General features: G+C 70.6%; 97 protein-coding genes and 2 pseudogenes (2 of these 99 running past the window's edge). 54 read left to right on the forward strand and 45 right to left on the reverse strand.

Annotation, left to right across the window (positions count from 1 at the left end):
• On the reverse strand, positions 1-2369 hold the 5' portion of the coding sequence (locus AMK16_RS00545) for a BTAD domain-containing putative transcriptional regulator (protein WP_073907085.1). The gene continues 931 nt to the left of window position 1, outside the view; the window shows 2369 of its 3300 coding nt (coding positions 1-2369); it begins with the start codon at positions 2367-2369; its stop codon lies beyond the left edge, outside the window.
• A 135-nt stretch (positions 2370-2504) separates the two neighbouring features.
• On the opposite strand from AMK16_RS00545, the gene AMK16_RS00550 reads away from it, so the two are divergent.
• From AMK16_RS00550 to AMK16_RS00560, 3 genes are all read left to right on the forward strand, one after another.
• A complete protein-coding gene (locus tag AMK16_RS00550) occupies positions 2505-3593 on the forward strand; it encodes an NADP-dependent oxidoreductase (protein WP_079191231.1) in 1089 nt (362 codons plus the stop codon).
• A gap of 5 nt (positions 3594-3598) precedes the next feature.
• Complete coding sequence (locus tag AMK16_RS00555) at positions 3599-4240, forward strand: NAD(P)H oxidoreductase (RefSeq protein WP_242438493.1); 642 nt, start codon at positions 3599-3601, stop codon at positions 4238-4240.
• Between the two features lie 70 nt (positions 4241-4310).
• A complete protein-coding gene (locus AMK16_RS00560; protein WP_073907088.1) occupies positions 4311-4730 on the forward strand; it encodes a RidA family protein in 420 nt (139 codons plus the stop codon).
• Between the two features lie 828 nt (positions 4731-5558).
• Here AMK16_RS00560 and AMK16_RS00565 read toward each other — a convergent pair.
• Complete coding sequence (locus tag AMK16_RS00565) at positions 5559-6020, reverse strand: MarR family winged helix-turn-helix transcriptional regulator (protein WP_073907091.1); 462 nt, start codon at positions 6018-6020, stop codon at positions 5559-5561.
• 96 nt (positions 6021-6116) lie between these two features.
• On the opposite strand from AMK16_RS00565, the gene AMK16_RS00570 reads away from it, so the two are divergent.
• The 3 genes from AMK16_RS00570 to AMK16_RS00580 all read left to right on the forward strand — a co-directional run bounded on the left by AMK16_RS00570 (position 6117) and on the right by AMK16_RS00580 (position 8862).
• Positions 6117-6488: a VOC family protein gene (locus AMK16_RS00570; RefSeq protein ID WP_073907095.1), complete on the forward strand. Its 372-nt coding sequence runs from the start codon at positions 6117-6119 to the stop codon at positions 6486-6488.
• A 2-nt stretch (positions 6489-6490) separates the two neighbouring features.
• Positions 6491-6775, forward strand: coding sequence for a hypothetical protein (locus AMK16_RS00575; protein WP_073907098.1), 285 nt, complete (start codon positions 6491-6493; stop codon positions 6773-6775).
• Between the two features lie 443 nt (positions 6776-7218).
• Complete coding sequence (locus AMK16_RS00580; RefSeq protein ID WP_073910056.1) at positions 7219-8862, forward strand: RICIN domain-containing protein; 1644 nt, start codon at positions 7219-7221, stop codon at positions 8860-8862.
• Positions 8863-8990: 128 nt separating this feature from the next.
• Here the strand turns inward: AMK16_RS00580 and AMK16_RS00585 are convergent, their stop codons facing one another.
• Together AMK16_RS00585 and AMK16_RS00590 are read right to left on the reverse strand one after the other, a co-directional pair.
• Positions 8991-9383, reverse strand: a complete 393-nt coding sequence (locus AMK16_RS00585; protein ID WP_443333521.1) for a DUF6328 family protein — start codon at positions 9381-9383, stop codon at positions 8991-8993.
• A 304-nt stretch (positions 9384-9687) separates the two neighbouring features.
• On the reverse strand, positions 9688-10062 hold the full coding sequence (locus tag AMK16_RS00590; RefSeq protein WP_073907103.1) for a VOC family protein: 375 nt from the start codon (positions 10060-10062) through the stop codon (positions 9688-9690).
• A 454-nt stretch (positions 10063-10516) separates the two neighbouring features.
• Between AMK16_RS00590 and AMK16_RS00595 the strand changes: the two genes are divergently transcribed.
• Positions 10517-11302 (forward strand): alpha/beta hydrolase family protein, encoded by a 786-nt coding sequence (locus AMK16_RS00595; RefSeq protein WP_242438494.1) that lies wholly within the window; start codon positions 10517-10519, stop codon positions 11300-11302.
• 124 nt (positions 11303-11426) lie between these two features.
• On the opposite strand, the gene AMK16_RS00600 is transcribed toward AMK16_RS00595, so the two are convergent.
• Positions 11427-12053, reverse strand: a complete 627-nt coding sequence (locus AMK16_RS00600) for an SgcJ/EcaC family oxidoreductase (RefSeq protein ID WP_107417023.1) — start codon at positions 12051-12053, stop codon at positions 11427-11429.
• A gap of 120 nt (positions 12054-12173) precedes the next feature.
• Here AMK16_RS00600 and AMK16_RS00605 point away from each other — a divergent pair, with 120 nt between their 5' ends.
• The gene (locus AMK16_RS00605; RefSeq protein WP_073907107.1) at positions 12174-12692 is read left to right on the forward strand and encodes a MarR family winged helix-turn-helix transcriptional regulator; all 519 of its coding nucleotides are present in this window, start codon (positions 12174-12176) and stop codon (positions 12690-12692) included.
• Positions 12693-13054: 362 nt separating this feature from the next.
• Here AMK16_RS00605 and yjfF read toward each other — a convergent pair whose 3' ends face one another.
• The 4 genes from yjfF to AMK16_RS00625 form a co-directional block, all read right to left on the reverse strand.
• Complete coding sequence (yjfF, locus tag AMK16_RS00610; protein WP_073907110.1) at positions 13055-14077, reverse strand: galactofuranose ABC transporter, permease protein YjfF; 1023 nt, start codon at positions 14075-14077, stop codon at positions 13055-13057.
• The gene (locus AMK16_RS00615) at positions 14074-15177 is read right to left on the reverse strand and encodes an ABC transporter permease (RefSeq protein ID WP_073907112.1); all 1104 of its coding nucleotides are present in this window, start codon (positions 15175-15177) and stop codon (positions 14074-14076) included. Before AMK16_RS00615 ends, yjfF begins: the two co-directional genes overlap by 4 nt.
• On the reverse strand, positions 15174-16733 hold the full coding sequence (locus AMK16_RS00620) for a sugar ABC transporter ATP-binding protein (RefSeq protein WP_073907116.1): 1560 nt from the start codon (positions 16731-16733) through the stop codon (positions 15174-15176). The genes AMK16_RS00615 and AMK16_RS00620 overlap by 4 nt, the downstream gene beginning before the upstream one ends.
• A 95-nt stretch (positions 16734-16828) precedes the next feature.
• Positions 16829-17830 (reverse strand): ABC transporter substrate-binding protein, encoded by a 1002-nt coding sequence (locus AMK16_RS00625; protein WP_073907119.1) that lies wholly within the window; start codon positions 17828-17830, stop codon positions 16829-16831.
• 609 nt (positions 17831-18439) lie between these two features.
• Here AMK16_RS00625 and AMK16_RS38000 point away from each other — a divergent pair.
• The 3 genes from AMK16_RS38000 to AMK16_RS00640 all read left to right on the forward strand — a co-directional run bounded on the left by AMK16_RS38000 (position 18440) and on the right by AMK16_RS00640 (position 20432).
• Positions 18440-18574 carry a hypothetical protein gene (locus AMK16_RS38000; RefSeq protein ID WP_274535326.1) on the forward strand — a complete coding sequence of 45 codons (135 nt, stop codon included), beginning with the start codon at positions 18440-18442 and terminating at the stop codon, positions 18572-18574.
• Positions 18575-19163: 589 nt separating this feature from the next.
• On the forward strand, positions 19164-19508 hold the full coding sequence (locus AMK16_RS00635; protein ID WP_073907124.1) for a hypothetical protein: 345 nt from the start codon (positions 19164-19166) through the stop codon (positions 19506-19508).
• 345 nt (positions 19509-19853) lie between these two features.
• Positions 19854-20432 carry a maleylpyruvate isomerase N-terminal domain-containing protein gene (locus AMK16_RS00640; RefSeq protein WP_242438495.1) on the forward strand — a complete coding sequence of 193 codons (579 nt, stop codon included), beginning with the start codon at positions 19854-19856 and terminating at the stop codon, positions 20430-20432.
• Positions 20433-20675: 243 nt separating this feature from the next.
• Here the strand turns inward: AMK16_RS00640 and AMK16_RS00645 are convergent, their stop codons facing one another.
• Together AMK16_RS00645 and AMK16_RS00650 are read right to left on the reverse strand one after the other, a co-directional pair.
• Positions 20676-22808: an HAD-IIB family hydrolase gene (locus tag AMK16_RS00645; protein WP_242438496.1), complete on the reverse strand. Its 2133-nt coding sequence runs from the start codon at positions 22806-22808 to the stop codon at positions 20676-20678.
• Positions 22805-22984: a hypothetical protein gene (locus AMK16_RS00650; protein ID WP_073907129.1), complete on the reverse strand. Its 180-nt coding sequence runs from the start codon at positions 22982-22984 to the stop codon at positions 22805-22807. The genes AMK16_RS00645 and AMK16_RS00650 overlap by 4 nt, the downstream gene beginning before the upstream one ends.
• A gap of 958 nt (positions 22985-23942) precedes the next feature.
• Here AMK16_RS00650 and AMK16_RS00655 point away from each other — a divergent pair.
• Positions 23943-24581 carry a hypothetical protein gene (locus AMK16_RS00655; protein ID WP_143196769.1) on the forward strand — a complete coding sequence of 213 codons (639 nt, stop codon included), beginning with the start codon at positions 23943-23945 and terminating at the stop codon, positions 24579-24581.
• 151 nt (positions 24582-24732) lie between these two features.
• Entirely contained in the window at positions 24733-25065 is a 333-nt protein-coding gene (locus tag AMK16_RS00660) for a hypothetical protein (RefSeq protein WP_073907132.1), read from the forward strand.
• 61 nt (positions 25066-25126) lie between these two features.
• Here AMK16_RS00660 and AMK16_RS00665 read toward each other — a convergent pair whose 3' ends face one another.
• Together AMK16_RS00665 and AMK16_RS00670 are read right to left on the reverse strand one after the other, a co-directional pair.
• Positions 25127-26182, reverse strand: a complete 1056-nt coding sequence (locus tag AMK16_RS00665; protein WP_242438497.1) for a PP2C family protein-serine/threonine phosphatase — start codon at positions 26180-26182, stop codon at positions 25127-25129.
• A 514-nt stretch (positions 26183-26696) separates the two neighbouring features.
• Entirely contained in the window at positions 26697-27353 is a 657-nt protein-coding gene (locus AMK16_RS00670; protein WP_073907137.1) for a MerR family transcriptional regulator, read from the reverse strand.
• Positions 27354-27491: 138 nt separating this feature from the next.
• On the opposite strand from AMK16_RS00670, the gene AMK16_RS00675 reads away from it, so the two are divergent.
• The 7 genes from AMK16_RS00675 (at position 27492) to rbsD (ending at position 38472) form a co-directional block, all read left to right on the forward strand.
• Positions 27492-28853 carry a YhgE/Pip domain-containing protein gene (locus tag AMK16_RS00675; RefSeq protein WP_073907139.1) on the forward strand — a complete coding sequence of 454 codons (1362 nt, stop codon included), beginning with the start codon at positions 27492-27494 and terminating at the stop codon, positions 28851-28853.
• Between the two features lie 805 nt (positions 28854-29658).
• A complete protein-coding gene (locus AMK16_RS00680; RefSeq protein WP_073907142.1) occupies positions 29659-32283 on the forward strand; it encodes an RICIN domain-containing protein in 2625 nt (874 codons plus the stop codon).
• 340 nt (positions 32284-32623) lie between these two features.
• On the forward strand, positions 32624-33652 hold the full coding sequence (locus AMK16_RS00685) for a LacI family DNA-binding transcriptional regulator (protein WP_073907144.1): 1029 nt from the start codon (positions 32624-32626) through the stop codon (positions 33650-33652).
• Positions 33649-35169, forward strand: coding sequence for a sugar ABC transporter ATP-binding protein (locus AMK16_RS00690; protein ID WP_073907147.1), 1521 nt, complete (start codon positions 33649-33651; stop codon positions 35167-35169). Before AMK16_RS00685 ends, AMK16_RS00690 begins: the two co-directional genes overlap by 4 nt.
• On the forward strand, positions 35159-37108 hold the full coding sequence (locus tag AMK16_RS00695) for an ABC transporter permease/substrate-binding protein (RefSeq protein WP_073907150.1): 1950 nt from the start codon (positions 35159-35161) through the stop codon (positions 37106-37108). Before AMK16_RS00690 ends, AMK16_RS00695 begins: the two co-directional genes overlap by 11 nt.
• A 75-nt stretch (positions 37109-37183) precedes the next feature.
• Positions 37184-38086, forward strand: a complete 903-nt coding sequence (locus AMK16_RS00700) for a ribokinase (protein WP_073907153.1) — start codon at positions 37184-37186, stop codon at positions 38084-38086.
• Positions 38083-38472, forward strand: a complete 390-nt coding sequence (rbsD, locus tag AMK16_RS00705; protein ID WP_073907155.1) for a D-ribose pyranase — start codon at positions 38083-38085, stop codon at positions 38470-38472. Before AMK16_RS00700 ends, rbsD begins: the two co-directional genes overlap by 4 nt.
• Positions 38473-38712: 240 nt before the next feature.
• Here rbsD and AMK16_RS00710 read toward each other — a convergent pair whose 3' ends face one another.
• Positions 38713-39144 carry a nuclear transport factor 2 family protein gene (locus tag AMK16_RS00710; protein WP_143196770.1) on the reverse strand — a complete coding sequence of 144 codons (432 nt, stop codon included), beginning with the start codon at positions 39142-39144 and terminating at the stop codon, positions 38713-38715.
• A gap of 529 nt (positions 39145-39673) precedes the next feature.
• Here AMK16_RS00710 and AMK16_RS00715 point away from each other — a divergent pair.
• From AMK16_RS00715 to AMK16_RS38275, 4 genes are all read left to right on the forward strand, one after another.
• Positions 39674-41140 (forward strand): ATP-grasp domain-containing protein, encoded by a 1467-nt coding sequence (locus tag AMK16_RS00715; RefSeq protein ID WP_242438498.1) that lies wholly within the window; start codon positions 39674-39676, stop codon positions 41138-41140.
• Entirely contained in the window at positions 41137-43137 is a 2001-nt protein-coding gene (locus tag AMK16_RS00720) for a PEP/pyruvate-binding domain-containing protein (protein WP_073907161.1), read from the forward strand. The genes AMK16_RS00715 and AMK16_RS00720 overlap by 4 nt, the downstream gene beginning before the upstream one ends.
• Positions 43138-43244: 107 nt before the next feature.
• Complete coding sequence (locus AMK16_RS38270) at positions 43245-43961, forward strand: MFS transporter (protein ID WP_199885320.1); 717 nt, start codon at positions 43245-43247, stop codon at positions 43959-43961.
• 42 nt (positions 43962-44003) lie between these two features.
• Positions 44004-44447, forward strand: a complete 444-nt coding sequence (locus tag AMK16_RS38275) for a hypothetical protein (RefSeq protein WP_199885321.1) — start codon at positions 44004-44006, stop codon at positions 44445-44447.
• Here the strand turns inward: AMK16_RS38275 and AMK16_RS00730 are convergent.
• Positions 44438-45505: a helix-turn-helix transcriptional regulator gene (locus AMK16_RS00730; RefSeq protein WP_073907163.1), complete on the reverse strand. Its 1068-nt coding sequence runs from the start codon at positions 45503-45505 to the stop codon at positions 44438-44440. The two genes, AMK16_RS38275 and AMK16_RS00730, sit on opposite strands and share 10 nt — an antisense overlap.
• 515 nt (positions 45506-46020) lie before the next feature.
• Between AMK16_RS00730 and AMK16_RS00735 the strand changes: the two genes are divergently transcribed.
• Positions 46021-47391, forward strand: a complete 1371-nt coding sequence (locus tag AMK16_RS00735) for a helix-turn-helix domain-containing protein (RefSeq protein WP_073910071.1) — start codon at positions 46021-46023, stop codon at positions 47389-47391.
• Positions 47392-48085: 694 nt separating this feature from the next.
• Positions 48086-48613, forward strand: a complete 528-nt coding sequence (locus tag AMK16_RS00740; RefSeq protein WP_073907166.1) for a hypothetical protein — start codon at positions 48086-48088, stop codon at positions 48611-48613.
• A 45-nt stretch (positions 48614-48658) separates the two neighbouring features.
• Here AMK16_RS00740 and AMK16_RS00745 read toward each other — a convergent pair whose 3' ends face one another.
• Positions 48659-49336, reverse strand: a complete 678-nt coding sequence (locus tag AMK16_RS00745; protein ID WP_079191233.1) for a TetR/AcrR family transcriptional regulator — start codon at positions 49334-49336, stop codon at positions 48659-48661.
• A gap of 107 nt (positions 49337-49443) precedes the next feature.
• Between AMK16_RS00745 and AMK16_RS00750 the strand changes: the two genes are divergently transcribed.
• Positions 49444-50478: an aldo/keto reductase gene (locus tag AMK16_RS00750; protein ID WP_073907168.1), complete on the forward strand. Its 1035-nt coding sequence runs from the start codon at positions 49444-49446 to the stop codon at positions 50476-50478.
• Between the two features lie 57 nt (positions 50479-50535).
• Here AMK16_RS00750 and AMK16_RS00755 read toward each other — a convergent pair whose 3' ends face one another.
• Positions 50536-51513 (reverse strand): MerR family transcriptional regulator, encoded by a 978-nt coding sequence (locus AMK16_RS00755; protein ID WP_073910078.1) that lies wholly within the window; start codon positions 51511-51513, stop codon positions 50536-50538.
• A gap of 345 nt (positions 51514-51858) precedes the next feature.
• Between AMK16_RS00755 and AMK16_RS00760 the strand changes: the two genes are divergently transcribed.
• The 3 genes from AMK16_RS00760 (at position 51859) to AMK16_RS00770 (ending at position 53915) form a co-directional block, all read left to right on the forward strand.
• Entirely contained in the window at positions 51859-52836 is a 978-nt protein-coding gene (locus tag AMK16_RS00760; protein ID WP_073907171.1) for a hypothetical protein, read from the forward strand.
• Between the two features lie 234 nt (positions 52837-53070).
• Positions 53071-53487 (forward strand): polyketide cyclase, encoded by a 417-nt coding sequence (locus AMK16_RS00765; protein WP_073907173.1) that lies wholly within the window; start codon positions 53071-53073, stop codon positions 53485-53487.
• Positions 53487-53915, forward strand: coding sequence for a MarR family winged helix-turn-helix transcriptional regulator (locus tag AMK16_RS00770; RefSeq protein WP_073907176.1), 429 nt, complete (start codon positions 53487-53489; stop codon positions 53913-53915). The genes AMK16_RS00765 and AMK16_RS00770 overlap by 1 nt, the downstream gene beginning before the upstream one ends.
• Before the next feature lie 504 nt (positions 53916-54419).
• Here the strand turns inward: AMK16_RS00770 and AMK16_RS00775 are convergent.
• Complete coding sequence (locus AMK16_RS00775; protein ID WP_073907178.1) at positions 54420-55064, reverse strand: dihydrofolate reductase family protein; 645 nt, start codon at positions 55062-55064, stop codon at positions 54420-54422.
• A gap of 356 nt (positions 55065-55420) precedes the next feature.
• Entirely contained in the window at positions 55421-56503 is a 1083-nt protein-coding gene (locus AMK16_RS00780) for a lytic polysaccharide monooxygenase auxiliary activity family 9 protein (RefSeq protein WP_143196771.1), read from the reverse strand.
• Between the two features lie 392 nt (positions 56504-56895).
• On the opposite strand from AMK16_RS00780, the gene AMK16_RS00785 reads away from it, so the two are divergent.
• Positions 56896-58779, forward strand: a complete 1884-nt coding sequence (locus AMK16_RS00785) for a flavin monoamine oxidase family protein (protein WP_073910081.1) — start codon at positions 56896-56898, stop codon at positions 58777-58779.
• A 288-nt stretch (positions 58780-59067) separates the two neighbouring features.
• Here AMK16_RS00785 and AMK16_RS00790 read toward each other — a convergent pair whose 3' ends face one another.
• Together AMK16_RS00790 and AMK16_RS00795 are read right to left on the reverse strand one after the other, a co-directional pair.
• Positions 59068-59436, reverse strand: a complete 369-nt coding sequence (locus AMK16_RS00790; RefSeq protein ID WP_073907182.1) for a hypothetical protein — start codon at positions 59434-59436, stop codon at positions 59068-59070.
• A 278-nt stretch (positions 59437-59714) separates the two neighbouring features.
• Positions 59715-59990: pseudogene (locus AMK16_RS00795) on the reverse strand (alpha/beta fold hydrolase); the annotation flags it as partial.
• A gap of 2 nt (positions 59991-59992) precedes the next feature.
• Between AMK16_RS00795 and AMK16_RS36910 the strand changes: the two are divergent.
• Positions 59993-60190: pseudogene (locus tag AMK16_RS36910) on the forward strand (alpha/beta fold hydrolase); the annotation flags it as partial.
• Between the two features lie 268 nt (positions 60191-60458).
• Here the strand turns inward: AMK16_RS36910 and AMK16_RS00805 are convergent.
• From AMK16_RS00805 to AMK16_RS00820, 4 genes are read right to left on the reverse strand one after another with little or no spacing between them, the layout of a single operon-like run.
• Positions 60459-60794: a hypothetical protein gene (locus AMK16_RS00805; RefSeq protein ID WP_242438500.1), complete on the reverse strand. Its 336-nt coding sequence runs from the start codon at positions 60792-60794 to the stop codon at positions 60459-60461.
• Between the two features lie 50 nt (positions 60795-60844).
• A complete protein-coding gene (locus AMK16_RS00810) occupies positions 60845-61111 on the reverse strand; it encodes a hypothetical protein (protein WP_079191234.1) in 267 nt (88 codons plus the stop codon).
• Positions 61108-61329 (reverse strand): hypothetical protein, encoded by a 222-nt coding sequence (locus tag AMK16_RS00815; RefSeq protein WP_073907185.1) that lies wholly within the window; start codon positions 61327-61329, stop codon positions 61108-61110. The genes AMK16_RS00810 and AMK16_RS00815 overlap by 4 nt, the downstream gene beginning before the upstream one ends.
• A gap of 5 nt (positions 61330-61334) precedes the next feature.
• The gene (locus tag AMK16_RS00820; protein ID WP_073907186.1) at positions 61335-61910 is read right to left on the reverse strand and encodes a DUF5994 family protein; all 576 of its coding nucleotides are present in this window, start codon (positions 61908-61910) and stop codon (positions 61335-61337) included.
• A gap of 293 nt (positions 61911-62203) precedes the next feature.
• Here AMK16_RS00820 and AMK16_RS00825 point away from each other — a divergent pair, with 293 nt between their 5' ends.
• Entirely contained in the window at positions 62204-62680 is a 477-nt protein-coding gene (locus AMK16_RS00825) for a DUF5994 family protein (RefSeq protein ID WP_073907189.1), read from the forward strand.
• Between the two features lie 252 nt (positions 62681-62932).
• Here the strand turns inward: AMK16_RS00825 and AMK16_RS00830 are convergent, their stop codons facing one another.
• Positions 62933-63094 (reverse strand): hydrophobic protein, encoded by a 162-nt coding sequence (locus AMK16_RS00830; protein WP_073907192.1) that lies wholly within the window; start codon positions 63092-63094, stop codon positions 62933-62935.
• Between the two features lie 377 nt (positions 63095-63471).
• Between AMK16_RS00830 and AMK16_RS00835 the strand changes: the two genes are divergently transcribed.
• Positions 63472-64662 carry an ALF repeat-containing protein gene (locus tag AMK16_RS00835; protein WP_073907193.1) on the forward strand — a complete coding sequence of 397 codons (1191 nt, stop codon included), beginning with the start codon at positions 63472-63474 and terminating at the stop codon, positions 64660-64662.
• Positions 64663-64893: 231 nt separating this feature from the next.
• Here AMK16_RS00835 and AMK16_RS00840 read toward each other — a convergent pair whose 3' ends face one another.
• Positions 64894-65085 carry a DUF4236 domain-containing protein gene (locus AMK16_RS00840; protein ID WP_073907196.1) on the reverse strand — a complete coding sequence of 64 codons (192 nt, stop codon included), beginning with the start codon at positions 65083-65085 and terminating at the stop codon, positions 64894-64896.
• Positions 65086-65477: 392 nt separating this feature from the next.
• Here AMK16_RS00840 and AMK16_RS00845 point away from each other — a divergent pair, with 392 nt between their 5' ends.
• The gene (locus tag AMK16_RS00845; protein ID WP_073907197.1) at positions 65478-66083 is read left to right on the forward strand and encodes a hypothetical protein; all 606 of its coding nucleotides are present in this window, start codon (positions 65478-65480) and stop codon (positions 66081-66083) included.
• Positions 66084-66132: 49 nt separating this feature from the next.
• On the opposite strand, the gene AMK16_RS00850 is transcribed toward AMK16_RS00845, so the two are convergent.
• A complete protein-coding gene (locus AMK16_RS00850) occupies positions 66133-68094 on the reverse strand; it encodes an acyl-CoA dehydrogenase family protein (protein WP_073907200.1) in 1962 nt (653 codons plus the stop codon).
• Positions 68095-68439: 345 nt separating this feature from the next.
• Between AMK16_RS00850 and AMK16_RS00855 the strand changes: the two genes are divergently transcribed.
• Positions 68440-68676 (forward strand): hypothetical protein, encoded by a 237-nt coding sequence (locus tag AMK16_RS00855; RefSeq protein ID WP_073907201.1) that lies wholly within the window; start codon positions 68440-68442, stop codon positions 68674-68676.
• A 221-nt stretch (positions 68677-68897) separates the two neighbouring features.
• Positions 68898-69260 (forward strand): hypothetical protein, encoded by a 363-nt coding sequence (locus AMK16_RS00860; protein ID WP_242438501.1) that lies wholly within the window; start codon positions 68898-68900, stop codon positions 69258-69260.
• 231 nt (positions 69261-69491) lie between these two features.
• Here the strand turns inward: AMK16_RS00860 and AMK16_RS00865 are convergent, their stop codons facing one another.
• Positions 69492-70826 (reverse strand): alpha/beta fold hydrolase, encoded by a 1335-nt coding sequence (locus tag AMK16_RS00865; protein ID WP_073907204.1) that lies wholly within the window; start codon positions 70824-70826, stop codon positions 69492-69494.
• 81 nt (positions 70827-70907) lie between these two features.
• Here AMK16_RS00865 and AMK16_RS00870 point away from each other — a divergent pair, with 81 nt between their 5' ends.
• Together AMK16_RS00870 and AMK16_RS00875 are read left to right on the forward strand one after the other, a co-directional pair.
• Positions 70908-71525, forward strand: coding sequence for a TetR/AcrR family transcriptional regulator (locus AMK16_RS00870; RefSeq protein ID WP_073907208.1), 618 nt, complete (start codon positions 70908-70910; stop codon positions 71523-71525).
• A 199-nt stretch (positions 71526-71724) separates the two neighbouring features.
• The gene (locus tag AMK16_RS00875; protein ID WP_073907211.1) at positions 71725-72066 is read left to right on the forward strand and encodes a hypothetical protein; all 342 of its coding nucleotides are present in this window, start codon (positions 71725-71727) and stop codon (positions 72064-72066) included.
• Positions 72067-72165: 99 nt separating this feature from the next.
• On the opposite strand, the gene AMK16_RS00880 is transcribed toward AMK16_RS00875, so the two are convergent.
• Entirely contained in the window at positions 72166-73914 is a 1749-nt protein-coding gene (locus AMK16_RS00880; RefSeq protein WP_073907214.1) for a glycoside hydrolase family 6 protein, read from the reverse strand.
• Between the two features lie 15 nt (positions 73915-73929).
• Positions 73930-75429 carry a cellulase family glycosylhydrolase gene (locus AMK16_RS00885; RefSeq protein WP_079191235.1) on the reverse strand — a complete coding sequence of 500 codons (1500 nt, stop codon included), beginning with the start codon at positions 75427-75429 and terminating at the stop codon, positions 73930-73932.
• Between the two features lie 320 nt (positions 75430-75749).
• On the opposite strand from AMK16_RS00885, the gene AMK16_RS00890 reads away from it, so the two are divergent.
• From AMK16_RS00890 to AMK16_RS00905, 4 genes are all read left to right on the forward strand, one after another.
• Complete coding sequence (locus tag AMK16_RS00890) at positions 75750-78614, forward strand: glycoside hydrolase family 48 protein (RefSeq protein WP_073907218.1); 2865 nt, start codon at positions 75750-75752, stop codon at positions 78612-78614.
• Between the two features lie 250 nt (positions 78615-78864).
• Entirely contained in the window at positions 78865-79578 is a 714-nt protein-coding gene (locus AMK16_RS00895) for an ArsR/SmtB family transcription factor (RefSeq protein ID WP_073910119.1), read from the forward strand.
• Positions 79579-79725: 147 nt separating this feature from the next.
• Positions 79726-80631 carry a DMT family transporter gene (locus AMK16_RS00900; RefSeq protein ID WP_073907221.1) on the forward strand — a complete coding sequence of 302 codons (906 nt, stop codon included), beginning with the start codon at positions 79726-79728 and terminating at the stop codon, positions 80629-80631.
• 90 nt (positions 80632-80721) lie between these two features.
• On the forward strand, positions 80722-81327 hold the full coding sequence (locus AMK16_RS00905; RefSeq protein WP_242438502.1) for an ATP-binding protein: 606 nt from the start codon (positions 80722-80724) through the stop codon (positions 81325-81327).
• Between the two features lie 86 nt (positions 81328-81413).
• On the opposite strand, the gene AMK16_RS00910 is transcribed toward AMK16_RS00905, so the two are convergent.
• The 5 genes from AMK16_RS00910 to AMK16_RS00930 form a co-directional block, all read right to left on the reverse strand.
• The gene (locus AMK16_RS00910) at positions 81414-82016 is read right to left on the reverse strand and encodes a hypothetical protein (RefSeq protein WP_073907225.1); all 603 of its coding nucleotides are present in this window, start codon (positions 82014-82016) and stop codon (positions 81414-81416) included.
• A gap of 49 nt (positions 82017-82065) precedes the next feature.
• Positions 82066-82728: a DUF6286 domain-containing protein gene (locus tag AMK16_RS00915; RefSeq protein WP_242438503.1), complete on the reverse strand. Its 663-nt coding sequence runs from the start codon at positions 82726-82728 to the stop codon at positions 82066-82068.
• A gap of 35 nt (positions 82729-82763) precedes the next feature.
• Entirely contained in the window at positions 82764-83147 is a 384-nt protein-coding gene (locus AMK16_RS00920; protein ID WP_242438504.1) for an Asp23/Gls24 family envelope stress response protein, read from the reverse strand.
• A gap of 20 nt (positions 83148-83167) precedes the next feature.
• Positions 83168-83347, reverse strand: coding sequence for a DUF2273 domain-containing protein (locus AMK16_RS00925; protein ID WP_073907229.1), 180 nt, complete (start codon positions 83345-83347; stop codon positions 83168-83170).
• Positions 83348-83409: 62 nt separating this feature from the next.
• A complete protein-coding gene (locus tag AMK16_RS00930) occupies positions 83410-83889 on the reverse strand; it encodes an Asp23/Gls24 family envelope stress response protein (RefSeq protein ID WP_073907232.1) in 480 nt (159 codons plus the stop codon).
• 185 nt (positions 83890-84074) lie between these two features.
• Between AMK16_RS00930 and AMK16_RS00935 the strand changes: the two genes are divergently transcribed.
• Positions 84075-84713, forward strand: a complete 639-nt coding sequence (locus AMK16_RS00935) for an RNA polymerase sigma factor (protein ID WP_079191236.1) — start codon at positions 84075-84077, stop codon at positions 84711-84713.
• On the forward strand, positions 84704-85384 hold the full coding sequence (locus AMK16_RS00940) for a hypothetical protein (RefSeq protein ID WP_073907235.1): 681 nt from the start codon (positions 84704-84706) through the stop codon (positions 85382-85384). The genes AMK16_RS00935 and AMK16_RS00940 overlap by 10 nt, the downstream gene beginning before the upstream one ends.
• A gap of 186 nt (positions 85385-85570) precedes the next feature.
• Here the strand turns inward: AMK16_RS00940 and AMK16_RS00945 are convergent, their stop codons facing one another.
• Positions 85571-87073, reverse strand: coding sequence for a M4 family metallopeptidase (locus tag AMK16_RS00945; protein WP_079191237.1), 1503 nt, complete (start codon positions 87071-87073; stop codon positions 85571-85573).
• 523 nt (positions 87074-87596) lie between these two features.
• Between AMK16_RS00945 and AMK16_RS00950 the strand changes: the two genes are divergently transcribed.
• Both AMK16_RS00950 and AMK16_RS00955 read left to right on the forward strand, forming a co-directional pair.
• Positions 87597-88277, forward strand: a complete 681-nt coding sequence (locus AMK16_RS00950; RefSeq protein WP_073910128.1) for a HEAT repeat domain-containing protein — start codon at positions 87597-87599, stop codon at positions 88275-88277.
• The gene (locus AMK16_RS00955) at positions 88271-89299 is read left to right on the forward strand and encodes a HEAT repeat domain-containing protein (RefSeq protein WP_073907238.1); all 1029 of its coding nucleotides are present in this window, start codon (positions 88271-88273) and stop codon (positions 89297-89299) included. The genes AMK16_RS00950 and AMK16_RS00955 overlap by 7 nt, the downstream gene beginning before the upstream one ends.
• A gap of 54 nt (positions 89300-89353) precedes the next feature.
• On the opposite strand, the gene AMK16_RS00960 is transcribed toward AMK16_RS00955, so the two are convergent.
• The 3 genes from AMK16_RS00960 to AMK16_RS00970 form a co-directional block, all read right to left on the reverse strand.
• Complete coding sequence (locus tag AMK16_RS00960; protein ID WP_073907241.1) at positions 89354-90220, reverse strand: SDR family oxidoreductase; 867 nt, start codon at positions 90218-90220, stop codon at positions 89354-89356.
• Between the two features lie 99 nt (positions 90221-90319).
• Positions 90320-90793 carry a hypothetical protein gene (locus AMK16_RS00965; RefSeq protein ID WP_073910130.1) on the reverse strand — a complete coding sequence of 158 codons (474 nt, stop codon included), beginning with the start codon at positions 90791-90793 and terminating at the stop codon, positions 90320-90322.
• Positions 90794-90951: 158 nt separating this feature from the next.
• Positions 90952-91470 (reverse strand): MarR family winged helix-turn-helix transcriptional regulator, encoded by a 519-nt coding sequence (locus tag AMK16_RS00970; RefSeq protein ID WP_073910132.1) that lies wholly within the window; start codon positions 91468-91470, stop codon positions 90952-90954.
• A 174-nt stretch (positions 91471-91644) separates the two neighbouring features.
• Here AMK16_RS00970 and AMK16_RS00975 point away from each other — a divergent pair, with 174 nt between their 5' ends.
• Positions 91645-92220: a DinB family protein gene (locus tag AMK16_RS00975; RefSeq protein ID WP_073907243.1), complete on the forward strand. Its 576-nt coding sequence runs from the start codon at positions 91645-91647 to the stop codon at positions 92218-92220.
• Between the two features lie 130 nt (positions 92221-92350).
• Here the strand turns inward: AMK16_RS00975 and AMK16_RS00980 are convergent, their stop codons facing one another.
• Positions 92351-92911 (reverse strand): carboxymuconolactone decarboxylase family protein, encoded by a 561-nt coding sequence (locus AMK16_RS00980; protein WP_242438505.1) that lies wholly within the window; start codon positions 92909-92911, stop codon positions 92351-92353.
• A gap of 151 nt (positions 92912-93062) precedes the next feature.
• On the opposite strand from AMK16_RS00980, the gene sigJ reads away from it, so the two are divergent.
• The gene (gene sigJ / locus AMK16_RS00985; RefSeq protein ID WP_079191238.1) at positions 93063-94076 is read left to right on the forward strand and encodes an RNA polymerase sigma factor SigJ; all 1014 of its coding nucleotides are present in this window, start codon (positions 93063-93065) and stop codon (positions 94074-94076) included.
• Between the two features lie 96 nt (positions 94077-94172).
• Here the strand turns inward: sigJ and AMK16_RS00990 are convergent, their stop codons facing one another.
• On the reverse strand, positions 94173-99131 hold the full coding sequence (locus AMK16_RS00990; RefSeq protein WP_073907245.1) for an FG-GAP-like repeat-containing protein: 4959 nt from the start codon (positions 99129-99131) through the stop codon (positions 94173-94175).
• A 461-nt stretch (positions 99132-99592) separates the two neighbouring features.
• Here AMK16_RS00990 and AMK16_RS00995 point away from each other — a divergent pair, with 461 nt between their 5' ends.
• Both AMK16_RS00995 and AMK16_RS01000 read left to right on the forward strand, forming a co-directional pair.
• Complete coding sequence (locus AMK16_RS00995) at positions 99593-106714, forward strand: RHS repeat-associated core domain-containing protein (RefSeq protein ID WP_073907247.1); 7122 nt, start codon at positions 99593-99595, stop codon at positions 106712-106714.
• Positions 106705-106977: a hypothetical protein gene (locus tag AMK16_RS01000; RefSeq protein WP_143196772.1), complete on the forward strand. Its 273-nt coding sequence runs from the start codon at positions 106705-106707 to the stop codon at positions 106975-106977. Before AMK16_RS00995 ends, AMK16_RS01000 begins: the two co-directional genes overlap by 10 nt.
• A 142-nt stretch (positions 106978-107119) precedes the next feature.
• Here the strand turns inward: AMK16_RS01000 and AMK16_RS01005 are convergent, their stop codons facing one another.
• Complete coding sequence (locus tag AMK16_RS01005; RefSeq protein ID WP_073907251.1) at positions 107120-107485, reverse strand: hypothetical protein; 366 nt, start codon at positions 107483-107485, stop codon at positions 107120-107122.
• A 203-nt stretch (positions 107486-107688) separates the two neighbouring features.
• Here AMK16_RS01005 and AMK16_RS01010 point away from each other — a divergent pair, with 203 nt between their 5' ends.
• A complete protein-coding gene (locus AMK16_RS01010) occupies positions 107689-109746 on the forward strand; it encodes a pectinesterase family protein (protein WP_073907253.1) in 2058 nt (685 codons plus the stop codon).
• Between the two features lie 130 nt (positions 109747-109876).
• Here AMK16_RS01010 and AMK16_RS01015 read toward each other — a convergent pair whose 3' ends face one another.
• Positions 109877-110515: a class I SAM-dependent methyltransferase gene (locus AMK16_RS01015; protein WP_073910136.1), complete on the reverse strand. Its 639-nt coding sequence runs from the start codon at positions 110513-110515 to the stop codon at positions 109877-109879.
• 295 nt (positions 110516-110810) lie between these two features.
• On the opposite strand from AMK16_RS01015, the gene AMK16_RS01020 reads away from it, so the two are divergent.
• Both AMK16_RS01020 and AMK16_RS01025 read left to right on the forward strand, forming a co-directional pair.
• Positions 110811-111245, forward strand: a complete 435-nt coding sequence (locus AMK16_RS01020; RefSeq protein WP_073907255.1) for a VOC family protein — start codon at positions 110811-110813, stop codon at positions 111243-111245.
• A gap of 483 nt (positions 111246-111728) precedes the next feature.
• Positions 111729-113570: an alpha/beta fold hydrolase gene (locus AMK16_RS01025; protein WP_073910138.1), complete on the forward strand. Its 1842-nt coding sequence runs from the start codon at positions 111729-111731 to the stop codon at positions 113568-113570.
• A gap of 190 nt (positions 113571-113760) precedes the next feature.
• Here AMK16_RS01025 and AMK16_RS01030 read toward each other — a convergent pair whose 3' ends face one another.
• On the reverse strand, positions 113761-115101 hold the 3' portion of the coding sequence (locus AMK16_RS01030) for an amino acid transporter (protein ID WP_073910140.1). 642 nt of this gene lie beyond the right edge of the window; 1341 of the gene's 1983 nt are visible here — the last part of the coding sequence; its start codon lies beyond the right edge, outside the window — the gene reads right to left on this strand; its stop codon occupies positions 113761-113763.

The following is a 115101-nucleotide window of genomic DNA, read 5'->3' on the forward strand; positions in this document are numbered from 1 at the left end:
GCCATGCCCCAACGGTCGTCCTGGGCGCGGAACTCGGCCAGCAGGCCGGCAGTCCGGTCCCGCTCGCCGGGTGCGGCGCCGAACCCGCATCGAGCGAAAGCGAGGAACCATCGGGCCCGGGCGTCAGCCTCCCCGTACTTTCCCTCGTCCTCTTCGTTCTCCTTTCTCGCACCCGCCAGCTGCGCGAACGCGGCTTGCCGCGCGAGCGCACTGCTGCGGGCCCCGGAGGTGGCGAGGCCGGGGGAGCTCAGTGCCAGGGCCAACGAGTGCCGGGCCTCGCCGAGCCGGCCGCGCAGGAACCAGTACCAGGAGAGGGAGTTGACCAGACGGACTGCCAGGTCGGCGGTGTCGTCGGCGCCGGTGGCCGCCTGGGTGAGCGCGCAGCGCAGGTTGGCTCTGTCGGTGTCGAGCCGGTGCAGCCAGTGGCGCTGGTCGGGGCCGTACAGCAAGGGCTCGGCGCGCTCGGCCAGCTCCGTGTAGTGGTCCAGGTGCCGTCGGCGGACGAGCCGGGTCTCTCCGGCTTCGTCGAGCCGTTCGAGGCTGTACGCGGCGACCGATTCCAGTGTCCGGTACCTGGGGCCGTCCTGGCCGTGCAGGACGGTGACCAGCGAGCGGTCGACCAGGCGGGTGACCACGTCGAGGACGGTGCCGGCCGGCACGTCCGGCGCCGCGCACACCTCTTCGGCGGCGCTCAGCGTGCATCCTCCGGCGAAGACGGCCAGTCGGCGCAGCACGGCGCGTTCGGGCTCGGTCAGCAGCCCCCAGCTCCAGTCGATCACGGCGCGCAGGGTGCGCTGGCGGGGTGGAGCGCCCCGCAGGCCGGAGTTCAGCAGCCGGAAGCGGTCGTCGAGGCGCTCGGTCATCTCGTGCACGCCCAGGGCCCGGACCCGGGCGGCGGCGAGTTCCAGCGCAAGCGGGATCCCGTCCAGGCGTTCGCACAGGCGTGCCACAGCGTCGGCGTTGGCGGGGCCGAGGGCGAATCCCGGGGAGGCCGCTGCGGCTCGCGCGGCGAAGAGCCGTACGGCGTCGGACTCCGGCAGCGGCTCGACCACGTGCAGCATTTCGCCGGGCAGCGCCAGCGGCTCCTGGCTGGTGGCCAGGATGCGCAGGCCGGGCGCGTGGCGCAGCAGATGCCCGGCCAGTTCCGCGACGGGCTGGACCAGGTGCTCGCAGTTGTCCAGGACGAGCAGCAGGCTCCGGGTGCCAAGGGCCCGGGCGAGGCGCTCCGCCGTACGGCCGGCGTGCGCGTCGCCGGGCCGGTCGCGGATACCCAGGACGTCGGCCACCGTGTCGGCCACGGCGTGGGCTGTTGTGGCCACGCCGTCGGGGTCCGCGGGCTCGGGGTCCAGTTCGACCAGCCAGACCCCGTCGGGGAAGGTATCGGCCGCGAGCGCGGCGGCCTCCAGGGCGAGCCGCGTCTTGCCCACGCCGCCGGGCCCGGTGAGGGTGACCAGGCGGCCCGACGTGAGCAGGGCCCGTACTCGGGTGACGTCCTGGCGCCTGCCGATCAGGTCGGTCAGGCCCGCTGCGGGCAGGTTCGTGCGGGGCGGGATGGTTGTGCTGTCGGCGGAGGAGCAGGTTGCGGGCGCCTGGGCAGGGGTGGCCGGGGGTCCGGTGGACGCCAGGGACGGGTCTTGGCGCAGGATTGCCTGGTGGAGGGTCGCCAGCTCGCGGCTGGGATCGAGTCCCAGTTCCTCGGACAGCCTCTCCGCGAGTCGGTGGTAGCTCTCCAGTGCCTCGGTTTGGCGGCCCGAGCGGTAGAGCGCACGCATGTGCAGGGACCGCAGCCCGTCCCGGAGCGGATGCAGGCGGACGAGTTCGGCCAGCTCATCCGCCAGTTGCCGGTGTTCGCCGAGCTCCAGTCGGACGCCGGCCAGTTCCTCCACTGTCGTCAGTCGTTGTTCGTCCAACTTCGTGGCGCTCGCGCGCGCGAAGGGCTCGTCGCGGAATTCGGCGAAGGCCGGCCCGCGCCATAACGCGAGCGCGTCCGACAGCAGCGACACCTGCTCGCGCGGGTTTCCGGTCCGGCGGGCCCGCGCCGTCAGGTCGGCGAAGCGGCCGGCGTCCAGGGCTTCGTCCGCGACCTGGAGCAGGTAGCCGGCCGGCCGGTGGACGACCAGGTCCCGGCCGCCGGGTTCGGCCTGCTCCAGCATCCGGCGCAACTGCGAGACCTTGGTCTGGAGGGAATTGGCCGGATTACGGGGCAACTGCTCGCCCCACAGGTCGTGGAGGAGGCGGTCCGTCGGGACGGGCCGGCCGTGGTGTGTCAGCAGGTCGGCCAGCAGGGCGCGGACCTTGGGCTCGCGGATGGTGACCGGGGCCTCCTCGTCGGTACGGACCTGAAGCGGGCCCAACACTTCGAAGCGCATGGCACCCACGCTAACTCCCCTGGCGACAGTGGCCGTGCGGGCCCCGTGCGCAGATCGTCAGCGGACCGTCAGAGGGCCCCGGCAGGGTGATCCCCGTCAGCAGGAAACGCACCGCCCGAAGGAAAGAAGCCGACCATGCCGAACCCGACGAACCCGCTGCACCCCACGAACCCGCTGCACCCGCCGCACGCCACGAGCCGGACGCACTCCGGCAACGGGAGGACCCTCTCCCGTGAGGTTCTGCTCGCCTCACGTCCTGTGGGCGAGCCCGCGGCGGAGGTCTTCCGGCTGGCCCGCACGGAGGTGCCGGAGCCGGCCGCGGGGCAGATCGTCGTACGCAACACCTGGATGTCGGTGGACCCGTACATGCGGGGCCGGATGGACGACGCGCCGTCCTACATCCCGCCCTTCCCGCTCGGCGCGCCGCTGGAAGGAAGCGCCGTCGGCGAGGTGGTCGTCTCGCGGTCCGAAACGGTGCCGGTCGGAGCGACCGTCTCGCACTTCCTGGGCTGGCGCGAGTACGCCGTACTGGACGCCGCGGCCGCCACCGTCATCGACACGGACATCGCCCCGCCGCAGGCCTACCTGGGCGCCCTGGGCACGACCGGCCTGACCGCCTTCGCCGCCCTGACGGAGGTCGCCCCGGTGCGGCGCGGCGACGTGGTGTTCGTCTCCGCCGCGGCCGGGGCGGTCGGCAGTGTCGCCGGACAGCTGGCCCGCAAGCTCGGGGCGTCGAGGGTGATCGGCTCGGCGGGCGGCCCGGAGAAGGCGAAGAAGCTGGTGGGCGACTTCGGATACGACGCGGCGATCGACTACCGGGCGGGCTCGCTCGGTGAACAACTGGACCGGGCCGCCCCGGAGGGCATCGACGTCTATCTCGACAGCGTGGGCGGCGACCACCTGCGGGCGGCCATCGGCGCGATGAAGCCCGGCGGCCACATCGCCCTGGTCGGCGCGATCAGCGGCTACAACTCCACGGGGCCGGCGGCGGGCCACGACCTGTTCCAGGCGGCCGCCAAGGAGCTCACCCTGCGCGGCATGCTCGTCAGCAGCTATTTCCACCTCTTCCCCGAATGGATCGGACGGGCGGCCGGATGGCTCGCCGACGGCACGCTGCACACCGAACAGACCGTGTTCGAGGGCATCGAGGCCGCTCCGGCCGCTTTCCTCGGCATGATGCGCGGCGCCAACACCGGCAAGATGCTCGTCCGGCTCGACGGGTGACCGCCATGACCGCCATGACCGCCATGACCGCAGAGGAGACGACGGGCATGACACGGCAGGCCCTCCTGGTCTTCGCCCACCCGCGCCGCGACTCCCTCACCGCGCAGATCGCACAGCGCAGCCGCGAACGTCTCATGGCCGACGGATACACGGTCGACCTGCTCGACCTGTACGCCGAGGGATTCGACCCCCGCACCGGCACCGAGGACGAGCCGGACTGGGCGGACCGGGACAAGGAGTACTCCGTCGAGGTCCAGTCCCACATGGACCGCATCGAGAGCGCCGACCTCGTCGTCGTGGTCTTCCCGGTCTGGTGGTTCGCCCTGCCCGCCATCCTCAAGGGCTGGATCGACCGGGTGTGGAACTACGGCTTCGCGTACGGCCGCAGCCGGCCCCGCCTCGCGGCCAAGCGGATGCTCTGGATCGGGCTGTCCAGCTACTCGCGCGAGCAGTTCACCGAAGCCGGCTGGGACGTCCTGATCCGGCGCCAGCTTCAGGTCGGCATCGCCGAGTTCTGCGGGATCAAGGACGCCAGGGTGGATTTCCTCCACAACTCCTTGAGCGCGGGCCCCCTGGGCATCGATGCGGCGGACACCGCGCTCGCCTCGTTCCTCGCGGCGCCTCTCGCGGGCCGGGTCACGCGATGACGCCATGTCCGCCGTACCTCCACCGAACGTCCGTGTGCTGCCAACCCGCCCTCTGAAAGGACCACCTCGCATGAACGCCCATCGCGCCCGCGCCCTCACCAACCCCGCCGGACTGCACGACCCCACCCCGTTCGGATACAGCCATACGGCCTCGGCACCCGGAGAGCTCGTCTTCGTCGCCGGGCAGTATGCCTCCGACGAGACCGGGCACGTCGTGCCCGGAGACTTCGCCGCACAGGTCGCACGATCCTTCGACAACCTCCGTATCGCGCTCGCCGGTGTCGGCCTCGGCTTCGAGCACGTCGTGCGGCTCGGCACCTACGTGGTCGACCACGACCCGACCAAGTTGGAGATCCTCGCCGCGGCCCTGCACGCCCGCTGGAGTGATTGCCCGCCGGCCCAGACCCTGGCCGGGGTCGCCTCCCTGGCGCTGCCCGGGATGCTCTTCGAGATCGACGCGGTAGCGGTCCGCCCGTCCCCGGCCCCCTGAGAATCCTGATGTGCGTGGACACGGCAGATGAGCACCTCACCGTCAGTGCGCCACACCCGACGCCTGCGAGGCCGGCCTCTCCTGTTCGGCCCCGGCATCATCGTCAGCTGTCGTCACACTTTCCCGTGGAACACGTGGAGGGGCCCTGGTGCCTATGGCACCAGGGCCCCGAAGGAACTGCTACACCATCTGCCGACCCTGATACTGCGCCGGCCTCATGTTTCCGCCGGCCCGACCTGGATGCTGTCGGGCGTGCGGGGATCGCTGATGCGTGACCGGAGACCACCTCACTATCGATGTCCTGCGGCACCCAGGCTCGTACGTGCTCGCCCGGGCGATCCTGATGGCGCTCGGCCCCTCCGTTCTTCCCTCTGAATTACTCACTTACCAAACGGGTACTGCGAACTGCACTCACTACGGGTACTGCCAATGCGTCAACTCGGTACTGCTCTCGGCAGCCCCTCATCACCGCGGGCCACCCGGTCCGGCAGTCAGTCCCGTCGCCGTCCTGCAACAACCCTGGCTCCGACACTCCACCACCGCACCGCACTGCACACTGCAACAACCTGTACTGCGGGTACTACTGCCCGGCAGTTCATCTCTGCCGAGCCCTGCTGTCTCTCTGGGCTACGAGAGAAACCATAACCAGAGAAGCAGGCAATGTCTACTCCAGCCGCTATAGATTTTCCTGTCTACCCCCGGGAGGTAATCCGGTCCCGTCGGATTGACCGGCTGGAGCCGGGGACACACCGGCCACCTACGACCACCACCGCGGGCACACCGCACCCGCAGGCGAACCATCCGCCGGCCGCGTCCCCGTCGCGGCGGTCATGAGCCGAGGGCTTCGGTCATCGTGTCGAGGTCGGCCAGGAGCGCCGCCAGCCGGCGCGCGGGGATGCTTTTGATCATGCGTTCTTCGATGGCGTAGACGGCGCTGCGGGCGGCGTGCAGACGCCGCTGACCGGCCTCGGTGGGGTGGATGGGCAGGGCGCGGCCGTGGTCGGTGCTGGTGGCCTGGGTGATCAGGCCTGCGTCCTTGAGGCCGCGCAGGACGACGTTGGCGGACTGGCGGGTGACGAAGGTGCCGCGCGCGAGGTCGGCGTTGGACAGGCCGGGCTGTTCGTCGAGAAGTTCCAGGCAGGAGTACTGCGAGACGGTCAGATCGTGCTCGCGCAGAGCCTTGTCCATGGCTCCGCGCAAGGCGGCAGAAGCCTTCTTGAGGCGATATCCCACATGCTCGGTGACGTCCTCGGCGGGATGGGGTGGGGGGACGGGCGCACGGTCTTCCATGTCAGCATTTTGACATATCGCAAACGCGGTGCCTACAGTCGCCTATGTCAATGTCCTGACATCAAAGCCCTCGCCGACCACCCTTTTGGAGACACCATGACCGCCACCGTCGAAGGCCCCGATTTCGTCGCCCTGCAGGTGCGGGACGTACCGGCCGCGGCAGCCTTCTTCGAGGAGAAGCTCGGACTGCGACGGGCCCCCGGCGGCCCGCGCCACGCGGTCGTCTTCGCCACCACCCCGATCCCGTTCGCCGTCCGCGAGCTGCTGCCGGACGTCGACCTGGACGACGTCGCACGTCCTGGCCTGGGCGTGGCACTGTGGCTGCGCACTACCGATGCTCCAGGGCTGCGCGAGCAGCTCGTCGCGGCCGGCACGCAAGACGTCACCCCGCTCCAGGACAGCCCCTTCGGGCCGACGTTCTCCTTCACCGGCCCCGAGGGCTACCGGCTCACCGTGCACGGAGGCTGACCGTGAGGGCCGCCGTCCTGACCCCCCGGGGCCCGTTCTCGCTCGCGGCGAGTCTGCGCTTCCTGGAAGGCTTCACCCCTGCCCCCTACGGGCAGGGACACGAACCCGTCCTGCACGCCGCTGTGACCGCCGCATACGGCCTCGAAGGCGAGGCGGCCTGTACGCCGGGACCGGTGCGCATCGCCGAGCGGTGGAAGCCGTACCGGAGCTGGGTCGCCTTCCTGCTGCGCGCTCACACCGACCCGCGCGTCTCCGGGCACGGCCACGGCTTCCACGCATCCGGGTAGGAGCCGCTGTGCGGCCGCCCGACCCTGTGCGTCAGGTGGCCGACATGACTGATCGAGACCTCTCTCGCCCAGACGACCGGACCGGGGGAACCGCCCGCGCCGGGACGGGAGCAGCTGTCAGGCGTTCGCCACCGTCGGCGTTCGCGCTGCCGCGCTCCGTGGCGAAGGGAAGCGAGCAGGGCGGAAAAATCTGTGAATCTTCGGGTGCCGAGGCAACCTTTCGGCCTTCGGCGACCACTCAGTGTGGTCCGGCCGGGTGGTCCGGTCAGATGCAACGGCTGAAGGAGAGCACAGAGATGTCCCCTCGCCCACCCACGTCATCGGCAGCGCCCCCCGCCGGCGGTAGTCGCCGGTCGTCCCGCTCAGCTGTCAGGGGGAGACGAAAGGCGGTGCATCGTAGCCGCCGGTTGTTCGCGCGTCGGGGTTTCTGGGCGGCCGTCGTCATGGCGGTCGTGGCCGGCTTCGTTGTCGTGATCAACACGGCCTCGGCGGGAACCGTGGATTCAAAGGCTTGGTACGTGCTGGTCAACCGCAACAGCGGCAAGGTGCTGGATGACCGCGCCTTCGCCAAGAACGACGGCGCGGCGGTGGTGCAATGGGGCCGTCACGGCGGGGCCAACCAGCAGTGGCGGTTCATCGACGCGGGTGATGGGTACTACCGGCTGCAGAACCGGAACTCCGGCAAGGTGCTGGACATCCACAACTGGTCGAAGACCGCCGGCTCCGACATCGTGCAGTGGAGCGACCGGAACACCACCAACCAGCAGTTCAAGGTGGCGGACTCGTCGGACGGCTACGTGCGGTTGATCAGTCGCTTCAGTGGCATGGCCGTCGAGGTCGACAAGGCCTCCAAGGCTGACGGGGGCGACGTCGTCCAGTACCGCGACTGGGGCGGCGCCAACCAGCAGTGGCAACTCGTCCCGGCCGGGAGCACCGGCAGCGCCGCCACACCCACCGCGACGGGCGGCAGTGCTTCGTCGTCGCCTTCCGCGGCTGGTGGCGGCAGCTCGACGCCACATTTCATGGGCGGCAACAAGGTGCTCGTCGGCGGCTCGATGTCCGACGAGTCGGCGAACGCCGCGCCCTTCGACGTGCGATACGCCTATGTGCACAGCCAGCCCGCGCCCTCGTCGGACTACTATGCGGCGGCGAAATGCAAGGATGAGTGGAAGAGCTGGTGGGGCTGCTGGCAAGGCAGCACCACGCCCCCCGGCAACTACGTGACCTGGTGGAACGGCCAAGTGGCCAAGACGACCTACAAGGGCAGCCCGCGCCCGCAGAAGTTCTTCTGGACCTGGTACTCACTGCGTGACCTCGGGGATCTGGCAGGGCATGGCGACGGGCCGGGCGAGGTCGAGGCCATCAACAGGGCCGACCTGCTCACCCGGTACATGAACGACTACCGTTTCTTCCTCCAGAAGATCGGCAACTCGGACAACATGATCGACCTTGAGCCTGATTTCTGGGGCTACGTCCGGTCGCTCGGCGATCCGCACAAGGTTGCCGCGAAGGTCTCGGCCGCCAATCCGACGGACTGCGGATCGCAGGAGAACAGCGCCGCCGGGCTTTCCCGCTGCCTGATCTCGATGGCGCACAAGTATGCGCCGCACACCACCGTGGGGTTCCACCTTTCCTGCTGGGACTGGCAGAGCAACATGCAGGGATGCGTCAAGGACTACGCGAACCTGGGCGCGAAGGACGCCGACTTCCTGGTCGCCGATGTGTCGGACCGTGATGCGGGCTGGTACGCGAAGCCGGAGCACGGCGGCTACGACAACTTCTGGACCGACCAGAAGGCCACTGCCCAGCTGGGGTTCTACAAGACGATGGCCGAGTCGGTGGGCAAGCCGGTGGTCCTGTGGCAGATCCCTGTCGGCAACATGGCGCAGAACAACACCCTCAATCATTACAAGGACGACAAAGTGGACTGGTTCTTCGCGCATATGGACCAGGTGGCGAACGCGCACATCGCCGGCCTGCTGTTCGGTGCGGGGCACGGGGAACAGACATCGGTCGAGACCGACGGCGGAAACCTGATCAACAAAACGATCGCCTACCGCAACTCGGGGGGTGCAGCGCTCAAGTAGGCGCAGGTGCGCAGCCGGTCGGCCCTCTCCCTGACGGGGCCGGGTTCGTCCTCTTCGTCGGGCCGAGGACTTCCCGGCTGGTGCCGGCCGGCTGCCGTCGCGGGCACCAGCCGAGGATGCCTTGGAGGTCAACGGGTGTAGTGACGTCCGGCCCATACCGGCAGGACCAACCACAGGGCGGCCAGCCACAAGGCGATCACTGCGGTGAGTACGAGTGCGAGGGTGTCGTCGACGGCCATGCGCAGCAGGAGCAGCAAGGTCAGGATCATGGTGGCGGCGAGCATGGCGAGTCCGGTCCGGGTCATGCGGGAGGCCAACGTGACGGTCTGGGGTTTGATACGCCGCCCGGCGACAGTGCGGTGGAGGGCGACCGGGCCGATCAGCGTTCCGGCCGTGGCGGCGCCCAAAGTGACGGCAGCGATGTAGAGGGCGCGGTCAGTGTCGCTGAGAGAAGCGAAGACGGGCTGGAAAACGGCGATGAGCAGCACGCCGAAGAGGATCTGGATGCCGGTCTGGGCCACTCGTAGCTCTTGGAGAAGGTCCAACCACATTCTGTCCGCGCGTTCCTCCGGGCTCTCCTCGCGGCCGCGGCGCTGGAGCGGAAGCCTGTCCGAGGGGTGCGGACTGCCGGACTGCTGTGGCGCCATGGCCTCACTCTCCGGTTTGCACGATCCCCCGTACCCATTTTGCCCATTTTCGGCATACTGGACACGCCAGCCGGCCCGCCGACTGCCTTCCGAAGGAAACCGCAGGTGGGGAACACCGCGCGCCACCACACCGCGCCGCGCCGTCACTCCGTGTTTGTATGTGTCTGAGACGGTGGGCTCAGTGGAGGCAGAAGCAGAACGGATGACCTGCCGGGTCCGCGTAGATTCGCCAGTTGGCCTCGGGACGCAGCTGGTCCGTACGCTCCAGCACCGTTGCCCCCAGAGCAACCGCCCGTTTCTCTTCCGCGTCGAGGTCATCCACGTCGAAGTCCAGGTGGAGCTGCTGCGGCCGCGTCTGACCGGGCCACTCGGGCGGCCGGTAGCCGTCCACCCGCTGGCAGGCCAGGGGCGTTCCTTCGAACCCGTGCACCTCGACCCAGTCGGCATCCTCCGGGTCCGCCACCACGTGCCCGCCCAGCAGTTCCGCGTAGAACTGCGCGAGCCGTACCGCATCGGCGCAGTCCAACGCGACCGCCTGGAGCTTTCGAATCACTTGCGACACTCCTTGTCCCTCGGGAACGTCTGCCCCTCCCCTACGGCAGGGCACTACCCGGGCGCCGCAGCGGGCATGCGTGGCGGTCCACAGCTGAGTTTTCGCGCTCCGGCCGGCTGACTGACCCACCTCCCGCGGGGGCAGCCGCAGCCGCGGCATGGCATCTCGGGCGGCGAACATGGCCACCATCGACCGCTGACCGCTGACCGCTGACCGCCGGCACTACTGGCTGGCGACCGTCACGCGGGTGCACTGCCGGACGTGAGGCAACCCTCCGCAAAAACCCGTTGGGCGCCGCACGGCGACCACTGCTAACCTGCCCGAGGCCGTGCGAGAGAACAAGGAGGTGGTACCCGTGAACGCAGTATCGACATGGGTGCTCCCCTCCGGGGTCACGGTCGGGCGATAGGTCGTCCGGGAGCGCCGTTGCAGAGCACTCCCGAAAGGCACGACCATGCAATTCACTTCTGAACAGCGTCTCGACGACGGCGTCCTCGAACGCGAATTCACCCTCGGTGAGATCCCCGGGGTCCTGTGGACGCCCGGATCCGCACAGGCTCCGCTGATCCTGATCGGCCATCCCGGCGGCTTGCACAAGCGACTCCCCCGGCTGGTGGCCCGGGCCCGGCACTACGCGGCGCAGTACGGCTTCGCGGTGGCCGCCATAGACGCCCCCGGGTGCGGGGAGCGGCCCCGTTCCGCCGCCGACGAACAGTTTCGCGCCGACCTCCGCCGGGCGGTACAGTCCGGCGAGCCGGTCGACGAGATCGTCGATGCCTTCATCGTCCCGCTGGTCGAAAAGGCGGTCCCGGAATGGCGGGCCACCCTGGACGCCCTCCTTTCGCTGCCCGAGATCGCCGGCCAGGTCGGATACGACGGGATGATCGCCATCGGCATTCGGCTGGCGGTGGTCGAGCCGCGCATTTCGGCCGCCGCCTACTTCGGCCAGACTTTCGTGCCCGACACCCTGCGCGAGGAGGCCCGGCAGGTCACCATTCCCCTGCAGTTCCTCATGCAGTGGGACGACGAAGGGATGGAACGGCAGCCGGTCCTGCACCTGTTCGACGCCTTCGGCAGCAAGGAGAAGACGCTGCACGCCAATCTGGGCGGGCACGCGGGTACCCCGTGGTTCGAAGTGGACGACGCGGCCCGGTTCTTCACCCGACACCTGAATGAGGCCGGGCCGTCAGGTCGGCCTGAGGCTCTACCGCCTCTTCCGGGAACGGCCGCGATGATGTGATACCCCTCTGAGGCGAGGCGGAGGGTGAGCGCCCGGCCGATTCCATCGGTGGCGCCGGTCACCAGGGCTGCGCGGGGCCGTCGGGTGGCGGTGTGCAGCATCTTTCCTGGATGTTCCGGCCCGCTCACCTCTCCGCCTTGGGGGCCGTGGCCGGCGAGTAGAGGAACGAGATGCGTTCCATGACGTTCTGGCGCCGGGTGTTGTGGAAAGCGGCGATGCGCCACGCGCCGTCGGTATCGCGGACCAGCGTGTACGTCTGGACTTTGGAGAGGTCCTTCTTCGCGGGCCTGCTGCCCGAGTAGTTATCGCCGCGGCCGGTCAGGATCGCCACGTCCTTGCCGAGGAAGCGCAGGTCGAGGTAGCTCGCCGCCAGCTTGGTGCCCTTGACGAAGTCCTTGAAGAGCGCGCGGTGCCCTTCGGTGATGTCCTCGCGGCCCTGGTAGTGGCTGCCGACGTAGGTGGTGTACGTGGCGTTCTCGGTGAACTGGCGCCCGTAGGCGTCGGCGTCGCCGTTGCCCCATGCCTCGGTGAGGGCGTCGAGGGTCGCGCAGATCGCCTCGCCGTCGGCGCGGTCGGCGCCGGCGGGGATGACCTCGGTGCAGGAATCGGCGCCGGCGTTGCGGATGCCGGAGGTGGATTCGAGGTAGAGGTAGGCGCCGCCGGCCGCGAGCACCAGCGCAGCGCCGGCGGCGAGGCCGATGCGTTGGACGGTGCGGCGGCGGGGGGTCTTGCTCCGGGCGGGGGTGCTCATGGCTGCCTCTTGCCTTTCAGGTGGGTTGACTACACTCGTGCAGCAACTGCGTCGACACACTATCTGCACATGTGCATTATCTGCATGCATGCAGATACTTGGCAAGCGAAGGAGACGGTCATGGCTGATGCCAGGCAGGACGGCCACAGGGCCGGGCAGGGATCCGGCGGGGAACAGGACGCGCGGCGGGCGGTGTTCCGCGAGTACATCGACGCCGTGGGACTTCACGGCACGGCGGGTGCCGAGGCGGCCGGACTGCAGGCTTCCGAGTGGTACGCGCTGAGCCGGATCACCCTTGCGGGCGGCCTGACCCCGGGTGAGCTGGCCACCGCCACCGGCCTGACCTCGGGCGCCACCACCCGACTCATCGACCGGCTGGAGCGCGCAGGGTACGTACGCCGGACGGCCGATCCGACCGATCGGCGCAAGGTGATCGTGGACGCCGTTCCCGGCGCTTTGAGCGCGGTCGAGGGCCTCGTGGGCCCGGCACGACGCCGTATCGCCGACGTACTCACCCAGTACACGCCCGAGCAGCGCGACCTGCTCTTCGACTACTTCGCGCGTGCGGCACCGGCGTTCCGTGAGGCTACGGAAGAGATCCGGGCGGCGTCCCGGGCCCGGAGCGAGGCCCCCCGGTAATCACCGGGGACTCGCTGCACCAGCGTGCGGATCGCCGACCAGAACAGGCCGCGGCGAGCGGCTCGCCCAGGGACCGCGCGGGGCCGCCCGGGGAAGCCGGACCGCCACCGCTCCCCCGTTCCCTCACCGGCCGGGGGAAGGGGACGGCCCGTCCGGCGACAGCGGGCGCTGGGCCTGGGCTCAGCGGCCGGGGCCTGGGCCGGGTCCGGGGCCGGGGCCGGGGCCGACAGATTGACATAAGTGTGGCAGGCCGGGTTCCCGGCGTTCCCGGTAGGGCGGTTCTCCGGATGGCGACCCCGAAGCGGAATGTGATCGCGGCGCTCGTACCCGGTAGCACGGCTGAGGGGCGCAGGAGCCGGGAGTCAGTCGGCGGCAGGGCGGCGTCCGCTCATGAGACGTTGCAGCACGATGAACACGAGCAGCAGGGCGCCGATGACGATCCTGGTCCACCAGGAGCTCAGCGTGCCCTGGAAGTTGACGACCGTCTGGATCATGCCGAGGACGAAAACGCCGAGGGCGGTGCCCAGGACGAAGCCGGAGCCTCCGGTCAGCAGCGTGCCGCCGATCACGGTGGCGGCGATCGCATCGAGTTCCATGCCCATGGCGTGGAGGGCGTAGCCGGAGAGCATGTAGAAGGTCAGGAGCAGGCCGCCGACTGCGGAGCACAGGCCGCTGACGGCGTACACGACGATCTTCGTGGCGCCCACCGGAAGACCCATCAGGCGTGCGGAGGTTTCGTTGCCTCCCAGCGCGTATACGGTGCGGCCGAAGCGCGTGTGGTGCAGTACGACGAAAGCGATCACGACCACGGCCAGGGCGATGACCACAGGGATCGAGACGAACAGTCCCCCCGGTCCGTACAAGCGGGTCTGCGCGATACCTGCCGTGGTCGGGTCGCTGATCGTGATGGATTCGGTGCTGATCGTGTAGCAGAGCCCGCGGGCGAGGAACATGCCGGCCAGGGTGACGATGAACGGCTGGATCTCGAACGTGTGGATGATCCAGCCCATGAGTGCCCCGCTCGCGGCGCCGACCAGCACGACCAGCGGGACCACGGCGGCCAGGGGCCAGTGGTGCGACTCGACCAGCGAGGCGGTGAGCATGGTCGACAGGGCCACCATGGAGCCGACGGAAAGGTCGATGCCGCCGGTGAGGATGACGAACGTGGCTCCGACGGCGACGACGAGGAGGAATGCGTTGTCGATCAGCAGGTTCAGTACGACTTGCGCGGAGAGGAAGCCCTCGTAGCGCACCGATCCGACGCCGAACATCACGACGAGCAGGACGGCCGTGACGATCAGGGGGATGCGGGTGCGGGTGCGCGGGGACACGTTCGCGAAGGGGCGGGTGAGGTGCGCGGCGGCGCTCGCGATACCGGTACTCATGCGCCTGCCTCCTGCTGCTGCGGGACTGCGCCCGCCGTCGTGTGGGATCGGGGAGGGGTTGTCCGGCGGCGGCGCAGGACCTTGGCCCGGAAGACCGGGGACTGCACGAGGCAGACGACGATGACGACGACGGCCTTGAAGACGAGGGTGGTTTCGGGTGGGACCCCCAGGGTGTAGACGGTGGTGGACAGGGTCTGGATGATCAGGGCGCCCAGGACGGTGCCGCCGAGCGAGAAGCGCCCGCCGGTCAGCGCGGTGCCGCCGACGACGACGGCGAGGATCGCGTCGAGTTCGATCCACAGGCCGGCGTTGTTGCCGTCGGCGCTGGAGACGTTGGAGCTGATCATCAGTCCGGCGAGGGCGGCGCACAGGGCGCTGAACACGTAGACCAGGGCGAGCAGGCCGCCGGCCCGGATGCCCACCAGCCGGCTGGCGGCGGGGTTGCCGCCGACGGACTCGATCAGCATGCCGAGCGCGCTGCGCCGGGTGATGAAGGCGGTGAGTGCGACGACCACGGCCGCCAGCAGGACGGCGAACGGGAAGGTCAGCCAGTAGCCTCCGCCGATCATCTTGTACGGTGCGCTGGTCACCGTGATGATCTGGCCTCCGGTGATCAGCTGGGCGACGCCGCGGCCCGCGACCATGAGGATCAACGTGGCCACGATGGGCTGTACCCCCAGGCCGGACACCAGGAAGCCGTTGGCGAGGCCCAGCACGAGGGCGACGCCGAGCGCGAGGGCGGCGGCCGTCAGCATGGTGGCGACGCTGCCGGGGTGTGCGGCGCCGGAGATGTGCCCGCAGGCGAGGGCGCCGGCGATGGCGACGGTGGAGCCCACCGAGAGGTCGATGCCACGGGTGGCGATGACCAGCGTCATGCCGAGCGCCACCAGGATGAGGGGCGCGCCGAACTGGAGGATGTCGATGGGGCTGCCGTACAGGTGGCCGTCGCGTACGCGGATGGAGAAGAAGTCGTGGTGGAACGCGAGGTTGCCGAGGAGCAGGGCGAACAGGATGAGCGTGGGCCAGAGCAGGCGGTGGCCGGCCAGCCGTTGACCGATTCCTCCGACCGCCTTCCTGGGCCTGGCAGGCTGGGGAGTCATGAGTCCGCTCCGGTGGCGATGGTGGTGAGTATGCGTTCGGGCGTGACGGTGTCGTCGTTCGTGAGGGTGGCCACCATGCGGTGATCGCGGAGCACGGCGATGTGGTGGCTCAGGCGCAGGACCTCTTCGAGTTCTGCCGAGATGAACAGCACGGCGGTGCCTTCGCCCGCGAGGCGGGCCACGAGTTTCTGGATCTCCGCCTTGGCCCCGATGTCGATGCCCCGGGTGGGCTCGTCGAGGATCAGCAGCCGGGGCTCGGTCAGCAGCCAGCGCGCGAGGAGGACCTTTTGCTGGTTGCCTCCGCTGAGGTGGCGTACCTGCGCTTCGGGGTCGGCGGGGCGGATGTCCAGGGCTTCGATCCAGTGACGGGCCAGTTCGTCCTGCCTGGCGCGGGCGAGCGGCCTGGTCCAGCCGCGGGCGGCCTGCAGAGCGAGGATGATGTTCTCACGGACCGTGAGCTCGCCCACCAGTCCTTCGGACTTGCGGTTCTCGGAGCAGAACGCGATGCGCCGTGCGATGGCGTGGCGGGGGGTGCGCAGGAGTACCTTTTTGCCCTCGATGCTCACTTCTCCGGCGTCGGCGCTGTCCGCGCCGAACAGGAGGCGCGCCACCTCGGTGCGGCCGGAACCCAGGAGGCCGGCCAGTCCGATGACCTCGCCGGGATGGATGTCGAGGTCGTACGGTTCGATCGAGCCCGCGCGGGTCAGTTGTCGTGCCCGGAGGAACGGCTCGCCGGTCGCCCGTTCGGCCGCCGCCTGGTGGGCGCGGTCGGACAGCTGGTCGAGGGTGGCCAGTTCTCCGCCGATCATGCGCTGTACCAGCGTCACCGCAGTGAGCTCGCCGATGGGGTACTCGCCTTCCAGGTGGCCGTTGCGCAGGATGGTGACGCGGTCGCAGAGTTCGAAGACCTGGTCGAGGAAGTGTGTGACGAAGAGGATGGCCACTCCGCGGTCCCGCAGGCGCCGTACCAGGGTGAAGAGCTGGGCGACCTCCTCCCGGTCCAGGCTGGAGGTGGGTTCGTCCAGCACGAGCACCTTGGCCGAGACGTCCACCGCCCGGACGATGGCGACCAGCTGCTGCACCGCCAGGGAGTGCGAACCGAGCAGGCTGGTGACGTCCAGGCCGAGGTCCAGTTCCGTCAGCAGCTGCGCCGCCCGTTGCCGCATCGCGGACCAGTGGATGAGCCCGAACCTGCGCGGTTCGCGCCCGATGAGGATGTTCTCCGCGACCGAGATGTTCGGGCAGAGGTTGACCTCCTGATAGACGGTACTGATGCCGGCCTGCTGCGCCTGGAGGGGATCGGCGAACGTGTGGGGCCGGCCGTCGACGAGGATGGTGCCGCCGTCGGCGGGATGGACACCGGTGAGCACCTTGATCAAGGTGGACTTCCCGGCGCCGTTCTCCCCCATCAGGGCGTGCACTTCACCGGGGAAGAGTCGCAGGGCGACTCCGTCGAGGGCGCGCACGCCAGGGAACTGCTTGCGGATGTCCCGGGCTTCCAGGACCGGCCGCGGGCCGTCGGCGTGCGCGGGCCGCGGGGTGGACGGGGCTGCCATCCGCCCTCCTCTCGTGGGTGGGGTGGTGGAGGGGGCTCCGGGTGGTGCAGGAGGCGCCGGGATCCTGGCCTCCTGCGGCACCGGAACCAGCTGCGTCAGTAGTTCCGGGACGGCAGCGCGGCCGCGGCCTTGTCCTGCGGGAAGACGCCCTCCTGGGTTTCGACACGAGTCGGCACGTTCTCCCCTGCCACGACCTTCTTGGCCAGCTCCATCAGCTGGTCACCGAGCAGCGGGTTGCACTCCACCACCACGTTGATCTTGCCCTCGGTCATCGCGACGAAGGCGTCCTTGATTCCGTCCACCGAGATCACCTTGATGTCCGTACCGGGCTTCTTGCCGGACTCCTCGATGGCCTGGATGGCGCCGAGGGCCATGTCGTCGTTGTGGGCGTAGAGGACGTCGATGTCCTTTTGGGACTTCAGGAAGGCCTGCATGACCTCCTTGCCCTTGGCGCGCGTGAAGTCACCCGACTGCGAAGCGACGATCTTGAACTTGTCGTCGGCGCGGATGACGTCGGCGAAGCCGGCCTTGCGGTCGTTGGCGGGGGCGGAGCCCGTGGTGCCCTGGAGCTCGACGATGGTGACGGGGTTCTTCTCGTTGGCGTACTCGGCGGTCAGCCACTCGCCCGCGGACTTGCCCTCTTTGACGAAGTCCGAGCCCAGGAAGGTCTTGTAGAGGGAGGTGTCCTTGGTGTCCACCGCGCGGTCGGTGAGGATGACGGGGATGCCGGCGTCCTTGGCTTCCTTCAGCACCGTGTCCCAGCCCGACTCCACGACCGGCGAGAAGGCGATGACGTCGACCTTCTGCTGGATGAAGTTGCGGATCGCCTTGATCTGGTTCTCCTGCTTCTGCTGCGCGTCGGAGAACTTGAGGGTGATGCCGGCCTTCTTCGCCGCCTCCTGCACGGACTTGGTGTTGGCGGTACGCCAACCGCTTTCCGCGCCGACCTGGGCGAAGCCGAGCGTGATCGTGCCGTCGGAGCCTCCCTTGGCTCCCGAGGAGGAGCCGGAGGCGGGGCCCTCGGTCGAGCAGGCGCTCAGCGCCGAGGAGGCGAGAAGGGCGGCGGCGGCGAGGACGAGAGCTGCTCTGCGAGCCATGTCGGGTGTCCTTTCAGGATCTGCGGAAGAGGCGCCGCACGGCCGGGACCGGGCTTCGCCACCAGGGGCCCCGGCAACGCCGCGCTGCACTACGGCCGGGGCGGCCGGGGGTGAGGTCGGCAAAGAGGGGTCCCCTCGGGAAGGGATGCCGTCGCATTGTGAGCGCTAACAAGGCGCGTTCTCAACCCCCTTGCGCGCTTTACTTGTCCACTGCCACGCAGGGTGGGCAACGGGGCGGACCGCTCTTCTCGGGTCACCGTCGGCCTCTCACCCGCACAAAGCATCGACCTGGGCCGCATCCGGATGTCTCCAGCACTGTGAGCGCTAACAGTGACGCGGCCAGGCGACTGCATGATCGCAAGGGCCGATCGCGCCCACATCTGACGATCTCGGTCACGGAACGCCTGCCAGGGGTCGCCTCGGGGCTCCGGACCGGTCCGGATTACGTCGTACGAAGTACGCCACATGCCCGACGGGCGGGCCGGACCGTCGGGCATGATCTGGGGGACGGGGACGGGGACGGGGACGGGGACGGGGACGGGAACGGGAACGGGAGCGGATCAGGCGGCGCGAAAGCGCGCGCTCGCCAGGCACGGGCTGGGGGACGAGATGGAGTGGGGAACGCTGGTCGCCACGCTGGGCGGTGGTCTGATCGCGATAGGGGGCACTGTGCTGGCCGACCGCCTGCGCACCCACCAGGAACACCGCCGCGGGCGCCGGCGTCTCGACTCCTGCGTTCCATGACATCTACCACCCCTACCTGGACGCCGTCTGGGCATACCGCGAAGCCGTCCGCGACGAACTGGAAGGCCGCTCCCTCGCCCCGACCGACTTCGGCTGGTCCGCGTGGGACGGCCGCGAGCGCTGCCCGCACTGCCGAGAACGCGGGGCGATCACCGCCTCCGGAGGACAGCGCTGACTGCGCCCCGCCACAGGGACGGAGCCGAGGCCAAGGCGCCCCGGCGGATCACATAGAGGCGCGTCGAGCACATACCCTTCGCCGCCAAAACCGCTGCCCCGCTGCGCGGTTGGCACGCATCCGGCGTCAGCACCAGCTCAACGGGGCGTGGGCGGCCGGTCCATGACGCGGTCGAGCGGGAGGATGGCCGGAACCGGGCCGCCCGGGGCAGACATGCGACCGGATCCTCGTGCATGAATCGTAAGAAGGTGTGTGATATCGGCGGCTGCCAGACGTATACGGCGCCGCCGTTGACGCGGGGAAACGTTTCATTTACCGCCCTTTCTCGCCAAAATCGGGCAGATGTCCCTTTCGTCTTACCGTTCCCGGCCGCGCGGAGGACGATGGGAGCATCGGCGTGGCAAGGAGGAACGGATGAGGACACCGCACCTACGCACCCTGCTGGTGTGCGGGGCAGCAGTCATGACGGTACTGAGCACCACGACGCCGGCCGTGGCGCTCCCGACGTGTCCCGGCAACGCGATCTGCCTGTGGCGGTTCCAGGACGGGACCGGAGAGGTGTACATCTGGCGGGGCGGTTACGTGGACCTGCCCAGCAGGTTCGTCGATCACGTCTATTCCTTCCGGGCCAACAGGACCGGCGCGTTCATCGACTGGGCCAAGGGCAAGGAGTGCCACGCGGTCCGCAAGGGCGACTACGCCAGCAACTACGGGGCGCGCTTCGGGTCCAAGATGGACGCGGTCGGTGACACTTGCTGAATTCTGCCGCATCCTGCAGCCGCCGGCTTGGGACGGCTCCGCGGACGGTGTCACGGACCGCGGGGTGAGTGATCAGTGTGGCGCTGCGGCAGGGCGGCGGGAGTCCGGCCGGCGCCGTACCGAGTCGGTGACCGTTCGCGGCGCCGGCGGCCGAGCGCGGGGCGAGGGTGAGATCTCTGGGCCGCCAACGCCCGTCACCCCGGCGTCCTGGCCGGCCAACGTTGCGAACGCCCCGGATCCGCAGCGAGAAGGGTTATCCGTTGAGGCGGTCGCCCGCTCGTAAACGCGACAGCGGCCTGACCGTGGACGGCTGAATGCTCGTACCCGCAGCCATAGCATCACCTGATGCGCTACATCGACAACCGAGACGTCAACGAGGCCGTGACCGCGATGATGCGGGTACTCGGCCCGCACGATGCGGACGACTGGTCGGTGCCGGCAGGTTCGCTGGAATGGAGCTGCTGGACGACGGCCGCCCACATCGCGCATGACCTGCTGGCCTACGCGGGGCAGGTCGCCGCCCGCCGTGCGGACGCCTACCTGCCCTTCGACCTCGCCATCCATTCGGACAGCTCGCCGCGCGAGGTACTCCGGGTAGTCACCGCCTGCGCGGGGCTGCTCAGCAGTGCGCTGGCCACAGCCGGCCCGGAGGTGCGGGCCTGGCACTGGGGTCCTTGCGACCCGTCAGGCTTCGCGGCGATGGGTGTTGCCGAGGTCCTCCTGCACACTCATGACATCACCCAGGGGCTGGGCGTGCCCTGGCTGCCCCCGGCTCCTCTTTGCAAGGCGGTGCTCCACCGCCTGTTTCCCGACGCTCCGCCCGGTGACCCGGCTCGTGTCCTCCTCTGGTGCACCGGCAGGGGCGATCTGGACGACCGCCCCCGCCGTACCTCATGGACATGGCGGGCGGCAGCAGCCGAGTGATCAGGCGTACCGTGGACGGACCGCGAGACACCCTCACATACGGTGAACTTGTGCGGTCAGAGCACTGGGCCCGCGCTCAGGATGGTGGGCCGGAGCCCCGGCCGGCCCGTATGTGACCGCACCAGTCCCTTCAGTCCCTTCAGGCACGTGCGCGACCAAGCCGCGTTACCCGTGCCCCCCTCTGCCGTGGCGGGCCTGCGCCACGGCAAGGGCCTGCCCGGGCCTGCGGGGCAGGCGGCGCACCTACCTCTCTGGAGCGTCGCTGCGTGCGCCCGTGTTCCGCATGGTGGCGCTGGCCCGGATGGCGATGATGACGGTGCGCGCCCAGTGGGCGGGGTCGGGAGTGTCCAGCAGCGCTGCCAGGCGGGCGATGTGGGTGGCGCGTTGGTCTTTCGTCATGGTCAGCGCGGCGTGCAGGGTGTCCACCAGGTCCTGCGGGAGCAGGGGGTCGGTCAGCAGGGCCGCGGTGCCCAGGTGCTGCGCGACTCCTGCGTGGCGGGAGAGGACCAGGACGCCGGGGCTCCGGGCGGCGTGGTGTGCGGTGATGTATTCCTGGGCGGTGAGGTTCATCCCGTCGGCGAGGGAGGTCACCCAGAAGACGTCGGCCTCGAGGTAGTGGTCGACGACGGCGCTGAAGTCGAGGTTGTGGGGGATGTACTCGACGGGTTGCCAGCCTGGCGTGCTCCAGCGTCCGTTGCAATGGGTGATGGCTTCTTCGAGTGCGGTTCGGGTCGTGTCGTAGGCACGGATGCCGGGCTCGGGGGGCGGGCAGATCAGCCGGTAGCGGATCTGTTGCCGCAGGGCCGGCTCCGCGGCGAGGAGGGTGTCCAGTGCGCGGATCTTGTGGACGGGGGCCTTGGCGTAGTCGAGTCGTTCCACCGACAGCACCAGTTGGGCTCCGTTGGTGTCGCGGCGCGGCCGGGCCGCGGCGCGGGCGCGGGCGAGGTGGGCGACGGCGCGGCGGTCGATGCCGAGGGGATGCACGCCGACGCGCGGGGCATGGCCGGCGGGACGGGCGAGGAGCCGGTGGAAGTTGTCGGCGCAGTCGCGGGTGTGGAAGCCGGCCCAGTCCAGGCGGGCGAGTGAGTCGCGCAGCTGCTCGGCTTGCGGGATGCGGCGAAAGACGTCCGGGCGGGGGAAGGGGGTGTGGTGGAACAGGCCGATGGTCAGGTCGGGGCGGTCGGCTTTGAGGACGGCGGGCACGAGCCAGAGGTTGTAGTCGTGGAGCCAGATCGTCGCGTCCCGTTCGGCGAGGGTGGCGATGTGCCGGGCGAAGGCGGTGTTCACGGCTACGTAGTCGGCCCAGTGCGCGGGCTGGTGCCGGATGAGGTCGGGTCGGGACATCAGGGCCGGCCAGAGGGTCTCTTTGCAGGTGCGGTGGAAGTAGCCGGCCCACAGGCCGGGAGGCAGGGCCAGGAGGGACAGCGCGGGGCCGCCGGCGGCCGGAGGGGGCGGCGGGAGCGGCGCAGGTGCTTCACCGACATGCGCGGCGGCCCACACGGCGTCCAGTTCTCCGTCGGCCAGGGCGGCTTGCAGTGTGGGCAGGACGCCGTTGGGACTGGAGGGCGTCCGCCATTGTCCGTCGAGCCGGCACGTGGGCGAGCGGTGGTAGCCGACCACCACCGACCGCGTCGGCGGCCGGCGGAGGCGGTCGAGTGCTTCCAGCACGGCAGCGGCTCCCTCAAGGGCCGAATGGTGGACGAGGGGACTGTCGGCGACCTGTGCGATCAGGGCGGGTTCCGAGTTGGCGACTGCGACGCCCGGCGTGCCCAGGCGGAAGAGGGAGAGATCGTTGAGGGAGTCCCCGGCCACCAGGATGGTGGGGTGTGGCCAGGCGAGCCTTCCGGCGAGGAGTTCCAGCGCCGGCCCCTTGCCCGCTCGGAGCGGCAGGACGTCGAAGTACCGGTCCGAAGCGTACGACCACGAGCAGCCCAGGGCCCGGACCGCCCGGATCAGCTTCGGGGAGAGGTCCTCGCGAGCGAGGTAGAAGGAGCAGCGGCCTTCCTGCGGTACCTGTTCTTGGTAGCGCAGGCGTGGGAACGCTGCCAGCGCCGCCCGGATGCGTGCGGCGCCCGGCCATCCGGCGCGCAGCCGTGCCTCCAGTGTGCGGTCGTGCGTCATGCGGGTGGCGTCGATGATGCTTGACCCGACATCGGCGATGATCCAGTGCGGAGGCGGAAGCAGGGGGTCGTCGCGCATGAGTGCCAGGACGGACTCCAGGCCGCGGCCGGTCGCGAAGACGACGGTGATGTCCGGGTTCCCGTTCAGGACGTCGAGGAGCCTGCGCCGGTCGTGTGGACTTCCGCCCAGCAGTGTGCCGTCCAGGTCCGCGACCAGCACCCTGTCGGTCCCGGCCGTTTCGGTCAGGGCCCTCACCACGCGGGGTCGTGGGTCACCGGGTCGATCACACGCGTCCCGTCATGGACGCCCGGCTCAGACTGCTCAGACTGCTCCAGCTGCTCCGGCTGCTCCGGGGGAATGCCTTGCAGGTCCCGGATCGCCCGGCCGAGCCGGACCGCAGGGGCATTGCCGCTGTCCAGCAGCCGGTTCACCCATTCTCCGGGCGTCTCACGCGCCGCGGTCGTCAACTCATCGATGGCAGGACCGGTTCGGGACAAAGGATCTCCCAGAGGACGGGACAGCGGGTCCGCCCGGCCGGGTGGCAGGCGGGGGACGGTCTGGGTCGGCCGGGCGGACCGGGCGGACGCAGGCTGGTCAGGCGCCCCGGGCGGGGAGCGTCCATGCCGGAGCCGTGGCCCTGGACGGTGGGCGTACGGTGTCAGGCTATTGCGCTTCCGTATTGCCTCGGATACCGCCACGCCTGCCGGGCCGGAAGTCGCCCACGGCAGGGGCCGTGGTGTGCGGTGCAACCCCGTCCGGGAGAAACGGCTGTCCGGATCGCTGTGGTGATCCCGGGTGGCCCCGACGTACTGGTAGCCGCGCCGCCTCCGCTCCGCCGTGCCGGGACCGGGCAGGGGGTCGAAGGCGCGGCGCTCAGCGCACGGCCCGCTGCGGCCGGCCCCTGCGTGCCGGGCCGAAGGGGCTACGGTGCGACCGTGCAGCCCGACGCCCTCACCGCGTGGGCGGGCTAGCAGCGTCTGGATCGCGGTGCACGCTCTCCTGTGTGCCGTGGACGGCGATGCCTGCGGCTTCACGCACCGTACTGCGGCCCCCGTCGCACCGGCGCACTTCACGGGGGGCCACACCCTGGAGGAGCAGGCCGCGCTCCGTCCCGGCGACGGCGGATCCGCGGGCCCCGAACGCCTGCGCCGGGCAGTGCAGATCGGCCGTACCCCCATCTCGCCGCCGTGCTGCCCACACTCACCGGCAGCGACTTCGGCGCCTACTTCGAGTTCGGCCTGGTGCTGCCGGTCCACGGCCTGCGTGCTCTGCACGCCTCGGGCGCCCGGCGCGGAACCGGGACCGGGTCCAAGCCCACCGCCGCCACCGCCACCGCCCACAGGCATAATCGGCATCCCTGCCGTACCCGTCAGGGAATTGGAGACCGCCGTGATACGCCCGACCCCGTTCGCCGCCGCCCTGGCCGTGAGCCTGCTCGCACTGACCGCATGTGGAACCAATTCCTCCACGGACCGGGCACACAGCACCCCGTCCACGGCCTCCGCCCCGGGCTCGTCGTCGACGGTGACGTCCCCATCGCCCACACAGGATCCTGCGGCTGCGGCCCGGGCCGAACACGACAAGGCGTTTCCCGGCATCGCGGCGCGCTGCACAGCCGAGAGCGCAGCGGCGAGCACCTCCCGCGCCGCATCCGGGGAACCCGGCGCCCTGCCCACGGACCCCGAAGCGGGCAAGTACGCGGAGAACCACGCCTTCAAGAAGCAGGCCACGCTCACGCCCGAGGCACGCTGCCGGGGGGAGGCCCACGCGCAGCGCATCGAGAAGGCCCTGACCGGTCCGGGCGGCGGCACATGGGCCACCGAGGAGGCGCTGGAGTCCACGCTGACGGCGATGGGCTACCCGAGCGCGAACGGCGAGGTCTACCGCGCGGGGGGAACGCTCGGCTTCTCCTACGCCGTCCCGGGGGCCGGTCTCTGCGTCACCGGCCGGCTCGGAACGCCGGTCACGGTAGAGGCCCACGGCGCCTATATGGAGGGCGGCTGCACGGAACCGCGCGGCGGCCACTGAGGGCGCGGCACCCGGAATCATCTCCCGGCAGTCGCGGAGGGTTTCCACTCCATGGCGGTCGAGTGGGAGCGACCACCCGCCTGATGGGCCGCATGCGCTCCGGGCCCCGCGAATGCCGAGCAGTTCACCGAACACCGACGGGAGGAATGCGATGTCAGGAAAGCAGCAGCGCTGGTTCTCGGCGCGAGGCGTCTTCCACCACCAGGAACCCGACACCTACGAGGAACGCGTCACCCTGTGGCTGGCCGTGGACGCCGACGAAGCCATCGCCGAGGCAGAGCGCGACGCAGCCCAGTACTGCGAAGACCTCCCCGGTACGGAGTACCTCGGCCTCATGCAGGTCTATGACATCCGCGACGAGCCCGGACACGGCATCGAGGTGTTCTCCCTCATGAGGGACAGCGCGCTGCCCCCGGAGCGGTACCTCGACACGTACTTCGACACCGGCACCGAACGGCAGTCACGAGATCCCGTACAGACGTAACCTGCGCTGCGGTATCGGGAACCGTGAGCGTCTGACATCGAGGTCGAGTGGGACGGGCCGCTCAGCGGGGTTGCGTACCGGAGGGCTCGCACAGGCGTACGGCGAGGGCGGCGATGTCGTCGTCGAGGCGTCCTCTGCTGTAGCGCAGGAGATCGCGGTGAAGGGCCGTGAGCAGTTCGCGGGGCGGCGTCCCTGGCTGTCCACGCATCCAAGCTGCCAGCGGGAAGAACTCACCATCGCCGGCGCGGGCCTCGGCGATCCCGTCGGTATAGAGAAGCAGCAGGTCATCGGGGGCGACGTCGAAGGTGTCGACGTGGTACTGCTCGCCGATCAACTCCGCGAGGCTGAGCAGTGGCGAGGGGGTGGCCGATTCGAGGACGCGGAGTTTCCCACGGTTCAGCAGCAGCGGCGGGGGGTGTCCGCAGTTGAGGATGTCGATGCGTCTGCCCCCGCGCGGGATCTCCACGATAAGGGCGGTGGCGAAGCGCTCCATCGACCCCTCCGGGGGAAAGGCGGCGTTGTAACGGGTGCTGCTTGCCTCCAGCCTGCGAGCGATGTTGACCATGTCGGGTTCGCCGTAGGCCGCCTCCCGGAAGGCGTTGACGATCGCCGCGGCCGCCCCCACTGCCGGCAGGCCCTTGCCCCGCACGTCACCGATGAGCAGCCTGACCCCGTACGGCGTGTCGACCGCCTCGTAGAAATCCCCGCCGACGCGGGCCTCCGCCGCAGCCGCCAGATACAGCGACTCGATCTCGATGCCGCCGATGCGGCGTGGCATGGGGCTCAGTACCACCTGCTGCGCCGCGTCCGCGACGAGCCGCACCTGGAAGAGGGTGCGCTCCCGCTGGAGCCGCACATGGCTGCCGTACGCGGCGGCCACGGTGACCGCGATGATCCCCGCGGCCGTCCACCATGTCCCCAGGTCGGGGAAGACGAGGCTGAGGCCGATCATCAAGAAGAGGCAGACCGTCCCGAGCAGCACGGTGGGCAGCACCGGCCACATGGCGGCGGCAAGGGCCGGCGCCGCGGGCAGCAGGCGACTGAAGGCCATTTCCGGCGGAGTGGCGTATGCCAGGCTGGCGATGACGACGGTCAGGATGACCGGCGACAGCCGCACAAGTCTTCCCGGGCCCGGGCGCCTACGGAACCGCAGCCGTCCAGACTCGATCACAGTTCACAGGATATCTTCGCCCTGCGGATATAGCGCTCTGACAGATCGCCCCCACCCCCCTCACGCCCACACCCCCGCTTCGCTCTCTCCGGCTCGGGGTCAGACCGCCATGCAGCGACCCGCCACCGACAGGAACGGGCTGAGCGAAGGCGGAAGGCCGTGCCACCAGCACGCAGGCCCTCCACCAGCACACAGGCCCTCCAGTCGCTCCCCGCCGCCGCACTTGCACGCCCAGCCTCACCGAACGTGTCGCGCCCGTTACCTTGGGTTCGTCAGCCCTTTCGAAGCCGCGGCGAGCAGGACGGCGGGCTCGGCGACCTCGGCGCCGCCCGCAGGTTTCCGCCCTGGCGACAGGGCGGTGTGCCGGAGCCGGCCGGGTATGGCCCGGACAGCACGGCGGACCAGCTCCGTGATGGCGTATCCGACCGTGGCGTATCCGACCGAGAACGAGGAGCGGCTTCTACTCGGCGCCGCCGTCTGCGACTCGGCGTCGGACCTGGTCCTCCTGGGCGAGACGCCGCAGCAGCTCGAACACCGGGGCGCAGATCGCGAAGACGATGACCGCCCGCTCGGCCAGGGCCACCGGGTCGTCGAGGCCCGCCGCGCGTTCCAGGTCCAGCCGGGCCACGGACTCGGCCAGCCTCGCGTAGGAGGCGAGTTCGCCCGGGGCGTACTGCGCGTCCAGCCGCCGCAGTTCCTTCAGCGCCGCCGTCAGCCCCTGCACGTGCGGTGACGTTCCGGGCGCCTGCCAGTCCAGTGCCGCCAGCAGGTCCGCGACCTCGGCTGCGGCGGTCGCGTCGGCCTCGGCTTCCTCCGCGTGGCCTGCGGCGCGCTGGGCGGCCACCGGCACCGGCAGGGCGTAGCTGACCGCTCCGAGGGCGCCCGCGGAGGTGTGGGCCTGGTCGACGGCCCCGAGCACGTCACGGGTGGCGGCGATGGACAGGCCGCCGAGCGTGGTCAGCGCCTTGATCAGCCGCAGCCGCTGCGCGTGCTGCTCCCCGTACTCGGCGATGGTCGCGGCGGTGGCCCGCCCCGCGGGCAACAGGCCCTGGCGCAGGAAGTACTTGATGCTGGCGACCGGCACGCCGGTCCGCCGGCTGAGCTCCGAGATCTTCATGCGGCTTCCCTGCTGGTCATGCGGTGCGGTCACCGTCATCGGCGATTGGACACCACCACAAGATACTGCCAGTATCCAAGACTGGATACTTTGAGTATCCAGCCAAGGAATCGCCACGCAGCCCGCACCGGAGAATCGATGCCTCAGCCCACGCCCCCTTCCGTGCTCCGCCAACCCCGGTTGTGGATCGGAACGGGACTCATCGCCGCAGTGGTCTCGATACTGTTCGCCCTCCTCTACGTCGGTGGCAACGTCAACCCCAGGGGCAATCTGCGCGACCTGCCCGTGGCCCTGGTGAACACCGACAGCGGCGCCGACGCGGGCGGCCGCCACCTCAATCTGGGCGATCAGGTCGTCTCGGGGATCCAGAAGGCCGCCGAGGGCGACAAGAGCATCGACTGGCAGGTCGTCAGCCGCGAGGAGGCCGACCGGCGGCTGGGCCGGGGCAAGCTCTTCGGCGCCCTCGTCATACCCAAGGACTTCTCCGCCACGGTGACCGGGCTCACCGCGTCGCAGCCCGCGCCCCAGGGCCGGCCCGCCCCGCCGACCCTGACCGTGCTGACCAACCAGGCCGCCGGCAGCATCGGCTCCTCCATGTCCTCCCAGGCCGCTCAGAAAGCCGCCCACGCGGCCTCCGCCCAGCTCGGCCAGGAACTCCTCAAGCAGGCCGACGCCCAGAAGACCCCGCTCTCGACGGCCGCCCAGCTCAAGCTGGCCGACCCGGTGACCGTGAACGTCACCGACGGCCACCCCCTCGGCTCCCGCAGCGCCATGGGACTGAGCGCCTTCTACTACGCACTGGTCCTGGTCGTCTGCGGCATGCTCGGCGCCAACGTGGTCAACTCCCAGGTCGACACCGCGCTCGGCTACCTGCACACCGATTTCGGCCCCTTCCGCAAGCGCGAACCCGTCCAGCACACCAGCCGCGTCCGCACCCTGGCCATCGGCATGGCGCTCATGCTCGGCCTGTCCGTGGTCATGGGCTCCCTGGTAGAGGTCGCCACGGTCGGCATCCTCGACATGGACGCCTCCCACCTCGGCCTGCTGTGGCTCTACTCGGTCGCCACCATCGCGGTGGTCGGCATCGGCAGCCTGACCCTGTTCGCCGCCTTCGGCACCCCCGGCATGCTGCTGGCGACCATCGTGTTCGTCGCGATGGCCGTCCCCTCCTCCGGCGCCACCGTGCCCGTCCAGGCGCTCCCCGGCTTCTTCCGCGTCCTCGCGAAGTTCGAGCCGCTGCGCCAGATCACCGAGGGCCTGCGCTCCCTGTTCTACTACTCGGCCCAGGCCGACGCCGGTCTGACCCGGGCGTGGGTCGCGATGGGTGTCGCCCTTGTCGCCGCACTGCTCTTCGGCTTCGCCGTCACCCGCCTCTACGACCGCAGGGGGCTGCACCGCATCCCCCGCCCTGATGCCGAAGCCGAGACCGCAGCCCCGGCCTCGGCCGAGACTCCTGAGTCTGCGAAGTCGGCCACAGACGCAGCGCCCGCCGCGTCCTGAGCGGGCCTCAGCCGGCCGGCCCCCAGGGCCGGCCACCACCGGGTGCGGACGGTCGGGGGCCAGGCCCCGCCCCGCACCCGGTGCCGCTTTGCGTACGGTCCCCGGTCGGTACGCTGCTGCGCGTCGGCGACGGTGCGGCGCTGGAGGTGGCCGGCCTGCGCAATCCCCGCCTGCAGATCGACCTGCGTGCCCCCGGCCGTGCGGCGTCCGGCAGTATCGGCACTCTCGGGGCCGGTGCACGGGCGTCTCGTTGCCGCGCGGCCTGGCTCCTCCTTTCCGGCGCTGCCGGCCCGGCCGTCGCGAACACCCCGGCCCCTCCGCGAAGTCTTGTTCCTCCTTCCCGCGCCGCCCGGCCGTCCCGAACAGCCCGGCCGTCTCCCGCTGCCGATCCGAGACGACCGAAAGCCCCGAGCGCGCGGAGGCTGTCGGAGGCGCCGGCGGCGCCGCCGCTTCGGCCGCCGTCTTCACCGGCCTCACCTCGTCGTCACGCCGGCGCGCCCGCCGTGTCCCGCGCTCCCCGACGGCCGGCGCGCCCGCCGTGTCCCGCGTTCCCCCGCGCTGACGAAGACGGGCCCGGCCCGCCGCCGCGTGCACAGTGGGGATCGCCGTGCCCGTCGCCCTCACGCTCGTCCCGCGTCCTTGGCTCGGCGCCCGCCGCGCGCGCACCGCGAGGCGGCCTGAAAAAAGATTCCGGCCCGAGGCAACCTTTTGCGGAGTCTGCGACCACAAGGAGTCGGATCCGGCCGTTCCGGAGTCTGGATCCGCCTCTTGCCCGGCGAACGGCATGCTAAGGAGCACACCTCCCATGAAAAGCCCCTTGAACGGCGGGCGCCGCGGGCGTCACCGCCGCCGCTGGACCGCGACCGGTCTGCTGCTCGGCGCGCCCGCCCTCGTCGTGCCGTATCTCCTGTTCGTGCAGGAGGACTCGCAAGCCGCGACGGTCGACGGCGATGCCTACTACCGGCTGGTTTCCGTGCGCAGCGGCAAGGTGATGGACGTCAACGGCTTCTCCACCGCCGACGGCACCCGTATCCAGCAGTGGACCGACCAGAGCACGGCCAACCAGCAGTGGAGGCTGAGACCCACCAAGGACGGCTACTACGAGCTGGTGAACCGCAACAGCGGCAAAGTGCTGGGCATAGCCGGCGATTCGACCGACGAGAACGCCGCCGTCGAGCAGCAGACCGACCGTCCCTCCGCCTCCCAGGAGTGGCGGATCGACGAGGTGAGCGGTTCCGACGCCGTCACCTTCACCTCCCGCAGGAGCGGCCGGGTCCTGGACGTCTCCGGAGGCTCCACGGCCGACGGCGCGCCGCTCATCCAGTATCACGGCAAGGGCAGCACCAACCAGCAGTGGCGCCTGGTGAAGACGGCAAAGGCCCAAGGGGCTGCGACCGGACCGTATGTGTGGAACAACGCGCAGGTGGTGGGCGGCGGTTACGTCACCGGGCTGGTGTTCAACCCCCGCGAGAAGGGCCTGCTGTACGCGCGCACCGACATGGGCGGCGCCTACCGCTGGGACGCCGCGGCCGAGCAGTGGATCCCGCTGACCGACTGGGCCGGCGAGAAGGACTGGAACCTGCTGGGCATCGATGCGCTGGCCACCGACCCCGTCGACCCCGACCGGCTCTACCTCTCGGCGGGCACCTACACCAACAGCTGGGCGGGCAACGGCGCGATCCTGCGCTCCACGGACCGTGGCCGCACCTTCCAGCGCACCGATCTGCCCTTCAAGCTGGGCGCCAACGAGGACGGCCGCGGGGCGGGCGAACGGCTCGCGATCAACCCCGCGGACAACGGCACCCTGCTGCTGGGCACCCGCAAGAACGGCCTGTGGCGCAGCACGGACCACGGCGTGACATGGGGTCAGGTCTCCTCGTTCCCCGTCAAGGACGGGGCGAGCAGCGGCGCGGGCATCTCCTTCGTGACGTACGGCCCGGCCGGCAGCAAGACGATCTATGTGGGCGTCGCCGACAAGTCCACCTCCCTCTACCGCTCCACCGACGGCGGCAGCACCTGGCAGGCCGTCTCCGGGCAGCCCACCGGCCAGATGCCGCAGCACGGCGTGCTCTCCGGTGACGGCTCGCTGTACCTGACGTACACCAACGTCCTCGGACCCAACGGCGTGACCGCGGGCTCGGTGTGGAAGTACACGCCGGCCGGCGGGGCGTGGAAGAACGTCTCCCCGTCCAATGGCAGCTACGGGTTCTCCGGTCTGGCCGTCGACCCGCAGAAGCCGTCCACGGTGATGGTCACCACCCTCGACCGCTGGTGGCCCCAGGACGAGGTCTACCGGACCACCGACGGCGGCACGAGCTGGAAGGCACAGGCCGCGAAGTCGGAGCGGGACGCCTCCGGCGCTCCTTACGTCGGGACCGGCATCGGGCACTGGATGAGCGCACTGGCCATCGATCCCTTCAACTCCGGGCACGTGCTGTACGGCACCGGCAGCGGCATCTGGCGCAGCAAGGACGCGGGCGCCACCGACAGCGGCGGCACCAGTCACTGGAGCGTGGGGGCCCGGGGGCTTGAGGAGACCTCGCTGATGGACGCTGTCGCCCCGCCCGGCGGCGCCACCGTCATCACCAGCATGGGCGACCTGGGGGGCTTCCGCCACGACTCCCTGACGAAGGTGCCCGCCGGGCGGCTGGACCATCCGATGATGATCACCAGCACCGACATCGATTTCGCCCAGTCCAACCCCTCGGTGATGGTCCGCGTCGGACGTGGCGGCGACAAGGACGGCGCCTACTCCACCGACGGCGGCAGCACCTGGACCGGCTTTGCGTCAGAGCCGGTGGGCAGCGGCGACAGCGGCCAAGTCGCACTCGCGGCGGACGGTTCCGCCATCGTCTGGACCGAGGCCGGGCAGGCCCCGTACCGCTCGACCGACAAGGGGGCGAACTGGTCGAAGGTCAGCGGCCTGGGCAACGGCGCCGTGGTCGTCGCCGACCGCTCCTCGGCCAAGAGCTTCTACTCACTGTCCGACGGCACGCTCTACGCCAGCACCGACGGCGGCGCGACCTTCGCCGCGCGCGCCACCCACCTGCCCTCCGGCCAACTCACGGCCGTCCCCGGCATCGCCGGGGACCTGTGGATCTCCGGCGGCGGCAAGGGGCTGCTGCACTCCACCGACGGGGGACGCACCTTCACCACGCTCCCCACGGTGCAGTCCGCCTCCGCGCTCGGCTTCGGCAAGGCCGCGCCGGGCGCCGGCTATCAGGCCCTGTACCTGATCGGTACCGTCAAGGACGTCACCGGGGTCTTCCGCTCCACCGACAAGGGCGCCACCTGGCTCCGCGTCAATGACGACGCCCACCAGTGGGGCGGCATCGGCGCTGTCGGCGTCATCACCGGCGACCCCGACACCTACGGGCGCGTCTATGTCGGCACCAACGGGCGCGGCCTCCAGTACGGCGACCCGTCCTGACCCCAGCGCCGGGGCGGGGCCGCAGCCACCACGGCCTGCGGCCCCGCCCCGGCCGAGGGACCTCGCTCCGCCCTGCACGCGCCCCGGGGCCCGGCCGCCCGCGCGTCGGTCCCCGGATGCAGTCCGGGGTCGGCGGGGGTGAGAGCGGCCGACAGCCACAAGGGGCGGCGCCCTGCGTTCCGCCGGGCCGCGCCCCGCTACATCACGATCCGGTCAAGAGCTGCCTTGGGGGTCTTGATTTACCTGCGTGTAATCGATTCCATGCACCCGTCGATGTAATCGATTCCACGAGCACTCCCCCCGTGCTCGTACGACTGATCCCCAAGGAGGTGGAGCGGCAGTGGCCAGCATCAAGGACGTCGCGGCCGAGGCCGGCGTATCCGTCGCCACGGTCTCGCGCGTCCTCAACGACCACCCGTCGGTCAGCGCCGACGCACGCACCCGCGTGCTGGCCGCCGTCGAGACCCTGGGCTACCGCCCGAACGCCGTCGCCCGCTCCCTGCGCACCGACCAGACCCACACGCTCGGCCTGGTCATCAGCGACGTGATGAACCCGTACTTCACCGAACTGGCCCGCTCCGTCGAGGAGGAGGCCCGCGCGCTCGGCTACAGCGTCATCATCGGCAACGCCGACGAGCGGCCCGACCTCCAGGACCACCACGTACGCAACCTCCTGGACCGCCGGATCGACGGCCTGCTCGTCTCCCCGACGGACGGCGGCTCGCCGCTAATGCTGGACGCCGCCCGGGCCGGAACGCCCATGGTGTTCGTCGACCGGTGGATCCCCGGCGTGGACGTGCCGGTGGTCCGGGCGGACGGGCGGGCCGCCGTACGGGACCTCGTGGCGCATCTGCACGGCCTCGGGCACCGGCGGCTCGCGATCATCGCGGGCCCGGCGGCGACCACGACCGGCCAGGAGCGCGTCGAGGCCTTCCGGGAGGCGCTCGGAGCGTACGGACTCGAACTGCCCGACACCTACATAGGGCAGGGCGACTTCCAGGCCGAGAGCGGCCGCCGGGTCACCGAGGGGTTCCTCGCCCTGGCCGAGCCGCCCGAGGTCGTGTTCGCGGCCGACAACCTGATGGCGCTGGGCGCGCTGGACGCGGTACGCGCGCGTGGCCTGCGCGTGCCGGACGACCTCGCGCTCGCCGCGTTCGACGACATCCCGTGGTTCGTGCACACCGATCCGCCGATCACAGCGGTCGCCCAGCCGACGGGTGAGCTGGGCCGGGCCGCCGTACGGGCCCTGGTCGACCGCATCGAGGGACGGCCCGGCGAGTCCGTCACCCTCCCCGCCCGCCTCGTCGTACGCCGCTCCTGCGGCGAGCACCCCGCCGAGGACCCCGCAACGAACAGGAGCCAGTCGTGAGCAACGCGGACGAGTTGCTGCGCATCGAGGGCATACGCAAGACCTTCCCGGGCGTGGTGGCGCTGGACGGCGTCGACTTCGACCTGCGCCGGGGCGAGGTGCATGTGCTGCTCGGTGAGAACGGCGCGGGCAAGAGCACCCTCATCAAGATGCTCTCCGGCGCCTACGTCCCCGACGCCGGGCGGATCCTGGTCGGCGGTGTGGAGACGCGCATCCAGGGTGCGCAGGACTCCGAGCGGCTCGGGATCGCCACCATCTACCAGGAGTTCAACCTCGTACCCGACCTGACGGTCGCCGAGAACATCTTCCTGGGGCGCCAGCCGCGCCGCTTCGGCATGATCGACCGGAAGAGGATGGAGGCGGACGCCGAGGTCCTCCTCGCACGGGTGGGCGTGAACGTGTCGCCCCGCGCGCGGGTGAGGGAGCTCGGCATCGCCCGTCTGCAGATGGTCGAGATCGCCAAGGCGCTCAGCCTGGACGCGCGCGTGCTGATCATGGACGAACCGACGGCGGTGCTCACCTCCGAGGAGGTCGAGAAGCTCTTCGCGATCGTGCGCAGGCTGCGCGAGGACGGCGTCGGGATCGTCTTCATCACCCATCACCTGGAGGAGATCGCCGCCCTGGGTGACCGGGTGAGCGTCATCCGCGACGGCCGCAGCGTCGGCCAGGTCCCGGCCTCCACGCCCGAGGACGAGCTCGTACGGCTGATGGTGGGGCGCTCGATCGAGCAGCAGTACCCGCGCGAACGGGCCGACCGAGGCGCCGCGTTGCTGTCCGTCGAGGGGCTCACCCGGGACGGTGTCTACCACGACGTGGGCTTCGAGGTGCACGCCGGTGAGGTCGTCGGCATCGCGGGGCTCGTCGGAGCCGGCCGCACCGAGGTCGTACGGGCGGTCTTCGGGGCCGACGCGTACGACCGGGGCACCGTGAAGGTCGCCGGCACCCCGATCGCCAAGCACGACGTCAACGCGGCGATGACCGCCGGCATCGGGCTCATCCCGGAGGACCGCAAGGGGCAGGGCCTGCTGCTGGACGCGTCGGTCGAGGAGAACCTCGGCCTGGTGACGCTGCGGTCGGCCACGCGCGCCGGGCTCGTCGACCGCAAGGGCCAGCGCGAGGCCGCCGCACGGATCGCCGGGCAACTCGGCGTGCGGATGGCCGGACTCGGCCAGCACGTGCGGACGCTCTCCGGGGGCAACCAGCAGAAGGTCGTCATCGGCAAGTGGCTGCTCGCCGACACCAAGGTGCTGATCCTCGACGAGCCGACGCGCGGCATCGACGTCGGCGCCAAGGTCGAGATCTACCAGCTCGTCAACGAACTCACCGCCGCCGGCGCGGCCGTCCTGATGATCTCCAGCGACCTTCCCGAGGTGCTCGGCATGAGCGACCGGGTGCTGGTGATGGCCCAGGGCCGGATCGCCGGTGAACTCTCCGCCGACGAGGCGACCCAGGACGCCGTGATGGCACTCGCCGTCAGCACTCCCACCACCGGAACGGAGGCCTCCCGTGGCCACTGACACGCTCAAGAGCACGACGGGCGCGCGTGGCGCCTCGGGGGGCCTGCGCCGCCTCCTGCTCGACAACGGCGCACTCACCGCGCTCATCGTCCTCGTCATCGCCATGTCGGCGCTGTCCGGTGACTTCCTGACGACGGACAACCTCCTCAACGTCGGCGTCCAGGCGGCCGTGACCGCCATCCTCGCCTTCGGCGTGACCTTCGTGATCGTCTCGGCGGGCATCGACCTGTCGGTCGGCTCGGTCGCCGCACTGTCGGCCACGGTCCTCGCCTGGAGCGCCACCTCGGCCGGCGTCCCGGTCTTCCTCGCCGTACTCCTCGCCATAGCGACGGGCATCGTCTGCGGACTGGTCAACGGCATCCTGATCTCCTACGGCAAGCTGCCGCCGTTCATCGCCACACTGGCCATGCTGTCCGTGGCCCGGGGCCTGTCCCTCGTCATCTCCGAGGGCTCCCCCATCGCCTTCCCCGACTCCGTCTCCCACCTCGGGGACACGCTCGGCGGCTGGCTGCCCGTGCCGGTGCTGGTGATGGTCGTCATGGGCCTGATCGCCGCCTTCGTCCTGGGCCGGACCTACATCGGCCGCTCCATGTACGCGATCGGCGGCAACGAGGAGGCCGCACGGCTGTCCGGCCTGCGCGTGAAGAAGCAGAAGCTCGCCATCTACGCCTTCTCCGGCGTCTTCGCCGCCGTCGCCGGCGTGGTGCTCGCCGCCCGGCTGTCCTCCGCGCAGCCGCAGGCAGCCGACGGCTACGAACTGGACGCGATCGCCGCGGTCGTCATCGGCGGCGCCTCCCTGGCGGGCGGTACGGGCAAGGCGTCCGGCACTTTGACCGGCGCGCTGATCCTTGCAGTGCTGCGCAACGGGCTGAACCTGCTCAACGTCTCGGCTTTCTGGCAGCAGGTCGTCATCGGTGTCGTCATCGCGCTGGCGGTGCTGCTCGACACCGCCCGCCGCAAGGCGGGGGCGACGCCGGTCGCAGCCGGCACCGGCGGCGACAAGGGCAGGCGGGCGGCGACGTACGCGCTCGCGGCCGTGGTCACCGTCGCGATCGTCGGTGCCACGTCCTTCCTGCACAACGGCTCCGCCGCCACCAGCGGCCCGAAGATGGGCCTGTCGCTGTCCACCCTCAACAACCCGTTCTTCGTGCAGATCCGGGCGGGCGCGCAGGCCGAGGCGAAGAAGCGGGGCGTGGACCTGACCGTCACGGACGCCCAGAACGACGCGTCCCAGCAGGCCAACCAGCTGCAGAACTTCACCAGTGCCGGCCTCGGCGCGATCATCGTCAACCCGGTGGACTCGGACGCGGCCGGCAACTCGGTGAACGTGGCCGACAAGGCGAAGATCCCGGTCATCGCGGTGGACCGGGGCGTCAACAAGGCTCCGGTGGACACGCTCGTCGCCTCCGACAACGTCGCCGGCGGTGTACTCGCCGCGCAGGCGATGGCCGACAAGCTGGGCGGCACGGGCAAGATCGTGATCCTGCAGGGCCAGGCCGGCACCTCCGCCGCCCGCGAGCGTGCCCAGGGCTTCGCCAACGGCCTCAAGGCCTACCCGGGCATCCAGGTCGTGGCCGAGCAGCCCGCCGATTTCGACCGCACCAAGGGCCTCGACGTGATGTCGAACCTGCTCCAGGCCCACCCGGACGTTCAGGGCGTCATCGCCGCGAACGACGAGATGGCCCTCGGCGCGGTCAAGGCGCTGGGCTCCGCGGCCGGCACGTCGGTCTCGGTGGTCGGCTTCGACGGCACGCCTGACGGGCTCAAGGCCGTCGAGGGCGGCACGCTGTACGCCTCCGTGGCGCAGCAGCCGTCCCAGCTCGGCAGGATCGCCGTGGACAACGCACTGAAGGCGCTCCAGGGCGAGAAGGTCGAGGCGACGGTGAAGGTGCCGGTGAAGGTGGTCACGAAGGAGAACGTGGCCGGCTTCAGCGGCTGACATCGGGGAGCGGCCGGGCGGTCGTCCACCGCTGGTGGGACCGCCCGGTCATGTCACTCACAGGGGAGACAACGCATGTACGACTACGACCTCCTGGTCGTGGGGTCGGCCAATGCCGACCTGGTGATCGCGGTGGAGCGCCGGCCCGCTGCCGGTGAGACCGTGCTCGGTTCCGACCTGGCCGTCCACCCGGGCGGCAAGGGCGCGAACCAGGCGGTCGCCGCCGCCAGACTCGGCGCCCGTACGGCCCTGCTGGCCCGGGTCGGCGACGACGCGCACGGCCGGCTGCTGCTGGACTCGCAGCGGGAAGCCGGCGTCGACACGGTGGGTGTCCTGGTGGGCGGTGCGCCGACCGGGGTCGCGCTGATCACGGTCGACCCGTCCGGGGACAACAGCATCGTCGTCTCACCGGGCGCGAACGGCCGGCTGACCCCGGAGGACGTGCGCGCCGCCGGGTGCCTGTTCCATGACTCCCGGGTGGTCTCGGCGCAGCTGGAGATCCCGCTGGAGACCGTGGTGGAGGTCGTGCGGAACCTGGCGCCGGGCAGCCGCTTCGTGCTCAACCCCTCGCCGCCGCGCCCTTTGCCGCAGGAGGTGCTGGCGGCCTGCGACCCGTTGATCGTCAACGAGCACGAGGCGAAGGTGATCCTGGGCGGGGCCGCCGCCGGGGACGCTCCCGAGGACTGGGCGCGGATCCTGCTGGCGAAGGGCCCGCGGTCGGTGGTGGTGACGCTGGGCTCGCAGGGTGCGCTGGTGGCGTCGGCTGAAGGCGTCAGCCGTGTCGCGTCCGTGAAGGTGGACGCGGTGGACACGACGGGCGCGGGCGATGCGTTCACGGCGGCGCTGGCCTACCGGCTCGGTGCGGGCGAGTCCCTGGCTCAGGCGGCGGCGTACGCGGCTCGGGTCGGGGCGGCGACGGTGACGAAGGAGGGCGCGCAGGCGTCCTTCCCGACGGCGGCGGAGGTCGCTACGCGGTGAAGAAGACCGGAATACTGAACCGCCATCTCGCCGGTGCGCTGGCCGGACTGGGCCACGGCGACGGGGTGCTGGTGTGCGACGCGGGCATGCCCATACCGGACGGCCCGCGTGTGGTGGACCTGGCCTTCCGGGCCGGGGTGCCGGCGTTCGCGGAGGTTCTGGAGGGGCTGCTGGCTGAGCTGGTGATCGAGGGGGCGACGGCGGCGGAGGAGGTACGGCGGGCGAACCCGCAGGCGTCGAGGCTGCTGGACGACTGCTTCCCCACGCTGGAGCTCGTCTCGCACGAGCGCCTCAAGGAGCTGTCGGCGGGGGCCCGGCTGGTCGTCCGGACGGGCGAGGCACGGCCGTACGCGAACGTGCTGCTGCGCTGCGGCGTCTTCTTCTGAGACCGCCGGAGCGGTTTCGAGGGAGTGGGCTCCCCTGTCGGTCCCGCGTCTGGTCGCCGCACGGCGTGCGTCGTTCCGCGGGCTGCGGAGCAGGGCCCGTCCACCGCGTCGGCAGCGTGGACGTCATCGGCCTCGCCGGTCGGCGCAGTGCCGGCGTGGCGGTCACCGGCAGCGGAGCTGACCGGCAGAAGGTGCGCCGGTCCCCCGCCGGCGCCGGCGCCCCGCAGGGGACCGCGGCGGTCAGGCGGCGAAGCGGCGGTTGCCGGTGAGCGACCACACGGCGGAAATCCGGCCGTCCGTGACGGCGAACATGTCGATGCCGCTCTTGACGACGACGTCCCCGCCGCCGGCGGCGTGGCTCTCGATCCACCGGCAGGCCATCTCGCCGCGCTCGGCGTCGATCAGCGGCGCTGCGTCGGCGGCGAACGTCAGGCCGGTGAGGGCGTGACTGTTGGCCGAGATGAACGCCGTCAGTTCGTCCTGGCCGAATGATTTGGCGGAGCCGGTGCCGTCGAAGTCGTCCGCGAAGTGCAGCCGGAAGCCGGGGGCGAGGATCTGCTCGGTGAGGGCGACGTCGCCGTTCCAGAGCGCCGTCCAGCCCTCCACCAGCCGGGTGCCGGACTCCCGGGTCAGCGGTGCGGAGTCGGTGGTGGGGCTCGTCGTCACAGACATGGGTGCCTTCCGTGGTCGGTTCGTGGTCACCCAGCCTCCGGGCCGGGGGCGCCCACCCTATGTCGGTTGTCAGCCCTCCGGGCGGCGGCTCGAGCGAAGCCGTAGGGCTCGTCGAGTGCGACGAAATGCCAGTCGAGGGTGTCCGGTTCGGATGGGTCCACCGGACGCGGCTCCGCCGTTTCCTCCGGTGCGCGCGCCTCGCGGATGCGGTCAAGGCAGAAGCCCCGCACGACACGTCCGGCCGCCGCGGCTTCGGGGCCGCGCCAGGCTGGTGACGACCTGCCGGACCGCCCGCGACCGCGTGATCACCACGGGACCCGCCCGGATGGCTGAAACACCCTCATACCGGGCCGACTTGGCGAGCGCGGTTGTTTGGCGAACGCCTAACCGAGTAGGGGTACATCTGTGCGTCCGCCGTTTTCCGTCGTGGTCTAGTTACCCGTGGTCCGTGCGTGGTGACACCGCGTGCGGATCGTCCGCCGACGACGCCGTCGCGCCACGCGGCGTCCCCCTCGACCTCAGGAGCACCATGACCCCGATCCTCTTCGTCTATGCCAAGGGCGGCCCTCCTCTGGAGTACGCCGTCCCGCGCATCGCCGCCCACGCCGAGGTGCACGTCCTGGCGCTCGCGCCGTTGCCCCGGACCACCGAGTCGGTGTGGATGCCCGGGTGCGCGTCGGTCACGACGGTCCCGCCGGGCGAGGGGGTGGATCTGGTCGATCTGATCTGCTCCCACGCCCGCCGCGTCGGCGCCGAGGCGGTACTGACCCTGTCGGAGTACGCGGTGGTGGCCGTGGCCCACGCGAGCCTGCGGCTCGGTCTGCGCGGTGCCGGCGAGCGGGTCGCGGGGGCGCGGGACAAGCGTCTGATGCGCCGGATCTGGCGTGACGCCGGGGTGCCGGTACCGGGGTTCGCGGAGGTCCACGCGCCGGAGGACATCACGGCCGCCTTCGAAACCCTGAGGCCGCCGCTCCTCCTGAAGGCAGCCTGGAGCGCTGGTTCCACGGCCCACCTCACCGTGTGGAACGAGCAGCAGGCCGAGGCGGCCTGGAAGACCGGCCGTTCCGTCATGGAAGCCTCCTCCGCGCAGGGCTACTCGGAACTGCTCGCCGCGGACGAGGGGGTCAGCGATTTCCTGCTGGAGGAGATCGTGACCGGGGAGGCGTCCGACTGGTTCGACGGCGACGGGTGGGGCGATTACGTCAGCGTGGAGGGGATCGTCGCCGACGGCCGCTACCACCCGCTGTGCATCACCGGGCGGATGCCGACCATCGCGCCCTTCACCGAGCGGGCGAGCCTGGCTCCGGCCGCCCTCCCGGACGCGCTGCAGCACCGGATCGAGGAGGTGTCGCGCGCCGCCGTCGACGCGCTCGGACTCGATACCTGCGCCACCCACACCGAGATCAAACTCGGCGCGGACGGGGCCATGTGGCTGATCGAGACCGCCGCCCGCTTCGGTGGGGTGATGACCACCCGGCAGGTGGAGACCGTCTTCGGGTTCGACATGATCGGCATGCTGGTGCGCCAGTTGCTCGGCCGGGAGGTCGCCTACCCGGCGCGGATGCTGACCGAGGGCGAGGGCGCCGCCGGTTCCCTCGTCGTCCTTGCCGTCGACGCCGAAGGCCGTCCCTGGACCGAACTCCCGGCCTGGGACTTCGAGGCGGTCGACTGGGCCTCCCTGGTCGCCCCGGGATCCCGCGTGGAGCTGGTGCGCGAACACAGTCTCGCGCCGGGCAGCCCGGTCCCGCGCTACGAGGAGGCGGGAGGGGCCAATTCCATGGCCGCGCTGTGCTTCCTCACCGCCGAGTCCGGGCCGGAACTGCTGGCCGACTGCGGCCGCATCCTCGCGGCCCTGCCGGACGCCCTCACCGCCCCGTCCGTCGCCCTCACGGCCGCCCCCACCGCCCTCACCGCCACCACCGCCACCCTCACCCCCGCCCCCACCGAGCCCTCCGCCCTGCCCACCGACCGCTCGACGCCCGGGAGCACCGCATGACGAACGCCGCAACCACCGCTGCCGCGCCGTCCCCCCGGGGCGCCGCCGTGGACACCCTGCTCACGCTCCCCCTGTTCGAGCAACTGGCCGGGGTGCTGGGCGGGCACCCGTACGTGAAGGTCGTCGTGGACCGCGAGCAGGGCGTCTGGCACGTCCTCGACAGCTCCGTGCACTCCTTCCACGTCAACTACATAGCCACCGAGATCCAGGGCCTGACCCTCGAACAGCTCGACGCCGAACTCGACCGCTTCAACCATGACGTCTACCAGGACCCCGCGCGGCGCTTCCTGCTCGGCGTCCTGTCGCTGCACTCGCGGGGCGGCCCGGAGCGGGACGAGCCCTTCATGGTCCTGGAGACCACCGAGGCCGACACCATGGGCGCGGACCTGTTGATCGAGTTCCACGCCTTCGTACGGGCTCACCTCGATCCCGCGCTGGAGCTGCTGGTGAAGCCGGCCAACCACGGGCAGGAGCACGCCCTCGCGAAGGTGCCGGAGACCGTGGTGCCCCGTGCACGGGGTCACGCGCTCCTGGCGACCGCGCCCTTCGTGCCGTTGACGCTCGCCTCGGCCACCGGCCGGCTCCGCGCCTTCGCCTCGGGCGAGGAATACCTGGCCGCCCGCGCGGACCTGACCTGGTACGACATCGTCGCCATGCCGGTGGTCCCCGACGACATTCCGCGGCTCTCCGGTTTGATCAACGCCCAGCCCACCACTCCGCTGTCGCACACCAACATGCTGGCGGCCGGGTGGGGCATCCCCAACGCCATCGTCCGCGGAGTCCTCGACACGATCACCGACGAGAAGCTGGACGGTGCCTGGGTCCGCTACGAGGTCACCGCCGACGGGTTCGTCATCGAGCGCGCCGAGGAACCGTCGGACCTCGCCGAACCGACCTGGCACACGCAGCGGATCCGCCTCGACGCGCCGCACGTGACGGACGTACCGCTCGTGCCGCTGTCCGCGTTACGCGCCGGCGACCGCAACCGCTACGGCACCAAAGCAGCCAACCTCGGGGAACTGCACCACGTGCTGCGCCACGGATCGGGCCGGCTGACCGGCTACTACTCCGTGCCCCGCCCGCCCCGGGCCGACCTGCTCGGTCACCTGGCCGCCCGGCTGGGAATGCCCGAGGACGGTGATCTCGCCCAGTACGCGAGCGAGTTCCTGACCCGGTACGTCCAGGCGCCGGCGGGCATCGCCGTCCCCTTCTCCGTCCAGCGGCGCTTCCTGGACTCCTCACCGGCCGTGCAACAGAGCATCGGCAAACTGAAAATGGCCCTGGAGCTGAACTCCATGGACGCCGTGGACACGGTCTGCCTCCAATTGCAGCACTTGGTGCGCACTCTCCCGGTGCCCGAGGACCTGGTGCGCGCCCTGGACGCGCAGGTGGTGGAGCACCTGGCGGGCACGGGCCGCTTCGCCGTGCGGTCCTCCTCGAACGCCGAGGACCTGCCGGGCTTCTCCGCAGCCGGGATCTACGAGTCGCACACCAAGGTCACCGACCTGCCGGGGCTGCTGGACGCCATCCGCCAGGTGTGGGCCTCGTTGCTCTCCCCGCGCAGCGTGCGGCTGCGCCATCAGGCCGGCATCTCCCTCGACGACACCTACATGGGGGTGATCGTCCAGCGCTACGAGCCGTCCCCGCTCGGAGGCGTCATGGTCACCTGCAATCCGACCAACCGGGCCGACTTCCGCAACGTGTACCTCAACTGCGCGCACGGGTCCACGGCCGATGTCGTCGACGGCCGGACGATGCCCCTGCAGTACCTGTACAACACGGTCGAGGGCGGCGGCCGCACGATCTCGCTGGGCGCGGCCACCGAGGACCTGGCGCAGGACACGCGGGCCCACCTGGGCCGGCTGGCCCTGGCGGGTCGCTTGCTCCAGTCCCATTTCGCCACGGACTACACCTTCGCGGGGCCGCTCGACATCGAATGGCTGCTGGGGCCGGGAGGCGCGCTCCACATCCTCCAGCTGCGCCCGTACAGCGCCTGACCCTTCCGTATTCCCCCGCGTTCCGTCCCACCCGAAGGTCACCCATGCCCATCTCCCTGCGTACGCGCGTGAAACGCCGCGTACGTCCGCCCGCCGCGGTGCTCCGCGTGATCCGACTGAACAACGGGTTCCAGCTGTTGTTCAACCTGCTGTGGTGGATGCCGGTCTTCTACCAGTACCAGAAGCAGGCGGGCCTCTCGGACAGCCAGATCTTCGGCATCCAGAGCGTCTACTACGTGGCGTTCTGCCTGCTGGAGATACCCACCGGCTTCATCGCCGACCGCATCGGACAGCGTCGCTGCATGCAGCTGGGGGCGGCCGCGATGACCGCCGCGAACCTCCTGCCGGTCGCCTCGCCGTCCTTCGCGGGCTTCCTGGCGCACTTCCTGGCCATCGCGGCCGCCCGCTCTCTGGTGTCCGGGGCCTCCAGCGCCTACCTGTACGAGTACCTGCACGAGCACGGCGCGGACGAGCACTACGTACAGGCCGAGGGCACCGCCCGGGCGCTCGGCCTGTGGGCGAAGATCGCCTGTTGGCCGCTGGTCGGCGTCCTGATGCACGTCCGGCACGAGGCCCCTTACGTGCTGACCGCGCTCTCCACGCTCGGTTCGCTGGCCTGCGCCGCGGCCCTCCCGGCGATCGCGGCGCCCCTTGGGGGCGGTCAGCCGCCCGCGGAGCGCGTCGGGCTCCTCGATTCGGCCCGCCAGGCCGCGAAGGTGCTCGGAACGTCACGGTCCCTCGGCCCTTTGATGGTGCAGGGCGTGGCCGTGTTCACGCTCGCCCGCATCTGCCAGGTCAACCTCTTCCAACCGCTGCTCCTCTAAAAGGACCTCCCCGTCGCCGACCACGGCGCGGTGCTGTCGGCGATGACGGTCGCCGAGGCCGTTGGTTCGGCCAGAACCGGCTGGCTGCGCAGCAGACTGGCCGACGCCACCGTGGTGACCGTCCTCAGCGTGGTCATGGCACTCACGCTCGCGGCCACCACGCTGTCGGGGGGCCTGGGCACGATCCTGTGGCTGTGCGTGTTCGCCGCCGCGGCGGGCCTCGCGTACCCGGTGCAACGCAACCTGATCAACGCGGCCATCCCGCCGACCCCCTACCGGGCGACCCTGCTGTCGGTGGAGTCCATCATCGACCGCGGCGTATGCGCGCTGGTGGCGCTGGCCGTCGGTGCCTACCTGGCGGCGGACCGGCTCGACGCGCTCCTCGTACACGCGGCGGCGGGCACCTGTCTGCTGCTGCTCGTCGTGGGCGTCGTCCTGGGGCGGCTGCGTCGGGACGGCGTACGTCGGGCAGCCGGTCAGCCCTGATACAGCGGGACGGCCGCGCGCGGCGGCCAGACCCTGCTGTCGAAGATGCCGAGGGTGTAGGCGCGCGCCACCAGGGCCGGACGCGAGTCCGCGTCGAGTGCGACGCGCAGCCGGCGAAGGTGGTAGTCCAGGGCCTGGCGCGACAGTCCCAGGTCGGTGGCGATGGCTCCGTTGGACCGGCCGCCCGCCACGAGGGAGAGGACCCGCAGTTGCACGGGGCTGACCTGGACGGGGGCGCCGAACTCGACGCTGCGCGCAGTCAGTACGGCCGAAATCCGGTCGGGAGCCCCCCGGCGCCTGACCACCGCGAGATCCGCGCGGAGCACCCTGCTCCCGCCGGAGGCCGTGCCGCAGACCACGGAACAGGTACGCCGGCAGGCCTTGCCGGCGACCAGGTCCGCCCACGCGTGCCGCACCGCCCGGGGGTCCCCGCGCAAGTGCCCGATGGCGCGGCTGCCCTCCAGGGAGGCGCGGTCACCCCCGAGGAGTTCCGCGACTCCTCCGCTGACCCGCTGTATGCGGCCCCGCAGGTCCAGGGTCGCGATCGCCAGGCCCGAACGCTCCCACAGGGCGTGGAGTTCCTCGGCGGCGGCGGCCTTGTCCTCCAGGGCCCGGGCCTGGTCGGTGACGTCCGTGTAGATGCCGCCCACGCGGGGGCCCCGGCCGAGGTCCAGGACGAACCGGTGCCCGGTCACCTGCCGGGGCGTACCGTCGGGGTGCCGGAAGACGAGGGTGTGGCGCACGGGACGGCGCGACGACAGCACCTCGCGGTCCAACGCCCGGAACATGGCGGCGTCGTCGGGGGCGTCGATCTCCTCGACCGTCCGGCCGACCACGGATTGCGGTTCCATGCCGTAGAGGTGGGCGTAGGCGGCGTTCACCCACAGGTACCGGCCCTGTCCGTCGCGGATGAAGGCGGGCGCAGGGGCGTAGGAGGCGAGGGCCTCGAACCACCGCGCCGCCTCCGGGATTTCCTGGTTCCCGCCCGCGCCCCGGGCGAATTCCCCGCCCCCGCCGATCGCCGACCGTACCTGCCCGGTTTCGTCCTTCGCGTACATGCCTGTTTCTGTCTCTCGGGTTGCCGCTCACGCTGCGGGCGGGAGGTCAACTTAACCCGTTTCGAGCTAAGTTGCCGTACCCAGAAAACGGAATGTCCGAATGCCCCCCTCCGGGAGGACGGGACGGCACCTGGGGCCCGGTCGGCAGTCGGCCGCGATGTCGTCCTGTCGGCAGTCGTGGACCAACTGCTCGCGGAGCACCACACGGTGGTCAGGGGGCCGCCCGGCCTGGGGAAGCGAGGCGACGGGGCGACTCCCGTCGTACGGGTTCGGCGCTCCACGCTGCCCGCCTGCCCCGTCGTCGGGTAGCGGACGCGATCACCCGCGTCCGCCGACCGTTCGAGTATCAGCAGGTGGAGCTGCTGGAGATCTTTTGAGCATCGGCGCTCACCGGAGTCCGGCGCAACGGCTGCCGCCCTTTCGGCGGCGGTGGAACCATCCCAGCCCATCTGACGTGCAGCTATATGAGTACCTGGGATACGGGATCGCGGGTGGACGACAAGGGAACGGTGTCGATGCGGGACGATGTCGAGGAGTTCGCGGCGCTGCTGCGCGGGCTGAAGGACCGCACGGACCGGAGCTACGGCTCCCTGGCCCGCCGCCTCAACATGAACACCTCCACGCTGCACCGGTACTGCGCGGGCGAGGCGGTGCCGCAGGAGTTCGCGCCCGTGGAGCGACTCGCGGCCTTCTGCGAGGCGACACCACAGGAACGGCTGGAGCTGCACCGGCTGTGGTTGGCGGCGGTGGCGGCCAAGCAGCGGATGCCTGCGTCCCGCTCGGCGAAGGCGGCGGTCCCGGCGCCGGACGGGGCGCCGGACGCGGACGGGGCGCTCGTCGAGGAGAGCAGTTCCGCGGAGCTTCCTGGGGACGATCCGACCCCAGGCGGGCAGGCCCCGGACAGGCCGGCCCCGCACGAGCCGGCCCCAGACGGACTGACCCAGCACGATCCGGCCCCGGACGGGCCCGACCCCTCCCCCGCTTCCCGCCCCTGGTACCGCCGCCGGCTGGTCCTGGCGTCCACCGCCGTTGCCTGCGCCCTGCTGGCCACTGCGGGCAGCATGTCCGCCCTGTCGGACGACCGCTCCTCCGAGACGGGGGCCTCCGCCTCTGCGGGCCCGCGGACGACCGCCCCCGGCACACCCCAGGACTCGGCGAAACCGCCGGCCACCACCTCCCCTTCACCCTCCCCTTCCCCACCCCCCTCCCCCTCCGCGACCGCCGGCGGTCCCGCCTCGGCCGCGGAGCCGGCCGTCGGCCTGCCCCTCGCCTGGAGCGTCGACTCCCTGGTCTGGGACAAGGGCTGCGGCCACGACTACGTCATCGCCAAGCCGCCCGCGCAGGTACCTGCGCCGCCGGTGGAACAGGACGCCGGGGCATGGGCGGCGACGCAGGGCGCGGTGCACGGGCAACAGACGAGGGTGCAGATCTCCGTGCAGGGACGGTCCTCCACGGCCGTGGTCCTGGAGGCGCTCCGTGTCCGCATGGTCAGCCGCGACACCCCGGCCGCCGGAAGCGCGTACGCCATGGGCCAAGGCTGCGGCGGCGATCTCACGCCCCGCCGCTTCACCGTGAACCTCGACATCGACCGTCCCGTCGCCGGCCCGAAGGACGGCTCGGACGTCGAACGCACCATCCCGGCCGTGCACTTCCCGTACCGCGTCTCCGCCGAGGACCCGGAGGTGCTGCTGGTCGACGCCACGACACAGACCTACGATGCCCGCTGGTACCTCGAACTCGACTGGTCCTCCCAGGGCCGCACAGGCACGATCCGCATCGACGACCACGGCCGTCCGTTCCGCACCAGCAGCATCAAGGGAATGCCGCACTACTGGTACGGCACGAACGACGCGGGCGGGCGTGCCTGGGTCCCGTACGACAGCTAGTGCGGCGACCGGAAAGGTTCACCGGGTCGCAGCACCAGGGGTTCGCGATGGCCGCATTTGCGCATCCCGACGCCGGTCCGCTTCGCGCCGCTTCTCCGCCTCGGTCCCGCCGTCGATCTGGGCGAGCACCGCCGTAGCCCGCTGCCCCACCACGCGGCGCCGTGGTGCGGGCGGCCGCCCGCACGGCGACCCGAACCGCGGCAGGAACGGCTGGATGCCGCCGCCGATGGACCGCGGCCCTGTGCCGTGTCGGCCGCACCCCGGTGGTCGGCCGACCGCCGCGAGTCCGACCGTGACGAGTCGTCTCCGCATCCCAGGGGGCATCCGGGGCATCCCAGGCACTCCCTGTTTCCCCAGCTCAGCAGGGGTGGGACGGTTCCACCCCTGCAGGTGTGGCGGCAGCTCTTGTCGTCGGTCCCCGGCGTCCCCGAAGCTTTGGGTGTCGCACCGGCCGACGTCAGAACGACCGCCCCGGCAGCAGCCTGGCAGCGACACCCACCCTGCGTCTGCGTACCGGGACACCCCTGTGCCCGAGTGCCCGAGGTAACCGCGCCCACTCCTGTCCGATCGGGCAGGCGGGCCGTCCTGTCCTCACACGGGACGCGGACGAGGACGAGGTGGCGACACGTCGGAAGGCGCCTTCGGCACGAAAGCCGGAGGGCGACCCCATACGGACCAGAGAAGGAAGACCCACATGAACACGAAGTCCCCCGCACACCGTCGTCCGGGCCGCCGCGCGGCCGTCGCCGCCGGCCTCGTCCTGGCTGTCGGACTCGGCGTGTCGGCGCAGGCGTCGGCACAGGCCTCCGTCACCGCCCCCGCAAAGGCGGCCTCTTCCGTCGTACAGCAGCCGGTCAGCGGCACGCCCGGCCAGGCGGTGACCCGGGTCGCCGACTTCTACGGCGCGTACATCGACGCGAAGGGCGACTACACGGACCCGGATGTCACGCTGGCCACGACGCTCCGCAAGCACTACCTGACGCCCGACTTCGCCCAGCGGCTGGCGGCCTGGGAGAAGGAGAACGGGGCGGACGGCGTCCTGCGTGCACAGAACGTCCCGGCTCAGTGGACGGTGACCGACAACGGCCCGGTGGGCAACGGCCATGAGGTGATCGTCACCCTGACCTTCGGCAGTGGGGAGACGAAGCAGAAGACCAGGCTTTACGTGCTGGTGGAGCGGTACAACCACATCGTCGACATCGAGACGACGAGCGCCCACTGACGGCGGAACCGCTCCGCCGGCCCGGGCCAGGAAGGCGAAGGACCGCTATGCGTCCCTTGCGTACACCCCCGCACGCGCGGCCACGACCACAGCCGCGGCCGCGCGGTCGGCGGCGCCTTCGTCGAGCGGCAGGGCGGTGGTGAGGAGGCGGTAGTAGAGGGGGGCCGACGCCGCGCGGATGACCTCGTGCGGGTCGGTCCCCTCCGGCACCTCACCGCGTACGACGGCTTGCCGGACGCACGGCGCCCACTCGTCGACGCGCACGGCATAGAAGCCGTGCAGGGCCTGCGCCGCCTTCGGGTCGCAGGTGGCCGCCGCGATCACCGCTTTGAACAGGGCCCCTTGCCGGGGATCGGCCAGCGTGCGCTGCACCAGCCGGGTGTTCGCCGTCAGGTCCTCGAGGAGGGAGCCCGTGTCCGTTCGCGGCACGGACTGCTGGGCCATGTCCAGCAGGAGATCGGTGACGAGGCCGGTGACCGTACCCCACCGGCGGTAGACGGTCGTCTTCCCGACTCCCGCGCGGCGCGCGATGTCGGCGAGGTCCAGGTGCGTGAAGCCCTGCTCGGCCAGGACGTCGCCGGCGGCCGTGAGCACCGCTTCCCGCACCCGGGCGGTACGGCCTCCCGGCCGGGTGGTTCCCGGTTCGGTCCCGTCTCCCGTCCCGTCCCCGGTCTGGGTCCCGGCGTCGATCCGGCTGTGTTCTCCGGATTCCGCGAACTCCATAACGGGACTCCAGTTCCATTAGTTCTGCCGAGTTGTTAGGCTGCCTCCATCTTAACGGAACTGCGGATCCATTAGTCAGGGGTCTGCGGTCTAGAGGGGGGTACGTCATGGAGTACAGACAGCTGGGCGCGTCCGGGCTTCAGGTCCCGGCATTGAGCTTGGGCGCCGGAACCTTCGGCGGACAGGGGCCGCTCTTCGGCGCCTGGGGCACGACGGGCGTCGACGAGGCGCGGCGCCTCGTGGACATCTGCATCGAGGCCGGGATCACCATGTTCGACACCGCCGACGTCTACTCCGGCGGCGCGTCGGAGGAGGTACTGGGCGCGGCGCTCAAGGGGCGCCGGGAGCAGGTGATCATCTCCACCAAGGCCGGGCTGCCCATGGGTGAGGGCCCCGGCGATGCGGGCACGTCCCGCTCCCGGCTGATCGCTTGCGTCGATGCCGCCCTGCGCCGCCTCGACACCGACTACATCGACCTCTTCCAGCTGCACGCCTTCGACGCCCGGACTCCCGTCGAGGAAGCGCTGTCCACCCTGGACGACCTGGTACGGGCCGGGAAGATCCGGTACCTCGGCGTCTCCAACTTCTCCGGCTGGCAGGCGATGAAGTCCCTCGCCACCGCCGAACGGCACGGTCGGCAGCGTTACGTCGCCCACCAGGTCTACTACTCCCTCATCGGCCGCGACTACGAGTGGGAGCTGATGCCTCTCGGCCTCGACCAGGGACTGGGCGCGATCGTCTGGAGCCCGCTGGGCTGGGGCCGTCTCACCGGCAAGATCCGCCGGGGCCGGCCGTGGCCCACCGGGAGCAGGCTGCACGACACCGCCGATTACGGGCCGCCGGTGGAGGACGAGCACCTCTACCGCGTGGTGGACGCCCTGGACGAGATCGCGCAGGAAACCGGCAGGGCCGTCCCGCAGATCGCGTTGCGCTGGCTCCTTCAGCGCCCCACCGTCTCCTCCGTCATCATCGGCGCCCGCAACGAGGAGCAGTTGCGCCAGAACCTCGGCGCCGTGGGCTGGGCCCTCACCCCGGACCAGATGGCGAAGCTCGACGGGGTGAGCAGGCGGACAGCTCCGTACCCCTACTTCCCGTACGAGCGGCAGGAGGGCTTCGCCCGGCTCAACCCTGCGGTGGTCTAGATGAATGAGTCCAAGGGGTGTTATTGCAGTCAGTGATCACAGGCAGTGAGTGATCACTCAGGGGGCGGGGTCGGGGGGCGGCGCCCACTGCGGCGACTGGGCGTCACGGTCATTGCGCAGGGCCTGGATGAGCCAGGGGTACACCGGAATCAGGTTCGGTACCACCTGCCAGCCGTTGACGATCCACACCAGCCGCCAGTACCGGTCCACCCGGGGATCGTGCGCCTCTTCGAACTGCCGGGCCATCCAGTCCCGGAATTGCGTGTCAGGGATGCGCGCGAACACCTCGGCGAAGCGGCGCACGAGGTCGTCGATGACGGGGGCGGCCCTGTCGCTGCGCGGGTCGATGCCCAACTCCATGGCCTCGGCCACCCTCTGACGGGTGGACTCCATCAGGTCCTCGCCTGCCACGGCCTCGATGTCGAGCGAGCACCCGGCGGCCTGGTGTCCGGCCGTCCGGCGCATCCGGGCCCGGAAGTCCTCGTCGCCGACCAGCTCGGCGAGTTCCACCCAGGCGGCGACCTGCTCGCCGGACGCATCATCGGGAAGGTCGGGCGTGGCGGCGCGAACCACGGCCACCGCGGCCGGGTCGTCATCCATCGTGCCGAAGGTGCCATCGATGAAATCGTCGATCAACCGTCGGCGCTCCTCGCCGGACAACTGCGTGAGCCTGTGCATGAGCTTGGTCTCCTCGGGACTGGACCCGCGTTCGGCCACGACTCGCAGAACGCTCCGACGCAGTTGCAGCACCCGGATCTGGACGTCCACGGCATCGGCGTGCGCCGCGGCGACTTCCGCCACCGAGAGCTCGCGGTCCAGCACCCGTTGGATCGTGGCCAGGTCCATGCCCAGTTCGCGCAGTGTGCGCAGGAGTTCCAGACGAAGCAGGGCGTCGAGGTCGTAGAGCCGATAACCGGCGGGACTACGGGTGGTCGGCGCCACCACCCCCGAATCGGAGTAGAAGCGGATGGTCCTCACGGACAAGCCGGTCCGCCGGGAAAGCTCCCCGATCGAAAAGAGGGTCGTAACGTCCATGTCCCCCACTCTGCTGTCTCCAGCCGGTGGAGACTCAAGGCCGTTCCCCCGCCGGGCCCCGACCGGGCTCCTACGAGTTACTGGAGCATGCGTCGCCACCAGGACCAGTACGGCCAGTCCGACGGCGGCGCCCGCACCCGAGCCGGTGGAGGCGATGCCCGAAGCGATGCCCTGCCGGCGGTCGGGGACGCCGGTGGCGGCGGGATGAACCCGGCGGCGGTCGCGCCTGTGCCGGCGATTCGTCCTGCGGCGGCGGTGGCGGATCCTGCGGCGAGTGACGCATCGGCCCAAGGCCGCCAGGCACCTCGGGCAACCGGCCGACGGGCACGCTCTACCGTGTCCCCTGTGACGACTCCGAACGCGAGCGCCGCGGCACTGCTCGCCGCGATACCCGACCTCGCCCCGTACGCCCGCCGAGTCACCCTGCTCCGCCCGAGGTCGGGCCGGCCCACTCCCCTCGACAGCCATGTGGGGGGCCCGTTGCTGTGGCCCGCCGACGAGCCGTGGCCCGTGTGCGAGGGGCCGCACCTCGTCGAGGTACGGGAGAAGCTCTCCGAAGCGGACCGGGAAACCTGGCAGCAGATCGACCGTGCCATGCGAGAGCGGCGGGCGGGACGGGCGAACGCAGCGTACGAGATCACGCAGGCGGAAGCCGAGGCGCAGACCCGCATCATGGACGGCGCCGGAATGCTCGACATGATCACGTGGGAGCTGGTCCGCCGGGTACCGGAGCCTGCGGTGCCGGGCGTCCCGCTGGTGGCGGTCCTCCAGTTGCGCGCGCAGGACGTTCCGGCCCTCCCCTGGCCGGAGGGCATGGACCTGCTACAGGTCCTGTGGTGCCCGCGGGAACACTCCGACCTGCCCGGGCAGTCGTACTACTGGGGGCCGTCCGTCGAGCTGCGCCACCGCTGCGCCGCCTCGGTGACCGGCGCCCTGCTGCAACCACCGTTGCCGGTGGACGCGGTGGCCTCGTACCTGCCCCGGCCCTGCGTCCTCGATCCGCTGGAGGTCGTCGACCTCCCGGACGGGGACGAGCTGCCCGCCGGACTGCTCGCGCGCGCCGAGACCTGGGCGGAGGGCCACGACACCGAGTACCACCGCGACCTCTCCTGTCAGGAGGGGTGGAAGGCCGGGGGCTGGCCCAGCTGGCACCTGACGGACCTGGTGCCCGTCGACTGCCCGGCCTGCGGCGCACGGACCCGTCTGCTCCTGACGGTGGACAGCGGGGGCGACCCGGACCTCAGCGTCGGCCGCCACGGTGAACTGCGCGTCTTCACCTGTCCCGTGGACGCCTCGCACCCGTTCCGCCTGAACCTCCAGTAGCGCGGGCCGTCGGCCGGCGCCGCGGGACAGCTCGGGCAGGCCCTCACGCGCGCGGGTGGTTCGAGAGCGGGCAACACGACCTGCCGCATCCCTGCGCTTCGGGCTGCGGCTCGGTCCTCGGGTAGCGGCTGGGCCGGTCCGGAACCGCCCGGCCGCCAGGCCCCGCGCTGGACAGATAGTCTGTGCGCAGATAATCTACGGACAGAACATCGCGTCCAGCGGAGGAGACCTGCCATGTGGGACTACGAGCACAGCATCGAAACCGGAGCCACCCCCGAAGCGGTCTGGGGGCTGTGGGCCGACGTGAAGAATTGGGGCACGTGGAACGCCGAGATCGAGAAGATCGAAATCGACGGCCCCTTCGCGCCGGGCAGCCGGATCACGATGACCCCGCCCGGGGACGAGCCGATCCTGCTGAGCATCGCCGAGGCGGTCGAAGGCGAGAAGTTCGTGGACGAGGCCCGCTTCGGTGACCTGCTCCTGCGCACCACGCACCGGATCGACCGCCTCGATCAGGAGCGGATCCGCCTGGTGTACCGGATGGAGATCACCGGCACCGGCGCGGACGAGGTCGGTCCGCAGATCGGACCCGGCATCACGGCCGACTGGCCACAGACGATGGCGGCGCTGGCCGCACTGGCCTCGCGCTGATGGCCCTCGGCCCGGGCGAGAGCCCCGGGTTCCTGTTGTGGCACGCCACGCTGCGCTGGCAGCGTGACATCGCCGCGGCGCTGGCCCCGCTCGACCTCACGCACGTGCAGTTCGTACTGCTGGCCTGCACGTGGTGGCTCAACGGACAGGACGAGCACCCCAACCAGCTGGCCCTCGCCCGTCAGGCGGGCACGGACGTCAAGATGACCTCCCAGGTCCTGCGCGCCTTGGAGCAGAAGGGTCTCGTCGAGCGCGAGGTCGATCCGGCGGACACCCGCGCCAAACGGCTGCGCGTCACCGGAGCGGGCGCCGAATTGGCACCGCGGGCGATCGAAGCCGTGGAGGGCGTGGACGCGCGGTTCTTCGAGCCGGTGGCCCGCGACCAGGCAGTGGCGCTGCTCGGCCGCCTCGCCCACCCTCAGCCCTGACGCGCCCCGCCCAGGACGCAGGGCAGGCCGCTGGCACGATGACGCGCGCCAGGCCCGGGGGTCACGGTCTCGGCTGCCGTGACGGACGGCGGTGACGATTGGTCCACGCCGCCCCGCCGGGCGGCATCGATCAGGCCGCCTGTCTGCGTGGCTGTTGCACCGCGACAGTGGCCGCCGAGTTCCGGTGGCGGGCCGCCGCCGAGGAGCAGGCAGCAAGTCCGACGTCCTCGCCGCGCGGGGCGCCGGCACTGCGGGGGGCCGCGCGCGGATCCGGCCGGAGTGGGAGCGGCTGTTCCAGATCGGCACCCGCCGGCTCACCCCCGGCTCACCCGGCGGCGGGCGCTCGCGCCCGCGCTGTGCGGCCAGGTTTCTGGAACTCGGCGGCGCGCGCGTCCGGCCGGCCCGGGCGGCCGGGCGCGGCTGGACGGCCGGGGGCGGCCGCCCGGGCCGGCCGGGTGGGCGCGCGGGCGGGACGGCCTGCGGGCCACCGGCCGCGGGGCGGCTTCAGTCCTCGCGACCGGCACCGCGATCGGGTGCGCTCATGTCCCCCGTCCCGGGCGTGCCATCGGCGAGCCCGTAGCGCAGGTACACCGTGCCCTTCGGGCCGGCTGCCGGCGGTTCGAGGAGAGTGACGTTCGTGGGCACCGCACCCTCACCGAACACCTTTTTCCCGACACCCAGCACGATCGGGTGCACCCAGAGGTCGAGACGGTCGAAGAGCTTCTCGCGCAGGAGGGTCTGCACCAGGTTCAGGCTCCCGACGACCTTCACGTGCTCGTGACGCTCACGGATCTCGCGCACCGCGCCTGCCAGGTCCGGACCGAGCTGCGTGGATCCGGCCCACGAGAGGTCGGGCCTGCCGCGAGAGGCCACGTACTTCGGGACACCGTTGAAGAGCGCGGCGATCTCGTTGTCCTGTCCGCCCTCCTGGTGCGGCCAGTAGGCGGCGAAGATGTCATACGTCCGCCGGCCGAGCAGGAGGGCGTCCGTGCCTTCGTACGCGGCACTGACCTGCGCGCCCGCGACCTCGTCCAGCAGGGGTGCCTGCCATCCGCCGAACGGGAAGCCCGCCGGATCCTCGTCGGGGCCGCCGGGCGCCTGCCCGACGAGGTCGAGGGTTGCGAACAGCTCGATGTGGATAAGGCCCATGACGTGCTCCCGATGCGTTGTGTGTCCCGTTCGGTAGGTAGACCTGTGGGCACCGGCAGACTCATCGCTGCGACGGCGCCCCGGCCTCATGCTCATCGGCCGCCCTCCGTCAGGCGACCCCGGCGGCGCGCCGCACCCCACCACCGGCTACGGCGCAGAACACCAGTGGCACGGGAGCCAGGACGGCGCACACGGCAAGGAGTACTGCCCCGGGTGGGCCCACTCGCGGGGCCCGGCGCCCGACCGTGAGCGAGCGGCTGCGGAGCCGCCCGCTCACGGTCCTTCCCCGTCCGATGCTTCCGGTTCCTGATCGACCGACTGAGGAGGGGCGGTCGATCAGGCGGGAGGAAATGCGGTTACCGCAGCATCACATCGCACGTGGACGCGAAGAACTCGCCGGTCTTGCCTCCGTTCTCACCGTCCGGTGTGTCGGGGCCTCCGTGGCCGCCCCAGATGTGCACGATCGCCGCGCGTCCGGTCCGGCGGGGCAGGGAGGCGAACTCCCACTGGTTGGACTCCTCTTCCCGGTGCGATCCCTGGACCTCGACCAGGAAGGGGATCGGCTCCAGGTCCTGCCAGGTCAAGCCGGTTCCGGGCACCCAGTCGGCGCGGGTGAGGAACCACCGGTGGGACCAGGTCTCGTTCGTGTGGTAGGCCGTGTAGTCGTAGCTGAAGGACTGGGTGGCAGCGGATGTGTCCAGTTCCGTCAGGGGCCACTCCCCGAGCGTCGCGTCCGGCGCCAGATCCAGGCCGCGGAAAGCCGCGTTGCCCGCGGACGGCACGGTGGCGTCCTCGAAGAACTTGCGGTATTCGAGGTACTTCTGGGCGTCGTTCCACGGGTAGTCGGCGAGCATCCGGGCGGCTCCCGGCGTCACCTCCTGCCAGACGGTGCTGGTGTTGACGCGGCGCGCCTCGGCACAGATCGGTGAGGGGTCCTCGTCCCGGATGGCGACGGCCGCACGGCTGCGCGGGTGGTTGACCGTGCCGTGCCGCTGCCCCTCACGGCTGCTGCCCTGTGCGCCCTTTTGGCGTGGCTCACGGGCCGCCCACTGAACGGAAGACTCCGCACCGACGGTCACCGTGTTGGTGAACGGCGTGTACTGGCCGTCCACCCGGGCGCGGATCTTCACGCTGAACTGCTCGCCGGGCTCCTCATCACCGAGGTCCACCCAGTGGGAGTTGGACTGCATCCAGTTCCAGGCGGGCCAGTAGAGGAAGACCGTCTGCTTCAGCTCGTCGTTGAGCCACACCTCGTACAGGTGCGGGTAGGGCGCGTCGCCCTCGTTCCAGTCCCCTGGAGGGGGCCATGCCCCCTGATCAGGTCCGTTCTCCCCGATCCGCCATCGCAGGCTGATCCCGTACATCCTGTACTTTCCGTCTTCGCGGTACCTGATGTCGGCGCGAAGGTCGGACGGAGCAGTCGGCTGGTAGCCGCTCACGGTGTCCCCTCTCCTAGATCGAATCCATCACTGGAGCCGCCACCCCAGCAGGACAATCACTGAAGGTGACGATTCACTACAGAATGTAACCACAGATCGTGTTGACCGGACGGGATTCACGAAGGAATGGATCACAGCCGCCCCGGGGGCACGTGATCGGCCATGCCGGCACCGGAATGCGAGCCGGCCGGCCCATGCGAATCCCAGTTCGTCAACTGCGGACCGCGCGCGCCGCACGTCCGGGTGATAGTTCCCCGCCCCAGTAGATTTTGGGCTTCGGGTCACAGCCGGACCGCAAGAGTTGGCCCGTGATCATCGATTCGCTTTCCACACCCGATCCCGCTGACGAGCCCGCATCCGGGCCTGCCCGCCGGCCCTCCCGCCGTACCGTCATCGCCGGCGCGGCCGCGGTCGCGGGAGCCGGTGCGCTTGCGGTCACCGCAGCCGGCGCCGTGGCCTCGCAGGCGCCTGCCCGCCCCGCCTCCCGTCCCGACTGGGACACCTGTCTGACCATCGCCCGGGCGATCCTGGTGCGGGACGACGAGGACCGGCCTCTCGTGCCGCACTACGCGGACATCCTCCTGAAGACCGGTCTGCCCCCGTCCCGTGGGGCCGCAGGCCGCTCCGGCCGCAAGGTGCTGATCGTCGGCGCCGGGCCCGCCGGACTCACCGCCGCCCACCTGCTGCGCCAGGCCGGTCACCGGGTCACCGTCATCGAGGCCAACGGCAACCGGGTGGGAGGCCGGATCAAGACCTTCCGTACCGGTGGCCACGAGGAGTTCCCCGCGCCCTTCGCCGACCCGAAGCAGTACGCCGAGGCCGGCGCCATGCGCATCCCCGACAGCCACCCGCTGGTCACCGGGCTGATGGACAGCCTCGGTCTCCGGCGCAGGCCCTTCCACCTCGTCGATGTCGACGGGGCGGGCCGGCCCGCGTACCGCACGTGGATCTTCGTCAACGGCATCCGCGTGCGCCGGGCCGACTACGCGCGCAGCCCGCAGGCCCTCAACCGCTCCTTCGGCGTCCCGGCCGCCTACGAGGCCGTCCCCGCCGCGCAGATCGTGCGCAACGCCTTCGCCCCCGTACGCAAGGAGATCGAGGGCAAGAAGGACAGGGAGCTCGTCGAGGGCTGGGCCCGCGTCATCCAGCGCTACGGCCACATGTCGATGTACCGGTACCTGACCGAGGAGGCGGAGCTCGACGAGCGGACCATCGATCTGATCGGAACCGTCGAGAACCTCACCTCCCGACTCCACCTCGCTTTCGTGCACAGCTTCATCGGGGCTTCGCTCATCAGCCCCGACACCTCCTTCTTCGAACTGCCCGGCGGCACCGCCACCTTGGCAGACGCCCTCTACGGCCGGGTCAAGGACCTCGTGCGGCTGGACCGCCGTGCCACACGGATCGCGCACGGCGACGGCAAGGTCACCATCGACACCGTCTCGGAGGGCCGCGGCGCCGGCCCCGTGCAGCGCGAGACCTTCACCGGTGACGCCGCGATCATCACCGTCCCCTTCTCCGGACTGCGCCACATCCCGGTCGTCCCGGCGCTCTCCTACGGCAAGCGGCGCGCGGTCACGGAGCTCCACTACGACGCCGCCACCAAGGTGCTGCTGGAATTCAGCCGTCGCTGGTGGGAGTTCGACGAAGCCGACTGGAAGCGCGAACTGGAAGCCGTACGGCCCGGCCTGTACCGGAAGTACCAGCTCGGCCAGTCGCCTGGCGACGGCAGCCTGCTCGGCGCCCATCCCTCCGTGCCCAAGGGGCACATCTCCGCTCCCCAACGCGCCCATTACGCCGCCACACGCCTGGTCTCCCGCGACCAGCCCGAGGCGGCCGGTGTCATCGGCGGCGGCTCGGCCACCGACAACCCCAACCGCTTCATGTTCCAGCCCTCCCATCCCGTCGAAGGCAGCCGGGGCGGGGTCATCCTCGCCTCCTACAGCTGGTCCGACGACGCCCTGAAGTGGGACTCGTTCGACGACGAGGAGCGCTACCCCCGTGCCCTCGCCGGAGTCCAGGAGGTGTTCGGGCAGCGGATCGAGGTCTTCTACACCGGCGTCGGACGCACCCAGTCCTGGATGCGCGACCCGTACGCCTACGGCGAAGCCTCCGTGCTGCTGCCCGGCCAGCACACCGAGCTCTTCCCCCACGTCCGCAAGGCCGAGGGCAACCTGCACTTCGCCGGGTGCCACACCTCCGTCAAGCCCGCGTGGATCGAAGGTGCCCTCGAATCCGCGGTGCGCACCGCCCTGGAGGTGCACTCGGCGCAGTAAGTGGTGAGGGCGGTGGAGGCGGTGAGTGCGATGTGTGCAGCCGTTCAGCCCGTCCGACCTCCGGCGCACTGCCGGCCGCTGCGCAGCAAGGACATGACATCAGTCAGCATCCTGACGTTCTCCGGCGGCTGGAAGTCGGTCGAGCACGGCGCCGTAGGTCCTCGCACCGCCTGCGCCGCTTCCCGTCGCCCGGTGCGCTGCCTTTTGCCGGCGCCGGTCCGCCGCGGACGTCCGGCCCCTGCCGTCGACGCGCCGCCGTCCGCTGCGGACCTCAGCCACGGTCCTGGATCAGGAGACGCGCTTCAGTTGCCATGCGTTGTTGTTGAAGCTGGGGTTCGACGAGTACACGCAGCTGCTGCTGTAGTACGCGCTGGTCTGGACCCATCCCGCGGGCTGGTAGGTGGAGGCGCAGGCCTGGACCACGGTGCCGACAGGCAGTCCGGTGAGCTGCTTTATCTGCTTGATGTTCGGGCTGAAGCTCTGCGTGCCGCAGCTGCTGCTGTAGCCCCAGCTGACGTCGACGAAGCCGGTCGGGGTGAGGACGCTCGCGCACGAGGTGGTGACGTCACCGGGGGCGGCGTGGGCGGGCGCGGCAGTCAGGGCGAACATCGCCGCGGCGCCGGCGAGGGACATACATGTGGTGCGAAGGCGAGTCATGTCTCGTCGCTCCTACTGATCGCGTGCGGACGGACCGGTCAGGCCGAGAAGCCATTACTACGGGTTGACGGTCGGATCCGGATAGCGATTTTCAAGCCCAAAGCTCCACTGGACGAGTCGTGGGCCTCCGCGGGGGATGAAAAGTATCGGGGACCGGATCGGACGAGGCGGGCCGACATGCTCCGCCTCCCCCAGGATCGCTCGGCACCCGAGGGCTGGGGCGGAGGCCGGGGCTGTTGACGGAGCATGGGCGCGAGTGGTTTCGATTGCCCTTCCGACTACGTGTTCGTGGCGCCTCGGTTCGCCGCCGGGTTGAGGGAGTCGGCGTCCTCCATGAAGCTCAGCATGCGGGCGTTGACCAGGTTGGGGTGGTCGATCTGCGGTCCGTGGCCGGTCGCGGCGATGATCTCGGCCCGGGCGCCGGGGATCAGGCGTGGTACGCGTTCCAGCTGCCGCTTCGGGTGCACGAGCAGACTGCGCTTGCCCATGATCAGATGGAACGGCGTCCGGATGGACCCCAGTTCGTCGTCGGACAGCGGCAGTGGCGCCGGGCGGCCACCGCAGGCCCGAACGCCTCGCCTCCCTCACGGCCCTCGACCCCGGCGGCCTGGAGAAGGCCGGCCTGCGCTTCTTCGCCTGGGCCTTCGTCAGCCTCTTCGCCAGCTTCGCGCCCAGGGCGCTGCGCCCGCGCCTCGCCTCCTGGCTGGAACAGCCGGTGATCGCCGTTCCCGAGCTGCGCACATGGGTACACGCACACGGGTCGTGTTCTCTGGCACGGGTCACCTCAGGGGAAGAATCCAGGTTCGTGATACGACCGTACCATAATGATGATACGGCGGTACCATGAAGATGCCCGGACCGAACCCGGGGGCGCCCCTGCTACCCGACCATTCCCGGCCGAGGCCGGAGACAGGACGCATGCCGAAGCGCGGCGATCACCAACTGCGCTGCAGCCGCCGGCGACCCGTCGGTTTGCGCGAACGCGGGTTCGTCACTCCCGCGGCCTGACGTCGTGGAAGCGCTCAGGCCGCGCCGGAGGCACCAGGCCCCCGTCCCTGCGGAAGGGAACCCCCGTCGAGTTCTTCCTCCTCGGCCTCCATCTCCTCGGCCTCCATGCGCCGAATTCCCTCGTGGGTGAGCATGACCATCGCCGGGGTGTTGCCGGGGTCCCAGTCGACGGTGATCAGGCCTTCGCCCGCCAGGTAGGTGCAGGCGGCGGCCAGGTCCTGATCCGGTACGTGGAGGTCGCGCCGGAGCTGCGCTCCGGTGATGCCGAGCAGGCGGTTGCCCTCCACGGCTTCGTACAGGACCCGCAGCACCTGATCACGGTAGGTCTTGCGTTCGCGCAGGGTGGCCATGGAGCGTCCTTTCGTATGCGGGTACCAGGGCTCCGAGGCCCGTCGGCTTCTCAGAGTTCGTCGCAGTGGGCGCCGGCGCCGCGCGGGGCCAGGCCGGTGGCCAGGGTGGAGCGGGCGGGGTCGGCGGGCGTCGCCGTGTCCACGGTGAGGTGGAGGCGGGTGTCGCCGTCGAGGCCTGGGTAGCTGCGCTGTTCCGCGCCGACGAAGCAGGCGCGGAGGGCTTCCGCGACTGCGCGGGCGGCTTCGGGGGTGTGCGCGATGATCCGCACCTCGGCGTGCCCGAGCGACGGTAGCGTCTGGGTCTCGATGTACTTCACGTGGGCGGGGTTCCCTTCGGGGTGGACGAGCGGTCGGTGGGCCGGGGCGGCGCGGCGCCCCGACCGCTGCTGTTCGGCAGGCCGGGAGGTCTCGGCAGCGGGTCGCTGAAGTGGTGGGCCGCGATCCGCGCCTCGTGCTGCGCGTTCAGCAGATGGATCCACCGCATTCCGATGCCGATCCCAAGGACGATCACCGCGATAAGGACGACGGTTTCCACGCTGCTCACCTCCAGGTGTTCGCCGGCAGCGCGAGGGGGCTGCGGCCCATCGGATCCCCGAAGGGAGAGACCCAGGCCCCGCCCTCCTCCTCCCAGGCTGCTTCCCGGCGCCGGGCGTCCGCGATGCCGCGCCCGATGGCCGCTTCGTTGGCCAGGAGCACGCCGGCGGTGAGGACACTGCCCGGGAGGGCCGCGGCGGCCATCAAGCGGGCTGCGGCGGCGGGTGCGGTCTCGGGCGGGATGACGAGGAGATCCCAGCGGCCCACCGTGTAGGAAAGCAGGATCAGCTTGTCGGGATGCTGCTCGGTGAACCAGCCCACATGCAGCGCGCGCCCGTCCACGGCAACCGTGCGCGGTACGACGGGCCACCGGGCGGGATTGACCGTGACGCGGGTGACGCGCCCCCAGGTGTCCTCCACGGCGGCGGCGAGCGGTGGCAGCTCGGCTTCGAGGTCGCGCGAGTAGGGCCACCAGGCCCCATCCAGCTGACCGGCGAGGGAAGTCTTCGGAGTGAGGGACAAGCGAGCCGGAAGCTCTGCGGCGAGATCACGGGGCGCGGTCCGGACAAGGACGTCGGCCATGGAGGGGACCTGCCCCCGGACTGCCCGTCGGCAGCCCGGTTTCTAGGCGATCGCCGGAAATGACACCCACGTGACAGCCGGTGTGCGAAGTACTTCCGGTGCTTTCACTCTACGCCTGCTGGACCGACTCTGACCGTCGTGACCAGGCATTTTCCGTCCGAGGTGGTGTGGCGGGCGGAGGCGGGGGCGGCGGGAGAACCGTGAAACGACGGCGGGCACGCGTACGTCGTCGGCCGGGTCCCGGTGCTGACCTGCGACGAGGCGGGGCCGCACCTCGTAGACGGGCGGATCCCATGGCTGAAGCCGACATTCCCCACCGGGCACCACTGTTCCTGCCGGATGCGATCCACCAGTCGGTCAAACCTGGCACGGCCCTGCTGCGGCTGGAGACCACGGGGTCCCAGGACGGGATCCTGGACGGCGCGTGGTGGCCCCGCACGCGCAACATCGCAACCGAGCTGCCGGCACTGATCAGCGTGTTGACCGAGTACCTCGGACCCATCACCCGCGTAGGCGTGGACGCATCCGCCTGGAACAGCCTCCCCACCCGCCTGGTCATCGACGACCAGGTCGTGCACCTCGACTCCGACCCGATCGGCGACGACACCGTCCTCATCACCCGCGGCCACAACGACCACTTCGCCTTGCTGGTGGTCCCCCCGGACACCAGCGCCGACGCCGCACGCCAGGCCATGGCCCGCGCCGTTCTCGCCGTCAACACCACCGAAGCCGCTCAGATCCTGATCGCCACCACACCGGAACCCGAGTAGGACCAGGGGAGGAACCCGGATCCGGGGGCGGGACGGCCGTCGATTGCCGGACGTGAGCACGTTCCCTGTTGTGAGCGGGCGACCACACAGCTGCCCCCGGGCTCCCCTGGCACCCCCGGGCACGCCGGCGTCCGCTTTCCCCGGCGCAGCCCGTGTCCGCGCGCGGGAACGACCGCATGGCGGTGGCCTGCGACCCGGGGAAGGGTGCAGGCCACCGCCATGTCGTATCAGGACCGGGCTGTCAGCGCGCGGCTACCAGCGGTACCAGCGGCCGTTACTGCCCTTGGGACGGGCAACGAAGCCGATGAGCCACAGGATCAGCACCGCGATCGCGACCCACCAGAGGATCTTCACCGCGAAACCGGCACCGAACAGGATCAGAGCGAGCAGAAGAACAAGAAGCAGGGGAACCATAGTTATCAACCTCCGAAGCACCTAGTGCCCGGCCGCCGCCCGTCCATGCGTTCGACCTTTATTTGTTTCTTATCCGCCGCAGTGGACAGGAGAATCTGCTCGCGTTCCCTGACACTCCCACAGGAGGTTCGGCCGGGAGTGGGGTTCACCCCCGTACGGGCGGGCAGCCCCCGTGTGGCTACGGCGCGAGCGTCATCATGACAAGGCCCACCGCCACGACCGCCACACGCCAGAGGATCGACCGCTTCCGCGCCGGGCGTGGGTGAGCGCACGAAAGGTCCCTGACGTCTGCACCTTCTTGTGGTGGCTGCCATACAACCATTTCCGCTGGTGGCAAGTCCTGTGTGCTGTAACGAACGTTCTCATGGGGGTTTTCTGTGAAGTTGTCCCGGATCGCCGCAGCGGTCACCACCGCTGCTCTGGCTCCGGCCGTTCTCCTCTCGTCGCCGGCGTTCGCCACCGGTACGGAGGCTGCCACGTCCACCAACCCGCCGTCCTCGACCGCCCCTGACCAGGCGGAACCGGACCCGAGCGGCAAGGACCAGCAAGAGCAGGACCGCAAGACCATCCTCGCGATCATCGCCGACCCGATGGCCAGCGCATACATGAAGGAGGCCGGCCACAAGGCCATAGCCGACGGCCCCGCGGCCATGCGCAAGTTCATCGAGACCGACCAGCACCGAATCCGTCTCGACGACTACCGCGTCCTGATCGCCAGGCTCGACCACGGCGCCGGCCCCGCCCTGAAGGAAGGCATCCAAAAGGTCTTCCGAATCCACAATGTGACGCTGGAGGAGCTGCGCCACTTCTACGAGGTGACCCAGCACGAGCTGCGCGACGAAGACAATACGGTCGACATCTCCCGGCTGGTCGGCACCGGTGGCTCCGCCGTGAGGGAGGCGGCCAAGAAGGCGCTCAAGGGCACTCCGGCCGACCGGGCAGACTTCCTGAAGACGGGCCGTTACCTCGCCCAGGCCTCGGACGACACTGTCGAGTTGGCCCGCATCGACGAAGCATGGGACGGCCCCATCCTGAGTGAGGCGATCAGCAAACTCCTCAACGGCTCCCCGAGCCCGGCCGAACTGCGCCACTTCCTGGAGGTCACCCAGCACGAGCTGCGCGACCAGGACAACAGCGTCAAGATCGCCCAGATCATCGACGGCGGCGGGCCCGAACTGGTCAAGGCCGGCCGTGCTGCGCTGAAGGGCACTCCAGCAGACCGCGTCACGTTCCTGGCCACCGGCCAGTACGAGGCCCGGGACAAGGACAAGAAGGCCCAGCAGGAGAACGACAAGAACAAGGACAAGGACAACAGCAAGGACAAGGACCAGCAAGGCCAGAATGGCTCCGGCTCCGGCTCCGGCTCCGGCTCCGGCTCCGGCTCCGGCAATACCGTCGTCACCGCCCACGGCGGCAGCGGTACCACCACCGGCGGGAACGGTTCTTCCCTCGCCACCACCGGCGCGGGTGACACGGCGCTGATCGCGGGCGGCGCGGGCACCGCACTCGTCGCCGGCGCAGGGCTGCTGCTCGCCGCCCGCATGCGCCGCGACGGTTCCAAGGGCTGATACGACCGGCACCAGGGCCGCGGCCCACACCAGGGCCGGCCGCCGTACCCGGTCAAGACCCGCGGGAGCCGCAGCCTGGCGGTCGAGCAGCCGGTACGGATGACAGCGGCCGGGCGGGGCCGGGGTTCTAGGCCCCGCCCCGTCACCCGTCTCCGAGCGGCCTCGTACAGCAGAACGAAACCCCCGGCCTGTGCGGCCGGGGGTTCGTGGAAGCGGCGCGCACCTCGCGGATCAGCCGCGGGTGGTCTTGCGCCAGCCGAAGGGCCCGGGCAGGTCCACCGAGGTGGTGCGGCGTCCGGTGCTGCTGTGGGTCTGGCGGGGGCCGTGCTTGCCGCCGCCGGTGGTGATCGACCACGACTTGCGGTTGATGTTGAGCCGGACGCCGGGCAGGATCCTGAAGCTCTTGCGGAATGTCAGCGGCATGACGTCTCACTTCCTCGGTGCGCGTGGGAACGGGCGGCCGAACAGTTGCTGTGTTCAGGCCAGTTGGCATACGTGTGTCCGGCGCCGCCCGTTCCATGCGCTCACGGCCGGCCCCGGGCGGCGGGATTCGTGAAATCCGCTCCAGCCGGCTCCCACACCCGGGCGTGCTCCCGTTCCCCCGTCCGAGACCACCACATGTCCGGGACCCGCGACGCCCAACACGTCAGTGCCACCTGACCTGATCTCCGGAAGCGGCTCGCGTCACGGGCTCCTATCCACGGAGACCGGTGTAAGAGTCGAGTTCCAGGAAAAGTCCACCGGCGGGCCGTCTCACACGGCGGGCACCTGCCCTACTCGACTACTCGACGTCATAACCAGCACGGGAGTCGCCCATGCGCATCTACGCCCAGACCACGGCACGTCGGAACCGTCAGGTATGCGGGGACGTCATCGCCGTGATGCTGATCGCCGCCGCGGTGGTGTTCGCCCTCGCCGTCCACGACATGATCATGATGCTGGCCGAGCCGGGGCGGAAAGTGGAAAGCTCGGGCGACAGCCTCGCCTCCGAACTCGACAACGCCGGCGACGCGGCCTCGCATGTGCCGCTCGTCGGCGACCTCTTGAAGAAGCCACTCCACTCCGCAGCCGACGCCGGTACTGGGTTCGCCGACGCCGGCCAATCGCTCCAGCACGCCGTCAGCCAGGTCGCCACCCTGACCACCACGGCTCTGATCGTCATCCCGGTGGCCTGCGTACTGCTGCTGTGGCTCCCCCCGCGCCTGCGCTGGATCCGACGCAGCATCACCGTGCGACGCCTCCTCGACGCCCCCGGAGGCGATGATCTGCTCGCCCTGCGCGCCCTCACCGGCCCGCTGAGCGACCTCGCCACACTTCCCGCCCCTTCCGGCGGTCTCGCCGACGCTTGGCGCCGCGGGGATCAGCACGTCGTCGCCGACCTGGCCCAGGTGTCGCTCAGGCGGGCCGGTTTGCGACGTTGACGGCGCTGCGGGGACGTCCCGGTGGGGGGAGAACGGACAACTGCCCGGGTCAGCCCACGAGATCCGGCGCCCGCAGCATGGCGGACGGAATGCCCCACGCGTCGACGAGGTCGACCGCGAGGGGACGTACCTTGCGGCAGAGGTCGTTCACCTCGCGGCTGATCGCCTTGGAACGCTGGACGGTCAGCCGCCCGTGCTCCATGAACCACGCCCGGTCCGCCTCGATCGTCGACAGGGCGAACAGGTCGCAGAGGAGGGCGAGCGCCGCCTTCTCGCCCCCTTCGGGCAGCGCGCGCACCTTGTCGACGAACGCCTCCGTCACCAGCCTCTCGACGTGCGCGCGAGCGAGCGCGATGACGTGGTCCTGCACCTGCGAGAAGACGGCACCGGGATCACGCTTCTGGTCGATCCCTCGTTTGATCCGCCGGGCCAGGCCGGCGAGCATGTGCTCCTCGCGGAAGCGGACCATGGCGAGCTGGTACTCCGAGTCGAGCAGGCCGGCTTCCCGGTCCCACTCGTCGCCGCCGGGCAGCAGGTCCCGTACCCGTTCGAGCAGTTTGTGGGCCGAGGTCCGCTCGATGACCGTATCGACGGCGAGGTTGGTGACGTAGCGGACCATGCCGCGCTGGTCGAGGTCCTCGAACTCGCTCGCGTGATCGGTGAGCAGCCCCTTGGCCACGAGTTGCAGCAGGACGTGGTTGTCGCCCTCGAAGGTGGTGAAGACGTCGCTGTCGCTCTTGAGGGCCGCGAACCGGTTGACGGCGAGATAGCCGGCGCCGCCGCACGCCTCGCGGCACTCCTGGACGACCCGGGTGGCGTGCCAGGTGCCGAGCGCCTTGAGGCCCGCGGCCCGTGATTCGAGCCGGCGCCGGGCCTGCGCGTCGTCCTCGATGCCGGAGAAGACCTCGTGCAGTTGTGTGCGCACGACGTCCTGTGCGACGTGCAAGGCGTACGTCCGGGCGATGAGCGGCAGCAGGCGGCGCTGATGCAGGCCGTAGTCGAGGAGCACCTGCTCCTCGCTGTCCGGGGCCGCCTCGAACTGCCGGCGCCGCACCGCGTACTTCGTGGCGATCGCCAGGGCGACCTTGGCGACGCCGATCCCGGCGCCGGCGACGCTGACCCGGCCCTGTACCAGGGTGCCGAGCATGGTGAAGAAGCGCCGGTTGGGGTTGTCGATCGCGCTCTCGTAGACGCCTTCGGGGGTGACGTCGGCGAATTTGTTGAGCAGTGCCTCGCGCGGCACCCGCACGCCGTCGAACCAGATGCGGCCGTTGTCCACACCGTTGAGCCCCATCTTGCGTCCGTCGTCCTCGATCCGGACGCCGGGCGCCGTCTCGCCGCCGGTCCTCAGGGGGACGACGAAGGCGTGCACGCCCCGGGAGCGACCGTCCACCTCCAGCTGGGCGAAGACGACGGCCAGTTCGGCGTGACGGGCCGCGTTGCCGATGTAGTCCTTGCGTGCGTGGTCGTCGGGGGTGGTGATGACGAACTCACGGCTCGCGGCGTCGTACCTCGCGACGGTGCCGAGTGCCTGGACGTTGGAGCCGTGCCCTGTCTCGGTCATCGCGAAGCAGCCCATGAGCTGCCCGGTGATCAGGTCCGGGAGGTGGGCGTCGTGGTGGCGCTCGGTGCCCAGGTGCAGGATCGCGCCGCCGAACAGTCCGAACTGCACGCCGACCTTCACCAGGACCGACAGGTCGCCGAAGGCCAGCGTCTCGAACGCGGCGATCGAGGCCCCGACGTCGCCGCCCCCGCCGTACTCGGCGGGAAAACCCATGCCGGTCTGGCCCGTCGCGGCCATCTTGACGACGATCTCACGCACCCGCTCGCGGAACGCGCCGATGTCGAGGTCGTCGGCCTCTTCGAGGACGGAGGCGTACGTCGCCAGGTTGGTGCGGACAAGATCGCGGATCCCGGCGTACTCGCCGTCGAGTACCGCGGTCAGCGAAGAGACGTCGATCTCGGGCTGCACGTCACCGGGCGCAGGAGTGGAAGCGTTCTCGGGGGCCATGCCGCTCCGCTACCCCGCCGCGAGACGGTCAACCGGGGACGAGCGCGTGGCAGGAGCCGTACGGGGCACGCGGCCGGGGCGTCAGCCTGCCGAGCAGGTCGGACAGGGCCCGGAGCCCGCCCCTTGCAGCGTGGCGGTGATCCGCGCAACACGGTTGCGCGGCCCTCTTCCCCGGCCGATGCCCGCGCCCGAAACTGGTGTGGCCGTGTGGGCCGACCGTGGAGGGGACCATGAACTGCACCAACTGCGGGGCCGGAGCGATCCAGGGATCCGACGGCCGGTGGATCTGTACCAACCAGTGCGGGTGGAGCTCGGGGGCAACGCCCGCGGCGGTACGCTCCTGCCATGACGGAACGGAGCAGCACCCCCGCGACGGAGGGCCCGCAGATCACCGAGGCGGAATGCCGTCGCTGCGGCACCCTCATCGCAGGCCTGGACGGCCGGTACGCGTGCGGGGTCTGTGGCTGGTCGAACCACTGGAACGAAGGCCACAGCCGCCTCCCGCTGGCGGAGGACGATGTCGACCAGCCGGTATCGGCAGTTGACGGCGCCAGGCTCCTGAAACCCCCTGGCAGAGCCTGACGCCTCCGACGGGATGGGAGACTGGCGGGACCGTGCACGAGGCGGAGAGGACAGACACCATCATGCGACGGCCACAATGGCGCACAGCCCCGGCGTCTTTGGCCGTGGCGGCGCTGTTGACGGCGACAGCGACGGCTTGCGCCCCTCCGCTGCGGGACCTCGGCCCCCTGCCCCCACGTTTCTCGGGGCCGCCGCTGCCTGCCGACACCGTGGTGTCGGAGATGACGTCGGTGCTGGCGGCGGAAGGCATCACCGTGGACAGACAATCGACGGACGTTCTGGGCAGGTGCCAGGAACGGCTCTCAGGACGGCACGCGCCGGAAACGGTCGACGCCGCTCTCAGGGCGGCCTTCGCACGAGCCCGTTCCGAGCACGGCTGGCAGCCCGGCCCCGACATGGGCAGCCGGACGCTCACCCTCACGAAGGGCAATTGGACGGTCACGGCCGGCTTCCCGGGAGCGCCGGCACAGGGCATCCAGGCTCCGGTCATCATGTCGCTGACCTGCGTGGCCGGCGACGACACCCCCTCCGCCTCCACGCCTCCCTCTCCTTTGGCGCTCACCCCCGCGCCGGCATCGTCCTGAGAGCGGCCCCGCCCCGGGGACTCGGGAACATCGCCGCCGTACGGGCGCGGAACGGCGGCCTCCCGGGCCGAGGTCCAGGAACCAGGGGCAGGTCTCTTCGGTCTTGGCGACGGTGAAGGCGACCGGTTGGCCGGTGAGCGGCACGCCGGCCTTCTCACGCAACGTCCGCGTCGAAGCAGCATCGTTCACAGGATCGAACGCGGCCTGGGCCGTAAGGCAGCGGCGCGGCCGTCACCTGTGGTCGGTGAGGAAGGCGGGGACTTCGGCCGCGGTCGGGTGGTTCGGCAGGGGGGCAGGCCGGTCCTGGAGGAACGCGGTGACGACGGCGGCGGCCCGGTCGTCGTTGTCGTCGAGGCCGTTCCACATGTGGTGTCCCACGCCCGGCATGTACTGCGTGCGCCGGACGGCGGGGTCCGCGGCGAGGACGGCGGTCGCCCACTGGCGCACCTGGGAGGAGCACTCCGCGATCATCAGCATCGCGGGTGTCGTGGAGCGCCCCAGTTGCGGGGCGATGGAGGGCGAGTCCTTGACCGTCTGCTGGACGCGGAGGCTCGCGGCGGGGCTGAAGGAGAAGTTCCGCGCCGTGTCCTCGACGGGGATGCGGTCCGCGTCGCGCGCGCAGTAGGCGCCCGCGGTGTCGCTGCCGAGGTCGGCCGCGGTGAACGCGTTGTCGCCTTCGGCCTGCCCGATCAGCCCGGTGCCGGGGCTGAGGAGCCCGAGGCGCATGAGCCCGAACGCGACGGCGTACCGGGGGACGCGGGTCGACCGCGGTCCGGTCGCCGCCGGCGCGAGGCCGCGTGCGGACGGCCTGCCCTGCTGCCCGGTGATCCGCGCGGTGGGGCCGTCCATCGGGCCGGGCTCGGCGATCACCGCCCGGTGCAGACGCGCAGCGACCTGCGGATCGGCCAGGGCGCGCGTCAGCACGACCGCCCCCGAGGAGAAGCCGAGGACGTCGGCGCTGCCCGTCCCGAGGCGGTCGACGAAGGCGGCGAGGTCGCGGACGGAGCCGGAGACCGAGTACCGGTCCATGGGGAGGAGGCCGCTGCGGCCGCCGCCGGCCTGTTCGTATGCGTACACGTCGTGGCCCTGCCGTGCCAGGAGCTGCAGGAAACGGTGGTCGAGCTCCGAGATGCCGCGGACCGGTCCGCCGTGCAGGTACACCAGCGGGACGGGGTGCCGGGTGCCGGTGCCCGCCGGCGGGTAGTGGTACACCGCGACGCTGCTGCCCGTGGCCAACTCCCAGTGCTGTGTGGCGACGAAGGGCAGCGCGGGCGGATACCGGCGGGCCGTGGGCACGGTCGGGATGCAGACCGAGGCCGTCAGCGCGGCCGCGACGGCCACCACCAGGAGGGGCGCGCGTCGCGCCGACCACGTCCGCCGCCGTCCCGGCCACAGTGCGCCGGCCGTCGCGGTCCCGACGGTCGCCAGCCAGGCGGCAATCCCCGAGCCCGCTCCGTCGGTGACGACGACGAGCGCGAGGAAGGCGACGCAGAGCCCCGCGACGGCAGCGAGGGCGAGCAGTATGCGCCCGGCCAGGCGGACGGGATGTCGGACGGAAGAAGGCACAGTGATCCCCGAGTCATTTCAGAACGCCGTTTCAGAACGGCGTTTCGAAACGACGTTATCAAATCCGGTAGCCTTTCCGCCGTGGGTAGGCCCAGAACGAACGACGAGAGTGTCCGAGAGCGGCTCGTGGCATGCGCGACCGAGATGCTCGCCACCCGGCCACGGGAATCACTCACCGTCCGCGCGCTGGCCGGCGCGGCCGGGACGTCGACGACGGCCGTGTACTCCCTGTTCGACGGCAAGGACGGCGTGATCGCCGAGGTACGGGACAGGGCCGCCGCCGGCCTGTTCCAGGAGCTGTCGTCCGTGCCGTCCGGCGCGGACCCCCTCGCCGACCTGCTCGCACTCGCCGCCGCCTACCGCCGGTGGGGCAGCACGCACGGGCACCTCTACACGGTGCTGTTCGGCGGTGTGCAGTCCTTCGACCCCTCGGGTCCGGTGGGCACCGAGGACCCCGTCCGCCCCCTCCTCGCGGCGATCGACCGCGCCCTGGAGGGGGCGGTCCTCGCAGGCGACGCGACCGCCATCGCCGTTTCGCTGTGGGTGTCCCTGCACGGCCTCGTGACGCTCGAACTGGCGGGAGCCCTCGACCCCGCCCGGGCGGGGATCACCTTCCGGTCCACACTCCGGGCCCTGCTGCGCGGCTGGGCGACCCCCGCCGCCTCGCGCGAGCTGCGGGACGCCGACCCCGCTCCGTGAGGGCCCTGCGCCGCCGACCCGGTCGCGCCGCCGCGTCTTCGCGCCCCACCGCCCACCCGACACCTGTCAAGCCCCGAACTCCAGGGGCATGACCCGTCACGGGTCCGTGGGGCCCAATGGAGACACGGGCCCGGTAGGGGCCCGCCGGACAGGGCCGGTCCTCGGCCCCCGGCCCTCTCGCACCACAAGGAGCACCCCCATGACCCGCACCAGCCTGACGCAGCGCCTCGCCCTCCTCGGCGCTTCCGGAGCCCTCGCCGCAGGTGGCGCGCTGCTGCCCACCAGCGCCTTCGCCGCACCAGCGCCGCAGGTCGCGGCCGTCCAGGCAGCGCCCGACCACCAGGCTCACCCCGTCGGCACCACCACGACGACCAGGATCGAGACGCAGACCGTCAAACGCACCCTGTCCGACGGCAGGGTCAAGGTCACCACGACCAAGACGGTCACCAAGACGACCAGGAACCACCACGGCCAGGTCGTCAAGAAGACCATCACCAAGACCGTGACCACGCGGATCCTCCCGGCGCCGGACGACGACTGACGCGGGGACGGCGGCCGGCACCGCAGGGCGCCCGGCGCAGGGCGCGAGCCGTACGGAACCCGGAGGTTCCGTACGGCTCGCGCTCTCACGGGCGCTGCGTCACAGCGCCGGGTAAGCGTTCTTCAGCAGCTCCTGGAACTGTGCCGAGAACCACTGCCCGGCCAGGGGCGCGTTCGGGAGGGAGCCCGACATGCTGTTGCCGTTGCGGACGTTGCCGGTGTAAGTCGGGTCGCACATGCGGTCGAATCCCTTGCCCTCGTTGTTCGGGATCTCCCGGCTCGCCCCGTCCGACTCGCCCGGCGGCTTGATCCACACGTACGCGTCGATGCCGGCGGCCGGCGCTGCCTGCGGCCTCTCACCGAGCCCGGCACCGGACTGGTTGCACCAGTTGCCGAGGTGGATGCGCCGGTCGTAGCGGCCTCCGTTGACGTACGTGTCGACGCTCGTCAGCGCGCCCGGTCCGGTCGGCCGGGCCGTGCCGCCCCAGCCGTTGCGGGAGGTGTCGATCAGCATGCCGAGGCCCGGGTCGAAGCCCAGGGAGATCAGCTTGGACCGCATGGCCTGGGCGTATGACAACTCGTCCGTGTACCGGTTCCAGTCCACCCACTTCGACTGGCGCACGGACGTGCCGTTGACGGAGTCCTCGATCTTGAAGTGGTCTTCCTTCAGGGCGCTGTAGTTGGCCGTGTTCACGATGAAGCCGTGCACCTTGGAGAGCGTGGAGCCTTCGGCGGTGGCCGCCTGCTTGAAGATCTCCGCGGAGGCGCCGAAGTTGTCGTCCCAGCCGAGCCAGCCGTGGTGGCCCGCGTCCACGTAGTTGTAGACGTTGGCGATCGAGCCCAGCTTGTTCAGTGCGTAGCCGACGCCCTTGATGTAGTTGCCGTTGGTCTTCATCGCGTCGCAGTTGGCGGTGGCCGTCGGGCGCCCGGAGACGTTGGTGACCAGGTTCGGCAGCGAGTCGATCTCGACCGTGGTGACGATCCGCAGGCCCGCGTACTTGGGGTCGGCGAGGATCGCGGCGATGGGGTCGATGTACTGCGTCTTGTACTTGTCGATCTCGGTGGGTCCCAGCTCGCCGTTCGACGCGAGCGCGGCGCAGTCACGCCCCGGCAGGTTGTAGATCACCAGCTGCACCACGAGCTCGCCGCTGCCCTTCTGCGCCAGGGCCGCGTCCAGGTGGTCGCGCAGGCCCATCCTGCCGTTCGCACCCGGGATGGAGGCGATGCGGTCCAGCCAGACGCCGGTGGGCTGGTTCGACACCTTGGTGCCGCCCGGCTCGGCGGCCGCCTTGGCGGACCACTCCGGGTTCACGTACACCTTGGCGCCGGCGTACGGGTTGTCCGCCTTGCCGCCGGACGGCGGCGGCGTCGTGGGCGGTGTGGTCGGAGGAGTGGTCGGCGGTTCCGTCGGCACGGTGGCGCCGTTGCAGGTGACACCGTTGAGCTTGAAGGTCGCGGGGACGGCGTTCGTGCCGCTGTACGATCCGTTGAAGCCGAAGGACGTCGAACCGCCCGTGGCCAGGGCTCCGTTGTAGGAGACGTTCTTGGCGGTCACGGCCGTTCCGGACTGGGTTATGGCGGCGTTCCAGCCCTGGGTGACCTTCTGGTCGCCCCCGTAGGACCACTCCAGGGTCCAGGCGGCGACGGGATCGCCGGTGTTGGTGACGGTCACGTTGGCACCGAAGCCGTTGTTCCACTGGCTGGTGACCTGGTAGTCGACCCTGCAGCCGGTGGTGGCGGCGCCGGCGGTGGTACCGAAGACGGTGGCGGTGGCGCCGGCGGCGGTGACCAGGCTGATGGCCGCCAGCAGGGCGGTGCGGGTCGTCTTGCGGGGAATCGTGCGGCTCATTTCGTCACGTGCCTTTCAGTTGAGGGCGCGCAGGTGGTCGCGCAGCCCGGTGCCGAATGCGGTGGGTGTGCCGTCGTACGAGGTGATCAGGGCCGGGCCGGAGTTGCAGTTCCAGGTGTTCCACGTCCAGCCGAGATACGACAGGGCGCGGTCGTCGAACCACTTCATGACGCGGTCGACGAATGCGTGGCCGCAGGTGTTCTCGCCGATCTCGCCCGCCACCAGGGGGACCTGGGCGGCCACCGGGGCGAGGGTGGACTGCCAGCATTCTTCGTTGGAGCAGGTGTTGAAGTTGTAGATGTGCCAGGCCGCGGCCAGCTGGCCCGTCGGGTCGGTGGGGGCGTGGGCGAGCCACTGGCTCAGGTCGTTGGAGTACGCGATGCCGGGGACGAGGACGAGATTGCGGGCCCCGGTCGCACGGACGGCGTCCACCAAGTCCTGCATGCCGGCGACCTCGTAGCCGATGCCCGGGCAGGTGCCGCCGTCGCGCCAGCAGGACCATGCCTGCGCGGTGGTGGGGGTCGCCCGGTCGGGGTAAGGCTCGTTGAACAGGTCGAAGGCGACCCGGCGGTCGTTCTTGAAGGTGTTGGCCACCGAGGTCCAGAACGCCGGGCTGTACTGGGCGTCCGGCATCGGCTTCTGGCAGGAGGCGTGGACGTCCGGGCACCCGGAGGAGTTGCCGGTGTACTGGCCGTACGTCCAGTGCAGTTCGACGATCGGGGTCATGCCCTGGGCGAGGACCCGGCCGACCAGGCCCTTGACAGCGTCGACGTAGTTGGCGCCCCGGTATTCGGGCTTGATGTTGTCCAGGCCGAGCCAGCACTCCTCATTGAGGGGGATGCGGACGGTGTTGGCCTCCCAGTCGGCGATGGCGCGCACCGAGGCGTCGTCCACGGGACCGTCGAAGATGCCGTAGCCCTGGACGCACATGAACTCGGCTCCGGAGCGGTTGACGCCGAGGAGGCGGCGGGGGGCGCCGTTCTGGTCGGTGAGGCGGTTGCCGGTGACGGCCAGTTCGGGCGCCCCGGAGACCGGGCCGGGGGGATCGGTCGGTCCTGTGGGGGTGGGTGTCGGGGTCGGATCGGTCGGGCCCGGTCCTGCGTTGCAGACCGCGCCGTTGAGCGTGAAAGCGGTGGGGGCGCTGTTGGAGCCCGACCAGGAGGCGATGAACCCGGCGGTGACGCTCGCGCCGGTGCCGACCGTCCCGTTCCAGCTCTCGTTCACAGCCGTGGTGCTCGTCCCGGACTGGGACCATGTGGCGCCCCAGCCCTGACTGATCTTCTGGCCGTCGAGGAAGCCGAAGCCGAGGCTCCAACCATGCAAGGGCGCACTGTTGTTGGTGACGGTGACGGAGCCTTGGAAGCCGCCGGCCCAGGAGCCGACGACGGAGTACTGGACGGTGCAGGGGGGTGCGGCCGCTGCTCCTGAGGCCGTACCCGCCACGGCGAGAGCGGTGCTCGCAAAGGCAAGCGCTGCTCCACCGAGCAGGGCGGACAGACGTGGGGGGTGTCGCATGAGCGACTCCTTGCAGCGAGGGCGCGCTCTTCCGGCGCGCCGACTGACGGAATCGCTCCCACTGGTTGGGGCCAGACCGTAGCGCCAACCGGTGCCACGCAAAAGAGAAGTTGCCGAAATTTCTCCTCAGAAGGCCTTCGACTCTTCCCATCTCTTGACGTCTCTACGGCGCGTCCGCACAGTGGGAGCGCTCCCACTGGTTCAGAGCCTGTGCCCACGCTCTTCGCACGCCCCCCACTCCCCCAGCCGCGAGGAGAACGATCCGCATGCCATTACACCGACCTCCCGGACGGGGCAGACGACGCGGGCTGTTGACCGCGATGGCCGCAGCCCTTTCGCTCCCCCTCGGCCTCACGGCCGTCGGAGCTCCCACCGCCGCGGCCGCGGCCGTGCAGTGCAGCGTCGACTACCGGACCAACGACTGGGGATCGGGCTTCACCGCCGAGCTGACCCTCACCAACCGGTCCGCCACCCCGCTCGACGGCTGGACCCTCACCTACGACCATGCGGGCAACCAGCAGCTCACCAACGGCTGGAACGGCACCTGGTCCCAGTCCGGCAAGACCGTCAGCGTCTCGGGCGCCGCCTGGAACCGGACCGTCGCCGCGGGCGCGGCCGTCACCGCCGGCGCGCAGTTCACCTACAGCGGGACCAACACCGCCCCCACATCCTTCACCGTCAACGGCACCTCGTGCACCGGAGCCCACCAGCCACCGGTAGCCGTCCTGACCAGCCCCGCCGCCGGCGCTGTCTACACCGAGGGCGACGCCGTCCCGTTCGCGGCCACCGCCGCGGCGGCGGACGGCGCCGCCGTCGGCAAGGTCGAGTTCTACAGCGGCACCAGGCTCCTGGGCACCGACACCACCGCGCCCTTCACCTTCGCCGCCACCGGCCTCGCCGCCGGCGCCCACTCCCTCTACGCCAAGGCCTACGACAGCCTCGGCGCCTCCGCCGAGTCGGCCCCCGTCGGCATCACCGTCGCCGCAGGCCCGGCCCTCGTCGCCACCCCGGCGCAGCTCGCGGTCCGACGTGGGCAGACGGGCACCTTCGACCTGAAGCTCTCCAGGCAGCCGGCCGCGAACGTCGCGGTCAGCCTCGCCCGCACCTCGGGCAACACCGACCTCACCTCGACACCTGCCACGCTCACTTTCACCCCGGCGAACTGGAGCGCGGCGCAGAAGGTGACGGTCGCCGCCGGGACCACCGGCAGCGGCTCCGCCGTCTTCACCGCGACCGCCCCCGGTCATGCGAAGGCCGAGGTCGCCGTCACCCAACTAGCCGCCGACTCCACCTATGACGCGCGCTTCCTCGACCTCCACGGGAAGATCACCAATCCGGCCAACGGCTACTTCTCGCCCGAGGGCATCCCGTACCACTCCGTCGAGACCCTGATCGTGGAGGCCCCGGACCACGGGCACGAGACGACCTCGGAGGCGTACAGCTACCTGATCTGGCTGCAGGCGATGTACGGGAAGATCACCGGCGACTGGAGCAAGTTCAACGGCGCGTGGGACACCATGGAGAAGTTCATGATCCCCACCCATGCCGACCAGCCCACGACCGGGTCCTACAACGCCTCCAAGCCCGCCACCTACGCACCCGAGCACGACCTTCCCTCGCAGTACCCCGCCAAGCTCGACGGGGGTGTCACCTCCGGCGCCGACCCGATAGCCGGTGAGCTGAAGAGCGCGTACGGCACGGACGACATCTACGGCATGCACTGGCTCCAGGACGTCGACAACGTCTACGGCTACGGCAACGAGCCCGGAAAGTGCTCCGCCGGACGGGCCGCGACCGGACCCTCCTACATCAACACCTTCCAGCGCGGACCCCAGGAGTCGGTCTGGGAGACCGTTCCGCACCCCACCTGTGACAACTTCACCTTCGGCGGCAGGAACGGCTACCTCGACCTCTTCACCGGGGACTCCTCCTACGCCAAGCAGTGGAAGTTCACCAACGCCCCGGACGCCGACGCGCGTGCCGTCCAAGCCGCCTACTGGGCCGACGTCTGGGCCAAGGAACAGGGCAAGGGGTCCCAGGTCACCGCGACCGTCTCCAAGGCGGCCAAGATGGGCGACTACCTGCGGTACGCCATGTTCGACAAGTACTTCAAGAAGGCAGGGAACTGTGTCGGCCCGACCGTCTGCCCCGCCGGCACGGGCAAGGACAGCGCGCATTACCTGATGTCGTGGTACTACGCCTGGGGCGGCGCCACCGACACTTCGGCCGGCTGGTCCTGGCGGATCGGCTCCAACCACGCCCACGGCGGCTACCAGAACCCGCTGGCCGCCTACGCGCTCAGCGAGTACGCCCCGCTGAAGCCCAAGTCGCCGACCGGCGCGGCGGACTGGGCGACCAGCCTCGACAGGCAGCTGGAGTTCTACCGCTGGCTCCAGTCGAACGAGGGGGCCATCGCGGGCGGCGCCACCAACAGCTGGCAGGGACGCTACGCTCAGCCCCCCGCCGGGACCCCGACCTTCCACGGTCTCTTCTACGACGAGAAGCCGGTCTACCACGACCCCGCGTCCAACCAGTGGTTCGGCTTCCAGGCCTGGTCCATGGAACGGGTCGCCGAGTACTACCGGCAGACGGGCGACGCGGCCGCAAAGACCGTGCTCGACAAGTGGGTCGGCTGGGCCCTGTCGAAGACCACCATCAACCCCGACGGCACCTACCGCATCCCCTCCACCCTCCAGTGGTCCGGCGCACCCGACACCTGGAACGCCTCCACTCCCGGAGCCAACGCGGGCCTGCACGTCACCGTCGCCGACTACACCGACGACGTGGGGGTGGCCGCCGCCTACGCCAAGACCCTGACCTACTACGCGGCCAAGTCCGGGCACGCCGAGGCCAAGCGGGTCGCCAAGGCCCTGCTCGACGGCATGTGGGCCCACCACCAGGACCCGCTGGGGATCGCCGTCCAGGAGACCCGGACCGACTACAACCGTTTCGACGACCCGGTGTACGTGCCCGGCGCGTGGACCGGCACCATGCCGAACGGCGACGCGGTGAACTCCTCGTCCACCTTCGCCTCGATCCGCACCTTCTACCAGGACGACCCGGCCTGGCCGAAGATCGCGGCGTACCTCGCGGGCGGCGCGGCGCCCGTCTTCACCTACCACCGGTTCTGGGCCCAGGCGGACATCGCCCTGGCCATGGGCTCGTACGCGGAGCTGCTCGAATAACAGCCCGCCCCGCCTGGAGACGGCGACGCGTACGACGGGGCCGGGCGGCCCGCGAGGGCCGCCCGGCCTCCACGCATGCACTCCTCACCTCCCCTCACCCTCCTCACGCCCGCCTCAGTCCCTCACCCTCCACCGCTGGACGGCACGTCCTGCTTGTTCGCTTCGTCATTGACCGAAGCGATGAGGCATGCTTGGAGACATGAACGAGTTGCACGCCGAAAAGCCGGACGATTCGGCACCGGGTGAGGGGATGCCGGCGGACGGCGCGGCCCCGGCCGCGCTCCTCGCCTCCTTCGCCGCCGCCCTGGCCGACGAAACGCGCGCCGCCATCTGCATGACGCTGCTCGAAGGGCGCGCCTGGACCGCCGGTGAGCTGGCCCGGATCACCGAAGTCGCACCGTCCACCATCAGCGGCCATCTCGCCCGGCTCACGGAGGCGGGTGTCTGTGTGACCGAGCGGCAGGGCCGGCACAGCTACGTGCGGATCGCGGACGCCGCGACCGCCCGCCTCGTCGACGAGCTCGCCTCGTACGCGATCCCGGGCCGGGATGCGGCGCACGCGGTGCTCGTGGTCACGGCGCCGGACCCGTTGGCGCGCGCCCGCACCTGTTACGACCACCTCGCCGGGCGCCTGGGGATGGCCGTGACGGACGCGATGGAGCGGCGCGAGCTGCTCCGCACCGAAGGCATGTTCGAGCTGACGGATGCCGGCAGGCAGTGGTGCGCCGAAGCGGGCATCAGCCTCGTGCACGAGGGCCGCAGACGGCCGGCGAGTTCCTGCCTGGACTGGACAGAACGCCGCCGCCACCTGGGGGGCGTCGCGGGGGCACGGCTGTGCGCGCGGGCACTGCACCAGGGGTGGGTCGTGCGACCGGCGGACGGCGGACGGGCGTTGGAGGTGACAGGCGGCGGGGAGCGAGCCTTCCGCGCTCTGTTGGGGATCACTCCTGACGCCTGGAGCTGAGCGCGTCGCGGCGTGCCGCGTACCGGCGCGCCCAGACCCAGCCTCAGCCCCAGACCCGGACCGGACCGGACCGGAACCCAGATCCGAACCCAGATCACCGGTCGTCATTTCGGTGACTGCCGAAGTGTAGTGCCGTAGGGTGAGCGCATGACGTCCCTCCGCCCGAGTCAGATATCGCCCAGCGTCCTCACGGCCGGGGCCGTGACCTTCACGGTGTTCGCCTGGGCTTCCGCCTTCGTCTCGATCCGCAGTGCGGGAGCCGCCTACTCCCCCGGGGCCCTGGCCCTCGGCCGGCTGCTGGCAGGTTCCCTCGTACTCGCCGTCCTCCTGCTGATCCGGCGCCAGGGTCTGCCGCCCCGCGGGGCCTGGCGGGGCATCCTGATATCGGGTGCGGTGTGGTTCTGCGGTTACACGGTCGCCCTGAACTGGGGGGAACGACTGGTCGACGCGGGTACGGCGTCCCTGCTGGTGAACACCGGGCCGATCCTGATGGCCCTGCTCGCCGCCCGCCTGCTGGGTGAGGCGCTTCCACCACGCCTGTTGTCGGGCATGGCCGTCTCTTTCGTCGGAGCGGTCGTCGTGGGCCTGTCCATGTCCTCCGGCGGCAGTACATCGACCTCGGTGCTCGGGGTCGTCCTGTGCCTGCTCGCGGCAGTGGCCTACGCGACCGGCGTCGTCGCGCAGAAGCCCGCGCTGTCCTTCGGCACCCCCTTGCAGATCACGGCCTTCAGCTGCATGACGGGAACAGTGGCCTGCCTGCCGTTCGCCGGGCAGCTGGTCACGGAGCTGCCGAAGGCACCGGTGTCGGCGACACTGAACATGATCTACCTGGGCGTGGTGCCGACCGCCCTCGCATTCATCACCTGGACCTACGCGTTGGCGCGCACTCCCGCCGGAAAGCTGGGTGCGACGACCTACGCCGTCCCCGCGATCGTCGTGCTGCTGAGCTGGGCCCTCCTGGGCGAGGTGCCCGGATGGCTGACTCTGCTCGGCGGAGTACTGTGCCTGACCGGAGTGGCGGTATCCCGCTACCGGCCGCGCCCGGCCCGTTGAGCGTTCTCGCTCGCCGCGTCCGGGGAGACTGCCCCTGGCGTTCTCGTCGGCCGGGATACTTGCCTGATGGACGTATCGAGGTCTTCCTGGGTGAACACGACGCATGACTGGTCCGGCGGCGTCGATGCGGAGCACCTGGCCCACATACGGCGCAGGCCCGTGGAGTTCGCGCCGGACGGCCCGTGGCACCTCGTCCTCGAGGTACTCGCCTACGCCGCCGACGAGGCGTGCGGCGCGGGCGAGGGACGCTGCGTCGTCGGTCTCCATGCCGACGGTTCCCTGTCCGTCCGGGATGACGGACGGGGCACTGACACCCGCGTGGACGAGCACGGCCGGAGCGTGAAGAAACCCGTCATGGCTACGAAGGATCTCCGCTTCTTCGACTTCCCGCGGGCCGAGGTGCTGCCGGACGGCCACCCCCGGCGCGGCATGTCCGTGGTTGCGGCGCTCAGCGAGTGGCTCGTCCATACCAACCGCCGCCTCAACGGGGCCTGGACGCAGCGCTACGAACGCGGCGTTCCCGTCACCGATCTCAAGTCCGTGGAGAGCGACGGCACGACGGGAACGCTGGTCCACTTCAGGCCGGACCGGTCGTTGGGTCCGGTGACCGCGTCGGCGGTGGCCGACGGCCTTCCGCGGCTGGCCGCGGCCTGGCCGCACCTGGAAGTGCGGGTCGATGACCGGCGAGGCGGCTGACGCGGTCCCGGGCGCCGGCCCACCGGTGGATGCCCTGACGTGTGGGGACCTCTACGGCACTGGCACAGGAGCCGCACGCAAGAGCCCTACGCGGCGCGGTGGGCTTTGTGCGGCGAGACCCGCAGCTGCACCGTGACGGGAAGGGGCCGGCCGGTCGACCGACGGGCGCGTGCCAGTGGTCCGTCGCTCAGCGCCTGCAGGGTCGGGCCGGGATCGGTGTCGGGATCGAGGGTGAGGTCGAGATGGGATTCGGCGCGGCGGGACGAACCGGTCATCCGTACGCGGGCTGCGTGGACGCCCGGCAGCCTCATGACGTCCGCTGCCAGAGCGTCGCTGAGGGCACGCTCGCGCAGTTCCGCTCCGTCCACGGCGGGGTCGCCCCCGACGGGCATGGTGCCGGGATGGGTGCGGCGCAGCTGTGCCAGCAGCCACCACAGGGCGAGCAGGACGACGACGGCCAGGAAGGCGATGGCTGCGGGCCACCACCATCCCTCGTCCACCCAGCGCGTGCGGTCCGCGCGGCCGAGCGTGACGTCGCGGGGAGCGGTGAGGGGCCACCCGTCGGGTGGTGTCATCCTCCAGCGCCGGTACAAGTCGAGGCTGCCGGTCAGGATCAGGAGGCCGGTGCCGAGAAGGACGATGCCTGCCAGCGCCAGCAGGACTCGATTGACCGCGGATTTCCTTTTCATGGGGTCCCCTTCCTGTCTCCCGCTCGGCGCCGGGCATGCGCGGATGCGGCTACTTGCGGCGTGGGCGTACCTTGACGGTGAGCCGGGGAGGACGTGCGAGGGCCAGCCGGTCGAGTTCCTCCCGCAAGGTGGCCACGAGGTCGGCCTTGACGTCGGCGGGGGCGCGGTAGCGCATGTCCGCTCGTGCCTTGATGCGGCTCTGTGAGACCCGGACCCTGGCGGCGCTGACCCCGGGGACGCGCATCGCGGCATCCCGCAGCAGGAGTGCCGCGGCGTCGCGGTTCAGCACGGTGTGCATCTGCCGGTCGGGAGTCGTCACGGGCAGCTTGTGACGCAGACCGGGGGTCAGTGCCAGGATGACCAGCCAGAGGCCCAGGACGGCCATGACGGCGGCGCCGACTCGTATCCAGACGTCATCCAGGGGCCGGGTGGCCATCTCGTCGGCCAGACGCGTGCGCCAGCCTGCCGCGGTCGAGCCCGCGCGCACCCTGACGACATCGACCAGGAGAGTGCCTGCCGCAGCCGCGATGAGCAGCGCGGTGAGCGCGGCGGGTATCCGGCGCGCCGACCACGGCCGGGGTGTCGCCTGGCCTTGGGCGGGACGCTCTCGGGCCGGACGCTCTTGGGCGGGCTGCTCTCCCGTGCGGGAGGTGGTCTCGTCATCCGTGGCGGGTTGCTCCGTCCCGGCCGTGGGGTCTTGGTCGCGTTCCATGCCGGCTCTCCTTCCCGGTGGGAATGCGGTCCGGTTCACCGCACGCGCCGGCGTCCCGGGCCGTCGGCGGGAACCAGATGCTCGATGGCGAGGGCGACCTCGGTGACGCGCATCCCGGTCAGGTGGGCCACTCGCTCGCTGACGTAGTGCTGCACTTGGCGGGAGACCGTGGCGAGGTCGGCCGGGTAGGGCAGGTCCACCGTCAGCCCCAGCCGCGCCGTGCCGCCGCCGACCGTCGCGGAGGCGCGCGGAGCGGCCGGTTTCGCGCGCGCGCCCGAGGTGGCCGTGTGCTTGACCAGGGCCTCTTGAGCAGCTCTGGCCGCGATGCGGGCCACGACCTTCTCCGGGATCACCGTGGCGCCGCGCTCGGCCGGTGGCAGTACCGCTGCCCCGGCGGGGGCGGCGGCTGTCCCGGACACGACAGAGCCGGGTTGCGAGGTCACTGCCGGTCCCGGGAACGGGTGAAGTCGGACAGTTCGAGGTCACCTTGCACCATGCGGCCGATGACCAGGCCCAGCAGGCCCAGGAACGCCACGAGCAGGAACGCCCAGAAGCCGCCGAAGAATGCGGCGAAGCCCAGGGCCATGCCGGCAAGCAGGCCCACCGTTGCTGCGCTCATGTCACTCACCTGAATTTCCGTCGGTCGTCCTTTTCGGCCCGGTGACGTGCCGGGTCGAGGGGTCACTGCACGCGGCCCTCCGTTCCGTCGTCGTCCTCCTCGTCGGGCAGGTGGACATCGTCGACGGTGATGTTCACTTCGACTACCTCGAGGCCGGTCATGCGTTCCACAGCCGAGATGACGCTGGACCGGACATCTCCGGCGATGTCCACGATGGCGAAGCCGTACTCCGCGACCACGTCGAGGTCGACGGCGGCCTGCCGCTCGCCGACCTCCACCTTCACGCCGCGGGTGACGCTGGGACGGCCGCCGGGAACCTTGTCCGTGACCGCTCCGAGCGTGCGCGACATGCCGGAGCCCAGGCTGTGGATGCCCGGCACCTCCCGGGTCGCCATTCCTGCGATTTTTTCGACCACGCTGTCGGCGATGGTCGTCCGGCCCCGTGTTTCGGGCGCCGCGCCGGCGCCGGCCTGGCCCGTGAGGGTCTTACCCGCAGGGCGTGGGGCATTCCCGCCCGCGAGGGGGTTGGTGCTGTCCGACATGAGGACCTCCCCAGGATCTCGATCCGGGCACCGGACCGGCGCCCTCATGTCTTAGACACACCGCACGCGCATTCCTCTCACCGGTCCTGGCTCCCCACCGGTCACAGGGCAGAGCCACAGTCACAGCCGTACCATCGAGGAGGGCATACGCGGGCCGCGAACCGGCGACAGGAAGTGAGCGGCGGATGCGCAACCGGACCAGCCTCCCTCCCCCGCCCGGCGCCGGCCTCTCCCTGCGTCCGGCTCTGCCGGGCCGCGCGGTGGCCGACTTGGAGACCCCCGGCGACCTGGACGACAGCGTGCTGGCCGTACGAGCCGCAGAGGGCGACGACGAGGCCTTCGCCGTCCTGGTCCGCCGGCACAGCAGTCGCCTGCTCGGCCTTGCCCGGCATCTGCTCGGCAACCATGCGGACGCCGAGGACGCGGTACAGGAAGCTTTCCTGAGCGCCTGGAGACGGCTGCCGGAATTCCGGCACGGCGCCTCGTTCGGCACGTGGATGTACCGCATCGTGACGAACCGCTGCCTCAACATCGCGCGCCGCCGGCCCCACCCGCTACCCCTGGAATCCGTTCCGGAACCGGCTGCCGCGGACGCGGACAGCTCACCGCCCCGCCTGGCCGAGACGGACGCAGCCACCACCGCCCTGGTGCGGGCGCTATCGGACCTGACTCCTGAGCTTCGCGCGTGCTGGGTCCTGCGGGAACTACACGGCTTGCACTACGAAGAGATCGCCCACGTCGTGGGCAGCAGCGAACAGGCGGTGCGTGGCCGGCTCTTTCGCGCACGACGCGCCCTGATGGAGGCGATGCGCCCATGGCGCTAGGAGACCCGCACCCGAGGCCGGGCGACCACGCCGAAAGCATGTGCGCCAAGAGCGCCGACGCACCCCTGCACGGCGACGCCGAGCCCCTCGCCGGCGCGGAGGTGCTGCCCTGCGGGCGCCCCCTCGGCCGCGCCTGGGCCCAGGCCGGCGCCACGGCCGCCGCGGCGGACCCGCACAACAGCCACTGCCTGTACTGCCGCGACGCCATCGAGGGGCTGAGCGCCCTGGACCGGGCCACCACGTCCCTGCGCGCCGTGGAACCACCCGATGGCCGCGTCCTCGCCGACCGGGTCATGAACGCGGTCCGCGCCGAGGTACGGCTCGGCACCATGCTGCTGCCGGCGGACCCCGGTCACGACCTGCGCATCGCCGAGAGCACCGCGGCCAAAGTGCTGCGCCGCGCCGCCGACACCGTTCCCGGCGCCCGCGCCGCCAGCTGCCGCCTGACCCCTTCGAAGGGCAACCGGGCCGTCCACGTCGTCGCCATCACGGTCGCGGCCAAGCTCGACAAGCCGTTGCGGGAGAGGGCCGAAGCAGTGCGCCAAGCCGTCCTGCATGCCGCCGAGCACGTTCTCGGTCTCGCCGTCACCACCGTCGACGTGGAAGTCAACGCCGCGCTGGGGCCCTTCCGCCTGCCCGGCGGCGAGACGTCCGGACCGGGCGAACGGTGACCGAGCGGGCCGGGACGCCCCCGACCGGACCGGACCGGTCACCGTGACGTCCACGCACCGTCCGGGGCGCGGCGGTGCGCCGCGATCCGTGCGGCCGCCGGGGATCAGGGGACAGTCCCAAGGCTGTCGGCCACCCGCCCCGCAGGTCCGGGGCGGGGGTCCTGGGCGGGTGGCCGACGGTGGGCGTCAGTTGACGTTGACGGCCTTCCAGGCCGCCGCGACCTGCTGGTACTCGGTGCCGGTCGAGCCGTACAGGTCTGCCGTCGCCTGCAGGGTCGCGGTCCGCGCCCCCGCATAGGTGGTGGTGGACGTCATGTAGGTGGAGAGCGCCTTGTACCAGATCTTGTAGGCCTTGGTCCGGCCGATGCCGGTGACCTTCGAGCCGTTGTACGTGGGCGAGTTGTACGAGACGCCGTTGACCGTCTTCGCACCGCTGCCCTCGGACAGCAGGTAGAAGAAGTGGTTGGCGACGCCCGAGGAGTTGTGCACGTCGAGCTGGCCCACGGTCTTGGACCAGTAGTCGGCAGAGGCGCCGTCCTTGCTGGGCTTGTCCATGTAGCGCAGGGGCGTACCGTCGCCGCGGATGTCGATCTTCTCGCCGATGAGGTAGTCGCCGACGTCGGCGGAGCTGTTGGCGAAGAACTCCACCGAAGTGCCGAAGATGTCGCTGGTGGCTTCGTTGAGGCCGCCCGACTCGCGGCTGTAGTTCAGCTTGGCCGTGGAGGCCGTCAGGCCGTGGCTCATCTCGTGACCCGCGACGTCCAGGGAGGTGAGCGGCTTCTGGTTGGCGGTGCCGTCGCCGTAGGTCATGCAGAAGCAGCTGTCGGACCAGAAGGCGTTGACGTAGGCGTTGCCGTAGTGGACACGGGAGTATGCGGCCTTGCCGTCCCCGGCGATGCCGTTGCGGCCGAATTCGGACTTGTAGAAGTCCCAGGTGACGGCAGCGCCGTACTGGGCGTCGACGGCGGCGGTCTGACGGTTCGACGGCAGTCCGTTGCCCCACTTGTCGTCGGCGTCGGTGAAGAGGCTTCCGGTGCCGGTGGTGCCGCCGTTCAGGTCGTAGGTCTTGTGACCGCCGCGGCCGCCGTCGGTCAGACTGTACGCCGACCCGCTGGACGTCGTGCCGATCGTGACGCTGCCGGAGTACTGGCTCGTGCCGGTGCCGGTGTCGATGGCCTCGTAGGAGTACAGCTCGGCACCGGTGGCGGCGTCCGTGATGACGTGGCGCTCGCTGGGTGTGCCGTCGTGCTGGGTCCCCGTGACGACGGCCTCGTAGGCGAAGACCGGTGTGCCGGTCGCGGCCCAGACGACCTGGCGGGCGCCGGCCGGTGCGGCCTTGAGGGAGGCACGGGCGGCGACAGGGGCTATGCGTGCCTCGACGCCCTTGGTGGTCTTGCGGCTGCCGTCCTTCTTCTGATGGACCACCAGATCGCCGCCGAGGACGGGAAGTCCGGCGTAGGTGCGCTCGTAGCGCGTGTGTACCGTACCGTCGGCGTCCTTGACCACGTCGCGGGCGACGAGGCGTTCCTCGTCGGCCAGGCCGATGGCCCGCGCGGTGTCGGCCGCCGTGGTCTGGGCCGCGTTGATCGCCTCGGCCCGGGCTCCTGCGGTCAGCGCGAGCGCGGTGGCTCCCGCTTCCCGATCGGCCGACGCGCTGGCGGAGCCGCTCTGGAGGGGAATCGCCACCATGGCCGCCGAGGCGACGACGATGGCGGCACGCAGCGCTCGGCCGCGGCCGCGGGAGGTGCTGGAGATGCTGGAGGTGTGGGATGAGGACGTGGGGAGGGTCACTCGTGCTCCTTCAAATGCCGTGGGGGGCCAGGCGGTTGAGACTGCCAGGAAGGAACGTGTAATTGACAGGTATGCAACAAGGATTTGACCATTTGTTGTCCGGAGAGAGAGGCGCGATGTTCGCTCTGCGACCAAAAATGGAACATTCCGCTTGCCCGGAGACGGCGGCCGGTGAAGGAACTGCGCCGCGGCGAGCGGTGGCACCCGGCAGGGTGGTGGCCATCCTTGCGAAGCGGACCGACGGCGTACGTCGACAACGTACTCGGGGCCGTGTGAGCCGGCCCTGGCGTCTTGCGATCGGACAGGAGCCGAGGCTCTTGTGCAGCTGACCGGCGTCGCCACCGTCAACGACAAATGCGGGTGGGCGTTTGACCTTGACACGATGACAGGGTTTTCACTGCTCGTCAGGGAGGTGGTCTCTATGACGATCACGAGGCAGGACACGGATGCAACAGGACCGCTTCAGGGGCTGGAGGACGGCCGTTCGTCCGTGCGCCTGCGGGCTGCTCTGGCGGTCGGCACGACGCCCGACCCGCGCTTCGTCGACAAGCTCGTCGAGCGATGCGGGATCGAGCCGGAGTTCTTCGTCCGCGACATGCTGACCTGGGCACTCACCCGCCACCCGGTGTCCGTCACGCTCCCCGCGCTGCTCCGCGAGGTCCGCTCGGAACGCGCACAGGCACGGAGCCAGGCGCTGCACACGCTGTCGAAGATCGGGGACCGGCGGGCGTGGCCGGCGATCACACGGACGCTGTTGGCCGACGCCGATGACGAGGTGGCGCGCAGTGCCTGGCGGACGGCGGTCGTACTCGTACCGGAAGGCGAGGAGCCCGCTCTGGCCGCGGCGCTGGCGACCCAGCTCGGGCGCGGCGAGTGGGAGGTGCAGCTGAGTCTCAGTCGGGCGCTGGTCGCGCTGGGCGAAGTGATCGTGCCGGCTCTGCGTGCCGCCACGACGGCGTGCGACCCTTGCGTGCGCGCGCACGCGCTCGCCACACAGCGGCTGCTGCGCGACCCGGACACCGGATTCGCGTTCGCGATCGAGGATGCGAAGCGCGTCGTGGCCCTCGGCGGTCCGGCAGGGAGGGACGACGGGACGTGTTGATCGGTGAGGTGGCGCGACGGTCCGGGGTCAGTGCCCGCATGCTGCGGCATTACGAGTCGCTCGGCCTGGTGCGGCCGTGCGGTCGTACGGGTTCCGGTTATCGGGAGTACTCCGGGGAGGACATCCGGCGCATCTTCCACATCGAGAGCCTGCGGTCGCTGGGGCTGTCGCTGCGTGAGATCGGGCGCGCGCTCGACGATCCCGGTTTCACGCCCTCGGCGCTCGTCGGGGACCTCATCGGGCGGACGCGCGAACGCATCGCGGCCGAAACCGAGTTGCTCACGCGGCTGCGCCGGATCGACGCCGTGGACCCCGCCGGCTGGGAGGACGTCCTCAAGGTCGTCGCGCTTCTCCAGGCACTGGGCTCGAAGAACGCCGACGCGCGCCAGCGCGCGGCCCTGTCCTCGGTCGACGGGATTGCGGTCCCGGTGGAGGCTCTGGTCGAGGCGGCACTGAGCGAGACGGAGCCGAACGTGGCCGGGGCCCTGCGATGGGCGCTGGCGCGATCAGGCGACGGCGTCCCGGCCCTGCTGGCGCAGGGCCTCGGCTCACCGGTGGCCGCGGTGCGGGAACGTGCCGTTCGGTCCCTCGCCGAGATGCCCGCCGGTGAGGCTGTCGCGTGGCTGCGCCAGGCCCTCGCGAGTCCCGACGTCACGGTCCGCGGACATGCCGCCCTGGCGCTCGGGATGCGTGGCGTGTTCGACGCGGTCCCGACGCTCGTAGACATGATCGTGAGAGGAAGGAACGACGTCGATGCAGCCGATGCACTGAGCGTGCTGGCGAGCGACACGGCCAAGGCGGACGAGATCACGACCAGGCTCGTCGACGGCCTCGCCCATGACACCGCTGGAACGTCTGCGCGCGGACGGCTGACCCAGGCGCTGGGCGCGGTCCCGGGGACGAAGGCGTCACGTGCTCTCGTGGAGCTGTCGCAGGACGAGGACCGTGCTGTCGCACTGACCGCGGCGTACCTGCTTCAGCTGCGTGACACATCGCAGCGCGGGGACGACCCACAACTTTGACGAGGGGGTTGGCCCCAGACGCGCCATCGTGACCAGGCCGGCTCGAAGCGGCGCTCATCGGCGGAAGTGGGCGTGGTGTTCGTGCAGGAAGGCGTCGAGGGTGCGGGGCGGGCGGCCGAGGATGTCGATCACGGTGGTGGTGGGGGTCTCGGGTCGGGTGATGGCGAGTTGCTGGATCTCCGTCACGTGGTCGGCGAGCCAGGTGGGCATGTGGGCGTTGCGGATGAGGTGGTCGCGCAGTTCGTCCGGGGTGAGGTCGACGTAGCGGATCTGCCGGCCGGTCAGGGTGCGCAATCGTGCGGCGATTTCGGGGTAGGAGACGGCTTCGGGCCCGGTCAGGGTGTAGGTGCCGCCGGCGACCTCGGGCCTGGTGAGGGCGGCGGCGGCGACGTCTGCGATGTCACGGCAGTCGATGTGGTTGCAGGGCGCGTCGCCCGTCGTGCCGAGGATGACGCCCTGGACGACGGTGGGGGCCAGGCGCAGGAGGTTCTGCATGAACGCGTAGGGCCGCAGGATGGTGTGGGTGAGGCCGCTGGCACGCAGGTGTTCCTCGATGGCGTGGTGTCCGCGGGAGATGGCGACCGGGGAGCCGGGTTCGGCGGCGGGCGCGGAGACCTTGACGATGTGTGCGATGCCGGCGCTTGCGGCGATGTCGATGACGCGCCTTTCGAGTTCCACTTGTGCGGGGCTGTTGGCCATGGCGAGAAAGAGCTGGTCGGCACCCTCGAAGGCGGCGCGCAGGGAGCGGGGGTCGGTGGCGTCGGCGTGCTGGACCTCGACGGGCGGTTGGTGGGCGCCGGTGATGCCGGGGATCGGCTTGTGCGGGGTGCGGGTCAGTGCGCGGACGGGGGTGCCGAGGGTGAGGAGGCTGTGGAGCAAGGCGTTCCCGGTTGCTCCGGTCACTCCCATGGCGACGATCATCGTGTGCTCATTCCCTGGTGACTCCCCCGGCGGCGGGTGCCGCCGGGGTGGGTTCGTTCCGGGTCGGGCGCGTGGGGGGACGGCCCCGGTGCCGGGTGGCTACGCCCGGGGCGCCGGGGTGGTGCTGCGCCAGCGCAGGGTGATGATGGTGGTCGCGAGGGCTGCGGAGACGGGCAGGTCGATGCGCAGGCGCTCCAGCCACGGGGTGGCGGGGACCGGGGTGTGGGCCGGCAGCCATTGGGCGGCGAACCACCCCAGCAGGGCCGCTGCGCCGGCGGCGGTGACGACCAGTGCGGCGGTCAGGGCCGCGAGCGGCGCGGTGGTGGTCCACCGCCGGGCCTGCCCGCCGTGCCGCAGCCAGGCGCCGACCAGGAAAGCCACCACGGCGGAGGTGCCGGCGATGGAGGTGGCGGCGGCCACGGCCAGGTCGCGCTGCCCGGTGACGACTCCGGCGGTACCGGCCATGAGCGCGGGGGCGGCGTAGGCGGTCAGCACCTCGCGCCACAGGGCGAACGGCCGGTGCGGCCGGAGGGTTGCCCGGTTTCGTCTGGTTCGGTCCTTCGTAGCGGGCATGCCGGCCTCTTTCTCGTTCACGGGAGGGAAGCGAAGGGGTGGTGGCGGAGGCATCCGGTGTCAGACCGGCCTCCGCCATGTCATTAGGCAGCTAACTACTGGTCCGGAAAAAGGGCCCTGCCCGGAGGCGGGGCCGAACGGGGGGGGGAGCAGCCGGATCAGTCGGCGGCCAAGGCCGCACTGCCGCGCACGACGCGGGCGAGCAGATCCAGGAACACCGTGCGCTCCTCGACGGACAGCCCGCCCACCATCGCCTCCAGCCGCCCGAAATGCTCGGAGGCCATGTCGCGCAGGCGCTGCGCTCCGCGCGCGGTCAGGACGGCCACCATGCCGCGGCCGTCCTGCGTGGACGGGCGGCGGGCGATCAGACCCTCGCGCTCAAGGCCGTCCAGCAGGCCGGTGATCGTAGCCCTGGAGACATCGAGGTCGACCGCGAGGTGCGAAGGCGATTTTTCCCCGCCGTGGTCTTCGAGGTCGGCGAGCACACGGTAACGCCCCGTCGACAGGCCGAATGTGGCGAAGTGCGCTTCGGCCGCCCGGCCGACCCTGGCACCCGCCGAGATCAGCCGCACCGCGACCAGTACCGCTTGCGGATCGACCTTGAGGCCGTAGCGCTCGACCTGCCGCCTGGCCTGGTCCAGCGTGGGCACTTCGCCATCGATGCCGTCCCTCGTCATGCACATAATATGGCGGCTAATCACTGGGGCTGTCAAGGGCTGTCAAGGACCCTGCTGCTCTGCTGCCTCCAGGACCGCCTGCGCCGCTCCGCTCCGCCGTCGGCGGACAGCCGTCGGCCGATTCGTCCGCGATATTCGGTGGCGTACGGAGTCGGGGCGCATCACGATGCGCCCATGGACTCAGGCGAGCGCATCGACGAAACGGCGGTGAGCCGGTGGACGCCCTCCACCGTCTACCCCGACATGTGGGTCGACCCGGACGACGACCCGCGCGAGAGCGAAGGCGAGACGGTCGATGAACGCGGCACGCTGCTGGACAGCCTGCGGTACTTCCGCCTGACCATCGAGATGAAGTGCGCCGGCCTGGATGCCGAACAGATGGCCCGGCGCTCCGTACCGCCGTCCACGATGTCCCTGCTCGGACTGGTACGTCACATGGCCGAGGACGAACGGCACTTCCGCCGGATGGCCGGGCAGGACTCGCCCAGGATCTACCGAACCACCGAAGACCGCGATGGCGACTGGAACGGCGCGCTCGCCGATCCGGCCGTCGTGGAGGACGCTTGGCGCCGTTGGCGGGCCGAGAGGGAACTGACCGACCGGTTCGTGGCCGGCTTCGCCGACCTCGGCACGCGGACCGGGGAGGCGCAGCTTCGCGAGCTCCTGGTGGCACAGATCGCCGAGTACGCGCGGCACTGCGGCCACGCCGATCTCCTGCGCGAGCGGGTCGACGGACGAGTGGGCCAGTGACCTCGCAGGGCCCGCCGCTTCGGATGCCGCCGCCGGGGACAGGCTCCGCAGCGATCGCTCCCCGCTCCGGGGCCCCGACCCCGGCACGTCCTGGTGCGACGGTGCCCCGGGGCGGACCAGCCTGTTGGCGCTACCTGCTGTAGTTCTTCCCGATGGGCCTGCCGGGGATCGGCTTGCCGATGAGGGCGACCGGGACGAACATGCAGAAGTTGCCGATCGCCATGGTGAGCGTCCAGAGCGCATCGTCGTCGTAGAGTGCGGATGCCCTGGCGAACAGCTCGTCGCAGACCCGTTCCCCGAACGGGTTCGGGGTCAGGACGGCCGTCGCGAGCTCCAGCGCGATCCGTTCGGCGTCGGTGAAGCAGGGGGCGTCCTGCCACGTGGCCACCGCGGTGATGCGCCTTTCGGTTTCCCCGGCCTTGCGGAGGGTGTCGGTCAACGGGATCGCGTGGTAGGTGCTGCCGACGATCTGTGCGGCGCGGAGCAGCATCAGGTCGAGGGTGGTCTGCGGAACCGGTCCGTTCCGGACGGCGTTGCGGACGGCTCCGGAGAGTTTGGCCAGCTCGGGGAAGAGCGGGGTGGGGTCGGGCAGGCGCGACTGGATGCCGTCCTGCTCCGTCGCCGTGCCGGTCGTCGACGACGTAGGCGTAGGCGTGGGCATGGGCGTGGGCGTGGGCGTGGGCGTGGGCATGGTGAGGTTCCTTCGTGTGTGTCCCGTGGTGTCTCACCCGTCCGACAAGGCAGGAACCCGGAATGTGAGGCGCGGGGGCCGGCGTCACTTCCGGGGGCGCTGTCTTGTCGAACGGGTGAGGACAGACACGACCGAGGGAGCCGACGACACCATGACAGCCCCGTCCGAACCGGAAGACGGCCGGCCCGTACCGAGCCTGAGCGTGATCATGAGCGAGCGGCGTCAATTGATCAACGTCGCCTACCGCCTCCTCGGCTCTCTCGCCGAAGCCGAGGATGCCGTGCAGGAAACGTATGCCCGCTGGTACAGCCTGTCCCCACAGCAGCAGCGAGCCATCGACTCCCCCGGCGCCTGGCTGACCAAGGTCGCAGGCCGCATCTGTCTCAACGTGCTCGGCTCGGCACGGGCCCGGCGGGAGAGCTACGTCGGCGAATGGATCCCCGAGCCCCTGCCCGAAGCCGCGGAGTGGTCAGGCGGTGGGGCGGGCGGTACGAGCGTCGATCCGGCCGACCGTGTCACCCTGGACGAGTCTCTCAGCATGGCCTTCCTCGTCGTACTCGAATCGATGACGCCCGCCGAACGCGTCGCCTTCGTCCTCCACGATGTCTTCCGCTACCCCTTCGCCGAAGTCGCCGGCATCGTCGGCCGCACACCGGCGGCCTGCCGCAAGCTGGCGTCCTCGGCCCGTCGCCGTGTCCGCACCTCGCTGACTCCCCCGCCCCCGGCCGCCGGGCAGGCCGCCATCGTCCGGGGCTTCAAGAAGGCTTGGGAAGCGCAGGACATTGGCGCCCTCATCGGCCTCCTCGACCCGGACGTCAGGGCAACCGGTGACGGCGGCGGCCTCGCCACCACCGTGCGCCGCCCGCTCCGAGGCGCGGAGCAGCTCGCGCGCGGCTTCGTCGATCTCGGCCGCCGACTGGCCGGCGGCCTCACGATCCTGGAGCGCACCGTCAACGGTCGGCCCGGCCTGGTCGCCCAGCAGGACGGGGTCGTCGTGACGGTGTACGCGTTCGACATTGCAGGGAAACAGATCACGCACATCTGGGCCGTACGCAACCCCGAGAAGCTCCGGCCGTGGACCGGCCACGGCGAGGCCCCGTCCGACGCACCGTCGAGCGGCCCTTCTGCGGCCGTCTGCCCTGCCGCCGCCCCGGCCGCGCCGTGAGCGATGTGCTGCCCGGCCTTGGATCGCGGACGGAGAAGGCCCCGCACCTTCGGCGAAGGTGCGGGGCCCCGTGTCACCGGCCGGGGGCCGGTGCCCTTACCAGGTGCCCGGCAGGGCCTGCCAGCTCAGGAAACCGTTCTCGAAGCCGCCGTCGGTGCGGCTCTTGAACGTGAACGTGCCGCTGGCGCCGCTCGCGTAGTTGTACAGCGTCACCACGTCGGCGCGGCCGTCCCCGTCGGAGTCACCCGACATCGGCATGCCCGCGTTGGAGGCGTACCAGTTGCCCTCGGGGGTGTCCCAGCTGCGCACTGTCTCGGCGACCGTGCCGTCGGCCTTGCCGAGCAGGGTGTCCAGGGAGGCGTGGCCGTCGCCGTGGTCGTACATCAGGGCGGCGTCGTCACGGCCGTCGCCGTTGTAGTCACCGACCGTCAGCTTCGTCTGGGCGTACTCCCAGACACCGGCGGGCTTCGCCCAGTGTTTGACCGGGGCGGCGAAGCCGCCGTTCGGCTGGGCCAGGCCCGTGAACAGGGCGGTGCCGTAGGTGGAGTATCCGTACATGGCGAGGAAGTCGTCCCGGCCGTCGCCGTTCATGTCGCCGACGCGGAAAGTGGCGTAGTCGATCCACCACTTGCCCGGCCCGGTGCGCCAGCTGGCCACGGACGTGTTGAAGGTTCCGTCCGTCTTGGCGGTCCAGGTGTGGGCGCCCATGTCGCCGCCGCCGTAGTCGTGGACCAGGGCGAGGTCGCCGCGCCGGTCTCCGTTGAAGTCACCGGCAAGGGGCTGGGACTTGGCCCAGTTGTAGACGCCCTTGGCGACGGTGACGCTCTTCGTCGGGGTGAAGGTACCCGTGGCGTTGGAGGCGAAGGTCCACCATGCGGTGCTGCCGTCCTCGTAGCCGTACCAGCCGCCGATGTCGGTGTGGCCGTCGCCGTTGAAGTCGGCCGCGACCCACTTGACGCGGGCGTAGGAGAAGCCGCCCTTGGCGCTGTTCCAGCGCAGCGTCGGCTCGGCGAACCCTCCGTCGGGCAGGGCGTCGAAGACGTACAGGGCCGTGGTGTTGTCGCCCCAGTCGTAGGCCGTGGCGATGTCGGTGCGGCCGTCGCCGTTGAAGTCGCCCGACAGGTCGGTGCGCAGGGCCGCCGTCCGGTCGGCGGGCAGGTGCTCCTGGGTGGTGCCGGTGACGCGGTTGTGGCGGATGTACCCCTTCTGGAAGTCCTCGCGGGGGCCGCCCGCGACCTCGTACTCGTCGGAGACCGGGAAGCCGAGGGTGCTCTTGTCGGCGCCCAGGGCTATCCACTTCTTGCGGATGGAGCCGTACACGGACCAGGTGCCGCCGGCCCTGGTCCAGTAGAGGGAACCGGTGTCGGCGGTGTCGGAGCGCTTGCGGAAGTGGTTGTAGCGGACCGCGGCGCCGTCGCCGATGTTGGTCTCGTCGGTGATCGGGTAGCCGAGGGGGCTGGCGGGCCCGCCCAGCGAGGCGTACTTGTCGTAGACCGAGCCGTGCACGGACCAGGCGCCGGTCTCGGGGGACCAGTAGATGCCGCCCTTGCCGCCCGCGGTGGAGGAGAAGGTGGAGTGGTAGCCGACGCCGTCGAAGTTCGTCGCCTCGTCGGACGTCGGATAGCCCATGACGCCCTTCTCCGCGCCCATGCCGAGCCACTTGGCGCGGATGGCGCCCCACACGACCCAGGCGCCGCTGCTCGGGTGCCAGTAGATCGAGCCGTTGTCGGCAGTCTGGCCGGCGCCGCGCAGGTTCACGTACCGGCCCACGCCGTCGGCCGGCACGAGGACGTCCGTGGTCGGGTAGCCGAGCGACGTACCGCCCTTGGAGAGGTATTTGGACAGGATCGGCCCGCACAGGGTGTGGGTGCCCGTGGCGGTCGAGGTGAAGGTCTGGCACTCGGACCAGGAGGTCCCGCCGAGGACGAGCCGGCGGCCGGCGGCGAAGGCGGAGCCGCCCGCCGGGGCGCGGCCCGGGAACTCGGTGAGCAGACCGTCGCCGCCGCGGGACCACAGGTCCGCGAAGCCGTCCGTCTCGAAGTCGCCGTTGGTGGACAGGTGCGGGTAGGCCGCGCCGGTGAAACCCGTGGCGATGGCGGAACCGCGGACCGCGGGGTCACCGAAGACGGCGAGGTCGGCCGTGGTCGTCGCGCCGGGCTCGGTGGACGGACGGCTGGTGTACTGGTGGATCTTGCCGGTGGCGGTGTCGCGGGCCCAGACCTCGGGCAGGTGGTCGCCGTTGAGGTCGCCCGGCGCCATGATCGTCATGTTGGCCCAGTCGGCGTTGCCGAGGGCGACCGGAGCGCTGAAGGCGTCGAGGAAGCCGACGGCGGAACCGAGGTAGAGCCACAGCTCGGCGCCGGTCCTCACCAGCAGGTCGGGCTGGTCGGCGTCGTCGGTGCGGCCGTCGCCGTTGTCGTCGTTGACGCTGCCGATGGCGACGACCTGGTCGGCGTTCTTCCAGTGGTCGTCCTCGTCGGGGTTGCCGACCTGCAGCTCGATGCGGTTGGCGTCCGCGGCCTCGAGGTCGCCGTCGCCCTTGTTCGGGTAGACGTACAGCTTCTTCTCGGCGCCGTCCGGGCCCGGACGCAGGACGACCAGGTCCTCGTAGTAGTCCTCGTTCCAGCTGCCCCGGTGGGCCAGTGAAACCGAGTCGGCGAAGGAGCCCTGGTCGAGCTGGCGGGAGAGGTCGAAGGTGCCGTCGCCCTTGCCCGGGTGCAGCCAGAGCGTGCCCGAGCCCGGGTCGACGCTCCAGATGTCCACGGTGCCGTCGCCGTTGAGGTCGCCGGGTTTGTCACGGGTGCCCAGGCGCTTGGCGTAGAAGAGGTACTCCTTGAGGTTCGACCGGTTGCCGGAGGCGTCCAGGCTGTGCACGAACAGGCGCTGCGGGCCGGCCGTGGTCGGCGTGTACACGACGTCGACGGAGCCGCCCGGGGAGGTCGGGGAGGCCTTGTTGACCTTGGGGTTGGAGTCGGTCCACCACTCGAAGGCGGTGACGTCCTTGACGCCGCCTGCGCCCAGCGTGAAGGTGCCCTGGGTGCGGGTGAAGCTGGTCTTCTCGGGGTCGTCCTCGTTCTCGGGGAACTGGAGCGACTTCACCGAGGGGGTCTTGTCGGGACGGGTGCGGTCGATGGTGAACACGCACTGGCCCGCCCAGGGTCCGGTGGAACCGACCTTGTCCACGGTGCGGACGTCCCACCGGTAGGTGCCGTCGAGGCCCTTGGCCGGGATCGGGAGCTGGGCCACGCTGCCGTTGCTCGCGGTCCGCAGGACCTTGGTAGGCGTGGGGGCGCCGTCCTTCCAGTAGTGGAACTCGGCGCTGAGGCTGGTGTCCTCCTTGTCCTTGTCCTTCAGGCGGGCGCGCAGCACGATCTGGTCGGTGGTGCCGATGATGCCGCCGGTGCAGGGCACGGACGGGTCGGTGGACCGCTCCGTGATCTTGTCGGGGACGGTGTTGAACCTGACCGAGATACGGGCGCTGTTGGGGTCGAGCTTGCGCCAGGAGACGTCGACGGTGTCCTTGGCGGCCTTGAGGCCGAAGGTCCAGTTCCCCCAGTGCTTCTGCGCGGCCGTGGCGACGGCGGACTTCACGTTCAGTTCGATCAGGTCGCCGTCGCCGGGGCAGTTGCGCCCGCCGAAGGACTGGCCTGTGGCGTCGACCATCCGGATCCAGTCCGGCTGCTTGTTCCACGTGGTCGACTTGGAGATGGAGCCGGTGTCCCAGACCTGGATGTCGCCGGACTTGCAGCTCCAGGAACCGGCCGACTTCTGCTTGACGCGCAGGGTCGACTCCAGGATCTGCTTGTCCCAGAAGTCGGTCATGCCGACCTGGAAGAAGGTCTTGGCGCAGATCACCGCATTGCCGTTGGCGGCGTCCTTGGCGCAGCCGACGCGGGCGTCCTTGCTGAGGGTGCCGCCGTTCCAGTAGTTGGTGTTCGGCGAGGACGGGAAGGCGTTGTGCTTGTACGCGATCGTCCAGGCCTGCTTCCAGGCGTCCCAGGTGGGGTCGATGACCACCGGGTAGGTGGTCTCCGGGGCCCGCAGCAGGTTCTGGTCCGGGGTCAGCGTCAGCTTCTTCCCGGCGAGCCGGACACCGAGGTCGGCCTGCTTGGCGCCGGTGGTCACGCCTTCCAGGGGTGCGGCGGGCGCAGGCTGCGCGGCGGGCACGGTCGGCTCGGGCTCGGCGGTCCGCGGGGCGGGTGCCTGCGCGGCGGCCTCGGCGAATGCGTGTGCGGGTGAGCCGGCCGGCGCCGGGTCCTGTGTCCGGAACCCGTCCTGGGCCGGGGTCTTGCGGCCACCCGCGTCCCACATCTGCGGCTTGGCGGAGCCGAAGACCGTCTGACCGGACGGGTCCACCGCGCGCAACTGCCCGTCGGACTCGGACCGTACGGTCAGCCCCTTGCCCTCCAGCCCGAAGTCCAGGGAGGCCAGCGCCGGGTTGGCGGCGGCCTCGCGGGTCTTGACGACGAGGGCGTGCGAGAAGCTGTCGTTGCTCGCGCTCACCCGCAGGTCCACGCCCGGCAGGACCTCGGGGTAGACGGCGCTGTCGCCCTGCAGCTGGGGTGCGGGCAGGGGCCGCGGCCAGGACAGGGACACGCTGCGGCCGTTCTGCGACATCACCACGAGCGGGGCGGTGCCGCCGCCGGAAAACGTCAGGCCTATCCGGGTCGCCTTCGGGGCGAGACGGCCGTCCTTGCCCCGCTGCAATGTGGAATCGACCGTAATCAGCTTTCCGCTCTGGCGCACGCGCACCGGCACCAGGGAGCGATTGGCGGTCTTCGTTCCGTCCGGGTTGGCCCATATGTCGTCCGTCTCGGTCCGCTGCCCGAGGATCTCGACCGGCTTTCCGGTCCGCCGCGCCTCGGCGGCGGCCCGCGCGGCCTCGTCCCGGGCGGCCGCCGTTTCCGTCCCCGCAGGGGGGACGGACTGCCCGCCGACGGCTGCTGCGGGTACGACCGCGACCAGGCCGGCGGTCAGGGCCAGTGCTGTGACCAGCGCGGATGCCCGTATGCGCGGGCGTCCGGCGGCGCGGCTTCGCGCCAGGGGTGGTCTCACGGATATTCCTTGGAGTCGAACCGCACGCTCCGGTGCATCGTCCGGGCGCGCGCGTGGCTTGATCGGTCCGGCTGAGCCTCTCATGGCGCGTAGCACTATCCGGAATAACCGGAAGGGGAAATTCCGATTCCAATGGCTTTTCGTCCGACTTTGCCGGTTCTTGGTGTTGCGAGAAGTGACCGAAGCCGCCATCCCTTGCCGCCGTGGGGAAACTGTGACGGTGGCCTCGCTGTTATTTTTTGAGCCGTTGCTCGAATAGCGTGTATCTTCTTTTTCACGCCTGATTCATCACGGAATCCAATTTGCGAAATCGTAATTGGTACGGTAGGGGCGGGCGCCGCAGACGCGCACTCGGCTGGGCGATACCAGGCCTTGCCGTCACCCTGCTCGTCACAGGACTCAGTTCACCGCCCGCGGCGGCCGCCCCGGCCGCCAAACCCCAGCTGCAAAAGCTCACCAAGGTGGGCGGCAAACCGGTCACCGGCAAACCCGCCCCCGCTGCCGCGCAGTCCCAGCGCAACAAGTGGACCGGCGCGCCCCAGGTCGCCTGGCCCGCGGCCGGTTCGGCCGACATCCAGCTTCCGGCCGGTCCCGCCGCCGCACCCCCGCAGACCCGCGCCAAGCTGCTCTCCGCACCCGCCGCCGGGGCTCCCGCTGCCCCTGCCGCCGCGGCCGTGAAGGCCGGGACGCTGCCGGTACGCCTCGCCGCCGCGGCGGGCACGGCGTCCTCGCAGACCGGCGCCACCCCCAGGGGAGCCCAGCCCCTCTCGGCTCCCGCCGCAGGAGGCTCCGCGGCCGGGTCCCCTGCCGCCCCGGCCCCGGCCACCGGCGACGTCAAGGTGCAAGTCGCCCTGCACGACCGGGCCGAAGCCGAACGCGCCGGCATCCCAGGCGGCCTGCTGCTCTCCGTACGCCGGACGGACGCGGGCACCGCGGACGCGCCGGTGTCGGTGGAGCTCGACTACAACGCCTTCAAGAACGCCTACGGCGGCAGCTGGGGTTCCCGGCTGCGCTTCACGGCGCTGCCCGCCTGTGCGCTGACCACCCCCGAGCGGCCCGAGTGCCGCGGCGGCACCCCGGTCACCACGAAGAACGACGCGCAGAGCGGCACCCTGACGGCCACGGTGGCCACGCCCGCCCGGCCGGCCTCGGCCCCGACGGCCGGCTCCTTCGCCGCGTCGGGCTCCCGGGCCGCCGCCCAGCCGATGATGCTGTCCTCCGCCGCGGGCGCCGCCCCGATGGTGCTGGCCGCGGCGCCGAGCGCCGACGGCGCGAACGGCACCTTCAAGGCCACCTCGCTCAGCGCCACCGGCAGCTGGCAGGCCGGCGGCTCGGCGGGCGACTTCTCCTGGTCCTACCCGCTGGAGATCCCCGCCTCGCTCGGCGGCCCCAGCCCCTCGCTGGCGCTCGGCTACTCCAGCGCGCAGATCGACGGCCGCACCTCCGCCTCCTCCCAGCAGACCTCCTGGGTCGGCGACGGCTGGGACCTGGGCTCGAACTTCATCGAGCGCTCGTTCCTGCCGTGCAGCCAGGACAAGAAGGAGGGTTCGGGCTTCAACAACCCGAAGGACGACACGGGCGACCTCTGCCATGCCGTCTCCACGGTCACGATGTCGCTGAACGGGGGCTCCAGCCAGCTCGTCCGTGACGACAAGACCGGGACGTGGCGGCCCTCGGAGGACGACGGCTCGCGCGTCGAACTCCTCACCGGCGCCGACAACGGCGACAAGAAGGGCGAGCACTGGCGGGTCACCACCCCCCAGGGCGTGCAGTTCCACTTCGGCCTGAACAAGGTCCCGGGCTGGACCTCCGGCAAGCCCGTCACCAACTCGGCCCTGCTCGTCCCCGTGTACGGCAACCACCCCGGTGAGGACTGCTTCAAGGCGGGGGACTTCGCGAACTCCGTCTGCGACCAGGCCTACCGGTGGAACCTCGACTACGTCGTGGACCCCCGCGGCAACGCGATGACCTACTGGTACGAGAAGGAGGTGAACCACTACGGCTCCAACTACAAGATCGCCGGTGGCTCCACCAACCGCGCCTACGACCGCGCGGGCTGGCTCGACCACATCTCCTACGGCCTGCGCAAGGACAACCTCTTCGCCCCGGCGCCCGCCCAGGTCGACTTCACCGTCGCCGAGCGCTGCCTGAAGACCAAGGACTTCGACTGCGCCGAGGCCAGGCTGAAGCCGGAGGTCGACTGGAACGTCGCCAAGATGTGGCCGGACACCCCCGGCGACCAGCTCTGCGGGGCGGGCGAGGAGTGCAAGGCCCGTTTCACTCCGACCTTCTTCTCCCGCAAGCGGCTGACCGAGGTCACCACCAAGGTCTGGAACGGCACCACCCACAAGCCGGTGGACACCTGGAAGCTGACCCAGGACTTCCCGCAGACCGGTGACGGCACCGACTACCCGCTGTGGCTCTCCGGCATCCAGCACACGGGGCGCAACGGTCAGGAGATCACCCTCCCGCCGGTGAACTTCCGGGGCGAGCAGCTGCCCAACCGCGTCGACGGCATGGGCGACGGCAAGCCGCCCTACCTGCGCTACCGCGTCACCGCCATCGACACCGAGACCGGCTCGACCGTCGGCGTCCGCTACCGCGCACCGGAGTGCCGCGCCGCCGACCCGAAGGTGCTCCCGGCATCGCACGAGTCGAACACGCTGCGCTGCTACCCGGTCATCAACGAGATCCCGGACCCGAGCGACCCCAAGCGGGAGAAGAAGCTCTACATCACGGACTGGTTCCACAAGCACGTCGTCGAGCAGGTCTCCGAGGAGGACCGCAACGGCAACTCGCCGGCCCGGGTCACCGAGTACCAGTACCTCGGCAGCCCCGCGTGGGCGTACGACGACGAGTCCGAGGCGATGCGGCCCCACACCCGCACGTGGTCGCAGTGGCGCGGCTACGAACGGGTGCGGACCCTGATCGGCCAGGCCCCCGACAAGCGCTCCCTGACGGAGACCCTCTACTTCCGCGGCCTCGACGGTGACCGCGCCGCCCCCTCGGGCGGCAAGAAGTCGGTCAAGGTCAAGGACTCCGAGGGAAGGGAACTCCCCGACCACCGCCTCTACGCCGGCCAGACCCGTGAGGTCCTGGCCTACAACGGCGAGGGCGGGGCACTGGAGGCGGCGACCACCTATACGCCGTGGCTGCACGGACCCACCGCGACCCGGGCCCGCGAGGGCATCGAGCCGCTCCAGTCCTTCGTGCGGGGCACCACCAACGTCTCCTCCCGGATCCTGCTCTCCGACGGCCGCGGCTGGCGCCGCACCTCGCAGGACACCGACTTCGATGACCGGGGCATCCCGCAGAGCGTCTCGGACCGCGGCGACCTCGCGGATCCCAAGGACGACAGCTGCACCCGCTACGAGTACGAGTCGGACGAGTCACTGTGGATCATCGGCCGTGAGAAGCGGGTCGAGACGGTCGGCAAGGCGTGCGACGCCACCGACGTGAAGCGTCCCGAGGACGTCATGTCCGACGCCCGCCTGTTCTACGACGCCCTCGGCAACGTGGTCCGTTCCGAGTCGCTGACCGGCTACTCGGCCGGCCTGCCGCAGTACACGAGCGACGGCTCGCTCACCTTCGACACGTACGGGCGTCCCAAGACGACGACCGACGTGTTCGGCAAGACCACCAAGATCGACTACACGCCGGCCTCGGGGCAGATCGTCACCAAGGTCGTCACCACCAACCCGCTCGGCCACACCGACACCACCGAGACCGACCTCGGCCGCGGGTCGATCCTGGCCAAGCAGGACGCCAACGGCCGTCGCAGCGTCATGCAGTACGACGCCCTGGGCCGCCTCGCCAAGGCGTGGTCCCCGGACCGCGACCCCGACAGCAAGTCCCCGGACGCCGAGTTCACCTACGACGTCCGTCCGGACGCGCCCGTGGTCATCACCACCAGGACCCTCGTCGACGACGGCAGCTACCGCAGCAGCTACGAGATCTTCGACAGCAGCCTGCGCATCCGCCAGACCCAGCTGGAAGCCCTCGGGGGCGGCCGGCTGATCGCGGACACCTTCTACAACAGCCTCGGCCAGGTGTGGAAGTCCAACGGCGCCTACTACACCGGCGGCACCGCCTCCGGCGAGCAGTGGGGCCCCAAGGACAACGAGGTCCCCTCCTCCACCGTCACCGAGTACGACGGCAGCGGCAGGGCCACCGCGCAGATCTCCCGCAAGTTCGGCGAGGAGACCTCGCGGACCACCACCTCGTACGGCGGCGACAGCATCACCGTCGACCCGCCGACCGGCGAGACCCCCACCCAAGCCTTCCTCGACGGCCAGGGCCGCAAGACCGAACTGCGCTCGTTCCGCTCGCAATCGCCGACCGGCGCGTACGACGCGACCCGCTACGGATACGACCGGCGGGGCCAGCTGGAGAGCGTGGTCAACGCGGCCGGCGACACCTGGTCCTTCGAGTACGACATCCGGGGCCGCCAGACCAAGGTGTCCGATCCGGAGAAGGGCACCACCTCCAAGGTCTTCGGCAAGGGTGACCGCCTGGAGTCGATCACCGACCAGCGCGGCAAGACCGTGGCGTTCACCTACGACGCCCTGGGCCGTGTCACCGAGACCCATGACGGCTCGCTCGCCGGGCCCAAGCTCAGCGAGGTCGCCTACGACACCCTCCCGGGCGCCGTCGGGCTGCCGGTCTCCTCCACCCGTTACGCGGGCGGCAATGCCTACACGCACGCGATCACCGGCTACGACCAGGGCTACCGGCCCACCGGGTCCACGGTGACCATCCCTGCGTCGGAAGGCGCACTCGCCGGAACGTACGCCTTCTCCACCGGCTACCGGCCCACCACGGGCCTGACCGCCTGGACCCAGCAGCCCGCGGTCGGCGGACTTCCCGCCGAGCGCGTGACCATGACCTACAACCACTTCGAACTGCCCACCGTCATGGGTGTGGCCGGCAAGACGTTCGTGGGCAAGGTCGACTACTCGCCGATGGGCGACGTGCTGCGCACGCAGACCGGCGCCGCCGGCTCGCAGCTGTTCACCACGAACTTCTACGACGAGCAGACCCGGCGCCTGACCCGCACCGTCAACGACCGGGAGAAGGCTCCCGGCCGGATCAACGACACGTCCTACGAGTACGACGCCGTCGGCAACATCCTCAAGGTCAAGGACGAGGAGGGCGGGGCCGCCGCCGGCACGACGGACACGCAGTGCTTCGCCTACGACTACATGCGCCGCATGAGCGAGGCGTGGACGGCGAGCGACGACTGCGCGCTCAGGCCGAACGCCACGGGCCCCGGCTCGGCGCCGAAGGTCGGCGGTCCGGCCGCGTACTGGACGTCGTACTCCTTCGACACGGCCGGCAACCGCACCAAGGAGGTCCAGCACTCCACCACCGGAGACCTGACCAAGGACGTCGTCCGCACCTACGGCTACGGCACCCCGGGCAAGCCCGGCGCCAACCGCCTCCAGCGGGTCGACACGACGGGCCCCGGCGGCAGCCGCAGTGATTCGTTCGCCTACGACGAGGCCGGCAACACCAAGACCCGCACCGTCCAGGGCAACAGCCAGCAGATGGAATGGGACACCGAGGGCCATCTCGCCAAGGTGACCGAGGGCGCGAAGACGACCGAGTTCCTCTACGACGCCAACGGCAACCGCCTGATCAAGCGCGACCCCGCCGGCACGACGCTGTACCTGCCGGGTACGGAGGTCAGGCTGAAGCCGGGCGGCGCGGTGGAGGCCACGCGCTACTACGCGCACTCGGCCGGCCCCACGATGGTCAGGACCGCCAAGGACGGGGCGGTCACCACGTCCTACCTGCTGGCCGACAACAACGGCACCGCCACCACGGCGGTCGACGCGGGGACCCAGGCCGTCACCCGGCGCAAGTTCACCCCCTTCGGGGACGCGCGGGGCACCGCCCCGGCGGTGTGGCCCGGCAAGAAGGCGTTCGTCGGCGGCGAGACGGACGAGTCCACGGGTCTGGTCCACCTCGGTGCCCGGGAGTACGACCCGGCCACCGGGCGGTTCCTGTCCGTCGACCCGATCGTCGACTACAGCGAGGCCACGCAGCAGAACCCGTACGCCTACGCCAACAACTCGCCGGTGACGTTCTCGGACCCCTCCGGTCAGGCCATCGCGCCGCCCGTGATGCCGATCAAGGACTTCACCGACGCCGAAGTGGCCTGGGCGAACTGGGCGAACGGCCGCAGCGCCCTGGACGTGGCGCTCGACGTGGCCATCGGCATCCTCAAGGACGCCTCCGGCTACAACGACATCAAGGCCTGTCTCGGCGGTGACTGGGGTGCCTGCGCCGGCCTTGCCTTCGAGGCGGCGCTGCCCTTCGCCGGAAAGGCCAAGCGCATCCTGAAGGCTCTGGACCGGGCCTGGGACGCTTTCAACAGCTGGATGGGCAAGCTGAAACTCGCGCGGGACATCCTCGCGCGCGTCGAGCGCTACCAGCAGGCCATGGCCAAGTACGCCGAGGACCTGGCCGAATGGAAACGCCAGATAGAAGAAGCGGCCGAACGGGCCAGAAAGCTGGAGGAGGAAGCAGCCGCGGCCAGAAGGGCCGCGCAGGAACGGGCCGCGGCGGTGGCCCGCAAGGCCGAGGAGGCCAAGGCCACCGCGGCGCGCCAGGCACGGGAAGCGGCGTCCCGCGCGAAGAAGGCCGACCGGCACGGCAAGGCGTCGAAGTCGGCCGAGCCCAAGAAGGCCGCAAAGAACGACGGCGGCGACGGGGGCGGCGGCGGCTGCAAGGTCCGCAACAGCTTCACGCCGGGCACCGAGGTCGTGATGGCCGACGGCTCCGCCAAGCCCATCGAGGACGTGGAGATCGGCGACCAGGTCCTGACGAGCGACCCGCAGACCGGGACCCTCACGGCCGAACCCGTCTCCGCACGGATCGTCGGTGAGGGTGAGAAGCACCTGGTCCGCATCGGCGTCGACACCGACGGCGACGCGGGAACGGCTTCGGAGGTCATCACCGCGACCGACGGCCACCCGTTCTGGGTACCGCAGGAGCAGCGCTGGGTCGACGCCGGCGAGCTGAAGGCCGGCCAGTGGCTCCAGACGTCCTCCGGGACGTGGGTGCAGGTCACCTCCGTGGCGGCGTGGACGCAGACACAGCGCGTCCACAACCTGACGGTCACCGACACGCACACCTACTACGTGCGTACGGGCGCGGCCGCCGTCCTCGTCCACAACTGCGGCGCTCTCAAGAACGCCTCGGACGACGACCTGCGGGCGGCGGCGGTCAAGGAGATCCCGCCGAAGAACGGCAAGCCGTTCCAGCGGGACTTCCACATGACCGAGGCGGGCCGCGCGCTGCAGAAGCACACCGACCCGGTCAAGCGCACCGCCGACCACGTCAAGAAGTACCTGCCGTTCCTCAACGGGGCCAACCGCCTCACGGACAAACGGGCGCTGAACGACGGGGCCGAGGTACTGCTGGACGAGATCCTGGGCAGTTCGACGGCCACCAGGAGCATCGACCCGTCCACGGCCTTCTACGGTGGGCACGTTCTCGACATCATCGAGAAATCCACCGGCCGTGGCGCGAGATGGAGTCTGCGTGGCGGCGGACTGCAATTCGAGGGATGGCTATGAGGATCTTCACCGTGGGGGGCCGCGAGTACGCCGCCCTCACCGTGCTCGGCAGCGACGACTTCGACGCCATGGAAGTGGCGGAGATGACCGACGCCGGACGGGGTGGGCTCCTGCTGGAGTTCCGCATGGACGAGGGGTCGGCGAAGCTGACCCACCTCGGTGCGGAGGTCGACATCCCGCTCCTGAGGGCCTCCCTGGAGATCTTCCGGGAGGACTTCCTGGAGCCGAGGCGCGCGGCGGGTCTGCCGCTGCCGCCCTGGTAGGCCCCACGGCCTGAGAACACGCGCGAGGAGCCCCGCCGGACCTGTGTCCGGCGGGGCTCTTCGCGTACGGGGGGACGGCGACCCGTGCTCTTCCCGCTCCGCCGGGCGCGGGGTCGGACGGCTGCGCGGGGCAGGAGGCACTTCAGCCCGGCATGCCGGGGCCGGGGTCAGGGCCGGGGCCGGGGTTGCGACTCGGTCGACGAGGCGCGCTCTCATGCGCGGGCGGCTTCAGCACGGCGCGGCGGCGACGCAGGCCGAGGGTCGCCTTGGCGCCGAGGACGACTCCCTGCACGGCCAGTACGCACACGCCGAGTCCGTACCGCTCGAAGGCGATGGCGGCGCACAGCGCGGCCCCGAGGAGCGCATCGGCTCCGTCCAAGACGGCTTCCGGGCGGCGGGCGCCGTGCGCCGTGGCCGCACGGTATCGGCGCAGGGCGGCGTAGGCGCCGAGAAGGCTGAACGCGCCGACGGCCAGGGCGACCCAGCGGAACCAAAAAGGTGTCTCCACATGGCGGAATGTAGATCAACGGCGCAGCCGGGTGGATGGCCGGCGGGTGAACTCCGGCGCAACTCCGGGTTCCGGGCGTGCGGCGATGCTCGGGCGACCCGGCCCCCCGCGCGTGTGGGAATCGGCGGGAGTGCGGCAACCTTTTCGCCTGCGGCGGCAACTGGCTCGTGTACACCCCCCAGCCATCCCCGAGGGCAGTGAAAATGGACACCACTCAGCACAGGGCACGGCACCGCAGGCGCAGACTCGGTCTGAGCGTCGGCATCCCGTTGGCAACGGCCACCGCCGTGGGCTTGTCGTATGGCGGGGCCTTCGGAGTGTTCGGCGAGAACGCCCGGCCGGAGGCCGGAGCCGCCACCGCGGACACGGCGTGGGCCCGTGAGGCCGCGGACGGCTTCGCCTCCGTCAACGCCCTCGGACAGAACGGCACCTACGGCGGGCGGGACGGCGCGATCGTCACCGTGAAGAACCTTGCCGACCTGGAGAAGTACGCGACCGACTCCAAGCCGTACGTGATCGTCGTGGCGGGCACGATCACCATGTCCCCCAAGGGCAACGAGATCAAGGTCGCCTCGAACAAGACCATCGTGGGCGCGGGCACCTCGGGACAGATCGTCGGCGGAGGGTTCTTCCTGGGCCAGGGCGTCCACAACGTGATCATCAGGAACCTGACGATCCGCGACTCCTACGCCGGCACGTGGAACGACAAGGACCACGACTGGGACGCCATCCAGATGGACGGCGCCCACCACGTGTGGATCGATCACAACAACCTGCGCAACATGGCCGACGGGCTGATCGACAGCCGCAAGGACACCACGTACCTGACGGTGTCCTGGAACCAGCTGAAGAACGACAACAAGGCCTTCGGCATCGGCTGGACCGACCACGTCACCGCCGACATCACGATCCACCACAACTGGTTCCACGAGACCGAGCAGCGCAACCCGTCGACGGACAACGTGGCGCACGCACACCTCTACAACAACTTCCTGCAGGACGACCCGGACTCGTCCATCACCTCCTCCTACGGCAACTACGCCCGTGGCGCAACGAAGATGGTGCTGGAGAACAGCTACTTCGAGGGGATGAACAACCCGGTCATCAAGGACGGGACGGCCGCTCTCGTGCAGCGCGGCAATGTCTTCGTGGACACCACCGGTCGCAACGAGAGCGGTGGAACGGCCTTCGACCCCACGACGTACTACCGCTACAGCCTCGACGCGACCGCCGATGTCCCCGCGAAGGTGAAGTCCGGCGCCGGCCCGCGCGCCGCCATCGGCAGGGCGACGGCGCCCGCTTCTGCGGCGGCGACCACCCTCACCGTGGCCAAGGACGGATCCGGCAGGTACAAGACGGTCCAGGCCGCGGTGGACGCCGTACCCGTCGGCAATCCCTCCCGCGTGGTCATCTCGGTCAAGCCGGGCACGTACCGCGAACTGGTGAACGTGCCGGCGAACAAGCCGCACGTCACCATCCAGGGCTCGGGCGCGAGCCGCAAGGACACGGTGATCGTGTACGGCAACGCGGCCGGCACGCGCAAGCCGGACGGTTCGGGCACGTACGGCACACCGGGCAGCGCCACGGTCGCCGTTCGGTCGGACGACTCCCAGCTCCGCAACCTCAGCGTCTCCAACGATTTCGACGAGGCCGCGAACCAGTCCCTGGAGGGCCACCAGGCGGTCGCCCTGCTCACGGCCGCGGACAAGATCGTGCTGGACGGCGTCATCGTCACCGGCGACCAGGACACCCTGGAGATGGAAACCGCGGCGTCGGACAAGCCCGGCCGCGTCTACGTCACCAACTCCTACATCGTCGGCAACGTCGACTTCATCTTCGGCCGTGCCACCGCGGTGGTCGACCAGTCGGTCATCACCCTCAAGAAGCGCTGGAACGGCACGTCGGCCGGTTACATCGCCGCCCCGAGCACCCCGGCGGGGCGCAAAGGCATCCTCATCAACCGCTCCACGGTCAACGGCGACGTGGCCGCAGCCTCTTTCCAGCTCGGCCGGAACTGGCATCCCGGTGGCGACAAGACGGTCGACCCGCAGGTCACCGTCCGCAACTCCACCCTCAGTGCCGCGATCAAGAGCACTCCCTGGTCCGACATGGGCGGGTTCTCCTGGAAGGACGACCGCTTCGCCGAGTACATGAACACCGGTCCGGGCGCCGGCCCGAAGAGCACCGAACGGCCCCATCTGACGGACTCCCAGGCCGCGTCCCAGGAGGTCTCGGACTGGCTGGGCGACTGGACCCCGTAGACCGACGGGAGGAGGAGCTCACCCCGGTGCCCGGGCGGGCGCGCCCGCCCGGGCACCGGGGTGGTGGATCACTCCAGGACGCCCGCGCCCGCGCTGCGGGGCCGGGCACGCCTCGCGTCCCTGCGCGCGGCTACCGCGCCCGCATCAGCAGATGCCCCCGGCGAAACCGCTCGTCCTCGCAGGGTTCACGCAGCATCCGGCCGATTTCGGCGAAGCCGGCCTCGCCGGCCACCGCCGCGAGGGCGTCGATCGGCCATCGGTAGGCCGTTGTCACCTTGTGGTCGAACGGCTCCACCGGCCCGCCCTCGGACTCGAAGAAGGCGAGCACGAGGGTGCCGCCCAGGGTCAGGACCCGGCGGAACTCGGCCAAGTACGACGGCATTTCCTGCGGCGGCGCATGGATGACCGAGTACCAGGAAACGATGCCGCGCAGCCGGCCGTCGGCCAGGTCCAGGGCGTCCATCGAACCGACCTCGAACCGCAGGCCTGGGTAGGCCTCGCGGGCAAGGCGGATCATCACCGGCGAAAGGTCGACGCCGAAGACGTCCAGTCCGAGGTCCCGCAGGTGCGCCGTCACATAGCCAGGACCGCATCCCAGCTCGGCGACGGGCCCGGCGCCGGCGGACCGCGCCAGCTCGGCAAAGGCAGCGAGAACCGCGCGATCCAGCGGGAGAGGGTCGAGCGCGCCCCGGACGAGCTCTGCGTAGCGAACGGCGAGGGCGTCGTAGGCGTCCGTTGTCGCACGGAGGTACGAGGGGAGTTCGGTCACGGGGGACGACACTAGCCTTCGGTGCGGGCCGTCACGAGGCGCAGGTGCAGCATGAGTGAGGTCAGGGCCCGTGGCGGCGGTCCGGCCGGTTGCGCGGCGTGCGGAACCATCGTTCGGCCTGTTGCGGCGGGTGCAGCCGCTGCGGTCGCCACTCATCCAGGACGGGGACGGAGAGGTGGCACTCGGCGGTGCCGAGGACGTCCTGTTCACCTGCCCCTCACCTCCCTCTCCCCCTGTCAACATGCCCGTCCCCACCGGGATATGAGCATGAGGGCTCCCCTGTTACGGTGCGCCGATGTCATCCATCAAGCAGTTCCAGGTCACCTTCGACTGCGCAGAACCTGAGCGCGTCGCTCGTTTTTGGTGCGAGGTGCTGGGGTACGTCGTTGCGCCGCCGCCGGAGGGGTTCGCCACATGGGGCGAATTCGATCGCTCTCTGCCGCCTGAGCGGCAGGGTTCGGCGTTCGCCTGCATGGATCCCGCGGGTCTGAACCCGCGGATGTACTTCCAGCGCGTTCCCGAGGGCAAGGTCGTCAAGAACCGGCTGCATCTTGACGTACGGGTCGCCGCCGGGCTCGTGGGTGAAGAGCGACTCGCCGCGCTCGAGGCCGAGTGCGCACGCCTGGTCGCGCTCGGTGCGGTGCGCGTGCGACTCCTGCCTGCCGATGGCGACGACGAGTCGTGCATCGTGATGCAGGACATCGAGGGCAACGAGTTCTGCCTCGACTGAGCCCGGGACGGGGCCGGCTTCATGCACGCCGACCAGCGGGAAAGCGCCGATTTCACGCGGTCGTCCTGGAGGGACCGGTCGAAGGAGGCCCGGTCCAGGGACTGGACCAGCTCATTGCATCACTGTCATTCGAGTCGCACGGGGTGCCGTACGGCGGGGTGCGGTTGCCGTACTCCGAACCCGCCGTCCTGCCGAGCCCGAGCCGCGGCCGCAGGGAGCGTCGGTGGTCCGCGCAAAGACGGCTCCCCGGCATGCGAGGCGGCATGACACGCCTGCACACGGCCGGGCTGCACGGCGCGCGTGGTGCACAGGGGGCGTGCGGGTCGCGTGCGGGTGATGGGAGTGCTTCCGCGAGCCGTGTACGGCTTGCTCCGGCAAAGGAAAAATCGAAAGGAACCAGAAAATGCCGGAGTCTCCGGCATATGGCATATGCCGATCGCGCCACACCCCTCGGGCGGCCGGCGACAGCGAGAGGACCGGTTCGTGAACCACCCGCACAACGACGACGGAGTCGACACGGGCACCGCAGCGCAGATGAGGCGGATCGCCCGGCAGGGCATCTTCACCTCGCCCACATCGGTCGACCCGGCGGCCGCCCGGATCGCCGAAGCGCTGATCGCGACACTGGACGGCACGGCCGAGCAGTCACTGCTGCCTGCCGACCTGCAGAGGCTGACGGAACAGGTCAAGCAGACGGCGACCGTCGGCTTCCCCCGCATCACTGCCAAGGACGGCGTACGGCTGTCGGCGCACACGATCAAGCTGAAGACCGATGAGCCGGCTCCTGTGGTGATCGTGCCCTCGGGCTGGACGCCTTTCGGCTGGGGGCTGTTCGAGTACACCTACCTCCAGCTGGCGCTGCGCGGGTACCACGTGCTGGCGTACACCCCCCGCGGGATCGGTCACACGATGGCCGTGCCGGGGAGCGGATACGTGGACGGCCCCTTCACCTCGGGGGGTACCATCGACGTGGCCGGGCCCGCGGACGTGCGCGATGGTTCGACCGTCATCGACTACGCGCAGAAGCACTTCCATCCCAGCAGGATCGCCTTCCTGGGCGAGTCCTACGGCTCGGGCATCAGCCAGCTGGTCGCGGCGAACGACCCGCGGGGGCGCGTGGACGCGGTCGTGGCCCTGAGCACCTGGGGCGACCTGGCCACGAGCCTGTTCCAGAACGACACCCGGCACCTGGCGGCGGTGGCCTCCCTGATCGCCTTCACCGGCGGTCCGCCCGAGCGGAAGTTCGACGAGGCCACCCGCCGGATCCTGGCGGACTTCCAGGCCGGCGAGAACCTGGACGCCGTAGTGGCGTGGGGCAAGGAGCGGGCGCCGTCCTCGTACGCCGACAAGACCAACGCCCGGGGCATTCCCACGTTCTTCTCCAACACCTGGCACGAGACGCTGTTCCCGGTCAACCAGGTGATCGAGCACTTCAGCGGGCTGACCGTGCCCAAGCGGCTGAACCTGTGGATCGGGGACCACGCCGCACCCGAGGGCGCCGGATTGATCATGCCGTCCAGCGCGCCGAACCTCCCGGTCGCGGAGGCGTTCGCCTGGCTGGACCACCACGTGCGGGACGTCGACAACGACGTACCCACCTGGTCCCAGGTCAGCAGCCAGATCATGTTCACCTACGAGACCCGCACCGATCCGCAGACCGGAAACAAGGAAGTCGTCTCCCCGGCCACCCGCGAGCCCGCGTCGTCCTGGATGGACGTCACCACCTCCACGGAACGGTGGTACCTGACGGCCGCCGCATCGGACGACGAGCGCGACGGCGGCCTGGGCACGGATCCGGAGACGGGCTGGGTACGGCAGTTCACGGCCGGCCGCCTGACCGAGGCGACCGCGGTGGACGCCATCATCACGACCGGCCAGGCCGAGTGGAACGGCAACCCGAAGTCCTACACCCCGGGCAAGTTCGACCGGCAGAGCCTCGCGGTGTGGAGCAGCGGTCCGGTCACGGCCCGCAGCCAAGGCGGCACGGCCCGCCGGATCCGCGGGATCCCCGAACTGACGCTGACCGTGCGCAGCACGGCCCCCTCGACGACCCTGGTGGCCTACCTGTTCGACCTCGGCCCGGACGACACGGCCCGCATCATCACCCACGAGCCGCTCACCCTCGCCGGCCTGACCCCCGGCCAGGACCGCGCGGCCACCTGGAAGCTGCAGGCCGCCGGCTACGACATGGCCGACGGCCACCGGCTGATGCTGGTCCTCACCAGCATGGACCCGCTCTACTCCGACGCGAGCATCGACGACAGCACCACCACCATCAGCTCCCCCGAAGGCAGGGCGGCATACCTGGCGCTGCCCTTGGGCTGACCCGACGTCACCGGGGGGGCGGCTCACGCCACGATCGCGCGGGACGCCTTCCGCCACTGACCGCGCGCCACTGACCGCGCGCGACAGACCGGGCGCGACAGACCGCGCGCCGCGGACCGCTGTACGACGCCGGGCCCCGACCCTTTCCCCCTGGGTCGGGGCCCGGCTGTGTGCAGCGGTGCGGTCGCGGTCAGCCGCCGACATGGATGCCGGGGCGGCGGTCCGGGTCGGGTTCGTGGCTGCGGATGATCTCGCGGGTGACCGGGGCGGTGTCGCCGCGGCCGAGGAGGAAGTAGCGGACCATGTGGACCAGCGGGCTGCCCTCGGCCCAGGCGAAGTAGCAGTGCGGCTGGACCTTGGTGGCGTTGCGCAGGGCCAGCAGGATGGCGGCGATGGCGTTCGGCGCGGCCGGGGCGTCGGCGCGCAGGATGCGGTAGCCGTCGACCTCGACGCCGTGGACGGTGAGGGTGTCGCTGAAATCGGACGGGTCGACCACGTCGATCTCGAGGAAGAGGACATCGGCGTGGCCCGGTACCGGGTTGACGCCGCGCTGTTCGCGTTCCTTGCCGCTGTACTCGGCGACGTCGCCGGCTTGGCGGCGGTTGGCGATGATGTTGATGGCGCCGTCGTGGGCGAGGGTGTCGTCGATGAACCGGCGGGCGTCGTCGTCGAAGACGATGCGGTCGGCGCGCAGTTCGGTGGTGCGCGAGACGCGGGAGACCAGCGACACGATGATGATCCCGGCGATGAAGAACGCGGAGATGACGATGCCGTCGGGCTTGTCGATGATGTTGGCGGCCAGGGCGTAGAGCAGGACCGCGGTGAGCAGGGCGAAGCCGATGGTGGGTACGCGCCTGCGGTGGCGTGCGACGGAGACGGTGACGGCGAAGGCGCCGGAGACCATCATGGCGAGGATGCCGGTGGCGTAGGCGCCGGCCTGCTCGTCGACGTCGGCGTTGAAGGCGATCGTGATGAGGATACACAGGGCGGTGTAGACGATCACGACGGGACGGACGGCGCGTCCCCACTCGGGGGCCATGCCGTAGTCGGGCAGGTAGCGCGGGACGATGTTGACCAGTCCGGCCATGGCGGAGGCACCGGCGAACCAGAGGATGAGGATGGTGCTGATGTCGTAGACGGTGCCGAACACCTCTCCGACGTGTTCGTGCGCCAGGTACGCCAGGGCGCGGCCGTTGGCCGCCCCTCCGGGTTCGAACTGCTCGTGCGGGATGAGGAGGGTGGTGACGAAGCTCGCCGAGAGCAGGTAGACGCTCATGACCAGAGCGGCGGTGGTCAGCAGGCGACGGGCGTTGCGGATCCGCGCGCGCAGCCGCTGTTCGGCATCGGCGCCCTCGGCTGCGATGAGCGGCATCATGCTCACACCGGTCTCGAAGCCCGACAGCCCCAGCACCAGGAGCGGGAACGCCAGGAGCGCGGGTCCCATCAGGTCACCGAAGCCGCCTCCGCCTTCGACGAGGGCGTCCGTCCACGCGGACCACGCACCGGGAGTGGTGAAGACGTGGACCATGCC

Origin of the sequence: Streptomyces sp. CB00455, assembly GCF_001905445.1 — a bacterium.
In the GTDB taxonomy this organism is placed as follows: Bacteria; Actinomycetota; Actinomycetes; order Streptomycetales; family Streptomycetaceae; genus Streptomyces.

Excerpts from the sequence above, each read along its gene's own strand:
- AMK16_RS00550 (WP_079191231.1), top strand. The coding sequence starts at position 2,505 with ATGCCGAACCCGACGAACCCGCTGCACCCCACGAACCCGCTGCACCCG.
- AMK16_RS00555 (WP_242438493.1), top strand. The coding sequence starts at position 3,599 with ATGACCGCCATGACCGCCATGACCGCAGAGGAGACGACGGGCATGACA.
- AMK16_RS00560 (WP_073907088.1), top strand. The coding sequence starts at position 4,311 with ATGAACGCCCATCGCGCCCGCGCCCTCACCAACCCCGCCGGACTGCAC.
- AMK16_RS00565 (WP_073907091.1), bottom strand. The coding sequence starts at position 6,020 with ATGGAAGACCGTGCGCCCGTCCCCCCACCCCATCCCGCCGAGGACGTC.
- AMK16_RS00570 (WP_073907095.1), top strand. The coding sequence starts at position 6,117 with ATGACCGCCACCGTCGAAGGCCCCGATTTCGTCGCCCTGCAGGTGCGG.
- AMK16_RS00580 (WP_073910056.1), top strand. The coding sequence starts at position 7,219 with ATGGCGGTCGTGGCCGGCTTCGTTGTCGTGATCAACACGGCCTCGGCG.
- AMK16_RS00595 (WP_242438494.1), top strand. The coding sequence starts at position 10,517 with ATGCAATTCACTTCTGAACAGCGTCTCGACGACGGCGTCCTCGAACGC.
- AMK16_RS00600 (WP_107417023.1), bottom strand. The coding sequence starts at position 12,053 with ATGAGCACCCCCGCCCGGAGCAAGACCCCCCGCCGCCGCACCGTCCAA.
- AMK16_RS00605 (WP_073907107.1), top strand. The coding sequence starts at position 12,174 with ATGGCTGATGCCAGGCAGGACGGCCACAGGGCCGGGCAGGGATCCGGC.
- yjfF (WP_073907110.1), bottom strand. The coding sequence starts at position 14,077 with ATGAGTACCGGTATCGCGAGCGCCGCCGCGCACCTCACCCGCCCCTTC.
- AMK16_RS00615 (WP_073907112.1), bottom strand. The coding sequence starts at position 15,177 with ATGACTCCCCAGCCTGCCAGGCCCAGGAAGGCGGTCGGAGGAATCGGT.
- AMK16_RS00620 (WP_073907116.1), bottom strand. The coding sequence starts at position 16,733 with ATGGCAGCCCCGTCCACCCCGCGGCCCGCGCACGCCGACGGCCCGCGG.
- AMK16_RS00625 (WP_073907119.1), bottom strand. The coding sequence starts at position 17,830 with ATGGCTCGCAGAGCAGCTCTCGTCCTCGCCGCCGCCGCCCTTCTCGCC.
- AMK16_RS38000 (WP_274535326.1), top strand. The coding sequence starts at position 18,440 with ATGGAGTGGGGAACGCTGGTCGCCACGCTGGGCGGTGGTCTGATCGCG.
- AMK16_RS00635 (WP_073907124.1), top strand. The coding sequence starts at position 19,164 with ATGAGGACACCGCACCTACGCACCCTGCTGGTGTGCGGGGCAGCAGTC.
- AMK16_RS00640 (WP_242438495.1), top strand. The coding sequence starts at position 19,854 with ATGCGCTACATCGACAACCGAGACGTCAACGAGGCCGTGACCGCGATG.
- AMK16_RS00660 (WP_073907132.1), top strand. The coding sequence starts at position 24,733 with ATGTCAGGAAAGCAGCAGCGCTGGTTCTCGGCGCGAGGCGTCTTCCAC.
- AMK16_RS00670 (WP_073907137.1), bottom strand. The coding sequence starts at position 27,353 with ATGAAGATCTCGGAGCTCAGCCGGCGGACCGGCGTGCCGGTCGCCAGC.
- AMK16_RS00675 (WP_073907139.1), top strand. The coding sequence starts at position 27,492 with ATGCCTCAGCCCACGCCCCCTTCCGTGCTCCGCCAACCCCGGTTGTGG.
- AMK16_RS00680 (WP_073907142.1), top strand. The coding sequence starts at position 29,659 with ATGAAAAGCCCCTTGAACGGCGGGCGCCGCGGGCGTCACCGCCGCCGC.
- AMK16_RS00700 (WP_073907153.1), top strand. The coding sequence starts at position 37,184 with ATGTACGACTACGACCTCCTGGTCGTGGGGTCGGCCAATGCCGACCTG.
- AMK16_RS00710 (WP_143196770.1), bottom strand. The coding sequence starts at position 39,144 with ATGTCTGTGACGACGAGCCCCACCACCGACTCCGCACCGCTGACCCGG.
- AMK16_RS00715 (WP_242438498.1), top strand. The coding sequence starts at position 39,674 with ATGACCCCGATCCTCTTCGTCTATGCCAAGGGCGGCCCTCCTCTGGAG.
- AMK16_RS00720 (WP_073907161.1), top strand. The coding sequence starts at position 41,137 with ATGACGAACGCCGCAACCACCGCTGCCGCGCCGTCCCCCCGGGGCGCC.
- AMK16_RS38275 (WP_199885321.1), top strand. The coding sequence starts at position 44,004 with ATGACGGTCGCCGAGGCCGTTGGTTCGGCCAGAACCGGCTGGCTGCGC.
- AMK16_RS00730 (WP_073907163.1), bottom strand. The coding sequence starts at position 45,505 with ATGTACGCGAAGGACGAAACCGGGCAGGTACGGTCGGCGATCGGCGGG.
- AMK16_RS00735 (WP_073910071.1), top strand. The coding sequence starts at position 46,021 with ATGCGGGACGATGTCGAGGAGTTCGCGGCGCTGCTGCGCGGGCTGAAG.
- AMK16_RS00740 (WP_073907166.1), top strand. The coding sequence starts at position 48,086 with ATGAACACGAAGTCCCCCGCACACCGTCGTCCGGGCCGCCGCGCGGCC.
- AMK16_RS00745 (WP_079191233.1), bottom strand. The coding sequence starts at position 49,336 with ATGGAGTTCGCGGAATCCGGAGAACACAGCCGGATCGACGCCGGGACC.
- AMK16_RS00750 (WP_073907168.1), top strand. The coding sequence starts at position 49,444 with ATGGAGTACAGACAGCTGGGCGCGTCCGGGCTTCAGGTCCCGGCATTG.
- AMK16_RS00755 (WP_073910078.1), bottom strand. The coding sequence starts at position 51,513 with ATGGACGTTACGACCCTCTTTTCGATCGGGGAGCTTTCCCGGCGGACC.
- AMK16_RS00765 (WP_073907173.1), top strand. The coding sequence starts at position 53,071 with ATGTGGGACTACGAGCACAGCATCGAAACCGGAGCCACCCCCGAAGCG.
- AMK16_RS00770 (WP_073907176.1), top strand. The coding sequence starts at position 53,487 with ATGGCCCTCGGCCCGGGCGAGAGCCCCGGGTTCCTGTTGTGGCACGCC.
- AMK16_RS00775 (WP_073907178.1), bottom strand. The coding sequence starts at position 55,064 with ATGGGCCTTATCCACATCGAGCTGTTCGCAACCCTCGACCTCGTCGGG.
- AMK16_RS00790 (WP_073907182.1), bottom strand. The coding sequence starts at position 59,436 with ATGACTCGCCTTCGCACCACATGTATGTCCCTCGCCGGCGCCGCGGCG.
- AMK16_RS00805 (WP_242438500.1), bottom strand. The coding sequence starts at position 60,794 with ATGGCCACCCTGCGCGAACGCAAGACCTACCGTGATCAGGTGCTGCGG.
- AMK16_RS00820 (WP_073907186.1), bottom strand. The coding sequence starts at position 61,910 with ATGGCCGACGTCCTTGTCCGGACCGCGCCCCGTGATCTCGCCGCAGAG.
- AMK16_RS00825 (WP_073907189.1), top strand. The coding sequence starts at position 62,204 with ATGGCTGAAGCCGACATTCCCCACCGGGCACCACTGTTCCTGCCGGAT.
- AMK16_RS00830 (WP_073907192.1), bottom strand. The coding sequence starts at position 63,094 with ATGGTTCCCCTGCTTCTTGTTCTTCTGCTCGCTCTGATCCTGTTCGGT.
- AMK16_RS00840 (WP_073907196.1), bottom strand. The coding sequence starts at position 65,085 with ATGCCGCTGACATTCCGCAAGAGCTTCAGGATCCTGCCCGGCGTCCGG.
- AMK16_RS00845 (WP_073907197.1), top strand. The coding sequence starts at position 65,478 with ATGCGCATCTACGCCCAGACCACGGCACGTCGGAACCGTCAGGTATGC.
- AMK16_RS00850 (WP_073907200.1), bottom strand. The coding sequence starts at position 68,094 with ATGGCCCCCGAGAACGCTTCCACTCCTGCGCCCGGTGACGTGCAGCCC.
- AMK16_RS00855 (WP_073907201.1), top strand. The coding sequence starts at position 68,440 with ATGACGGAACGGAGCAGCACCCCCGCGACGGAGGGCCCGCAGATCACC.
- AMK16_RS00860 (WP_242438501.1), top strand. The coding sequence starts at position 68,898 with ATGACGTCGGTGCTGGCGGCGGAAGGCATCACCGTGGACAGACAATCG.
- AMK16_RS00875 (WP_073907211.1), top strand. The coding sequence starts at position 71,725 with ATGACCCGCACCAGCCTGACGCAGCGCCTCGCCCTCCTCGGCGCTTCC.
- AMK16_RS00880 (WP_073907214.1), bottom strand. The coding sequence starts at position 73,914 with ATGAGCCGCACGATTCCCCGCAAGACGACCCGCACCGCCCTGCTGGCG.
- AMK16_RS00885 (WP_079191235.1), bottom strand. The coding sequence starts at position 75,429 with ATGCGACACCCCCCACGTCTGTCCGCCCTGCTCGGTGGAGCAGCGCTT.
- AMK16_RS00890 (WP_073907218.1), top strand. The coding sequence starts at position 75,750 with ATGGCCGCAGCCCTTTCGCTCCCCCTCGGCCTCACGGCCGTCGGAGCT.
- AMK16_RS00895 (WP_073910119.1), top strand. The coding sequence starts at position 78,865 with ATGCCGGCGGACGGCGCGGCCCCGGCCGCGCTCCTCGCCTCCTTCGCC.
- AMK16_RS00900 (WP_073907221.1), top strand. The coding sequence starts at position 79,726 with ATGACGTCCCTCCGCCCGAGTCAGATATCGCCCAGCGTCCTCACGGCC.
- AMK16_RS00910 (WP_073907225.1), bottom strand. The coding sequence starts at position 82,016 with ATGAAAAGGAAATCCGCGGTCAATCGAGTCCTGCTGGCGCTGGCAGGC.
- AMK16_RS00915 (WP_242438503.1), bottom strand. The coding sequence starts at position 82,728 with ATGGAACGCGACCAAGACCCCACGGCCGGGACGGAGCAACCCGCCACG.
- AMK16_RS00925 (WP_073907229.1), bottom strand. The coding sequence starts at position 83,347 with ATGAGCGCAGCAACGGTGGGCCTGCTTGCCGGCATGGCCCTGGGCTTC.
- AMK16_RS00930 (WP_073907232.1), bottom strand. The coding sequence starts at position 83,889 with ATGTCGGACAGCACCAACCCCCTCGCGGGCGGGAATGCCCCACGCCCT.
- AMK16_RS00935 (WP_079191236.1), top strand. The coding sequence starts at position 84,075 with ATGCGCAACCGGACCAGCCTCCCTCCCCCGCCCGGCGCCGGCCTCTCC.
- AMK16_RS00940 (WP_073907235.1), top strand. The coding sequence starts at position 84,704 with ATGGCGCTAGGAGACCCGCACCCGAGGCCGGGCGACCACGCCGAAAGC.
- AMK16_RS00945 (WP_079191237.1), bottom strand. The coding sequence starts at position 87,073 with ATGGTGGCGATTCCCCTCCAGAGCGGCTCCGCCAGCGCGTCGGCCGAT.
- AMK16_RS00950 (WP_073910128.1), top strand. The coding sequence starts at position 87,597 with ATGACGATCACGAGGCAGGACACGGATGCAACAGGACCGCTTCAGGGG.
- AMK16_RS00960 (WP_073907241.1), bottom strand. The coding sequence starts at position 90,220 with ATGATCGTCGCCATGGGAGTGACCGGAGCAACCGGGAACGCCTTGCTC.
- AMK16_RS00965 (WP_073910130.1), bottom strand. The coding sequence starts at position 90,793 with ATGCCCGCTACGAAGGACCGAACCAGACGAAACCGGGCAACCCTCCGG.
- AMK16_RS00970 (WP_073910132.1), bottom strand. The coding sequence starts at position 91,470 with ATGACGAGGGACGGCATCGATGGCGAAGTGCCCACGCTGGACCAGGCC.
- AMK16_RS00975 (WP_073907243.1), top strand. The coding sequence starts at position 91,645 with ATGGACTCAGGCGAGCGCATCGACGAAACGGCGGTGAGCCGGTGGACG.
- AMK16_RS00980 (WP_242438505.1), bottom strand. The coding sequence starts at position 92,911 with ATGCCCACGCCCACGCCCACGCCCACGCCCATGCCCACGCCTACGCCT.
- sigJ (WP_079191238.1), top strand. The coding sequence starts at position 93,063 with ATGACAGCCCCGTCCGAACCGGAAGACGGCCGGCCCGTACCGAGCCTG.
- AMK16_RS01000 (WP_143196772.1), top strand. The coding sequence starts at position 106,705 with ATGGCTATGAGGATCTTCACCGTGGGGGGCCGCGAGTACGCCGCCCTC.
- AMK16_RS01010 (WP_073907253.1), top strand. The coding sequence starts at position 107,689 with ATGGACACCACTCAGCACAGGGCACGGCACCGCAGGCGCAGACTCGGT.
- AMK16_RS01020 (WP_073907255.1), top strand. The coding sequence starts at position 110,811 with ATGTCATCCATCAAGCAGTTCCAGGTCACCTTCGACTGCGCAGAACCT.